This window comes from Streptomyces triticirhizae (assembly GCF_003696235.1).
In the GTDB taxonomy this organism is placed as follows: Bacteria; Actinomycetota; Actinomycetes; order Streptomycetales; family Streptomycetaceae; genus Streptomyces; species Streptomyces triticirhizae.
Genome location: NZ_RFFJ01000003.1, coordinates 1 through 104,986, shown reverse-complemented (window position 1 = coordinate 104,986; position 104,986 = coordinate 1). Strand labels below are relative to the sequence as shown.

Annotated in this window: 89 protein-coding genes and 3 pseudogenes; 32 read left to right on the top strand and 60 right to left on the bottom strand. The window is 73.0% G+C overall.

The annotated features are described in order from the left end of the window. Positions 1 to 872 (top strand): annotated as a pseudogene (locus EBN88_RS01525) (hypothetical protein); the annotation flags it as partial. A gap of 202 nt (positions 873 to 1,074) precedes the next feature. Then, entirely contained in the window at positions 1,075 to 2,550 is a 1,476-nt protein-coding gene (locus EBN88_RS01520) for a dihydrolipoyl dehydrogenase family protein (RefSeq protein ID WP_122181947.1), read from the top strand. 39 nt (positions 2,551 to 2,589) lie between these two features. On the opposite strand, the gene EBN88_RS01515 is transcribed toward EBN88_RS01520, so the two are convergent. The 7 genes from EBN88_RS01515 to speB all read right to left on the bottom strand — a co-directional run bounded on the left by EBN88_RS01515 (position 2,590) and on the right by speB (position 11,681). Further along, on the bottom strand, positions 2,590 to 3,006 hold the full coding sequence (locus EBN88_RS01515; RefSeq protein WP_122181938.1) for a hypothetical protein: 417 nt from the start codon (positions 3,004 to 3,006) through the stop codon (positions 2,590 to 2,592). A gap of 191 nt (positions 3,007 to 3,197) precedes the next feature. Then, positions 3,198 to 4,196 carry an ABC transporter permease gene (locus tag EBN88_RS01510; protein ID WP_122181937.1) on the bottom strand — a complete coding sequence of 333 codons (999 nt, stop codon included), beginning with the start codon at positions 4,194 to 4,196 and terminating at the stop codon, positions 3,198 to 3,200. 36 nt (positions 4,197 to 4,232) lie between these two features. Beyond that, positions 4,233 to 5,102, bottom strand: a complete 870-nt coding sequence (locus EBN88_RS01505; RefSeq protein WP_122181936.1) for an ABC transporter permease — start codon at positions 5,100 to 5,102, stop codon at positions 4,233 to 4,235. Next, complete coding sequence (locus EBN88_RS01500) at positions 5,102 to 7,195, bottom strand: dipeptide ABC transporter ATP-binding protein (protein ID WP_122181935.1); 2,094 nt, start codon at positions 7,193 to 7,195, stop codon at positions 5,102 to 5,104. Before EBN88_RS01500 ends, EBN88_RS01505 begins: the two co-directional genes overlap by 1 nt. Positions 7,196 to 7,263: 68 nt before the next feature. Next, entirely contained in the window at positions 7,264 to 8,649 is a 1,386-nt protein-coding gene (locus EBN88_RS01495) for an MDR family MFS transporter (RefSeq protein WP_122181934.1), read from the bottom strand. 85 nt (positions 8,650 to 8,734) lie between these two features. Continuing rightward, positions 8,735 to 10,363, bottom strand: coding sequence for an ABC transporter substrate-binding protein (locus tag EBN88_RS01490; RefSeq protein WP_122181933.1), 1,629 nt, complete (start codon positions 10,361 to 10,363; stop codon positions 8,735 to 8,737). A gap of 67 nt (positions 10,364 to 10,430) precedes the next feature. Beyond that, a complete protein-coding gene (gene speB, locus EBN88_RS01485) occupies positions 10,431 to 11,681 on the bottom strand; it encodes an agmatinase (protein WP_122181932.1) in 1,251 nt (416 codons plus the stop codon). A gap of 364 nt (positions 11,682 to 12,045) precedes the next feature. Between speB and EBN88_RS01480 the strand changes: the two genes are divergently transcribed. The 3 genes from EBN88_RS01480 (at position 12,046) to EBN88_RS01470 (ending at position 14,341) form a co-directional block, all read left to right on the top strand. Then, a complete protein-coding gene (locus tag EBN88_RS01480; RefSeq protein ID WP_122181931.1) occupies positions 12,046 to 13,071 on the top strand; it encodes a LacI family DNA-binding transcriptional regulator in 1,026 nt (341 codons plus the stop codon). Positions 13,072 to 13,170: 99 nt separating this feature from the next. Further along, on the top strand, positions 13,171 to 13,782 hold the full coding sequence (locus EBN88_RS01475; protein WP_122181946.1) for a class I SAM-dependent methyltransferase: 612 nt from the start codon (positions 13,171 to 13,173) through the stop codon (positions 13,780 to 13,782). A 181-nt stretch (positions 13,783 to 13,963) separates the two neighbouring features. Then, positions 13,964 to 14,341 carry an RNA-binding S4 domain-containing protein gene (locus EBN88_RS01470; RefSeq protein WP_122181930.1) on the top strand — a complete coding sequence of 126 codons (378 nt, stop codon included), beginning with the start codon at positions 13,964 to 13,966 and terminating at the stop codon, positions 14,339 to 14,341. Positions 14,342 to 14,365: 24 nt separating this feature from the next. On the opposite strand, the gene EBN88_RS01465 is transcribed toward EBN88_RS01470, so the two are convergent. Next, a complete protein-coding gene (locus tag EBN88_RS01465) occupies positions 14,366 to 14,653 on the bottom strand; it encodes a GNAT family N-acetyltransferase (protein ID WP_122181929.1) in 288 nt (95 codons plus the stop codon). Further along, positions 14,643 to 15,209, bottom strand: coding sequence for a MarR family winged helix-turn-helix transcriptional regulator (locus EBN88_RS01460; protein ID WP_122181928.1), 567 nt, complete (start codon positions 15,207 to 15,209; stop codon positions 14,643 to 14,645). Before EBN88_RS01460 ends, EBN88_RS01465 begins: the two co-directional genes overlap by 11 nt. An 85-nt stretch (positions 15,210 to 15,294) precedes the next feature. On the opposite strand from EBN88_RS01460, the gene pip reads away from it, so the two are divergent. From pip to EBN88_RS01445, 3 genes are all read left to right on the top strand, one after another. After that, on the top strand, positions 15,295 to 16,266 hold the full coding sequence (gene pip / locus EBN88_RS01455) for a prolyl aminopeptidase (protein WP_122181927.1): 972 nt from the start codon (positions 15,295 to 15,297) through the stop codon (positions 16,264 to 16,266). 162 nt (positions 16,267 to 16,428) lie between these two features. Continuing rightward, a complete protein-coding gene (locus EBN88_RS01450; protein WP_122181926.1) occupies positions 16,429 to 17,376 on the top strand; it encodes a sporulation protein in 948 nt (315 codons plus the stop codon). Between the two features lie 370 nt (positions 17,377 to 17,746). After that, positions 17,747 to 19,327: a S8 family peptidase gene (locus EBN88_RS01445; RefSeq protein ID WP_122181925.1), complete on the top strand. Its 1,581-nt coding sequence runs from the start codon at positions 17,747 to 17,749 to the stop codon at positions 19,325 to 19,327. Positions 19,328 to 19,469: 142 nt separating this feature from the next. Here EBN88_RS01445 and EBN88_RS01440 read toward each other — a convergent pair whose 3' ends face one another. Genes EBN88_RS01440 through EBN88_RS01430 form a run of 3 tightly spaced genes read right to left on the bottom strand, consistent with a single transcriptional unit; the run spans position 19,470 to position 23,619 of the window. Further along, complete coding sequence (locus EBN88_RS01440; RefSeq protein ID WP_122181924.1) at positions 19,470 to 20,021, bottom strand: GrpB family protein; 552 nt, start codon at positions 20,019 to 20,021, stop codon at positions 19,470 to 19,472. A gap of 30 nt (positions 20,022 to 20,051) precedes the next feature. Continuing rightward, positions 20,052 to 20,930, bottom strand: coding sequence for an ABC transporter permease (locus tag EBN88_RS01435; protein ID WP_122181923.1), 879 nt, complete (start codon positions 20,928 to 20,930; stop codon positions 20,052 to 20,054). 1 nt (position 20,931) lies between these two features. After that, positions 20,932 to 23,619: an alpha/beta fold hydrolase gene (locus EBN88_RS01430; protein ID WP_122181922.1), complete on the bottom strand. Its 2,688-nt coding sequence runs from the start codon at positions 23,617 to 23,619 to the stop codon at positions 20,932 to 20,934. Positions 23,620 to 24,211: 592 nt separating this feature from the next. Here EBN88_RS01430 and EBN88_RS01425 point away from each other — a divergent pair. Then, positions 24,212 to 25,711: an MDR family MFS transporter gene (locus EBN88_RS01425; RefSeq protein ID WP_122181921.1), complete on the top strand. Its 1,500-nt coding sequence runs from the start codon at positions 24,212 to 24,214 to the stop codon at positions 25,709 to 25,711. Between the two features lie 98 nt (positions 25,712 to 25,809). Here EBN88_RS01425 and wrbA read toward each other — a convergent pair whose 3' ends face one another. The 3 genes from wrbA to EBN88_RS01410 form a co-directional block, all read right to left on the bottom strand. Continuing rightward, positions 25,810 to 26,418, bottom strand: a complete 609-nt coding sequence (wrbA, locus tag EBN88_RS01420; protein ID WP_122181920.1) for an NAD(P)H:quinone oxidoreductase — start codon at positions 26,416 to 26,418, stop codon at positions 25,810 to 25,812. Positions 26,419 to 26,705: 287 nt separating this feature from the next. Then, positions 26,706 to 26,945, bottom strand: a complete 240-nt coding sequence (locus EBN88_RS01415; RefSeq protein WP_122181919.1) for a DUF397 domain-containing protein — start codon at positions 26,943 to 26,945, stop codon at positions 26,706 to 26,708. Continuing rightward, a complete protein-coding gene (locus EBN88_RS01410; protein WP_122181918.1) occupies positions 26,942 to 27,805 on the bottom strand; it encodes a helix-turn-helix domain-containing protein in 864 nt (287 codons plus the stop codon). The genes EBN88_RS01415 and EBN88_RS01410 overlap by 4 nt, the downstream gene beginning before the upstream one ends. A 266-nt stretch (positions 27,806 to 28,071) precedes the next feature. On the opposite strand from EBN88_RS01410, the gene EBN88_RS01405 reads away from it, so the two are divergent. Together EBN88_RS01405 and EBN88_RS01400 are read left to right on the top strand one after the other, a co-directional pair. Next, positions 28,072 to 28,530 (top strand): ATP-binding protein, encoded by a 459-nt coding sequence (locus EBN88_RS01405; protein WP_122181917.1) that lies wholly within the window; start codon positions 28,072 to 28,074, stop codon positions 28,528 to 28,530. Positions 28,531 to 28,670: 140 nt separating this feature from the next. Beyond that, positions 28,671 to 30,422: a VanW family protein gene (locus EBN88_RS01400; RefSeq protein WP_325052709.1), complete on the top strand. Its 1,752-nt coding sequence runs from the start codon at positions 28,671 to 28,673 to the stop codon at positions 30,420 to 30,422. 71 nt (positions 30,423 to 30,493) lie between these two features. Here the strand turns inward: EBN88_RS01400 and urtE are convergent, their stop codons facing one another. From urtE to EBN88_RS01370, 6 genes are all read right to left on the bottom strand, one after another. Continuing rightward, on the bottom strand, positions 30,494 to 31,189 hold the full coding sequence (gene urtE / locus EBN88_RS01395; protein WP_122181916.1) for an urea ABC transporter ATP-binding subunit UrtE: 696 nt from the start codon (positions 31,187 to 31,189) through the stop codon (positions 30,494 to 30,496). Beyond that, a complete protein-coding gene (urtD, locus tag EBN88_RS01390) occupies positions 31,189 to 31,971 on the bottom strand; it encodes an urea ABC transporter ATP-binding protein UrtD (protein ID WP_122181915.1) in 783 nt (260 codons plus the stop codon). Before urtD ends, urtE begins: the two co-directional genes overlap by 1 nt. Next, the gene (gene urtC / locus EBN88_RS01385; protein WP_122181914.1) at positions 31,968 to 33,098 is read right to left on the bottom strand and encodes an urea ABC transporter permease subunit UrtC; all 1,131 of its coding nucleotides are present in this window, start codon (positions 33,096 to 33,098) and stop codon (positions 31,968 to 31,970) included. The genes urtD and urtC overlap by 4 nt, the downstream gene beginning before the upstream one ends. Further along, positions 33,095 to 33,991, bottom strand: a complete 897-nt coding sequence (gene urtB / locus EBN88_RS01380; RefSeq protein WP_122181913.1) for an urea ABC transporter permease subunit UrtB — start codon at positions 33,989 to 33,991, stop codon at positions 33,095 to 33,097. Before urtB ends, urtC begins: the two co-directional genes overlap by 4 nt. 3 nt (positions 33,992 to 33,994) lie before the next feature. Next, a complete protein-coding gene (gene urtA, locus EBN88_RS01375; protein WP_122181912.1) occupies positions 33,995 to 35,242 on the bottom strand; it encodes an urea ABC transporter substrate-binding protein in 1,248 nt (415 codons plus the stop codon). 185 nt (positions 35,243 to 35,427) lie between these two features. Next, positions 35,428 to 36,516, bottom strand: a complete 1,089-nt coding sequence (locus EBN88_RS01370) for a substrate-binding domain-containing protein (RefSeq protein ID WP_122181911.1) — start codon at positions 36,514 to 36,516, stop codon at positions 35,428 to 35,430. Positions 36,517 to 36,716: 200 nt separating this feature from the next. Between EBN88_RS01370 and EBN88_RS01365 the strand changes: the two genes are divergently transcribed. Beyond that, positions 36,717 to 37,181: a MarR family winged helix-turn-helix transcriptional regulator gene (locus EBN88_RS01365; RefSeq protein WP_122181910.1), complete on the top strand. Its 465-nt coding sequence runs from the start codon at positions 36,717 to 36,719 to the stop codon at positions 37,179 to 37,181. A gap of 21 nt (positions 37,182 to 37,202) precedes the next feature. On the opposite strand, the gene EBN88_RS01360 is transcribed toward EBN88_RS01365, so the two are convergent. The 3 genes from EBN88_RS01360 to EBN88_RS01350 form a co-directional block, all read right to left on the bottom strand. Continuing rightward, positions 37,203 to 38,015: a helix-turn-helix domain-containing protein gene (locus tag EBN88_RS01360; protein WP_122181909.1), complete on the bottom strand. Its 813-nt coding sequence runs from the start codon at positions 38,013 to 38,015 to the stop codon at positions 37,203 to 37,205. 235 nt (positions 38,016 to 38,250) lie between these two features. Then, complete coding sequence (locus EBN88_RS01355) at positions 38,251 to 41,325, bottom strand: NACHT domain-containing protein (RefSeq protein WP_122181908.1); 3,075 nt, start codon at positions 41,323 to 41,325, stop codon at positions 38,251 to 38,253. A gap of 78 nt (positions 41,326 to 41,403) precedes the next feature. Continuing rightward, positions 41,404 to 42,582: a P-loop NTPase family protein gene (locus EBN88_RS01350; RefSeq protein WP_122181907.1), complete on the bottom strand. Its 1,179-nt coding sequence runs from the start codon at positions 42,580 to 42,582 to the stop codon at positions 41,404 to 41,406. Positions 42,583 to 42,960: 378 nt separating this feature from the next. Between EBN88_RS01350 and EBN88_RS01345 the strand changes: the two genes are divergently transcribed. Together EBN88_RS01345 and EBN88_RS01340 are read left to right on the top strand one after the other, a co-directional pair. Then, the gene (locus EBN88_RS01345; protein WP_233580375.1) at positions 42,961 to 43,728 is read left to right on the top strand and encodes a phosphotransferase; all 768 of its coding nucleotides are present in this window, start codon (positions 42,961 to 42,963) and stop codon (positions 43,726 to 43,728) included. A 58-nt stretch (positions 43,729 to 43,786) separates the two neighbouring features. Then, the gene (locus EBN88_RS01340) at positions 43,787 to 44,497 is read left to right on the top strand and encodes a class I SAM-dependent DNA methyltransferase (protein ID WP_122181905.1); all 711 of its coding nucleotides are present in this window, start codon (positions 43,787 to 43,789) and stop codon (positions 44,495 to 44,497) included. 159 nt (positions 44,498 to 44,656) lie between these two features. Here EBN88_RS01340 and EBN88_RS01335 read toward each other — a convergent pair whose 3' ends face one another. Beyond that, positions 44,657 to 45,451: an SGNH/GDSL hydrolase family protein gene (locus EBN88_RS01335; protein ID WP_122181904.1), complete on the bottom strand. Its 795-nt coding sequence runs from the start codon at positions 45,449 to 45,451 to the stop codon at positions 44,657 to 44,659. A 623-nt stretch (positions 45,452 to 46,074) separates the two neighbouring features. Here EBN88_RS01335 and EBN88_RS01330 point away from each other — a divergent pair. Continuing rightward, positions 46,075 to 47,886, top strand: a complete 1,812-nt coding sequence (locus tag EBN88_RS01330) for a BCCT family transporter (RefSeq protein WP_233580374.1) — start codon at positions 46,075 to 46,077, stop codon at positions 47,884 to 47,886. Positions 47,887 to 48,049: 163 nt separating this feature from the next. Here the strand turns inward: EBN88_RS01330 and EBN88_RS01325 are convergent, their stop codons facing one another. Then, positions 48,050 to 49,702, bottom strand: a complete 1,653-nt coding sequence (locus tag EBN88_RS01325; RefSeq protein ID WP_122181902.1) for an FAD-binding dehydrogenase — start codon at positions 49,700 to 49,702, stop codon at positions 48,050 to 48,052. A 401-nt stretch (positions 49,703 to 50,103) separates the two neighbouring features. Here EBN88_RS01325 and EBN88_RS01320 point away from each other — a divergent pair, with 401 nt between their 5' ends. The 6 genes from EBN88_RS01320 to EBN88_RS01295 all read left to right on the top strand — a co-directional run bounded on the left by EBN88_RS01320 (position 50,104) and on the right by EBN88_RS01295 (position 55,363). Then, a complete protein-coding gene (locus EBN88_RS01320) occupies positions 50,104 to 50,442 on the top strand; it encodes a YidH family protein (RefSeq protein ID WP_122181944.1) in 339 nt (112 codons plus the stop codon). After that, on the top strand, positions 50,430 to 50,792 hold the full coding sequence (locus EBN88_RS01315) for a DUF202 domain-containing protein (protein ID WP_122181901.1): 363 nt from the start codon (positions 50,430 to 50,432) through the stop codon (positions 50,790 to 50,792). Before EBN88_RS01320 ends, EBN88_RS01315 begins: the two co-directional genes overlap by 13 nt. Before the next feature lie 47 nt (positions 50,793 to 50,839). Further along, the gene (locus EBN88_RS01310; protein ID WP_122181900.1) at positions 50,840 to 51,301 is read left to right on the top strand and encodes a MaoC family dehydratase; all 462 of its coding nucleotides are present in this window, start codon (positions 50,840 to 50,842) and stop codon (positions 51,299 to 51,301) included. Between the two features lie 413 nt (positions 51,302 to 51,714). Next, positions 51,715 to 53,022, top strand: coding sequence for a tetratricopeptide repeat protein (locus EBN88_RS01305; protein ID WP_122181899.1), 1,308 nt, complete (start codon positions 51,715 to 51,717; stop codon positions 53,020 to 53,022). Positions 53,023 to 53,094: 72 nt separating this feature from the next. Then, entirely contained in the window at positions 53,095 to 54,459 is a 1,365-nt protein-coding gene (hmgA, locus tag EBN88_RS01300) for a homogentisate 1,2-dioxygenase (protein WP_122181898.1), read from the top strand. A 55-nt stretch (positions 54,460 to 54,514) separates the two neighbouring features. Further along, complete coding sequence (locus EBN88_RS01295; protein WP_122181897.1) at positions 54,515 to 55,363, top strand: GntR family transcriptional regulator; 849 nt, start codon at positions 54,515 to 54,517, stop codon at positions 55,361 to 55,363. Positions 55,364 to 55,610: 247 nt separating this feature from the next. Here EBN88_RS01295 and EBN88_RS01290 read toward each other — a convergent pair whose 3' ends face one another. From EBN88_RS01290 to EBN88_RS01225, 14 genes and pseudogenes are all read right to left on the bottom strand, one after another. Beyond that, entirely contained in the window at positions 55,611 to 55,880 is a 270-nt protein-coding gene (locus EBN88_RS01290) for a hypothetical protein (RefSeq protein ID WP_122181896.1), read from the bottom strand. A 344-nt stretch (positions 55,881 to 56,224) separates the two neighbouring features. Next, positions 56,225 to 56,665: an ATP-binding protein gene (locus EBN88_RS01285; RefSeq protein ID WP_122181895.1), complete on the bottom strand. Its 441-nt coding sequence runs from the start codon at positions 56,663 to 56,665 to the stop codon at positions 56,225 to 56,227. Positions 56,666 to 56,811: 146 nt separating this feature from the next. After that, a complete protein-coding gene (locus EBN88_RS01280) occupies positions 56,812 to 58,260 on the bottom strand; it encodes a glycoside hydrolase family 43 protein (RefSeq protein WP_122181894.1) in 1,449 nt (482 codons plus the stop codon). Positions 58,261 to 58,287: 27 nt separating this feature from the next. Beyond that, positions 58,288 to 59,010: an MBL fold metallo-hydrolase gene (locus EBN88_RS01275; RefSeq protein ID WP_147472617.1), complete on the bottom strand. Its 723-nt coding sequence runs from the start codon at positions 59,008 to 59,010 to the stop codon at positions 58,288 to 58,290. Positions 59,011 to 59,385: 375 nt separating this feature from the next. After that, the gene (locus tag EBN88_RS01270; protein WP_122181892.1) at positions 59,386 to 59,694 is read right to left on the bottom strand and encodes an alpha-amylase family protein; all 309 of its coding nucleotides are present in this window, start codon (positions 59,692 to 59,694) and stop codon (positions 59,386 to 59,388) included. A 745-nt stretch (positions 59,695 to 60,439) separates the two neighbouring features. Beyond that, positions 60,440 to 61,372 carry an ABC transporter ATP-binding protein gene (locus EBN88_RS01265; RefSeq protein ID WP_122181891.1) on the bottom strand — a complete coding sequence of 311 codons (933 nt, stop codon included), beginning with the start codon at positions 61,370 to 61,372 and terminating at the stop codon, positions 60,440 to 60,442. A gap of 2 nt (positions 61,373 to 61,374) precedes the next feature. After that, complete coding sequence (locus EBN88_RS30355; protein ID WP_158621299.1) at positions 61,375 to 62,235, bottom strand: ABC transporter ATP-binding protein; 861 nt, start codon at positions 62,233 to 62,235, stop codon at positions 61,375 to 61,377. Then, complete coding sequence (locus tag EBN88_RS30350) at positions 62,235 to 63,149, bottom strand: ABC transporter permease (RefSeq protein ID WP_158621298.1); 915 nt, start codon at positions 63,147 to 63,149, stop codon at positions 62,235 to 62,237. The genes EBN88_RS30355 and EBN88_RS30350 overlap by 1 nt, the downstream gene beginning before the upstream one ends. A gap of 12 nt (positions 63,150 to 63,161) precedes the next feature. Further along, complete coding sequence (locus EBN88_RS01255; RefSeq protein WP_122181890.1) at positions 63,162 to 64,148, bottom strand: ABC transporter permease; 987 nt, start codon at positions 64,146 to 64,148, stop codon at positions 63,162 to 63,164. A gap of 33 nt (positions 64,149 to 64,181) precedes the next feature. Next, the gene (locus EBN88_RS01250) at positions 64,182 to 65,720 is read right to left on the bottom strand and encodes an ABC transporter substrate-binding protein (protein WP_158621297.1); all 1,539 of its coding nucleotides are present in this window, start codon (positions 65,718 to 65,720) and stop codon (positions 64,182 to 64,184) included. A gap of 1,171 nt (positions 65,721 to 66,891) precedes the next feature. After that, positions 66,892 to 67,077: a hypothetical protein gene (locus EBN88_RS01245; protein WP_147472616.1), complete on the bottom strand. Its 186-nt coding sequence runs from the start codon at positions 67,075 to 67,077 to the stop codon at positions 66,892 to 66,894. Positions 67,078 to 67,296: 219 nt separating this feature from the next. Further along, a pseudogene (locus EBN88_RS01240) lies at positions 67,297 to 69,690 on the bottom strand (SpoIIE family protein phosphatase). Positions 69,691 to 70,165: 475 nt separating this feature from the next. Beyond that, a pseudogene (locus tag EBN88_RS32800) lies at positions 70,166 to 70,333 on the bottom strand (VOC family protein); the annotation flags it as partial. A 63-nt stretch (positions 70,334 to 70,396) separates the two neighbouring features. After that, positions 70,397 to 71,239: a fumarylacetoacetate hydrolase family protein gene (locus tag EBN88_RS01225; protein ID WP_122181887.1), complete on the bottom strand. Its 843-nt coding sequence runs from the start codon at positions 71,237 to 71,239 to the stop codon at positions 70,397 to 70,399. Between the two features lie 231 nt (positions 71,240 to 71,470). Here EBN88_RS01225 and EBN88_RS01220 point away from each other — a divergent pair, with 231 nt between their 5' ends. After that, on the top strand, positions 71,471 to 72,205 hold the full coding sequence (locus EBN88_RS01220) for a FadR/GntR family transcriptional regulator (RefSeq protein WP_122181886.1): 735 nt from the start codon (positions 71,471 to 71,473) through the stop codon (positions 72,203 to 72,205). A gap of 59 nt (positions 72,206 to 72,264) precedes the next feature. Here EBN88_RS01220 and EBN88_RS01215 read toward each other — a convergent pair whose 3' ends face one another. The 13 genes from EBN88_RS01215 to EBN88_RS01155 all read right to left on the bottom strand — a co-directional run bounded on the left by EBN88_RS01215 (position 72,265) and on the right by EBN88_RS01155 (position 87,081). Further along, complete coding sequence (locus EBN88_RS01215; protein WP_122181885.1) at positions 72,265 to 74,517, bottom strand: glycoside hydrolase family 97 protein; 2,253 nt, start codon at positions 74,515 to 74,517, stop codon at positions 72,265 to 72,267. A 140-nt stretch (positions 74,518 to 74,657) separates the two neighbouring features. After that, positions 74,658 to 75,134 (bottom strand): YbaK/EbsC family protein, encoded by a 477-nt coding sequence (locus EBN88_RS01210; RefSeq protein ID WP_122181884.1) that lies wholly within the window; start codon positions 75,132 to 75,134, stop codon positions 74,658 to 74,660. Positions 75,135 to 75,404: 270 nt separating this feature from the next. Further along, positions 75,405 to 76,517, bottom strand: coding sequence for a saccharopine dehydrogenase family protein (locus EBN88_RS01205; protein WP_122181943.1), 1,113 nt, complete (start codon positions 76,515 to 76,517; stop codon positions 75,405 to 75,407). 49 nt (positions 76,518 to 76,566) lie between these two features. Then, complete coding sequence (locus tag EBN88_RS01200) at positions 76,567 to 77,649, bottom strand: saccharopine dehydrogenase (protein ID WP_122181883.1); 1,083 nt, start codon at positions 77,647 to 77,649, stop codon at positions 76,567 to 76,569. Positions 77,650 to 77,757: 108 nt separating this feature from the next. Then, a complete protein-coding gene (locus EBN88_RS01195; protein ID WP_199742213.1) occupies positions 77,758 to 78,936 on the bottom strand; it encodes an NAD(P)/FAD-dependent oxidoreductase in 1,179 nt (392 codons plus the stop codon). Continuing rightward, a complete protein-coding gene (locus tag EBN88_RS01190; RefSeq protein WP_122181882.1) occupies positions 78,933 to 79,922 on the bottom strand; it encodes an ornithine cyclodeaminase family protein in 990 nt (329 codons plus the stop codon). Before EBN88_RS01190 ends, EBN88_RS01195 begins: the two co-directional genes overlap by 4 nt. A 42-nt stretch (positions 79,923 to 79,964) precedes the next feature. Further along, positions 79,965 to 80,921, bottom strand: coding sequence for a DMT family transporter (locus EBN88_RS01185; RefSeq protein ID WP_122181881.1), 957 nt, complete (start codon positions 80,919 to 80,921; stop codon positions 79,965 to 79,967). 196 nt (positions 80,922 to 81,117) lie between these two features. Beyond that, positions 81,118 to 82,518, bottom strand: a complete 1,401-nt coding sequence (locus EBN88_RS01180) for a class I adenylate-forming enzyme family protein (protein WP_122181880.1) — start codon at positions 82,516 to 82,518, stop codon at positions 81,118 to 81,120. 13 nt (positions 82,519 to 82,531) lie between these two features. Beyond that, complete coding sequence (locus EBN88_RS31445; protein ID WP_233580373.1) at positions 82,532 to 84,307, bottom strand: beta-ketoacyl synthase N-terminal-like domain-containing protein; 1,776 nt, start codon at positions 84,305 to 84,307, stop codon at positions 82,532 to 82,534. Then, complete coding sequence (locus EBN88_RS01170; protein ID WP_122181879.1) at positions 84,304 to 84,843, bottom strand: 3-hydroxyacyl-ACP dehydratase FabZ family protein; 540 nt, start codon at positions 84,841 to 84,843, stop codon at positions 84,304 to 84,306. Before EBN88_RS01170 ends, EBN88_RS31445 begins: the two co-directional genes overlap by 4 nt. Beyond that, positions 84,812 to 85,285, bottom strand: a complete 474-nt coding sequence (locus EBN88_RS01165; protein WP_122181878.1) for an acyl-CoA thioesterase — start codon at positions 85,283 to 85,285, stop codon at positions 84,812 to 84,814. Before EBN88_RS01165 ends, EBN88_RS01170 begins: the two co-directional genes overlap by 32 nt. Next, the gene (locus EBN88_RS01160) at positions 85,282 to 86,673 is read right to left on the bottom strand and encodes an aminotransferase class III-fold pyridoxal phosphate-dependent enzyme (RefSeq protein ID WP_122181877.1); all 1,392 of its coding nucleotides are present in this window, start codon (positions 86,671 to 86,673) and stop codon (positions 85,282 to 85,284) included. The genes EBN88_RS01165 and EBN88_RS01160 overlap by 4 nt, the downstream gene beginning before the upstream one ends. 123 nt (positions 86,674 to 86,796) lie before the next feature. Then, positions 86,797 to 87,081, bottom strand: coding sequence for an acyl carrier protein (locus tag EBN88_RS01155; protein WP_233580372.1), 285 nt, complete (start codon positions 87,079 to 87,081; stop codon positions 86,797 to 86,799). A 541-nt stretch (positions 87,082 to 87,622) separates the two neighbouring features. Here EBN88_RS01155 and EBN88_RS01150 point away from each other — a divergent pair. From EBN88_RS01150 to EBN88_RS01135, 4 genes are all read left to right on the top strand, one after another. Next, complete coding sequence (locus EBN88_RS01150) at positions 87,623 to 88,852, top strand: M20 family metallopeptidase (protein WP_158621296.1); 1,230 nt, start codon at positions 87,623 to 87,625, stop codon at positions 88,850 to 88,852. A 56-nt stretch (positions 88,853 to 88,908) separates the two neighbouring features. Next, a complete protein-coding gene (locus EBN88_RS01145) occupies positions 88,909 to 90,318 on the top strand; it encodes an MFS transporter (RefSeq protein WP_158621295.1) in 1,410 nt (469 codons plus the stop codon). A 130-nt stretch (positions 90,319 to 90,448) separates the two neighbouring features. Continuing rightward, positions 90,449 to 90,709 carry a hypothetical protein gene (locus EBN88_RS31440; protein ID WP_233580371.1) on the top strand — a complete coding sequence of 87 codons (261 nt, stop codon included), beginning with the start codon at positions 90,449 to 90,451 and terminating at the stop codon, positions 90,707 to 90,709. 13 nt (positions 90,710 to 90,722) lie between these two features. Continuing rightward, on the top strand, positions 90,723 to 91,007 hold the full coding sequence (locus tag EBN88_RS01135) for a hypothetical protein (RefSeq protein ID WP_122181874.1): 285 nt from the start codon (positions 90,723 to 90,725) through the stop codon (positions 91,005 to 91,007). A gap of 195 nt (positions 91,008 to 91,202) precedes the next feature. Here the strand turns inward: EBN88_RS01135 and EBN88_RS01130 are convergent, their stop codons facing one another. From EBN88_RS01130 to EBN88_RS01120, 3 genes are all read right to left on the bottom strand, one after another. Next, positions 91,203 to 91,511, bottom strand: coding sequence for a hypothetical protein (locus EBN88_RS01130; RefSeq protein ID WP_233580370.1), 309 nt, complete (start codon positions 91,509 to 91,511; stop codon positions 91,203 to 91,205). 312 nt (positions 91,512 to 91,823) lie between these two features. Beyond that, positions 91,824 to 92,792: a pirin family protein gene (locus EBN88_RS01125; RefSeq protein WP_122181873.1), complete on the bottom strand. Its 969-nt coding sequence runs from the start codon at positions 92,790 to 92,792 to the stop codon at positions 91,824 to 91,826. 37 nt (positions 92,793 to 92,829) lie between these two features. Continuing rightward, positions 92,830 to 94,002 carry a helix-turn-helix domain-containing protein gene (locus EBN88_RS01120; protein WP_122181872.1) on the bottom strand — a complete coding sequence of 391 codons (1,173 nt, stop codon included), beginning with the start codon at positions 94,000 to 94,002 and terminating at the stop codon, positions 92,830 to 92,832. A 295-nt stretch (positions 94,003 to 94,297) separates the two neighbouring features. Here EBN88_RS01120 and EBN88_RS01115 point away from each other — a divergent pair, with 295 nt between their 5' ends. The 5 genes from EBN88_RS01115 (at position 94,298) to EBN88_RS01095 (ending at position 99,395) form a co-directional block, all read left to right on the top strand. Next, positions 94,298 to 95,008, top strand: a complete 711-nt coding sequence (locus EBN88_RS01115) for a hypothetical protein (RefSeq protein WP_122181871.1) — start codon at positions 94,298 to 94,300, stop codon at positions 95,006 to 95,008. Between the two features lie 208 nt (positions 95,009 to 95,216). Further along, positions 95,217 to 96,293, top strand: a complete 1,077-nt coding sequence (locus EBN88_RS01110; protein WP_122181870.1) for a LacI family DNA-binding transcriptional regulator — start codon at positions 95,217 to 95,219, stop codon at positions 96,291 to 96,293. A 55-nt stretch (positions 96,294 to 96,348) separates the two neighbouring features. Beyond that, positions 96,349 to 98,031, top strand: coding sequence for a glycoside hydrolase family 13 protein (locus EBN88_RS01105; protein ID WP_122181869.1), 1,683 nt, complete (start codon positions 96,349 to 96,351; stop codon positions 98,029 to 98,031). A gap of 194 nt (positions 98,032 to 98,225) precedes the next feature. Beyond that, a complete protein-coding gene (locus tag EBN88_RS01100) occupies positions 98,226 to 98,558 on the top strand; it encodes an HAD family hydrolase (protein ID WP_122181868.1) in 333 nt (110 codons plus the stop codon). Positions 98,559 to 98,639: 81 nt separating this feature from the next. Continuing rightward, positions 98,640 to 99,395, top strand: coding sequence for an N-acetyltransferase (locus tag EBN88_RS01095; protein ID WP_122181867.1), 756 nt, complete (start codon positions 98,640 to 98,642; stop codon positions 99,393 to 99,395). Positions 99,396 to 99,459: 64 nt separating this feature from the next. Here the strand turns inward: EBN88_RS01095 and EBN88_RS01090 are convergent, their stop codons facing one another. The 3 genes from EBN88_RS01090 to EBN88_RS01080 form a co-directional block, all read right to left on the bottom strand. Then, positions 99,460 to 99,828 (bottom strand): GntR family transcriptional regulator, encoded by a 369-nt coding sequence (locus tag EBN88_RS01090; RefSeq protein WP_122181866.1) that lies wholly within the window; start codon positions 99,826 to 99,828, stop codon positions 99,460 to 99,462. Positions 99,829 to 99,904: 76 nt separating this feature from the next. Then, entirely contained in the window at positions 99,905 to 101,287 is a 1,383-nt protein-coding gene (locus tag EBN88_RS01085; RefSeq protein ID WP_122181865.1) for a lysine N(6)-hydroxylase/L-ornithine N(5)-oxygenase family protein, read from the bottom strand. Beyond that, entirely contained in the window at positions 101,284 to 102,858 is a 1,575-nt protein-coding gene (locus tag EBN88_RS01080) for a pyridoxal phosphate-dependent decarboxylase family protein (protein WP_233580369.1), read from the bottom strand. The genes EBN88_RS01085 and EBN88_RS01080 overlap by 4 nt, the downstream gene beginning before the upstream one ends. Before the next feature lie 315 nt (positions 102,859 to 103,173). Here EBN88_RS01080 and EBN88_RS01075 point away from each other — a divergent pair, with 315 nt between their 5' ends. After that, positions 103,174 to 103,836 (top strand): pyridoxamine 5'-phosphate oxidase family protein, encoded by a 663-nt coding sequence (locus EBN88_RS01075; RefSeq protein ID WP_122181864.1) that lies wholly within the window; start codon positions 103,174 to 103,176, stop codon positions 103,834 to 103,836. A gap of 17 nt (positions 103,837 to 103,853) precedes the next feature. Here the strand turns inward: EBN88_RS01075 and EBN88_RS01070 are convergent, their stop codons facing one another. After that, a complete protein-coding gene (locus EBN88_RS01070) occupies positions 103,854 to 104,765 on the bottom strand; it encodes an esterase/lipase family protein (protein WP_122181863.1) in 912 nt (303 codons plus the stop codon). Positions 104,766 to 104,986 lie beyond the last annotated feature (221 nt).

Genomic DNA, 104,986 nt, shown 5'->3' with positions numbered 1-104,986 from the left:
CGCCGTCGCCGCGCCGCCGCACGACTCCCGGCGCGGCCGTTCCCGATACGGCCGTTCCCGGCGCGGCCGCCGCCCGCGCCGCCCACCGCCGCGCCGGCACCGCGCGAAGTCCGGTCGAGGAGTGGCCCGTTGGGCGAGGCGGCGGCGCTTCGCACACCCTTGACGGGATGCGGTTCGAGCGCTTCGCCGAGAGCACTCCCATGAGCGTCGTGGCCCGCTCGGGCCGCCTCTCCCCCACCACCCGAGGACGGTTCTTCCAGAGCGGTCAGCGTCCCCCGCGCGGACATCCCGCACGCCGCCGCCTCCGCCCGCTGGTCTCCCTGGTCGCGGTGGGCGCGGTGGGGCTGGGTTCGGTGCTGGTCATCGACGCCGACACGGCCACCGCCCGGGCGGCGGACGGACCCGCCGTGACGGTGGACCCGGGGGCCTACCCGTTCCGGATGTTCCTCAACTACGACGGTGCGGGCGGGCGGTTCGGGGAGACGGGGGGCAGCGCGACGAGCGAGGACTCCGACCAGGTGTCGGTCTTCGCCGCCGAGCGGGCCGAGGACGGCGCGCTGACCGTGCCGCTGATCAACAAGTCGACATCGCCGCTGTCCGTTCCGCTGACGGTGACCGGGTTGGGCGACGCCTCCGCCGAGGCGTACCAGTACGGCGAGGCCGACCCGTCGGCGACAGCCCAACTGCCGGATGTGGAGTTCACGGACGGCGGGGCCGGGCCGGAGTTGCCCGGGTACTCGATCACCCGGGTGGTCATACCCGGCGGGGCCGCCGGGGGCGGGCCCGCCTCCTCGCCCGAGCCGACGGCGGACGCCCCGCCTCCGGCCGAGGCCGTGCGCCCCGAGCCGGACGGGAGCGGTCCGGGACGGTGAGCCTGGGCACGGCACGGCACGGTGGCCGGAATGCCGGGCGGTGCCGTCCTACGGTGAGTGGGTAGACGTCCCCTTCCCCAGGGCGGTCCCTTCCCCAGGGCGGTCCCTTCCCCAGGGCGGTCCGTTCCCCAGGGAGGCCCTCCCCGGAGGGGACCCCTTCGAGGGGATGCTCTGCCCCACCGATGACAAGGAGCTGACCGGTATGACGGATCGCCCAGGCGGCGCCGAGGAGTTCGGCGCCGGTGCCACGGACGCCGACACGTTTGACGTGGTGGTGATCGGTGGCGGCCCTCCAGGGGAGAACCTCGCGGAGCGTACGCAGGCCGCCGGGCTGCGCACGGTCCTGGTGGAGCGCGAGTTGGTGGGAGGCGAGTGCTCCTACTGGGCGTGTATGCCGAGCAAGGCGCTGCTGCGTCCGCCGGCAGCCCTGGCCGCCGCCAGGGCGGTGCCGGGCGCCAGGGCGGCGGTGCGGGGCGGGCTCGCCGCCGAGGAGGTGCTGGCCAGCCGGGACTCCTTCGCCAGCGGCTGGCGGGACGACTCACAGGTGGAGTGGCTGCGTTCGGTCCAGGTGGAACTGGTGCGTGGCCAGGGGCGGTTGGCCGGTCCGAGGACGGTCGTGGTGACCACGTCCGATGGCGGCGAGCGGCGGCTGGTGGCCCGACACGCGGTGGCGCTGTGCACCGGTTCCCGGGCGACGCTGCCTGACCTGCCCGGGATGGCCGAGGCCCGGCCCTGGAGCAGCAGGGAGGCGACGTCGGCGGCCCGGGTGCCGGACCGGCTGGCCGTGGTGGGCGGCGGCGTGGTCGGCGTGGAGATGGCGGCGGCCTGGCAGGCGTTGGGCGCGAGCGTCACCCTGTTGGCGCGCGGTCCGGGGCTGCTGCCCCACTGGGAGCCGTTCGTCGGGGAGTTGGTGGCCGACGGGTTGGCCAGGGCGGGCGTGGAGGTGCGGACGGGGGCCTCGGTCTCGGAGCTGCGGCGGCCGGACGAGTCCGGCCCGGTGGTGCTGGAGGTCTCCGGAGGGAACGCGGTGATCGCGGACGAGGTGCTCTTCGCCACCGGCCGCAGGGCCGGGACGGAGAACCTGGGCCTGGAGACGGTCGGCCTGACGCCGGGCGACTGGCTGGCGACGGACGACACGCTCCTGGTGCGGGGCGTCCCGGGCGGCTGGCTCTATGGCGCGGGCGACGTCACCCATCGGGCGATGCTCACCCACCAGGGGAAGTACCAGGCGCGGGTCGCCGCCGAGGCGATCGTCGCCAGGGCGCGCGGCGAGGCGGTGGACGACCGGTCCTGGGGTCGACATGTCGCCACGGCCGACCAACGGGCGGTGCCACAGGTGGTGTTCACCGACCCGGAGGCCGCCTCGGTCGGCCTGACCCTGGAGGCCGCCCGCGCGGCGGGGCTGCGGGTGCGCGAGGTCGACTACGACCTCGGCTCGGTCGCCGGCGCCGCGCTCTACGCGGAGGGGTATCGAGGGCGGGCCAGGGCCGTGGTGGACCTGGATCGGGAGGTGCTGGTCGGGGCGACCTTCGTCGGCTCGGGCGCCGGGGAGCTGCTGCACGCGGCGACCATCGCGGTGACGGGCGAGGTGCCGATCTCCCGCCTGTGGCACGCGGTTCCCGCGTTCCCCACGATGAGCGAGATCTGGCTGCGGCTGTTGGAGACCTATCGGGGGTGAGTGCGCCGACCGCGTCACCGGCCTCCCCGAAGAACCCACCTAGTTTCCCAGGGCCGAGCGGCAGACGGCGTTCATCGTCGGGTCGGGGAACGCGCAGAAGGAGCTGGGCAGTTCGACGGTCGAGGTCGGGGTGGGGACGGCGGTCGGCGTCGGGCGGTGGGGGGGGGGTGGCGGGGGGGCGCGGGTCGGCGGGGGGGCCGGGGTCGCGTCGGTCGGTTGGGGGGTGGCACGGTCCCGGTCGGCCGGGCCGTGGGGCCCGGCGGCGGGGCTGGGTTCGCTTCTGGGAACGGCGTGGGCGGTGGCGAGCGGCGAGGGCTGGGGCGCGGCGCCGCCGTCCTCGTCGTCGGCCGCACCGGCGCCGGCGCAGCCGGCGAGCAGCAGCGCCAGTGCCGCCGCGCATCCCGCGAGCCGCGCGGTGCTCCCCGAGCTGGCCGGAATGTTCCCTGGGGTGTTCATCGAGTGGGCGCTCCATCCGAGTTGGGGGTGCGCCGGGGTGGTCGGCGCACGCTGTTCAACGCGGGCGGAGCGCCGAGTTCTCGCAGGCTCACTCCTTTGCAGCAGCGTTCCGTCAAGCCGACTCCCCGACGACCGCGGCTCGCCCGACGGCCGCAACGCGCCCACGCGCCCCGCGCCGTCAGACGGCAGCCTCAGACGGCAACCCTGGGGTCGGCCACGCCCTGGAGGACGTCGGCGGCGGTGTTGGCCACGATGTAGACCGCGCCCAGGACGAAGGTCACCCCGGCGACGGCCGGGAAGTCGGAGACCGGGATGCTGGCGCCCAGATAGCTGCCGAGCCCCGGCCAGCTGAAGACGCTCTCGACCACCAGCACCCCGGCGAACATGAAGCCGATCTGGAGGCCGGTCATGGAGAGCGCGGCGTTGACCGAGTTGCGCGCCACATGCCGTACCACGATGGCGCGTTCACCCAGGCCCTTGGCCCGGGCGGTGCGGACGTACTCGGCGTCCAGGGTGGTGCGCAGGCTGGAGCGGAAGACGCGGCCGATGGCCAGCGCCGGGCCGACCGCGAGCGCCAGCGCGGGCAGCAGCAGATGTCGCAGCGCGTCCACGCTGGCGGCCGGGTCGCCGGCCAGCAGCCCGTCGACGACCAGCAACCCGGTGGGCCCGTCGGTCGCGGCCCCGCCGCTGGCCCGGCCGTTGGCCGGCAGCCAGTCCAACTGCTGGTAGAAGACGATCAGGAAGAAGATGCCCAGCAGGAACGTGGGCGCGGTCGAGGAGACGAAGAGCAGCCCGCGCAGCGCCCCGGCGCCCCGCCAGCGCAGGGTGCTGGAGAGCGCGAAGAGCAGCGCGAGCAGCAGGGCCAGCAGGAAGGCGAAGAGGACGAGTTCGAGGGTGGCCGGCAGATAGCTGCCGATGTCCTCGGTGACCGGCCGCTTGGTGCGGAACGACGTGCCGAGGTCGCCGGTGAACAGCCCGCCGAGGTAGTCGAGATAGCGGCCGACGGGCGGCCCGTCGAGGCCGAGCCTGGCGCGTTCGGCGGCGATCGCCTCCGGCGAGGCGGTCGGCCCGAGGGTCGCCGCGGCGGCGTCGGTCGCCGAGATCTCCTGGAGGACGAACAGCACCACGGAGAGCACCAGCAGCAGCGCCACCAGGGACGCCAGCCGGGTGCCGAAGAAACGGAACGTCATGGCCGTTGGCCTTTCGTGAGCGGAGAGCCCGGGGCGTCAGCGGCCGCGCCGGGCGATGAGGTCGCGCACCGCGTCGCCGCCGAGGTTGGCGACCAGGCTGAGCAGCATCACGGTGACGCCGGGGATGACCGGAATCCACCAGTGGGTGAGGAGTTCGGGCAGGGCCCGTGAGGTGTCGGCGCCCAGTTCGGGCGCGGGCGCTGACTGGCCGAGGCCGAGGAAGGAGAGGCTGGCCAGCACCAGGACCACGCTGCCGACGTCGAGGCTCGCGGTGACCACGGCCGAGGGCACCACGCCGGGCAGCAGGTGGCGGAGGATGATGCGGGGCGTGGAGACGCCGGCCATCCGGGCGGCCTCCACATGGGGTCGCACCGCCAGGGCGCGAACCTCGCCGCGCACGATCCTGGCGTAGTAGGGCCACCAGACGACGGAGATCGCCAGGAAGGTGTTGCCGAGCCCCGAGCCGAGCGCGGCGGCGACCGCCACGGCGACCAGGGTGCCGGGCAGCGCGAGGAACAGGTCGGTGACCCGCATCAGCACCGCGTCGAGCCAGCCTCCGAAGGCTCCGGCCAGCAGCCCGACGATCCCGCCGACCAGCAGCCCGAGGGCGACCACGGCCAGCGCCATCAGCCAACTGGTGCGCAGTCCCAGCAGAGTTCGGGAGAGCAGGTCGCGCCCGATGCCGTCGGTGCCCAGCGGGTGGCCCGGGCTGCCGATGCCGGCGTAGAGCTGTCCGCTGGTGCCCACCGCGTCGTGCGGGGCCAGCAGCGGCGCGAGCACCGCGACCAGGGTGACCAGGCCGACGAGGCCCAGCAGGCAGTGGTTCAACAGCCGTCCGCCGACCAGGTGGCGGCGTGGGAGGCGGCTTCGGGTCGGCGTCTCGACGCCGGCGACCAGGGCGGCCATCAGATCTCCCCTCGGTGGACACAGGCGACGGCCCGGCGGGCGGAGGGCGGCGCGGTGCGGGCGGGTCCCGGCGGTCGGGGCCCGATGGGCACGAGTTGGATGCCGGTGAGGGTGTCGGCGCACTCCTCGGTGGCGACGGGGCAGCGCGGGTGGTAGGCGCAGCCGCTGGGCGGCGCGAGCGGGCTGGCCGGTTCGCCCTCGATGGTGGGCAGTTCGACGTCCAGTCCCGGCACCGCCGAGAGCAACGCGCGGGTGTAGGGGTGCCTGGGGTCGGCGACGAGTTCGTCGGCGGAGCCGATCTCGACCAGCCGTCCCAGGTACATCACGGCGATCCGGTCGCCGATGATCCGGGCGACCGACAGGTCGTGGGTGACGAAGACGACGGTCATCCCCAGCTCGGCGCGGAGGCGTTGGATCAGGTTGAGCACGTGGGCGGCCAGCGAGACGTCCAGCGCGCTGGTCGGTTCGTCGCACAGCAGCACCCTGGGCGGGACGATGGTGGCCCTGGCCAGGGCGACGCGTTGCCGCTGGCCGCCGGAGAGTTCGGCCGGCCGGGCGTCGAGGGTCGCCTCGGGGAGGCCGACGGAGTCGAGCGCGGCGACGACGCGTCGGTGGCGCTCGGCGCGGTCCAGGCGTGGGCGGCGCAGGCGTTCGGTGAGCAGTTCGCGCACGGTGAGCCAGGGGGTGAGGGAGGCGCCCGCGTCCTGGAAGACCATCTGCACCGCGCCGCCGGTGGGCCCGGTGATCCCGCCGCCGGTGGCCTTCTGGAGTCCGGCGAGGACGCGCAGCAGGGTGGACTTGCCGGAGCCGCTCTCGCCGACGAGGGCGAGGGACTCACCGGCCTCGATGTCGAGGGTCACCCCGCGCAGCGCGGCCAGCGGGGCCTTGCGGCCCCGGCGGTCGCGCACGGTGAAGCGGCACTCCAGCTCGGTGGTGGCCAGGACGACGCCGGGTCGCGCCGGCCGGTCCTCCCGTTCGACGGCCGTGGCGTCCCCCACGACGGGTTCGGCGGGCTCGGCCGGCCCGGTGGGCTTCGCCGCATCGGCGGCCGCCGCCTCGCGGTGGGCGATCTCCAGCAGCCGGTCGCGGGACTCCTCGGCGCGGAAGCAGGCGGCGGAGTGTTCGGGCCGGACCGGGAGTTCGGGCAGGCCGGGGAGTTCGGCGTGGCAGCGGTCGACGGCCAGCGGGCAGCGCGGGTGGTAGGCGCAGCCGGCCACCGCCGCGCCGCCGGCCGGCTCGGGCACCAGGGTGCGCAACGGGCTGTCCCGGTCGGTGTCGAAGTCCAGGCGGGAGGCCAACAGGCCCAGGGTGTAGGGGTGTCGCGGCTCGTTCAACACCCGCCGGGTGGGGCCGACCTCGGCGAGCCTGCCCCGGTACATCACCGCGATCCGGTCGGCGATCTGGCCGGCCACGCCCAGGTCGTGGGTGATCATCAGCACCCCGCACCCGAGGTCGTCGCTGAGCCGCCGCAGCACGCCCAGCACCTGGGACTGCACGGTGACGTCGAGCGCCGTCGTCGGCTCGTCGGCGACGATCAGCCGGGGGCCGCCGGCGATGGCCATGGCGATCATGACCCGCTGGCGCAGCCCGCCGGAGAGTTCGTGGGGGAAGGCCCGCATCCTCCGCTCGGGTTCGGGCACGCCCACCGCGCGCAGCAGTCGGATCGCCTCGTCGGCGCTGCCGGCCGCCTCCACGACCTGCTGCCCGACGCGCATGGTCGGGTTGAGGGAGGTCATCGGGTCCTGGAAGACGACGCCGAGGCTCTCGCGTCGCGCCAGGCGGCGTTCCTCCTCGGCGCCGTTGACCATGTCCACGCCGGCGACGCGGAGTTGGCCGGCGACCCGGGGCGCGGAGCCGGCCGGGAGCAGGCCGAGCAGGGCGAGTGCCAGGACGCTCTTGCCTGAGCCGGACTCGCCGACCAGGCCGAGCACCTCGCCGGGCCGGATGTCCAGGTCGACGCCCCGGAGCACCTCGGAGCTTGTGCCGTCGCGGGAGAGGCTGACCCGCAGGTCGCGCAGGGTCGCCACGGGTGTGTCGGGCGCCTCGGCGGTCGGCGCGGCGGATTCGGGGGTGGCGGGTTGGGTGTCCAACATCGGTGGTCCTCCCGGGTGTTCGGTGGCCGAGGGCCGACGGCCGAGGCCGTCGGCGGGTGGCCGGCGTCCTAGCGGCCTGGCCGGTCCACGCGGTCCCGCCGCGCTGCGGGATCGCTCAGGGGTGCGTCGGTGGTGGCGGGGGTGGCCCCGTCGACGGCGCCGGGGTCGGGAAGGGGCGGCGGGGACGGGGACGGGTCGTCGGAGGGGTCGTCGGCGACCGGCGTGGCGAGCCGCCGTTCGCGCGCCGGTGAGGTGAGGGTCAGGAAGCCGGCCAGCAGCACGCAGACCACGGCGCAGCCGACCCACAGCGGCCCGCTGCCCAGGTGTTGCAGCACGGTGCCGCCGGCGAGTGGGCCGATCATGGTGGCGGTGCTGAACGCCAGGGCGTAGGTGCCGAGATAGCGCCCTCGCGCCCGCCGGGTCGACATGTCGGCGGCGATGGACTGGGCCGCCGGGTGGGCGCCCATCTCGCCCAGCGTCCAGACCGAGACGGCCATCGCGTAGAAGAGCCAGGAGTTGGCGAGCGCCTGGAGGCCGACCCCGAGGGCGGTGAAGAGCAGGGCACCGGCCAGCACCGCCTCCCGGCGCCAGCGCGCGACCAGCCGCGCGGAGGGGATCTGGAGGGCGCACAGCAGGACCCCGTTGAGGGTGAGCAGGAAGCCGTACTCGCCCGAGGAGAAGCCGTCCTCGACCATGGTCACCGGCAGCGAGGAGGTGGACTGCACATAGACGACCGAGTAGACGAGCATCGCGAGCGTGAAGGTGACGAACACCCGGTCGCGCAGCACCTGCCCCAGCCCGACGGCCGGTTCGGCGGGCGCGCCGGCCGTCCTGGCGGCGCGCGAGGCGCGGAACGCGCGGGGCGCGTGCGCGTCGGTGACGCGGGCCAGCACGATGGTCGCGGCCACCACCAGCACGCCGGCCTGGGCGTAGAAGAGGTACTCGAAGGCGTGGTCGGCGATGAACCCGGCCAGCAGCGGGCCCACCGCGTAACCGAGGTTGACCGCCCAGAAGTTGTAGGCGAACGCGGCCCGGCGGTGGGCCGCCGGCACCAGGTCGGTGATCAGCGCGGCGACCGAGGGCTGGGCCGCGCCGTTGACCAGGCCGAAGACGAACAACAGCACGGCGATGGCGGCCGGTTGGGGGAAGGACGGGAACACCGTCATGGTGGCGGCGGAGAGCAGCAGGCTGCCCAGCAGGGTGCGGCGGCGGCCGATGACGTCGGAGAGGACCCCGCCGGCGAGGGCGGAGAGCACCACGCCGCCGCCGTAGCCGGAGACGATCAGCCCGGCCTCGGAGGTGCTGAGCCCGGCGTCGCGGGTGAGGAAGAGCGTCATGAACGGGACGACGAAGCGCCCGGTCCAGGTGACGAGGACGGCGAACCAGAGCCACCAGAAGCTCGCTGGCAGGTCGGCGGCGCGGGTGGGGCGCTGGCCCGACCGGCGGTGTGACATGGGGTTCCTTCGGCGGAGTCGCTGCTTCGGGACGGAGACGGGGGCGCCGGGCGGGGGACGCCGGGCGGCGGCGTCCCCCGGGTGGCTACTCGTCCCCGGCCGAGTCGGACGCGTCGGCCGACTCGACGGTCAGCGCGTGGAAGTCGAGCGTGTAGGGCTCGGCGATGCTGTGCGCCTCCTCCACCCCGCCCAACCAGGGCTGGGCGACGACGAAGTCGTTGACATAGGCCCAGGCCGGGGTGCAGGCCGCCGCCTCGTTGGCCTCGGCCGCCGCGCCGTAGGTCGCGGGGTCGCCGGAGACCAGGGCCTCGGCGAGGAGTTCGGTGGTCTCATCGGAGAAGCACTGGAGGTGGTTGAGGCCACCGTCCTGGTCCCAGAACACGTGCCCGTACATGTACGGGTTGCTGGAGTCGGGCCAGGTGCCGGAGGAGAGGAAGAGGTCGGGCGCCTCGGCCGGGTTGGTCGCGAACTCGCCGAAGACCTGCGAGGTCTGGTAGCTGGTGATGGTCGCGTCCAGGCCGAGGCCCTGGAGCTGGGCGGCGATGATGTTGGCGATCTGCGCGTCGTCGGCGGAGGAGGCGCTGTGCCCGATGAGGACGGTCTTCTCCGCGCCGCTCAGCCCGGCCACATAGTCGGCCAGCGGCGCGGGGTCGTGGGTGATCTCGCGGCTCTCCACGCCCTCGGGCAGCGCGCCGCGCGAGTAACTGCCGGTCGCCAGCTCCGCCTTGTGGGCGACGACCTGGTCGATGACGCTCCCCCAGTCCACGGCGGAGAACATCGCCCGCCGCGCCTCTGGCGTGGCCATGAAGGGGCGGTTGGGGTTCATGTAGAGGACCCCGACCTGGAACGAGGGCAGGCTGTACGCCTGGACGGCGTCGTCCTCGATGTAGTCGGCCTGGGAGGCGGAGGGCACCGCGCCGATGATGGTCGACAGGTCGCCGTTGTTGAGGGCGAGCTGCATGGCGGAGGTGTCGGTGTAGACGGGCAACTCGATGGTGGTGAACGTGGGTTCGCCGCCCCAGTAGCCGTCGTGGGCCGTCATCTCGTAGCGCTCGCCGACCCGCGCGACGCTCAGCTGGTAGGGGCCGGTGCCCGCCGAGTGGGTGCTGAGGTAGGTCTGGGCGTGGTCGTCGCCGGCGTTCTCGGCCAGCGCGGTCGGACTGATCATGCGGGGGCCGTAGGGCGAGGCGAGGTAGTCGAGGAACGCCGAGTTGGGCTCGGCGAGGTGGATCACCACGGTGGTCTCGTCGGGCGTGTCGACGGAGTCGACGCCGGCCACCATGTAGGCGGGGCCGGCGCCGACGGCGGTGCGCCGGTCGAAGGACGCCTCGACGGCCTCGGCGGTGAACGGGGTCCCGTCGTGGAAGGTGACGTCCTCGCGCAGGGTGAAGGTGTAGGTGGTGTTGTCCTCGGAGACCTGCCAGTCGGTGGCGAGCGCGGGCCCGATGGTGGCGGTGTCCACGCCGGGCTCGTACCGCACCAGCCCCTCGTACATGTTGGTGGTCAGGGCCAGGCCGTTGCCGGAGTAGTAGACGTCCGGGTCGGGCGGCTGGCCGATGTCGTTGAGCAGGCCGACGCGCAGCACCCCGTCGGTGGGGGCGGCGGAGCCGGTGGTGCCCTGTTCGCCGCCGCAGGCGGTCAGGGTCGCGGCCAGGGTCAGGGCGAGCGTGGCGGCCAGGGCGGCGGCGCGCCGGGCGGCGGATTGCCGTCTCATGGGGAACTCCTCGTGCTGGGGCGCTCGTTGGGGGCTCTCGTCGGAGGCTGCGGACGCCGGTGGCCGTTCAGCTCTTGTCCCGCAGCGCCCGGGAGTGGCCGGGGCCGAGCGCGCCGGGGTGCAGGTAGTCGGGTTCGGTCAGGCCCTTGCGGCGCATGGCGATGCCGGTGAGCGCCTCGCGGACGGCGCGGTTGGCGAGCAGCGCGGTGATCTCGCCCCGGTCGTCGTAGGGCGGGCTGACCTCGACGACGTCCATGCCGACGATGCCCACCTCGGCGGCGAGGCGGCGGACGGCGGTGAGCACGTGGATGCTGGTGAGGCCGCCCGGCTCCGGGGTGCCGGTGCCGGGCGCGTAGGCCGGGTCGGCGACGTCGATGTCCAGCGAGATGTAGAGGTGGTCGGCCTGGTCCAGCGCCTCGTCCACGGCGCGCTCCAGGACCTTCTCGAAGCCGTCCCGGTTGATCTCGGCCATGAAGTGGGTGCGCATCTGGCGCTCTTCCATCCAGTCGATCGTTTCCTGATCGGGCCAGTAGCCCCGCAGACCGACCTGGACGAAGTTCTTTCCCGGCACCGCGCCCGACTCGATCAGCTTGCGCATCGGGGTGCCGTGGCTGGCCAGGCTGCCCGGGGTGTCGGTGCCGGTGTCGGCGTGAGCGTCGAAGTGGACGATGCCGACCTTGCCGTAGCCGTAGTGGTCCGCCAGGGCGGTGGCCGACGGCCACGTGGTGGCGTGGTCGCCGCCGAGGATGATCGGGATGGCGCCGGAGTCCACGATGGTGCCGACGAACCTGCGGATCTCCTCGAAGGTGGTCCAGGTGTTGCCGACCCGGATCGGGGCGTCGCCGTAGTCGCAGACCTTCAACGTCTCGAACGCGTCGACCCGCACGTCCAGGGAGTAGTGCGGCCGGCCGTAGCCGCCCTTGTAGTCGCAGGCCCTGATGGCCAGCGGGCCGTGGTTGGTGCCGCTGCGGCCCGAGGCGGTGGCGTCCCAGGGCACGCCGCAGATCGCGACGTCGATCTCGCCGGCCACCAGGTCCTCGGGGGTGAGGCAGACGGGCAGCTTCGCGAAGGTCTGGATGCCGGCGAAGCCGCCCTCGCCCTTGCGGTTGACGAAGATCGGCCCGGGCGGGCGGCCGACGTTGAGGTCGTCGACCGCGCCGTGTCCCTCAAGTCCCTTGCCCAGCCGGGGCGGTTGCTCCCAGAAGCCCTCGCCGAAGTCGTGGTGATGATGGCCCTCGGGCCCGTGGGTGTGCCCCTCGGGGCCGTGGTCGGACGGCCGGGGTGTGTCCTGCGGGGAGTCGCTGCGCTGTTCGGACATGAGTCCTCTCCGGGGAGTTGCCATGACTGGCCCGATAAGGCGGGTGCCGGAGCCCTCCTCGCCCCCGAGGGGGAGGGGCACCGCTGGGCGAACCTCGTTGTCCCGCCGCACGGCCGGAGCGCCGTCTCGTTCGGGCAGGACCCGAAACTAGGGACTGCCAAATCGATTCGTCAATGGCCAACGAGGGTGCGCGGCGGGGTGTTTACACAGCTGGCGCACCTCGGGCCCGGCCGCCGACGGCCCGACCCACGGCCGAATCCCGCCCGTAACATGGGCGACTGTTTTCGGCCGCCGACGAACGGCCGTTCGCCCGCCGGCCGTCGCTTCTCGCGAGCGGGCGAACGGGCGCTCGTATGATGTCGCCATGAGGCGCCAGACCGTCACGCTCAAGGACGTGGCCAGAGCGGCGAACGTCTCGCCCAGCACGGCCTCGCAGGCGCTCTCCGGCACCGGACGCATGACGGAGGCGACCCGGCGGGCCGTCGTCGAGGCGGCCCAGAAGCTGAACTACCGCCCCAACGCGGTCGCCCAGGGCCTACGCACCGGATCGGTCCGGTCCATCGGGCTACACCATCTGCACGCGGGCGACCGTTTCGCCTCCGACTACTTTCGCGAGTTTGTCACCGGGGTCCTGGACGGCACCCAACGCGCGGACTACGACCTGACGTTGCTCTCCAGCAACCCGCAGGTGCCACGGAACCGGGTGCCCCGGGTGGACGGCGTGATCATCGCCGACCCCATCGCCGACGACCTGCGGGCGCGCCAACTCCTCGACTCCGGGCTGCCGGTGGTCGCCGGCGAACACCCGCCCGACGGGATGCCCGACTGCCCGGTGATCGCGGCCGACCACGCCGGCGCGCTCCGCCAGATCCTGGACCGGGCGGCGGCGCACGGGGTGCGGCGGCCCGCGTTCGTCGGCCCGGACGCCAACAGCGGCTGGGGCGTGCTGCTGCGCGCCGAGTTCGAACGCTGGTGCGCCGACCAGGGGTTGCCCGGCGCCACGGGCGAGAGCCGCTTCGGCGACCTGTCGGTGGCCGAACACCGGCGGGTCATCGGGGAGTTGCTGGCGCGCGAGCCGGCCACCGACCTGCTGGTGCTCTCCTCCGAGCCGATCGTGCAGGGGGCACTGACCGCGCTGGAGGCGGCTGGCCGCCGGGTGGGCAGTGACGTGCTGCTCGCCTGCTGTGGCGACAGCCCGACGTTGGCGATGACCGCTCCGCCGACCACCGCCGTCGATCTGCATCCGCGTGCGCTGGGGATGGCCTGCGCCGAGCTGCTGATCAGGCTGGTCGAGCACGACGCTGAGCCGCCGGAGGCGCCGGTGCTGCTGCCGGCGGAGGTCCGCTGGCGCGCGTCCCTGCCGGGCGGGGCGCGGGTGCCCCTGGGCTGAGCCGAGCGCGGCTCGCGGCCGGGAGGCCCTGCGGGTGGGCGGCCGCGTCGGGCGGTGGCCGCCGAGTCGCTCGCGCCGGGGATCTCGTACCGTACCCCTGTGCCGTTCGACCACAACGACCACTATCACCGCGCCGTACTGCGCCAGTTGCCGCGCGGTGCCCGGCGGGCGCTGGACGTCGGCTGCGGCACCGGAACGTTCGCCCGGCGGCTGGCGGGCCTGGGCCCGCGGGTGGACGCCCTGGACTCCTCCGCCGAGGCGCTGGCGGCGGCCCGCGCGCGCTCGGCGCCCCCGCCCCGGGGCCCGAGCTATCTGCACGCCGACATCACCGAACACCAACTGCCGCACGCGCACTACGACTTCGTGACCTGCCTGGCCAGCCTGCACCATGTCCCGTTCGCGACGGTCTCTCGTCTCCGCGAGACGCTCGCGCCCGGCGGGGTGTTGGTGGTGCTGGGCTGCTATGCCGAGCGCACGCCCGCCGACCGGGCGGTGAGCCTGGCGGCCGCGCCGGTCAACGCCGTGGCCCGGCTGACCGTCGCGGCCGGGGAACGGCTGCGCGGCCGGCCCCGGGACCTGGTCAGGGCGCCGGTGCGGCGGCCGACCGTCCCGCTCGCGGAGATCCGCTCCGACGCGGCCCGGCTGCTGCCGGGCTCCCGGGTGCGCCGGCTGCTGTTCTGGCGTTATCTGCTCGTCTTCCGGCAGCCCTGACCCACGCCACCGCGCTGAGTGCCCGCGCCGCTCGCGCCGGCGAGGCCACGGCGGCGCCGCTCGTTCACCAGCATCGCCCCGACCGCTCCCGGCGGCGGCGGCCCCGCCCGGGCCGGGCCGCCGCCGAACAACCGCCAGCGGCCCCACCCGCACCGCCGCCGGCAGGGCTAGAGTCGATGCCATGGCTGGTGAGCAGGGAAGCGTGCGCGTGGACACCTGGATCTGGGCGGTGCGGCTGATCAAGACCAGGTCGATGGCCGCCTCGGCCTGCCGGGCCGGCCATGTGAAGGTCAACAACGAGCGGGTCAAGCCGGCGCAGCCGGTGCGGATCGGCGACGAGGTGCGGGTCTGGCACGCCGGCCGGGAGCGGATCGTCGAGGTGACCCGCCTGATCCGCAAGCGCGTGGGCGCGCCCACCGCCGCCGAGTGCCTGATCGACAACAGCCCGCCGCCCCCGCCCCGGGTGGAGATCCCGGCGGTGCCGGTGCGCGACCGGGGTGCCGGCCGACCCACCAAGCGCGAACGGCGCGAGCTGGACCGGCTGCGCGGCCAGGGCTGAACGGACCCCGGCCGCCACCCGCCGCTACGGGGTGGCCTCCTCCAGGTGCTGGTACTCCGGGTGCTTGGTCAGCCAGCCGGCGATGAACGGGCAGGTGGCGACGACCTTGAGCCCCCGGCGTTCGGCGTCCTCCATCGCGGCCGTGGCCAGCTCGCCGCCCACGCCCCGCCCCTCGAAGCCGATCCGCACCTCGGTGTGGGGATAGATCACGCGCCGCTCCTCGCGCGTGTACTCGGCGAAGCCGGCGAACTCGCCGTCCAGCCACGCCTCGAACCGGCCGAGCTGGCTGTTGTCCCGGACCTCAGTGCTCATGCCCCTCATCGTGCCCCGCCGCCGGCGCTGCCGCACCACCACCGGCGCCGAACGGCTGGCCCGCCGCGCGTTCCGCCGCCGTCACGGCCTCGGCCGCCTCGGCCACCCGCTCCCGGAAGGGCCGCCGTTCCAGGGCCCGCTCCAGCTCGCCGAGCAGCGTCGCCAGCGGCACGGACAGCTCGGCGTCGAGGTCGGCCGCCGCGGCCTCGGCCACGGCCCACTCGGTCTCCAGCACCGGCAGCAGCCGTTCCCCCTCCGGTGTCAGCCGGACCACGCGCTGCCGGGCGTCCCGTCCCACGCTCAGCTCGACCAGGCCCCGGCGGCCGAGCTGGGCGACGGTCTGGCTGGCCGCCGAGTGGGTCACCCGCATCGCCCGCGCCAACTCCCCGATGGTGCTGGGCCCGTGGGCGACGAGGGCGCGGATCACCGGGGTGTACCTGGGCCGGTAGTCCGCGAGGCCCAGCCGGGGATAGACGGTGGCGAGGTCCGCCTCCAACAGGTCGAGCAGATGCCGCAGCCGGGTGCCGATGCCGGTGAGGGGGCGCTGGGTGGACATGGCCAGCACGATAACCGAGCGACGGACTTCCGACAGCACTGATATAACAGCGCTGTCAGATTACGCGCTCCGAAGGGTGGCCGTCATGTCCGCGCTGTATCCGCCGATCGAGCCCCACGACCACGGCTGGCTGTCCGTCGGCGATGGCCACCGGGTCTACTGGGAGACCTGCGGCAACCCCGAGGGCAAGCCGGCGCTCGTGGTGCACGGCGGTCCGGGCTCGGGGTGCGGCCCCCGCAGCCGGCGGTTCTTCGACCCGGACGCCTACCGGATCGTCCTCTTCGACCAGCGCAACAGCGGCCGTTCCACCCCGCACGCCGCCGAGCCCGAGGTCGACCTCGCCGCCAACACCACCGAGCACCTGCTGGCCGACATGGAGGCGCTGCGCGAGGCGCTGGGCGTGGAGCGCTGGCTGCTCTTCGGCGGCTCCTGGGGCTCGGTCCTCTCGCTGGTCTACGCGCTGCGGCACCCGGAGCGGGTGAGCGAGCTGGTGCTGATGGGCCTGGCCACCGGCCGCCGGGCCGAGACCGACCTGCTGACCCGGGGCCTCGGCAGCTACTTCCCCGACGCCTGGCGGGCGTTCCGCGACGCGGTGCCGCCCGAGGACCGGGACGGCGACCTGCCCACCGTCTACGCGCGGCTGCTCCACGACCCGGACCCGGAGGTGCGGGCCCGCGCCGCGCGCGCCTGGTGCGACTGGGAGGAGGCCATCGACGTGGGCCACGCCGGCGGCCCGTCCCGTTACGACGACCCCGCCTTCCAGCTGGCCTTCGCCCGGATCGTCACCCACTACTGGAGCGCCGGCTCCTGGCTCCCCGAGGGCGAGGTGCTCCGCCGCGCGCCCGAACTCGCCGACATCCCGGGCGCGGTGGTACAGGGCAGCCTCGATCCGGGCAATCTGCTGGGCACGCCCTGGGAGTTGGCGCACCGCTGGGGCCCGAACTGCGCGCTCACGGTCGTGGACGAGGCCGGGCACGGCGCCGCCGACGCGGGCATGGTCGAACGCCTGGTGGCGGCCACCGACGGTTTCGCCACCGGGGCGGCGCGGACGCGATAGCGTGGTGCGAAAACCGCGTCGGAAACGGGAACGGCCGACGTCCGGCGGCAGTTGAACTGTCCGAACCAACTGAACGGTCGACAGTTTCGGCGACGCGGCACAGGGCACGCGGCCGACCGGCCGACCGGGGACGTCGCGACGACACAGGAGGAGAACGCCGGCATGGTGTTCAAGCGGTTGCTCGGGAAGCTGGGCGTGGGTGGCCCGTCCGTGGACACGGTGCTGCACCGGGAGACGGTGCTGCCAGGCGACACGGTCTCCGGCGATGTGCTGGTGCGTGGCGGCTCGATGGACGTGGAGATCACGGAGGTCACCCTCGACCTCGCCGCCCAGGTCGAGGCGGAACGGGGGGACGAGGAGCGGCACGGGACGGTGAAGTTCCACCGGGTCGTGGTGGGCGGCGGCTTCCGGCTGGCGGAGGAGCAGGAGCTGTCGATCCCGTTCTCCTTCCAGCTGCCCTGGGAGACGCCGATCACCGAGGTCTTCGGCCAGCCGCTGAGCGTGCCGCTCGGAGTGCGCACCGAGTTGGCGGTGGCGGGCGCGGTGGACCAGGGTGACCTGGACCCGCTGATGATCCGTCCGCTGCCGGTGCAGGAGGCGGTGCTCGACGCCTTCGGGCAGCTGGGCTTCGGCTTCCGCTCCGCCGACCTGGAGCTGGGGCAGATCCGGGGCTCGGGCCAGACCCTCCCCTTCTACCAGGAGATCGAGCTGACCCCGGGGCCGAACCACGCGCACGCGATGCGTGAGGTCGAGATCAGCTTCCTGGCCAACCCGTCCGGTCTGACGGTGGTGTTGGAGGCCGACCGGCGCGGCGGGCTCTTCGGGGGCGGCGGCGACGCGCTCAACCTCTTCACCGTCAGCCACGAGGAGGTCGGGCGCACCGACTTCCCGGCGCTGGTGGACTCCTGGCTGCGGCAGCTCGGCGAGCGCCGCTCCGGGGGTCTCTTCGGTGGCGGGGGCCACCACGGGCACAAGGACCACGACGACCACGGGGGCGGCGGCATGGGCATCGGCGGCGCGGTCGCCGGTCTTGCGGCCGGGGTGGTCGGCGGCATGGTCGCGGCGGAGATCATCGACGAGATCGGCGACGCGTTCGAGGGCGACGACTGAGCCGGTCCCGCTGCGGGGTCCCGTGCGGCGCGCGCCGCACGGGACCCGACGGGCGGCGCGGCGGCGGCCGTTCGACATCCCCCGGTCAGACGGGAGCTGAGCGGGCCCGGCAGGTGCCGCCGCTCAGGTCCGGCACGGCCCCCGCGCGACAGGCGCGGCGGATCGCTCAGCCGACCCCGCGCCGGGATGTCAACTCGCCTGCCGCTACGAGGAGATGTCGTTCGTGTGAAGCATCCCGTCGCGACCTTGCGCATCTGCACGCGTAGATCGACAGTTGTGACGTGCTCATGGAAATCACGATTTGACATGGGCACGCTGAAACCGTTCATCGCAGAGTCCCCCTATGCGCCTCACAAGGAGCAGTTGCCTGATGGACAAGACGCGTAAGTCGGCGCGACTTCGGCGCGGCGCCGGACTGGCCACCGCCATCGGCGTGGTCCTCGCCGGAATCGCCCTACCGGCCAGCGCCCAGGCCAGCGACGCCCCCCTCGGGGTCATCGCCAACGCCGGTGCCGAGAACATCGTGCCCGGCAGCTACCTCGTCACGCTCGACAGCGACGAGGTGACCAGCGGCGTCGCCGCGACCGCCGAGGCCCTCGCCGAGTCCCACGGGGCGGAGGTGACCAGCGTCTTCCGACACGCGCTGGACGGCTTCGCCGTCGAGGCCACCGAGGCGGAGGCGCGGGCCCTGGCCGCCGACCCGGCCGTGGCCGAAGTCACCCACAACCAGCGGGTGTTCACCACCGCAACCCAGACCGACCCGCCGTCCTGGGGCCTGGACCGGATCGACCAGCCCTCGCTGCCGCTCGACAACTCCTACACCTACCCGGACCACGGCGGCGAGGGCGTCACCATCTACGTCCTCGACACCGGCATCCGCCACACCCACCAGGACTTCGGCGGCCGGGCGACCTTCGGCTTCGACGCCTACGGCGGGAACGGCAACGACGGCAACGGGCACGGCACCCATGTCGCCGGCACCGCCGGCGGCACCGAGTACGGCGTCGCCAAGAACGCCGACCTCGTCTCCGTCCGGGTCCTCGACAACAACGGCTCGGGCACCATCGAGGCCGTCGTCGGCGGCGTGGACTGGATCACCGCCAACGCCTCCGGCCCCTCCGTGGTCAACGTGAGCCTCGGCGGCGGCGCCAACAGCACCCTGGACACGGCGGTGCGGAACTCGATCAACACGGGCATCACCTACGCGGTCGCCGCCGGCAACAACTACGGCGCCGACGCCTCCCTCAGCTCCCCGGCGCGGGTCGAGGAGGCCATCACGGTGGGGTCGAGCACCAACACCGACTCCATCTCGCCGTTCTCCAACGTGGGTTCGGTGGTCGACATCTTCGCGCCGGGCAGCGCGATCACCTCGGCGTGGAACACGAGCGACACCGCCGAGAACACCATCTCGGGCACCTCGATGGCCACCCCGCACGTGGCGGGCGCCGCCGCGCTCTACCTGGCCGAGAACCCGGACGCGACCCCGGCCGAGGTCGAGGACGCGCTGGTCGGCGCGGGGCTGGGCGACGTGCTCAGCGGCGTCCCCGGTGGCACCGCCAACGTCCTGCTCAACATCAGCGGCGACGGCTCGGGCCCCGGCAACCCGCCGACCGGCGAGCGGTTCGAGAACAGCACCCCCGTGGCCATCGTCGACAACACCTCGGTCACCTCGGAGATCGAGGTGAGCGGCGTCGGCGAGCTGGCCGGCGTCTTCGAGGTCGACCTCGACATCAGCCACACGTGGATCGGCGACCTCACCATCGAGCTGACCAACCCGGAGGGCGCCAGCCAGGTGCTCCGCGACCGCGCCGGCGGCAGCCAGGACGACCTGGTGGCCACCTACCGCATCCCGGGCGCGGGCGTGGCGGCCGACGGCACCTGGACCCTGACGGTGACCGACAACGCCAGCCTCGACCAGGGCACCCTCAACTCCTGGGCGTTGCAGTTCTGATCGCGGTTCCGATCGCGGTTCCGATCGCACGTCTGATCCACGTCTGATCGCACGCCCCCCGGCGTGACCAGCGCGCGGGCCCTCCCCGTTCCCCGGAGCGGGGAGGGCCCGCGCCCGTCACGGCCGGCGCGGCGGGACGCCCCTACGCCTCTTCCCAGACCGTGACGAGGGGCAGGCCGCGCCGGGTGCGCTCGGCGTCCACGCCGCGTTGGATGATCTCGGTCTTGGCCTTGGTGTACAGGAACCCGTCGTCGGTCTCGGCCGCGAGGCGGCGCTTGACGGCCTCGTACTCGGCGGCGACCTCGGGGTGGGCGCGCAGGTGGTCGCGGAACAGGCGCTCGTTGCGGGTGTCCCAGCTGTCGGCCGTGACGATGTGCAGGTGGTGGCTGCGCTCGCCGGCGCGCGCTCCGGCGGTGTGTTCGCGGAAGTAGAACAGCCGGTTGGGCATCCCGACGTCCTCGAACCGGTAGCCGAGCCGCGTCAGCGCGGCCACCCGCTCGGGGGTCACGTCGTCCAGGGTGGTGACCGAGACCATCAGGTCGATGATGGGCTTGGCGGCGAGCCCCGGTACCGAGGTGGAGCCCACGTGCTCGGCCGTCCGGCAGAGGCCGGGCACGGCCTCCGCCAACTCCGCTATGGCGTCGGCCGCTTGGGAGGGCCAGGAAGGATCGTAGTCCGCGATGTAGAGAGGCATCCGGGCATTCTAGGTTTGTCCGGACACGACCTAGGAGACGATGTCCCGGCGGGCGAAGTGGCGGTAGGCCAGGGCCACCAGGACCAGCGCGTAGGTGAGGGAGACCGCGCCGCCGCGCACCATGCCGTTCCACTCCACGTCCCGTTGCAGCGCGTCCAGCCAGGCGTAGAGCCAGTGTGCGGGGATGAGCTGCCGCCAGTCGCCCAGGGCGGTGATGGCGTCCAGGATGGAGCCGACGATGGTCAGCCCGATCGCGCCGCCCACCGCGCCCAGCGGGGCGTCGGTGACCGTGGAGAGCCAGAACGCCAGGGCGGCGGTGACCAGTTGGCCGACGAAGATCGCCGCCAGCGCGATGCCCAGCCGGAGCACGGACTCCCCCGCCGGCAGGGCGCCGCCGGTCGGCAGCCGCAGCTCGCCCCAGCCGTAGGCGGCGGTGCCCACGCCGAGCGCGGCCAGCGGCAGCAGCACCATGGCGAGGGCCGAGAAGCCCAGCGCCACCAGCAACTTGGCGGTCAGCAGCCGCCATCGGGGCACCGGGGCCGCCAGCAGATAGCGCAGCGAGGACCAGCCGGCCTCGGCGGCCACCGTGTCGCCGCAGAACAGCGCGACCGGCACCACCAGCAGGAAGCCGGAGGAGAGATAGAGGCAGACGGCGGCGAAGTTGGGCCCGGAGGCGGTGGCGGCTTCCAGCAGCGGTGACTCGGAGTCGTCGGGGGCGCCGCCCACCGCGAACGCGATCGCCACCAGCGCCGGAAGCGCCGCCAGCAGCAGCCCCACCACCAGGGTCCGGCGGCGGCGCAGCTGGCGGACGGCCTCGACGCGCAGCGGGAGGGTGCGGCGGGGAACGTAGCCGGGGGCGGCGGCGCGTTCGGCCCGCTCCGCTGCCTCGGTGCCGAGGTCGGGAGTCATGTCAGGCACCGCCGATCAGGGTCAGGAAGGCGTCCTCAAGGCGTCGGTGCGGCACCAGGCCGCTCACCGGGATGCCGGCCTCGACCGCGGCCGCGACCAGCCGTTCCGGCCCGATGGCGTCGAGCCGGACCAGCACGCCCGCCTCGGTGCGCGTGGCCGCGCCGACGCCCGGCACCTGGCGGATGGTCTTCAGCCAGGCGTCGGTGGCCGGTTCGGCCGTGGAGACCAGCACCGTGTCGCCGGAGCCGACGATCTCGGCGACCGGGCCCGAGGCGACCAGCCGGCCGCCGTCCATCACCACCAGATGGGTGCAGGTCTGTTCGACCTCGGCCAGCAGATGGCTGGAGACGATCACGGTGCGTCCCTCGGCGGCGTAGCGGATCATCACCTCGCGCATCGCGCGGATCTGGGGCGGGTCGAGCCCGTTGGTCGGCTCGTCCAGGATCAGCAGCTCGGGCAGGCCCAACATCGCCTGGGCGATGGCCAGTCGCTGGCGCATCCCCTGGGAGTAGGTGCGCACGCGGCGCTCCAGCGCGGTGCCCAGGTCGGCGATCTCCAGCGCCTCCTCCAGGTGCGCGTCGGCGGCGGGGCGCCCGGTCGCGCGCCAGTACAGCTCCAGGTTGGCGCGGCCGGTCAGGTGCGGCAGGAACCCGGCTCCCTCGACGAAGGCACCGACCCGGGAGAGCACCGGCGCGCCGGGCCCGACGCGGTGGCCGAAGATCCGGATCTCGCCGGTGTCGGGAGTGATCAGGCCCATCAACATCCGCAGCGTGGTGGTCTTGCCGGCGCCGTTGGGCCCCAACAGGCCGAGCACCTGGCCGCGTTCGACGCGCAGGGACAGGTCCCGCACGGCGTAGCGTTCGCTGTTCCTGGCGTAGCGCTTGGTCAGCCCGGTGATGGTCAGCGGCACCTCGGCCAGCGCCGGGTCGTGGGAGGTGGTGCGCCCCCCGCGCTTTCGGGTGAGGAGCAGCGCGGCCGCCACGGCGAGCGCCGTCAGGGGCAACGCCCACACCCACCAGTCGAGCGCGGCCGGCGCGGTGGCGATGTCGGGGGCGGTGGGCAGCGTGAGGGTCGGGTCGTCGAGGGCGACGGTGTAGCGGGCGATCCCGGCGGGCGAGGCGTAGCCGATGTCGGTGCTGGAGACGACCAGCCGCAGCCGGTGTCCGGCCTCGAACGGGTAGTCGACGGCGGGGAGTTGGAAGGTGATGACGCGCCCGTCGTCGAGGTCGTCGACGCGCAGCGGGGCGACCAGCTGCGCGGGCAACGACTGGCTCTCGCCGTCGGGCGCGACGTCGTAGAGCTTGCCGAAGAGGACGGCGGCCCCGGTGTCGGATGCGACGCGGAGGCGCACGGTCGGCGCGCCGGTGACCCGGAGCGGCTCGGTCAGCGGCAGGGAGTCGAACCGGGCGTACTGGCCGGGGAAGTCGATGGCCGGGGAGACGCCCAGGCCGCCGAGCCCGGTGAGGCCGCCCAGCCCCGGAACGGTGGAGACGGCGGCCGGCGCGCCGCCCGGCGGGTTGACGAACGTCTGGGGCTCGCCGGCCAGTTCGAGGGTCTCCGGCTCGCCGAGGAGGCCGGGGTAGGCGGCGCCCGACGCGCCGGCGAGCAGGGTGTCGCCGTTGGTGGTGTCGAAGCCGGTGATCCGGGTGACGCGGAACGGCGGCCCGGTGCCCACCGACGGGTCGTCCCCGAGGTGGCGGTCGAACCAGTCGACGATCCGCGCGTCGGTGCGTTCGGCCTCCGAGATGCCGCCGTCGTGTCCGGCCCAGAGCCACTCGACGCTGACCTGGGCGCCGTTGGCGCGCAGCGCCTCGGCCATCGCGTCGGCCTGGTCCAGCGGGAAGAGCGAGTCGTGTTGGCCCTGGAGGATCAGCGTGGGCACGTCGATCCGGTCGCCCACGGCCACCGGGCTGTGCTCCCGCAGCACGGCGAGCGCCTCCGGGTCCGGCTCGCCGGCCACGGCGACCCGCTGGTAGAGGGCGCACAACTCCTCGGTGAACCGGCCGCATCCGGGGTCCTCGGCGGTCGCTTCGGGTGGCGCGCCCACGCCGGGGTCGGCCGCTCCGGTGGTGAACAGGATGCCGGCCCACAGCTGTTTGAAGACGCCGTTGGGGAAGAGCGCATCCGACAGGTCCCAGTAGGTGATGGCGGGCGCGATGGCGTCGACGCGCTGGTCGTGGCCGGCGGCCAGCAGGGCGATGGCGCCTCCGTAGGAGGCGCCGGCCAGGCCGACGCGGGGGTCGCCCGGGCCGTCCCGGGTGACCTCGGGGCGTTCGGCGAGCCAGTCGATGAGGCGGGAGACGTCGGCGACCTCGCGGTCGGGGTCGTTGAGGCCGATCCGGCCGGTGGAGGCCCCGAAGCCGCGCGCGGACCAGGTCAGGACGGCATAGCCGTCAGCGGCCAGCCGTTCGGCCTGTTCGCGGGTGTCCTCCTTGCTGCCGCCGAAGCCGTGCCCGAGCAGCACGGCGGGGCGCGGCGCCTCGCCCTCGGCGACGAAGTAGGAGGTGTCGATCTCGACGGTGGTGTCGGAGTCGGGGGACTCCGGCATGGTCAGGACCCGGTCGGTGCGGTGCACGGGCGGCTGGTCGTCGGCGACGGCGAGCCCGACCGTGCCGGCGCCGACCACCAGCGCGAGCGCCGCCAGTCCGGCCCAGGCCCGCCGGGTGGTCTTGGGCCAGCGAATTCTCATGACCGAGCGGCGTCCCTTCGGGCGGTCGTTGATCGCCCCACGCTACCCAATGGTGCCGGCGGCCCTTTCGCGACCGTCCCCGGCGCCGCGTGGGTAACGTCGGTGCGCGGCCGGCGTCTTGTCAAACCCGCCGGGGAATTCCCGCCGGAATGAACGCGGTCGGCGCCGCGCCGACACCGCACCGGCGCCGGGGGCTGACGGCGCGAAACCGACTGGTCAACGCCGGGTGAGTGTGCGGGAGTTCACACCGTCCGCCAACGCGGGCCGGGAATAGACGAGCACCGCTCGGCGTTACCGGGCGCATTCGGAAGGGGCTCGCCCAACCGGGCGCGCGGACGGGCGCCGGGGAACGTACGGAATACCCCAGAACGTCTAAAGCTTTCCCCAATTCGTTTACGTGTAATAAGCACCTTGTCATAGGGTCACGAGCGGAACCACATCATGGGGAGATCGTTTGACCACGCACAGTAGGGAATCCATACCCGATCCGGCGACCCTGCCCGAGATCGTCCGGCCGCCGGCGACCCCGGCGGCCGAAACCGCGCCCGAGGGCGCCCCGCCCGAGGGAACGGCGCCCGCCACGGCTCCGGACATGACGCACCCGGAGATCATGCGGGCGCTCTCCGGGCTCCTGCTCGGAATGTTCGCCGCGATCCTCTCCTCCACCATCGTCACCAACGCGCTGCCGCGCATCATCGCCGACCTCGGCGGCGGGCAGTCCGCCTTCACCTGGGTCGTCACCGCCACCCTGCTGGCGATGACCGCCTCGATGCCGCTGTGGGGCAAGCTCGCCGACCTCTTCGACAAGAAGCTGTTGATCCAGGCCGCGTTGACCATCTATGTGATCGGCTCGATGATCGCCGGCCTCTCCCAGAACCCGGCCATGCTGATCACCGTGCGGGTGTTCCAGGGCCTGGGCGTCGGCGGCCTGATCGGGCTCTCGCAGATCATCCTGGCCGCCATGATCCCGCCCCGGCAGCGTGGCCGGTACAGCGGCTATCTGGGCGCGACCTTCGCCGCCGCCACCGTGAGCGGGCCGCTCATCGGCGGCGTGATCACCGACACCTCCTGGCTCGGCTGGCGCTGGTGCTTCTACATCGGCGTCCCGTTCGCCGTCGCCGCGCTGGTGGTGCTCCACCGCACGCTCAAGCTGCCCCGGGCGCGCCGCTACGGGGTGCGCATCGACTGGGCGGGCGCCGTGCTGGTCAGCGCCTCGGTCTCGCTGCTGCTGATCTGGGTGACCCTCGCCGGCGACTCCTACGACTGGATGTCCTGGCAGACCCTCGCGATGGTGGGCGGCTCGCTGCTGCTGGCCGTGCTCTTCGTCGTCGTGGAGACCAGGGCAGCGGAACCGATCATTCCGCTGCGGCTCTTCCGCGACCGCACCATCGCGCTCACCTCGGCCACCTCGCTGCTGGTCGGCGTGGCCATGCTCGCCGGCACGGTCTTCTTCGCGCAGTACTTCCAGCTGGCGCGCGGCGAGAGCGCCACGATGTCCGGGGTGATGACCATCCCGATGATCGTCGGCATGACGCTCTCCTCGACCGTCTCGGGCCGGTTGATCACCCGCACCGGCCGCTGGAAGTCCTGGCTGCTGGCCGGCGGGGTGCTGCTGACGGCCGGCTGCGCGCTGCTGGGCACCGTGCGCTACGACACCCCGTACTGGGAGGTCGCCGCCGCCATGCTGCTGCTCGGCCTGGGCGTCGGGATGACCATGCAGAACCTGGTGCTGGCGGCGCAGAACGTGGTCGGACCCCAGGATCTGGGAGCGGCCAGCTCGATGGTGGCGTTCTTCCGGACCTTCGGCGGCGCGATCGGCGTGGCGGTGCTGGGCGCGCTGCTGGCCAACCGGGTCGCCGAGTACTCCCGTTCGGGCCTGGCCGAGCTGGGCGTGGTGCCGGCGGGGGGCGGCGGCCAGATCCCGGACATGAGCACGCTGCCGGGGCCGGTGCGGACGGTGATCGCCAGCGCCTACGGGCACGGCATCGCCGACGTCTTCCTGGTGGCCGCGCCCATCGCCCTGGGCTCGCTGCTGCTGACCGTCTTCATCCGCGAGGTCGCGCTGCGGACGCACACCGGTACCGGTCGCTGACCGCGCGTCCCCTCGACGCGGCGAACCCCCGTCGCTCCGCCCCGGGTTCGGGGTGGGCGGCGGGGGTTCGCGCGTGTCGCCCGCTCGGGCGGCTGCGGTCAGGCCGCCTTGATCGCGGCGGCGAAGCGGACCACGCGCTCGGCCTGCACCCGGGCGGCGTTGACCGTCACGTCGTCGACGGGGTTGGCGCCCTGGGCGTCCACGTGGGAGGTGCCGTAGGGGTTGCCGTCGGCGAACTTGGCGGGGTCGGTGTAGCCGGGGGCGACCAGCACGCCGCCGAAGTGGTGCACCGAGTTGTAGAGCGCCAGCAGCGTGGACTCCTGACCGCCGTGCTGGGTGCTGGTGCCGACGAAGCCGCTGTAGACCTTGTCCGCCAGCCTGCCCGACGCCCACAGGCCGCCGAGCTGGTCGAGGAACTGCTTGAGCTGCGCGGCCACGTTGCCGAACCGGGTCGGGGTGCCGAGGATCACGGCGTCCGCCCACTCGATGTCCTCGGGGGTGGCCACCGGCACGTCGGCGCTGGCCGCCGCGTGCGCCGCCCAGGCCTCGTTGGACGCTATGGCCTCGGCCGGGGCCAGCTCGGCCACCTTCAGCACCCGCACCTCGGCGCCGGCCTTGGTCGCCGCCTCACCCAGCTCCGAGGCGATCCGCGCGACGGTGCCGGTGGAGGAGTAGTAGACGACGGCGAGCTTGACGGGAGAACTCATGAAGCGGACCTCCGGAGGGGGTTGGTCAACGGATAACGGTTAGTTGAACCGTAAACGACCGAGGGATCTTCCCCTCCCCGGTTGAGACCCACATCACATCCGGGCCGGCACGGCGGGACCGCGAGCACGGCGGGACCGCGAGCACGGCGGGACCGCACATGAGAACGACCCCCACGCCATGGCTTGGGGGTCGGTGGGTCAGGGGCGTGGGGGTGGGGGTGGGGGTGGGGGTCGAGTGGACTGGCGGTCAAGCACGGGGGACGGTTCGACGGCTCGGGGCGGAACGCTCAGGCGAAGAGGAAGTCGGCCTCACCGCGCTTGGCGCCACGGATGAAGGTCTCGATCTCGTGCATGGTGTAGATCAACGCCGGGCCGTCGGGATCGGTCGACTGACGGATCGCCACCCGGCCGTCGGCCAGCTTGAGCGCCTCGACGCAGTTGCCGCCGTTGGTGCCGCTCCACGGCTTGCGCCACCCCTCGCTGCCCAGTTCCCTGGCCGGCATCCCGTTGTAGATGTGCTTGATCATGCGGTCAGCTCCTTGCGAATCTCACCGAGGAGAGCCTCGGTGTCCTGCGCTGACGCCGCTTGCGTACCCATGCGGTCCAGAACCTCCAGATAGGCCACGGTGTCGGGCCGCTCGTCGAGGTAGGTCGCGCCGGTCAGACTTTCGGCGTAGATGATGTCGGGCAGCTCCGGGATCTCGAATCGGAAGAGCTGGAACGGCCCGAACATGCCGGGATGGGGTCCGGCGCTGAACGGCATGATCTGGAGGGTGACGTTGGGCAACTGCGTCGCCTCGATCAGCCGGTCGATCTGCTGGAGCATCTCCGCGGCCGTGCCGACCCGACGCCTCAGCACATGCTCCTCGACCACGGCCCACAGCAGCGGGGCGCGGGGCCGCGTGAGCAGCTCCTGACGTTCCATCCGCAGCGCTACCCGGCGCTCGATCTCCTCGTCGGAGGCGCCGGGAAACCCGGTGCGCAGCAGGGCGCGCGCATAGGCCGGGGTCTGCAACAGACCCGGCACGCAGTGTGGTTCGTAGGCCCGGATGAGGCTGGCCTCGCCCTCCAGGCTCACATAGAGGCTGAACCAGTCCGGCAGCACGTCGCGGAACCGGTGCCACCAGCCGGGGCGGTTGGCCTCGTCCACCAGCCGGAGAAAGGATTCAGCCTCCTCGGCGCCGACGCCGTACCGCTCCAACAGCGCCTTCACGTACAGGGGTTTGAGGCCGACCTCGGCCTTCTCCATCCGCCGCACGGTCGTGGTGTTGACGCTCAGCGCGGCGGCGGCGTCGGCGAAGGAACACCCGGCTGACTCGCGCAACTCCTTCAGCCGCAACCCCAGGACGATCTGTCCCACGGTGGGCCCCGACCGCGCCTCTGCCACCTTGGTTCCCCTTGCCGCTTCGTCTCGTTGGTCCCGCGCCTATGTCATCTCGCCTACGCTGCATAGAAGTTTGCCACACCGGGTAGCGACATCCACAGAGATCTCTTCGCTTTCTGCGAATTGCAGAACTCCTCTTGCGCAGAGCCCTCAGGAGAACGCATAGTTAACGCGTGACCCGGCTCACGACGGCTCCAGTTCCCCGGAAGGCGACCTCACCCGTGGCTCCTACTCACGGCGTGCCGCCGTCCCCCCTGCCAGCTCCGGCGATGCGGCCCGCCCAACCGCCGGGCGAGAGCTTCGCGTTGCCCGCCAGGGACACCTCCGTCGCCGCGGCTCGCCGACGGGTGCGGCACCAACTGTACGGCTGGGGCCTGCCGAGCACCACCTGTGACAACGCCCAGCTCATCGTCTCGGAGCTGGTCACCAACGCCATCCTGCACACGCAGAGTAGTCAGGTCAGATGTCTGCTGTGGTCCAGCGGCCAGGTGCTGCGGATCGAGGTCGCCGACGAGGGGGCCGGGCCCTCGCTCGGGCCGCCGCGCGCCGCCGACGCGGACGCGGAGAACGGCAGGGGGCTGCTGCTGCTCGACGCGCTCGCCGCCCGCTGGGGCGTGATCTCCCCGGACCACTGGTCGGGTTGCACCGTGTGGGCCGAACTGTCCGCCGCCTGCGACCGCGTGCCGCAGCCCCGGTGGAGGAACGGGAACGGCCCCGGGGCCGCCTGACCGGTCCGCTCCGTCCTCGACCCGTGCCGCGCCCCGGGCATCGCCGGCGGCGCGCTCTTTGCTAGCCTTCCGGGGCGCCGGCCTTCCCGGCCGCACTTCCCGCGTCGCACGCTCGTCGCCCGTCGCCTCAAGGGAGTTCCGTGGCCGTCATCCCGCCGATCCCGGCCGAGCCTCCCCGGATACCGGCTCCCGCCCCTCCCCCCTGGCAGCGCTGGGCCCTGTGGGGCGGCGCCGGCCTGCTGGCCACCGTGCTGCTCTATGTGCTGGCCGGGATGCTCTGGGGCGGGCGGATAGCCGCCGGCACCACCGTGTTGGGCGTCGACATCGGCGGCCTCTCCGACGAGGCGGCCAGGGAGCGGCTCAACGCCGAGCTGAGCGAGGACCGGCTGGCCCCGGTCCTGGTGATGATCGGCGAGGACGACGAGAACGTGTACGAGGTGGACCCGGAGGAGGCCGGGCTGCTGCTCGACGTCTCGGCGACCGTCGAACAGGCCGACCGGCCCGGGCTGTTGGGCCGCCTCTTCGGCGTCGGCGGCGGCGCGCTCGACCCCGTGGTGGTGCAGCACGAGCAGCGCAGCGAGGCGGCGCTCACCGGCGTCGCCGAGCACGCCGACGCGGCCGTGACCGAGGGCGCGGTGGACTTCGAGGACGGCCGGGTGCGGGTCACCGAGCCGTCGGCCGGCACCGCGCTGGACGTGGAGCGCTCCGTCGAGATGCTGCGCGCCGCCTATCTCAACGAGGAGGCGCAGCCCGTGCGGCTGCCCGTCTCGCTGGCCGAGCCGCTCACCGACGAGGACGAGGTGGCGCGCGCGGTCGAGGAGTTCGCCGAGCCGGCGATGTCGGGCCCGGTCACGCTGGTGAGCGAGGACGGCTCGGCGCGGGTGTCCCTGAGCCCCGAGGTGTTGGGCGACCATCTCGCGATGGAACCCGACGAGGAGGGACGGCTGGAGCCCCGGCTGGACGCCGAGGGGCTGGTCGAGGACGAGCGGGTGGTGCCGCTGTTCGAGGACGCCTCGGTGGAGCCGACCGACGCGACGCTGAGCCTCGACGGCGGCTCCGTGGTCGCCTCCGGCGGCGCCGAAGGCAGCCGGGTCGCCGTCGACGAGGTGGGGGACGCGGTGCTGCCGCTGCTCGACCGTGGCGGCGAGCGGGCGCGCACGGGCCTGCTGCCCATGGAGACCGTGGAGCCGGCCCTCAGCGAGGAGAACTACCGCGACCTGGGGCTGGTGGAGGAGATCTCCAGCTTCACCGTGGAGTTCGAGCCCGCTCCCTACCGCATCACCAACATCGGCCGCGCGGCCCAGCTGATCAACGGCTCGCTGGTGCTGCCCGACGAGGTGTGGAGCTTCAACGAGACGGTCGGGGAGCGCACCGAGGAGAACGGCTTCGTCGAGGGCGTGATCATCCTCGACGACCAGTACCAGACGGCGCAGGGCGGCGGCGTCTCGGCGGTGGCCACCACGGTCTTCAACGCGATGTTCTTCGCCGGCGTGGAGATCGTCGAGTACGGGGCGCACTCGTTCTACATCGAGCGCTACCCGGAGGGCCGGGAGGCCACGGTGGCCTGGGGCAGCCTCGACCTGCGGTTCCGCAACGACTCGGGGAACGCGATCTACGTCCTGGCCTCGGCCGACAACGACTCGGTGACCGTGACCTTCGTGGGCACCAAGCGGTTCGACGAGGTCCGTTCCGAGACGGGGCCCCGGGAGAACATCGAGGAGCCGGAGCGCCGCGAGGGCGAGGGCGAGGACTGCGTTCCGCAGCCGCCGCTGGAGGGCTTCGACGTCACGGTGGAGCGGATCTTCGTGCGGGACGGCGCCGAGGTGGACCGGGAGACCTACGAGACCAACTACGTGCCCAGGGACGAGATCGTCTGCCCGGACGAGGAGTGAGCCCGCCCGCCCCGCCGACCGTGCCCGGTCGGCGGGGCGGCTCGCGGGCTTTCTGCCAGGGCTCGCCGCGTTCAGACGGTGAGGGCCTCCCGCACGCGGTCCCTGGCGGCCTCGCCGCCCTCGCCGGTGGAGGTGATCCGGCCGGCCTCCAGCACGTGGTAGCGCTGGGCGGCGCGCAGCGCGAAGTCGATGTGCTGCTCGACCAGCAGCACCGACAGGCCGCCCCGGCCGGCCAACTCCAGGATGGTGCGCTGGATCTCGGCCACCACCGAGGGCTGGATGCCCTCGGTCGGCTCGTCGAGGAGCAGCAGGCGGGGTCGGGTGATCAGCGCCCGGGCGATGGCCAGCTGCTGCCGCTGGCCGCCGGAGAGCAACCCGGCGCGGCGGCCGGCCAGTTCGCGCAGCGCGGGGAAGAGGTCGAGCGCCTCGTCCAGCGCGTGGGCGCCGTCCCTGCCCCGCCCGTCGGCGACCAGCCGCAGGTTCTCCAGGGCGGTCAGCTGCGGGAAGCTCTGCTGCCCCTGCGGAACGTAGGCGAGCCCGGCCCGCACCTTACGGTGCGCGGGCAGGCGGGTGACGTCCCGCCCGTCCAGCCGCACGCGGCCGCCGCTCGGGCGGATCAGCCCGAGGACGGCGCGCAGCAACGTGGACTTGGCGGCGCCGTTGTGTCCCAGCACGCAGACGACGCCGTCCTCGGGCACGGTGAGGCTCACCCCGTGCAGCACGTCGCTGCGGCCGTAGCCGGCGACGAGTTCGGTGATCTCCAGCATCAGGGCTCCTCCCCCACGTGCGCGGCGGCCGTGGGTCGTTCGGGCGCGTGGCCGAGATAGACCTCCTGCACCCGGGGGTCGGCGCGCACCTCGGCGGGACTGCCCTCACTGAGCACCCGCCCGGCGTGCAGCACGGTGACGCTGCTGGCGAAGGCGCGCATGAACTCCATGTCGTGCTCGATCACCACGACCGTGCGCTCGGACGCCACGGTGCGCAACAACGCGCCGGTGGCATCCCGTTCCTCGTGGCTCATGCCGGCCACCGGCTCGTCCAGCAGCAGGAGTTCGACGTTCTGAACCAGCAGCATCCCGATCTCCAGCCACTGCTTCTGGCCGTGGGAGAGGGTGCCGGCCAGCCGGTGGGCGTGCGGCGCGAGGCCGACGGTGGTCAGCGCCTCGTCCACCTCGGGCGGCACCGAACGGCGCTGCCGCAGCAGGGTGAGGGGGCGGCGGCCGGCGCCGGCGGCGATGTCGAGGTTCTGGACGACGGTGAGGTTCTCGAAGACGGTCGCGGTCTGGAAGGTGCGGCCGATGCCCAGCCGCGCGATCCGGTGCACCGGCCGGCCCAGCAGCTCCCGGCCGCCGAACCGCACCGATCCGGTGGCCCTGGCCAGGCCGGTGACGGCGTCGACGAGGGTCGTCTTGCCCGCGCCGTTGGGGCCGATGAGGAACCTGAGGTCGCCGGGGCCGACCCGCAGGTCCACGCCGTCCACCGCGGTGAACCCGTCGAAGGAGACGCGCAGTTCGGAGATCGTCAGGCCGTGCAGGGCCTCCTCGGTCATGTGCTCGCTCCCAGGGGGGTCGGGCGGCGGCGGGTGAGCAGCTGCCGCAGGGAGATCAGGCCGCCGGGCAGGAAGGCCACGACCACGATGAACAGGCCGGCCTGGAAGTAGGTCCAGGCGGCGGGGAACTCCTCGGAGAGCGTGGTCTGGGCCCAGGCGACGGCGATGGCGCCCAGCGCCGCCCCGACCAGGCTGGCCCGGCCGCCGATGGCGGCGCCGATCAGGAACTGGATGGACGGCACGATGCCGATCAGCGCCGGCGAGATGATCCCGACCGCCGGCACGAACAGCGCCCCGGCCAGCCCGGCCATGCCGGCCGAGACCACATAGGCGACCAGCTTGACCAGCGCCGGGTCGTAGCCGAGGAAGCGGACCCGCTCCTCCGAGTCCCGGACGGCTACCAGCAGTTCGCCGTAGCGGCTGAGGAAGAGCTGGCGGGTGAGGAGCATCAGCGCCAGCAGGGTGCCGGCGATGACGAAGTAGACGGTCCTGCGGTTGATCGGGTCGTTGAGGGCGAAGCCGAAGAAGCCCTGGAAGTTGGTCAGCCCGTTGGTGCCTCCGGTGGTGGCCTGCTGGCCGATGAGCAGGATGGCGAAGGCGGCGGCCAGGGCCTGGCTGAGGATCGCGAAGTAGGCGCCGCGCACCCGCCGGCGGAAGACCAGGAAGCCGATCACGGCGGCCACCGCCATCGGCACCAGGAAGACGGCGGCGATCGCGACGACCGGCGAGCGGAACGGCTCCCACCACCAGGGGAGTTGGTCGGTCGATCCGTAGAGCAGCATGAAGTCGGGCAGCTGTCCCGGGCCGGCGTCGGCGAGCTTGAGGTGCATGGCCATGGCGTAGCCGCCGAGGCCGAAGAAGAGCCCCTGGCCCAGGGTCAGCATCCCGCCGCGGCCCCAGGCCAGCGAGATGCCGACGGCGACCATGGCGAAGCAGAGGTAGCGGGCGAGCTGTTCGAGCCGGAAGTCGGACAGCACGGCGGGCGCCACGGCGAACAGCAGCACGGCGGCCGCCGCGTAGCCGCCGGCCAGCCGCCAGCGCGCGCCCCGCGCCCCGCTCCCGTTCCCGGTCGTGGTCTCGTCGCCGGTCCCGTTGCCGGTCCCGGTCTCGGTCTGGTGGTCGGTCATGCCAGGCTCCGGGTGCGCAGGGTGTAGATGCCTTGGGGACGCCACTGGAGGAAGGCCACGATGGCGACCAGCACGGTGACCCGGGCGACGCTGACCGTCGTCGAGTACTCCATCACGGCCTGCAACACGCCCAGCGCGAACGCCGCGATCACCGCGCCCCGCAGCTGGCCGATGCCGCCGACCACGATCACCAGGAAGGCGTCGATGATGATGTTGGTGCCCATCGTGGGTCCGATCGGGCCCACCAGCGTCAGCGCGACGCCGGCGAGCCCCGCCAGGCCCGAGCCGATGAAGAAGGTGATCCGGTCGACCCGGCCGGTGGCGATCCCCGATGCCTCGGCGAGGTCGCGGTGCTGCACCACCGCCCTGATCCGCCGGCCCAGGGAGGTGCGGCGCAGGGTCAGGGTGAGCGCGACCACCGCCGCGATCGCCAGGCCCAGGATGAACAGCCGGCTGTGCGCCAGGGTCAACGAGTGCTCCCCGTCGACCAGGGTGATCCGGCCGCTCAGCCAACTCGGCGCCTGGGCGTTCACGTTGGGCGCGCCGAAGATGTCCCGGGCCAGCTGCTGGAGCATCAGCGAGACACCCCAGGTGACCAGCAGGGTGTCCAACGGGCGGGCGTAGAGGCGGCGGATCAGCAGCCACTCCAGGAGCACGCCCATGGCGCCGGCGACCAGGAAGGCCAGGGGAAGGGAGATCAGCAGCGAGGTGCCGGCGGAGTCGATCGACTTCTGGACGACGTAGACGGTGTAGGCGCCGGCCATGATGAACTCGCCGTGCGCCATGTTGATCACGCCCATCTGACCGAAGGTCAGGGACAGGCCCAGGGCGATCAGCAGCAGCACGGCGCCGATGCTGATGCCCGTGAACGACTGGCTGAGGATGACGGTCATGGGTCAGGACAGGCCCTCGGCCCAGTCGTAGTCCCTCAGGTAGGGGTCGGGCCTGATGGGCTCCTCGCTGCTCCACACCTCGGTGATCAGGCCGTCCGCGCCGATCCGGCCGATGCGCGCGGTCTTGTGGATGTGCTGGGTCTCGCCGTCCACGGTGACGGTGCCCTCGGGGGCCTCGAACGTGATCCCGTCGGCCGCCGCGCGGACGTCCTCCACCTCGAAGGAGCCGGCCTCCTCGACCATCGCGGCCCACAGGTAGACCGAGGTGTAGGCGGCCTCCATCGGGTCGGATGTGGGGCGGTCGGCGCCGTAGCGCTCCTGGAAGGCGGCGACGAACTCCTCGTTGGCCTCGCCCTCGGTGGTCTGGTAGTAGTTCCAGGAGGTCAGCTGGCCCTCCAGGTTCTCGGCGCCGATGCTCTTGACCTCCTCCTCGGCGATCGAGACCGACAGCACGGGCATCGTCTCGGCGGTGAGGCCGGTGGCCGCGTACTCGGAGAAGAACGAGACGTTGCTGTCCCCGTTGAGCGTGTTGAACACGGCGTCGGCGCCGGCCTGTTCGACCTTGTTGGCGATGGTAGAGAACTCGGTGGAGCCCAGCGGGGCGTAGTCCTCGCCGACGATCTCGATGCCGTGTTCCTCGGCGTAGGCGCGGATGATCCGGTTGGCGGTACGCGGGAAGACGTAGTCGCTGCCGACCAGGTACAGCGACTCGACGCCCTCCTCGACCAGGTAGTCGAGGGCGGGAACGATCTGCTGGTTGGTGGTGGCCCCGGTGTAGAAGATGTTGGGCGACTGCTCCAGGCCCTCGTACTGCACGGGGTAGAACAGCAGCGAGCCGTTCTGCTCGAAGACGGGCAGCACCGCCTTGCGGCTGGCGGAGGTCCAGCAGCCGAACACGGCCGCCACCTGGTCCTGTTGGATGAGCTTCTCGGACTTCTCGGCGAAGGTGGGCCAGTCCGAGGCGCCGTCCTCGCTGATCGGCTCGATCTGCTTGCCCAACACGCCGCCGTCGGCGTTGATCTCCTCGATGGCGAGCATCAGCGCGTCGCGGACCGTCACCTCGCTGATGGCCATGGTGCCGGAGAGCGAGTTCAGCAGGCCGACCTTGATGGTGTCGCCGGAGGTGTCGACGGTGGCGGCGGCGTTGGCGCTCTCCTCGCCGGTCTTGGCGCCACAGGCGGTCAGGGCGAGGGCGGTGGCCGAGGCGACCGCGATCGCGGCGAGTCGGCGTACCCGGGCTATGGGGAGCATCTCTCGTCCTCCTTGTCCCCGGACGGACCGGGGATACTGGTCCCCGGCGGCTGCGGGTGCGGCCGGGGGTGCGAGGGGAACGCCGGGCCACGCCGCCCGACGAGGGCACGCCACAGCTTCAAATCGCCTTATTACCCGGGAATTTCACGGTGGTTAATACTTCCGTTCGGAAGTATCACGGCGTCTCAGGCCCAGTCGTCCAGGTCAGCGGTGACGGCGAAGTCCATGCCGTCCGCCTCGGCGAGGTAGATGCGCTGCCGCACATGCCGGCCGCGCAGCCGCAGTTCGCCCCGGGCGCCCTGGTAACTCACCTCGGGCGCCGTGGACTCGATGGCCGGCACCGCCACCGAGCCGGCCCGACCGACCAACGCCGCCAGCAGCAGCACGCCCTCGTAGCAGGACTCGCCCAGGGCGCTGGGCGCCGGCGCGTCCACGCCGAACCGGGCGGTGTAACGCCCCTGGAAGTCAAGGGTGTCGGCGGTGGCCAGGGCGGCGAAGAAGCCGCCGGTCGCGCTGAGGCCCCGGGTGGCGTCGGGGCCGCTGGCGGCGAGCATGTTCTCGTCCATCAGGGTGCTCAGCCGCAGGGCGCGCCGGTCCAGACCCAACGCGGCGAAGGCCCGGTTGAACCGCACGGCGTCGCTGCCGACCAGCAGCATCAACACCGCGTCGGCCTCGCTGCGCTCGATCCGGCGCAGCGTGGGGGCGAAGTCCTCGGTGCCCAGCGGGAGATAGTCCTCGCCGACGATCCGGCCGGCCTCCTCGCGGGCGTAGCGGCGGGCGGCGAGGGCCGTGCGGCGGGGCCAGACGTAGTCGTTGCCGACGACGTACCAGCGGCGCACCCGCCGCTCGGCGGCCAGCAGGCGCATGGCGGGGCGGAGTTGTCCGTCGGGGGTCTCGCTGGTGAGGAAGACACCGGCCGAGTCCTCGCCGCCCTCGTAGAGGGCCGTATACACATAGGGCACCCGGTGGGCGACCCTGGGGGCGACCGCCTGACGGACCGAGGAGATGTGCCAGCCCGTCACGCCCTCCACGATGCCGGCGCTGACCAGCGCCTCGACCTCGGCGGCCACGCGGTGCGGCGGGGCGCCGCCGTCCACCGGCACCAGGCGGAGGGCGCGGCCGAGCACGCCGCCGTCGGCGTTGACCTCGTCGGCGGCGAGCTGGGCGCACAACTCGCAGGCGGGGCCGAAGATTCCGGCGGGGCCGCGCCGGGGCACCACCAGGGCGACGCCGAGTGAGTCGGCGTCGGGCGCGAGCCAGTCCCCGAGGGCCATCCGCCCATGATGGCCCCTGTGCGGCCGGGCCGGGCGGCGCGGCCGCACAGCGAGATGCGGGCCGGGGAGCGGGGCGCTGCGGGAGCGTGGGCGCTGGGGCGGGGCGCGGGAGGGGCGACCGGCGGGGGCGGGGCCTCCGCGTCGAACGACCATGCCCGCCGGCGTTTGTACCATGGAGACCCGTCGTCCGAAGGAGTGAGATGCCCCCAACTGCCGCGTCCCACCCGGACGATGTGGCCGCCCTGCTGTCGCGCGCCGAGCGGCTCGCGGCCCGCAGGCTGCGGACCGCCCTGGAGGAGACGGGGTGTTCGGTGGAGTCCTGGCGGGTGCTGTCGCTGCTCTCCGAGAGCCCGGGCCAGGGCATGACGGCCATCGCCGACCGGACCCAGCTTCCGCCTCCGACCCTGACCCGGCTGGTGGACCAACTCGTGGACGATGGCCTGGTACACCGCAGGGTCGATCCCCTCGACCGGCGGCGGGTGGTGGCGGGGCTCACCCCGCGCGGTCGTGAGGCCCATCTGCGGCTGGCGGAACGGGTGCGCGCGGTCTGGTCCGCCCTCCCGGCCGACGAGGACGACCCGCTGCTGGTGGCGCTGCTCGACCGGCTGATAGCCCGCCTTGAGGTCCCGGTCGCGCTGCCCGCCCCGGCGATCAACGGCCGCTGAACCACGGGGCCGCCGGCCCGGTCACCCGACCGCCTCGGCGGCCGCCCGCCGCAACGCGTCGGCGGTCCGCTCATCCAGCGGGTAGAACAACTCGATCGCCAACTCCGACAACGTCACATCGGCCGGCGCGCCGAACGTCGCCATCGTGCCGAAGAGCGCCAACTCCCCCAGCGGCGACCGCACCCGCAACGGAACCTGGATCGGCACGGCCGACGGCAGGAACGCCCCGTCCTCCCGGTGCCCCTCCGGCCGGGGATAGGAACGCACCTCCTCAAGGAGCGCGCGGAGCCGAGGGTCACCCGTGCCGTCGACCTGGCGCCCCAGGTACCCCAGGAAGTGGCCCCTGGCCTCGGCCAGGTTCACCAGTCGGGCGGCCAAACCCTCGGGGTGCAGCACCAGGCGGAAGACGTTCGGCGTGGGCTCGTGGAGCCGGGGCGGGACGTCGGCCAGGAGCGAGCGCATCGCCCGGTTGGCGACCCGAACGTTCCAGTAGCGGTCGAGGACAACGGCCGGATACGGCTCGTGCGCGGCCAACATCTGGTCCAACGCGGCGCGGATCTGGGTCAGCTCCTGGTCCTCCCACTCGCTCTCCCGGTAGGCGGGCGCGTAGTCGGCCGCCAGGAGCAGGGAGTTGCGCTCACGGAGGGGAACGTCGAGCGCGTCCGCCAGCCGCAGCACCATCTCCCGACTGGGCCGCGCCTTCCCCGTCTCGACACAGGACAGGTGCCGCGTCGAGGTCTCGGCGAGTAGCGACAACTCCAGCTGGCTCAGCCTTCTCCGCCGCCGCCACTCCCGCAACAGCGCCCCGACCCGCGATCCCCGCGCCCCATCCATGCCCGCAGCGTAACCCGAAGCACCGGCCCCCGATCGGACGTGACCGCGCCATGACGATCACGGCCACCACTCCCCCGACCTCAACTCCCCGGTGAGCGCCTGGCCTGGGTGTTCTGTCTCGGGAGGTTGGTGACGCCCGGTGCGTAGGTTGCTCGCCTGGGTGCGGGACGTGATCCGGTCGGCCGGTCGGGGCCGACCGTATGTCGCGGTAGCGCGTCCCCGCTCACGGACGTCCTCAGCGGGTCGACCGGTAGCGGGAGCAGCTGTGCCGCACGGTCACCCCGCTCAGCGCGTCGGCTCCGCTGACGGACTCCGTCTCAAGGAGCGTCACCTGGCCCAGGCCGGGCAGCCTCGCGAGGGGCGTCAGGTCCACGCCGGCTCCCCCGGCCAGGCCGAGGCGCTCCAGGCGGGGAGCGGCGTCGGCCAGCCGGGACAGATCCAGCCCCGGTGGCAGCGAGTGGAAGCCGAGTTGGCGGATGTTCGTCAGGACCACGCCGGACTCCAACAGGTTCTCCCCCAACTCACCCCAGCAGTAGAGGGTCTCCAGACGCTCCACGGCGCTCAGCGCTCGCCAGTCCTCCGGCCGCAGCCTGCGCAGGCCGCTCGCGAAGGCCACGGTCCGCAGCCGTGGCCACTCCCGCACGGGAGTCAGGCTCCCGAAGTTCTCCACACAGGTCAGCCAGGTGACGGGGACCCGCCGCGGCAACCTGGACAGCGGCGCGTAGGCCCAGACCACAAGCGTCTCCGGATCGTCGAGATCCTGAAGACCGCGCAACGGCTGCTCCTCCGACATCTCCAGCTCGATGGCCCGCAGGCCCAGGCCCTTCAGGAACGACACGTCCCGGACTCGCACGCCCCGCCCGAGTCTCAGCTCCCGGAGGGCACTCAACCGCCCGAGCACGGCGAGATCGACGGGGTCGGTGACACTCAACCGCACGCAACGATCCGCCACCCCAGCGGATACCAGCTGCTCGGGGGCGAAGCCATGGGTCGTGTAAGGAGTGCGGGTGCGGGCGAGGTGGGGAAGCTCCTCGGCACGGGTGACGAGCACCGGTTCGCCAGGGCGCAGTCGGGGCAGGACGGTCTCGGCGTAGGACCCGGGCTCGAAGTTGGTCCAGCAGAGCGCGAGGCGTCGCTCCACCTCCCCGTCACCGCACCCGCAGAACTCGACCAGGCGGTTCAGGGCGACGTCGCCACCGACGAGGCGCATGGTCTCGAAGACGGCCAGCCGCTCCTCGTCCGAGGTCAACTCCGCCGGCCCCGGCAGCAGTTCCAGCACCACCGAGCCGGTCTGGGCCAGCGCGACCGCCTCGTTCCAGGTGCGGGGCGGCAGCAGCTCGGTCAGCCGGGCGGTGACCAGCTCCCGCACCTCGGGGGCGAGTTGGGTGGCGTGTTCCAGGCAGGCGGCCGCCAGCAGGTGGAGCCGCAGGCGGTGACGCTTGACCTGGTCGCCGCGCCTGACCAGGAGTCTCAGCAGCCGGGCGCGCTCCTCGGGGCGTCCGTGGGCGACGGCCATGCGGACGACGTCCTCCCACTGGTCGCGGTGCGCGTTCTTCACCAGCAGCGGAAGGTCCCTGGCCTCGACCGCCTCGCGCGCCGCGAGGTAGTCCTGGAAGGTGCGGTGGACGAAGTCCACCAGTCCCTCGGCGGGTTCGCGCAACAGGCCGGAGCGTTCCAGCAGATGACGGTAGACGTCCTCGGCCGAGCCCTGCTGCCTCACCTGCGGCATCGAGGGCAGCGCGCCGTCGATGACGGCGACGGCGTCGGGTCGGTCCATCTCGGAGTCGCCGTTGCGGATCAGCCAGTAGGCGAGCTTCTGGAGCAGCTGGGTCGCCGAGGCGGCGTCCAGGGTGATGCTGTGGGTGACCTGGCGCTGGCGGTCCCTCCGCTCCAGGAGCATCCGCAGCGCCGCTTCATAGAGCGCCTCGCGCCCTCTCGGGAGGTAGCCGTGGCTGGCGTGGTGCAGCGCGCACATCACGGCGCACATCAGCGGGTTGGTGGCCAGCCTGGCCAGATCCTGGCGGCCTCGCACCGCGCGGAGCAGCGCGTGCGCCTCCGCCTCCTCGCCCCGCGCCGCGCGATGCCAGCGGTGGATCAGGGCGCCGACGTCAGCCGGGCTCAGGGGCGCCAGCGCGAGTTCGACGAACCGCTCGCGGGCCAGCCAGTCCTCGGCCACGGCGGCCGGTCGGCCGGTGACCAGCCACACGTTGCCTGGGAACTCCCGCAGCATCTCCCGCAGCCAGGCCCGCGTGGCCGGGCGCCGTTCCTCGGGGATCTCGTCGATGCCGTCCACCAGCAGCAGGGCCCGGCCCGCCGCCAGCACCCGCTCCGCCCATCCGGCCGGCGGAGTGTGGGGGCAGTTGACCGCCGAGAGGAAGTCGCCGGGGCCCGGCAGTTCGCGGTCGCCCCGCGCGAGGGTGCGCAACGGGAGGACGAAGGGAACGCGACCCAGCAGGTGGTTGAGCCCGGGGGGCACCGTGTCGGCGGCGGTGGTGACGGCCAGCCATTGCACCAGCGTGGTCTTGCCGGAGCCGGCGCCCCCGCGCAGCAGCACCCGGTCGAGCCCGGCGAGCGCGCGCTCCGCGCGTTCGACCACGGGCATCTCGTGCCCTGGTTCACGACGGGTGGCCTCCAGCGACAGATAGGCGTCATCCAACGGCCATTCGTCGTCCCTGTCGAGGCCGAAGATGGTCAGCGTGCCATGCCGTCCGGCCACATAGCGCCGGTAGCGATCCTCGAAGCCGCCGTCCTCCGTCGAACGTGGCGGCAGGCGCTCGATCAGCAGGTCCAGGGTGGCGATCAACCGCTCGTTCTGGCGGGTCTGTTCGACCAGGGTGCGGGCGACAAAGGTCGAGCGTTTGCTGAAGAAGTCCACGATGTGCAGGCAGGCCAGTCGGACCAGGGCGCGGTAGAACGCCTCGCCGGCGGCGGACAGTTCGCGCGAGCGGTCGGGCAGGGTCTCCGCGAGTCGATCCGCCCCGAGTCTGACCGCCTGCGCGTCGTCCATGTCGAGCCGGCCCAGGCCGTGCAGGGTCTCGGCGAGGGCCGTCTCCAGCGCCGGGCGCTCCTCGGCCAGGGCGGCGCCCTCGGTGCCCAGCGCCTTGAGGCCGCGATCGACCAACTCGCGGGCGAGCTTGGCCATTTCGCGTTCGCCGAGGGTGCGCTTCTCGCCTCGGAAGGACACCAGCTCGTCGATCCGCACCGGCTTGTCGACCAGGCCGGCCCCCGGTCCCGGGTTCTTGAACAGCCGCCGCACCAGCGGCGCGACCACCCCCGAGCCGAGGCGCACCCCCACGCTCGCCACGTCCATCGTCGTCCCTCCCACCGAGGAGAATACGGTCCGTCACCTGGGCGCGGAGGCGTTTCCCGACGAGTTCGCGACAGCCCGTCAGAGGGAGGGCACGGCTGTCCTTGGGGCGTGGCCCCAGAGCCGGAGGATGACGTCGGCGATCTCTCCGACGCTCCGGTCGTCGGTGTCCAGGGCCAGGTCACCGAGCGCGGCGTCGGCGAGCCGCCGGGCCTCGCGCGCGGACTCGGCGGCGATCGCGGCCAGTTCCTCCTCGGACCGACCGATGAGCAGGTCACCGGGCAGTTGCGGGCCCTCTCCGGCGCCACGGCGGCGCACACGGTCGGCGAGCGTTTCGGGGCCGGCGGTCAGCCGACCGACGGTGAGCGGGTTCCCGGCCAGGGCACGCCGGTACTCCGCCAGGTCATCCTCGGTGCGTGGGGACCCGACCGCGACCAGATGGCGGGTGCCCCGGGTCGCGTACCGGCCGAGCAGGGCCGCCAGATTCGCGGACCTGAGGCGATGCGCCCCGGGGCCGTCCACGGGCGCGGGTTGGAGGAATCCGACCTGTCCGAGGTCGACGAAGCCCGTGCGGAGCCCGGCCCTCTGGAGTCGTTGCGCCACCTCCCAGCCGACGGTCGAGGTGCCCACCCCGCGAGCGCCGCAGAGCAGCAGCGTCGCGACTGGGCCGTTGGGGGAAGCGGGCGTGGGCGCGGGCGGGTTCGGCGCCGGTTGCCCGTCGCTCGCGGGCGCGGGTGGGCGCCAGTCGGCGAGGACCCGTTCGACGACCTTCGCGGGCGGGAGGCCGCCGGTGTCGACGCGGCGATCCACCAGGCCAGCGCGTTCGAACTCCTCGTTCTCGGCGAGGACCCGGGCCAGCTCCTCCGGCAGGGTGCCTCGCCCGAGACAGCGTCGGCTCAGCTCATCGGGGGGCGCGGTCAGTCCGCACAGAGTCAGGTCGATCCCGGGCAGCTGGCCTCGATCGACGCCGAGGAGCGGGTCCACCACGCCGGAGACGACGAGGCAACGGGCGCCGGCGAGGCGGTGGTTGGCGGCCAGCGAGGCCAGGTTCGCGGTCTTCAGCCGGTAGCGCCCCGGGTCGCCCTCCGGCTCCGGGTAGATCATGCCCAGCTGGTCGATGTCCACATATCCAACCGGTGTGCCGGCGGCGGCGATCCGCTGGTAGAGCAGCCATCCGCTGGTCGACTTGCCGACCCCGGGCGGTCCACAGAGCCAGAGAACGGGAAAGGGGGTGCCGGAACCGGACAGCGGAGCGTTCACGAGCCCGGAGTATCGCGCCCCCGGTGGGCGGTGCGCCACGGGATTCCCGTGCGGTGGCCGCTGGTTCAACATGGTGCGGTGATGATCGTCCGCCAGCCGCCGCCTCGCACGCGTGGCCACGTCACGTGCCGGCGCCACGCGCCGCCACGCCCTGGGGCGGCGGCATGGTGCGAACGGCCGGCGTGCCGCCGGCGGTTGGGGCAGGCAGCGATCGTCCCGAAGCTTCGGCACGGCCGGGCGGCGGGCCCCACCCCGTCGCCCCCGCCGCCCCCACCTCCCACGGAAGGCAGGTCCTTCATGGCCGCCACGCCCGGCGATCGCGACCACGACCCGACATCCGATGACCCCGTCGAGGAGCCGGTGCGGCTCGCGGGCGGCATGGCCAACGCCGGCGCGGTCTTCCGCCGGGGCGATCGTGTGGACCGCCCGGCTCCGCCCCAGGCCAGGGCGCTCCACGCCCACCTCGCCGCCCTCCGGGCCCGAGGCTTGGACGGCGTGCCCGAGCCCCTGGCGATCGGACCGGACGGGCGCGAGCGGTTGAGCTTCGTGCCGGGTGATGTGCCGCTCCCGCCGTTCCCCGACTGGGCGATGAGCGAGGCCGCGCTGCGCTCGGTGGGCGAGTTGCTCCGGCGGCTGCACGACGCCTCCGTCGGGCTGCCGCCCGACGCGTCGACGCGCTGGAGCACGGAACTCGCCGATCCCCGGGGCGGCACCGTGCTCTGCCACAACGACGTGTGCCCGGAGAACACCGTCTTCCGCGACGGCCGAGCCGTGGCCCTGATCGACTTCGACCTGGCGGCGCCCGGCCGCCCGCTGTGGGACGTCGCGCAGGCCGCTCGCTACTGGGCGCCGATGGTCGACCCACGGTCCCGCGCCGGCTCCTACCCCGACGGTCTGGAACCGATCGACCGTGTGCGGGTGCTCGTGGACGGCTACGGGCTGACACCTCGGGAACGCGCGGACCTCCCGGAGGCCATCGAGCAGGCCACTGCCGTCGGACGCGCCTTTGTCGCCGGGCGGTTGGCCAACGGCGACCCCGTCTACCAACGGGCGATGGCCAAGAGCGGCGGCTGGGCGCGCTGGGACCGAGTCCAGCGGTGGCAGCGGGAACAGCGCGAGGCGCTGCGCGGCGCCCTCCTGGAGTGAGCGCACCCGCCACCGACGACGGACAGTCACTGTCAGACCCCATGCCTACACTCTCCGTATGTCTCGTCGCGCCTCCTCTCCCCCGCCGCCCGCCGGCTCACGGCCGCCCCACACCGCCCGCACCCGCACCGCCTACGACACGGTCGCCGAGGACTATGCCCGGCTGCTCGGGAGGGACCTGGACCGCAGACCGCTGGAACGCGCCCTGTTGGGGGCGTTCGCCGAGCTGGTCCAGAGCGGCGGAAGCGGGCTTCCGGTGGCCGATCTCGGCTGTGGCCCCGGGCGGATCACCGGTTATCTACACGGCCTCGGGGTGTCCGGCATGTTCGGGATCGACCTCTCCCCCGAGATGGTCGCGGTGGCGAGGAGGGCCCACCCGGGGCTGCGGTTCGAGGTGGGCGCGATGCACGACCTCGACCTGGCGGACGGTTCGCTGGGGGGCGTGGTCGCCTGGTACTCCACGGTTCACACCCCGCCGGAGGAACTGCCGGCGGTCTTCGCCGAGTTCCGTCGCGTCCTGGCGCCGGGCGGGCGGCTGATCCATGCCTTCAAGGTGGGCGATCGCCGGCATCGTCTGGAGCACGGCTACGGCCACGCGGTGGACCTCGACGTCTACTGGTTCCCCGTCGACCGCGTCATCGCCATGTTGACGGAGGCCGGCTTGGCGGTGGACGCCCACCTGGTCAGAGAGCCGGACGAGGACGAGCGTCCCGCGCGCGGCCGGGGCCAGCAGGGCTACATCCTCGCCCACCGCCCCGGGCCGGCCTGAGCCGAGCCGAGCCGAGCCGAGCCGAGCCGAGCCGAGGGCCAACTCCCGCCGTCGGCGGGGCGGTTCCGCCGTCGACGCGTCGGTGTGGCCGGCGGGGCGGGGACCCCGCCGGCCACATCGACGGAAGCGCAGGGCACGGCGTCGCGCGCCCTTGCCGGGTCAGTCGTTGGCGTTGAGGACCGGGTAGTAGCCGGCCGAGTGCCCCAGGGCGGTCGGGTGGTAGGCCTCCCAGGTCGGAAGCGCCAGGTCGTGGAGCCAGTCGTCGCCCGAGCACAGCTCGTGGCCGTCGAAGGCGGCTGCCACGTTGCCAAAGGTGAAGCCGTGGGCCGAGGCCCGGGCGGAGATCACGGAGTTGAGCAGGTCGGAGGCGTCGTTGATGGCCTGCCGCTTGGTCTGGCTGAGCCCCAGGCAGATGCCGGAGGGCTCGGTGTAGAAGCGGGGGTAGCCGAGGACCACCACATGCGCGTTGGGCGCCCGGGACTTGATGGCGTTGTACACGCTGTCAAGGCGGGCCGGCAGGGTGCTGTTGACGAAGTTGCGAGCCGTGTTGATCCGGTTCAGGCAGGTGCTGTCGGAACCGAGCACGCAGGTCGTCATCACATCGGCGAATCCGGCGTCGTTGCCGCCGATGGTGATGCTCACCAGGCCGGTGGAGGAGTTGAGCGCGCTCACCTGGGAGCCGGTCACGTCGCTGGTGACGGCCCCGGAGCAGGCCACGAAGGAGAAGCTGGAGGGGTTGTTCGCCCGCTCCCACAGGGCGGGATAGGCGTTGTTGCTCCGGTGGCAGTTGCCGCTGGAGTCGATGTAGTTGCCGGCACCGTTGCCCGAGGAGTACGAGTCCCCGAGGGCCACATAGGCGGGGGCTGCTGCCTGTGCCGGGCCGGCGCCCATCAGCGTCAGCACGACGCCGAAGATCAGTGCGGCGACGGCCGACAGGCGTCTGGTCAGTCTCACGGAACCTCCATGGGGGGTCGCTGTGGCACTGTTTGTACCAAGCAACGCGCGTTGATGGAAGTGGGCATGTCAATAACGAGCGGCATTGGACGTTCACTTCATCCCGTTGACCGACCCCCGCCGCCCCCAGGTCAACTGGCTTTCATCAATGGCCAGCTGATGTCCGGTCACCGGTCAAGGCCAAGGCCAGGCACCGGGCACCGGCCACCGGTCACCGAGCACCGAGCACCGAGCACCGGCCACCGAGCGGACGGTCGGAGTCTCCGGGCCCACACCGCCCCGCCTGACCAGACCCGCCGCACCCGCATCCAAGCCCACCGCCCCACCGACCCCGTCGGTCCCACCAGCCCCACCGTTCTCCGGTGTCATTCGCGTCACAGAGCCGCCAGCGGGGCGGCGCCGAGATCCCCCCGGGACCCCGCAATCGCGGGCATTGTCAGACCCACCCGCTACCTTTTGCAGCAGTGCGGTCACTTTCCGCGATCGGCTGAGGTCTCGGGTCGATAACCTTCGCGCATGGGCCTGTCGAGCACGGGTAGCCGCCCCCGCGTACCCAACCGCTTGCCCTGTGCAGGTACCTGTCCTGACCAGGGAAGATAACGATTACAGATAGGTGGAATCGCGTGCCAGGCGATAAGAACTCACCGACATGGGAAGAGCCCACGCGGGCCGCCTTCGCAAAGCCACGGACGGATCCCGTGGTGTTCGGCGTGTCCGCAGCGGTCACTCTTGCCTTTGTCATCTGGGGAGCCGTCGCCACCGACTCGCTGGCCGACGCATCGAGCGACGCGTTGAACAGCATCATCAAGAACGCCGGATGGGGCTTCGTCCTCGCCGCCTCCGGGTTCGTGGTGTTCGCGCTCTGGCTGGCGGCCAGCCGCTACGGCCGGATCACCCTGGGCAAGGAGGGCGAGGAGCCCGAGTTCAGGACCGTGTCCTGGGTGGCGATGATGTTCAGCGCGGGCATGGGCATCGGGCTCATGTTCTGGGGGGTCGCCGAGCCGATCAGCCACTATGTGACCCCGCCCCCGGGCACCTCCCCCGGTGACTCGGGCGAGGCGATGGCCACCTCCATGGCGACCACGCTGTTCCACTGGACGTTGCACCCCTGGGCGATCTACGCGGTCGTCGGCATGGCCATCGCCTACAGCGCCTACCGGCGTGGGCGGCGGCAGACGATCAGCGCGGTCTTCACCCCGCTGATAGGAGAGCGACGCGCCAACGGAGGCGTCGGCAAGGTCATCGACATCCTGGCCATCGTGGCCACCCTCTTCGGCTCGGCCGCCTCGCTCGGTCTGGGCGCGCTCCAGATCGGCAGCGGGATAGAGGAACTCGACTGGATGAGCGATGTGGGCGAGGGCCTGCTGGTGGCGATCATCGCCTTCCTGACGGCGGCCTTCGTGCTCTCGGCGGTCTCCGGTGTGGCCAAGGGCATCCAGTGGCTGTCCAACATCAACATGGTGCTGGCGGCCGTGCTGGCGATCTTCGTCTTCGTGGCCGGCCCGACCGTGATCATTCTGGATCTCATCCCCACCTCGGTCGGCTCGTTCATCGACCAGCTGCCGCAGATGGCGGCCCGCACCGAGGCCAGCGGCGGCGAGGACGTGGCCGGCTGGCTCTCCGGCTGGACCGTCTTCTACTGGGCGTGGTGGATCTCCTGGACGCCGTTCGTCGGCATGTTCATCGCCCGGATCAGCCGTGGCCGCACGATCCGCCAGTTCGTCGGCGGCGTGATCCTGGTGCCGAGCGCCGTCAGCCTCGTGTGGTTCGCGATCTTCGGCGGGACCGGGATGCGGGTGCAGGAGAGCGGCGTCGACGTGGCCGGGCAGGGCGGCGAGGAGGCACAGCTGTTCACGGTGCTCGCCGAGTATCCGATCGCCACGGTCACCTCGCTGCTGGTGATGATCCTGGTCGGCATCTTCTTCGTCTCCGGCGCCGACGCGGCCTCCATCGTGATGGGCACCCTCTCGCAGAAGGGCTCCCAGGAGCCGCACCGGCTGGTCGTCATCTTCTGGGGCGCGCTCACCGGTGCGGTCGCCGCGATCATGCTCCTGGTGGGCAGCGGCGAGGGCGGTGAGGAGGGCGACAACCCGGCCCTCGCCGGCCTACAGAACCTCACGATCCTGGCGGCGGTGCCCTTCACCCTGGTGATGGTGGGCCTCTGCTTCGCGCTGATGAAGGATCTGCGCAGGGATGCCCTGGTGCTGCGCGAGCGCAAGGGCGAGGAGGTCGTGGAGATGGCCGTCATCGCGGGCAGCGAGAAGTACGCGGGCGACTTCGAGATCCGGATCGGCCCGGGCACCGTCGAGAACGGCGCGGTGGCCGAGGCGGGGTCGACGGCCGTGATCGCCGAGTCCTCCGGCGGCGTGGACGGCGCGTCCTCGGACGAGAACGAGAGCGGTTCGGCGGGGGGCACCGGTCCGTCCAAGCCCTGACGGGCGCCGGCCCGAGGGGCCGGCGACAGCGCGACGGGGCCCGGGGCTGTCGGCTCGACGCCGGCCGCCCCGGGTCCCGCGCGCTCGGGGCAACGCAGGGCGCGCGGGCTCGGGTTGGCGGTCGGCGGGTGCCGCAGGGGCCCGGCCGGATCGGTCGGTTCGGTCAGATAGCCTTGGCCGCCGCCCGACCGGCCGTCCGGCCGGAGAAGAGACAGCCGCCGAGGAAGGTGCCCTCCAACGAGCGGTAGCCGTGCATCCCCCCGCCGCCGAAGCCCGCCGCCTCGCCGGCCGCGTAGACGCCGGGCAGCGGCTCGCCGCCGTCGGTGAGCACCCGACCCGAGAGGTCCGTCTCCAGACCACCGAGCGTCTTGCGGGTGAGGATGTGCAGCCGCACCGCGATCAGCGGCCCCGCCTTGGGGTCGAGCAGCCGGTGCGGGCTGGCGATCCGGATCAGTCGGTCGCCGAGGTAGCTCCGCGCGCCGCGCATCGCGGTGATCTGGAGGTCCTTGGTGAAGCGGTTTCCGATCTCCCGGTCGCGGGCCTCGATCTGGCGGCGCAGTTCGGACTCGTCGATCAGCTTCTCGCCGGTGACCGCGTTCATCCCCCGGACCAGCGCGCCGAGTTCGTGCTCCACGACGAAGTCGGGGCCGCGTTCGAGGAACGCCCGCACCGGGGCCGGGGCGCCGGAGCGGGCCCTGCCGAGGACCTGGCGGACGCTCTTCCCCGTCAGGTCGGGGTTCTGCTCGGAGCCGGAGAGCGCGAACTCCTTCTCGACGATCTTCCGGGTGAGGATGAACCAGCTGTGGTCGTGCCCGGTGCGCCTGAGGTGCTCCAGGGTGCCCAGGGTGTCGAAGCCGGGGAAGAGCGGGACCGGCAGCCGTTGGCCCCTGGCGTCCAGCCAGAGGGAGGACGGCCCGGGCAGAATGCGGATGCCGTGGTGGGCCCAGATCGGGTCCCAGTTGGTGATGCCCTCGGTGTAGTGCCACATCCGGTCGCGGTTGATCAGTCGCGCGCCGGCGCGTTCGGCGATGCCCAGCATCATCCCGTCCACATGGGCCGGAACCCCACTGAGCAGGTGGGCCGGCGGGCTGCCCAGGCGTTCGGGCCAGGCGGCGCGGACCAGGTCCGGGTTGCCGCCGATGCCGCCGGAGGTGATGATCACGGCCTGGGCGCGGAGTTCGAAGGCGCTGATCACCTCCCGGTTGCTGGCGACGCCGCGCCGCGCGGTGTCCTCGGCCAGCACCTCGCCCAGGACGGTGTCCACCTCTCCCCCGGTGCGCGCCAGCCCGCTGACCCGGTGGCGGAACCGCAGGTCCACCAGGCCCCGTTCGGCGGCCCGGCGGACCCGGCGTTCGAACGGGGCCACCACGCCGGGCCCGGTGCCCCAGGTGACATGGAAACGGGGCACGGAGTTGCCGTGCCCCGAGGCGTCGTAGCCGCCGCGTTCAGCCCAGCCCACGGCGGGGAAGAACCGCACGCCCATGCCGTGCAGCCAGGAGCGCTTCTCGCCGGCGGCGAAGTCCACGTAGGCCTCGGCCCAGCGGCGCGGCCAGTGGTCCTCGCGCCGGTCGAAGCCGGCGGTGCCCAGCCAGTCCTGCCAGGCCAGTTCGTGGCTGTCGCGCACCCGAAGCCTGCGCTGCTCCGGGGAGTTCACCAGGAAGAGGCCGCCGAAGGACCAGTGGGCCTGGCCGCCGACGGACGCCTCCGGCTCCTGGTCCAGCAGGATGACCTTGCGCCCGGCGTCGGCCAGTTCGGCCGTGGCCGCCAGGCCGGCGAGCCCGGCGCCGATCACGATCACGTCGGCGTCATATGCCATCCCACGATCCTCCCGTTCGATCGATAGTGATCCTGGGTGGCCCGGAAGCGGGTCGTCAACCGCGAGGACCGGAGAAGAGCAGATCGATCGAGGCAGCGATGCATGGATCGGTCATGGGCGGCTTGTGCAGGTGATCGGGCGTTCGGTGGCCGATTCTGAACGGCCAGGCCCTAGGCCGTGTTCGTAAAGTCTCGCCGGGTCCGCGACGCCATACGCGGCACCTCGCCGCGTTACCGCATCGCGCGAACACGGCCAGGTATGAGCTGCGATCCGGCGCCTTGCGACGCACCGCGTCCAACGCCGCGGTCTGATCCGACGAGACTCTACGGACACGACCTAGGGTCGGGGGCGTGATCGGACGAACGTGGGATGCCGTGCGGTGGTGGTTCTCCCCCCAGCGGATGCGGAACGAGGGGAAGACGCCGGACTACCGGTTCTCGCTCGCCAACGAGCGCACGTTTCTCGCCTGGTTGAGGACCGCCCTGGCGCTGCTCGCCGGCGGGATCGCGGTGCAGCAGTTCCTGACCGAGCTGCCGTGGGCGTTCCGGACGGCCGTGGCGCTGCTGCTGGTGCTGTGCGGCGCGCTGTGCGCGGTGCGCGCGGTCGACCACTGGGTGCGCACCGAGCGGGCCATACGGCGCGGCGACGACCTGCCGTTGAGCCGGTTCCCCGCCGTGCTCTCGGTGGGCACGGTGCTCACGGCGCTGCTGGTCATCGGGGCCCTGCTGTGGCCCCACTAGAGCCCGAGGATTCGGCGGGACGCGCGGGCGAGGGGCGGCGGGCCGGCGAGGGGCAGGAGGAACGCACCCGGCTGGCCTGGCGGCGGACCACCCTGGCCTTCGCGCTGACCCTGGTGCTCGCGGGGCGCGGGGTGGTGATGGCGGACTCGGGGGCGCTGGCCGGCGGGTTGGCGGTGGCCGGCGCGGCACTGGTCTGGGCCGGCTTCCTGGTGTTGACCCAGCGGCGGATCGTCTCGCTGGCCAGGTCGGGCGACCGGAGCGTGGGCCCTGGCACCGTGCTGCTCGCCGCCGGGAGCGTGATCGCGCTGGCGGTGCTGGCCGGGGTGTGGCTGGTGACCGCTTCGGGCTGATCCGCCGACCCCTCCCCCGCGTGGCTACCGCTGAGTATTCTGGCCGGATGGCTGAACCACGGATCATCTCCTCGCCCGACGCCCTGCCGGAGGCGATCGGCGAGCCGCTGGGCCCGAGCGACTGGCTGCTCGTCGACCAGCGCAGGATCGACCAGTTCGCGGAGGCCACCGGCGATCACCAGTGGATTCACACCGATCGGGAACGGGCGGCGAACGGCCCCTTCGGGTCAACGATCGCCCATGGCTATCTGACGTTGGCGCTGCTGCCCGTGCTGACCCCCCAGCTGCTGCGCGTGGAAGGCGTGCGGATGGCCATCAACTACGGCAGCAACCGCGTGCGCTTCCCCGCCCCGCTCCCGGTGGGCTCCCGGGTGCGGGCCCGGGGCTCGGTGGTCAACGCCGAGCCGGTGCGCGACGGTTGGCAGCTCACCCTGGCGGTCACCGTGGAGCGGGAGGGCGGCGAGAAGCCGGTCTGCGCGGCGGAGACCGTCACCCGCTTCCTCCCCTGACCGCCACCTGCGGGGCCCGGCCCCGGCGGTGGCGGGACGCCGGGCCGGGCGGGCGACGTTCCACCGACGGCGGTCAACCGACGGCGGTCAACGGACAGCCGTCACCCGCCCACGGTCCGACGGTCAACGGCGACGGCCGAGGGAACGGACCGCTCGTCCGCCTCGGGGGCCCAACGCGCGGGCGCGTTCCGGGGGTTCGCGGTCTCGGACGGCTTGGGCGGACGGACGACCGTGGCATACGCGTTCGGATCATTCATGCCCATACGGTCAACCACCGTGTCGCCGCACGCCACTTGAGCATGACCGAATGCCCCAAAAGCAACTCGATCGTGTGATCGGGGTGCAGAGCGACCGCGCCCCATGCCTCCATGCGCCCTGGCGACTCGCGCCCCCGGCGTGAGACCACTGGAGGCATGAAGAAGCGGCAGGGGCCGAACCACCGGCTGCGCGCCTTGCTCACCGAGGCCGGTTGGACACAGGAGGCGCTGGCGCGTTCCGTCAACATCCTGGGGGCCGAGATCGGCTCCACGCTCCGCTACGACCGCACCGCCGTCGCGCACTGGCTGTCGGGCACCCAGCCCCGCCACCCGGTGCCCCAACTCGCCGCCGAGGCGCTGTCCCGACGGATCGGCCGGGCGATCACCCCGGAGGCGGCCGGGTTCGCCGACGTCGCCAGCGAGGGCCCGCCGATCGACCCGGTCACCGGCTTCACCGCGCTCTGCCGCTCGGACGCCGACGCCGCCCGCCGGGTGCCGCTGCACCAGCGCCCCTACCGGGTCGCGGACGCCGTGGTGCCGCATCCGCCGCAGGGGCCAGCGCGGTTCAGGGGCCTGGGCCAGCGCGCCGAGGAGACCAAGGCGCTGCACGACGCGGTGGAGTTCTTCGCCACCTCGATCGACTCCCACGGCGGCCGGCACGCCCGCAGCGCGCTCTCCGCCTATCTGGCCGACGACGTGGTGCCGCTGCTCGGGTCCCGGCAGACGCCCAGGATGCGGGCCGAGTTGCTGGTGCTGGCCAGCCGGCTGGCCTTCCTGCTGGCCCGCATGTACGAGGACGGGCTGCTGCACGGCGTGGCCCAGCGCTACTACAACTACGCGCAGCGGCTGGCCGGGGAGTCCGGGGACCGCACCGCCTGGAGCGTGGTGCTGCGCGCGATGAGCGCGCAGGCGCAGCGCCTGGGGCATCTGCCCTCGGCGCTCCAGCTGGCGGAGGCGGCGCAGCAGGGGGCGCACGGCGCTCCGCCGGCGCACCAGGCGTATGTGGGCACGCAGTTGGCGGTGGTGCTGGCCCGCAGCGGGGACCGCAGGGAGGCCCTCGCCGTGCTCGGCCGGGCGGAGCGGGCGGCCGAGCAGGCGGGCGGTGCCGGCGCCCCGTTCGACAGCTATCCGACCGCCGCGCTGCACTTCCAGACGGCCGGGGTGCTGGAGGCCCTGGGCGACCTGCCGGGCGCGCTGGGCGCGCTGCGGCGCTCGGCCGTGGAACGCTCGCCCTCCGACCTGCGCGGCCGGGCGCTGACACAGGCGAGATTCGGCCAACTCCTGCTGCGGGCCGGCCGGCTGGACGAGGCGTGCGCGGCGTGGAGCGGATTCCTCGACGGGCGGGAGCGGCTGCGGTCCGGCGACGCCGAGCAGGCGTTGCGCGCGATGCGCCAGGCGTTGCACCCGTATCGCAACCGTCGGCAGACGGCTGAGTTGTTGAGCCGGACTCCGCAGGGTCGTTGACTTGCCCGACCGGCGTTCCTACCGTCAATTCCTGCGCACCATCAGAGGAATCAGCGGCGGCGGGAGTGTGTGATGGACACCGACGAGGCGACCACGGCGGCGTCGACCGCCGGCGAACGGCCGAGCCCCGACTGGGACCAGGGGGCGCCGCGCTATCTGACCGGGTTCGGCAACGAGCACAGCAGCGAGGCGGTGCCGGGGGCGCTCCCTGTGGGGCGCAACTCGCCCCAGCGCGCGCCCCTGGGGCTCTACGCCGAGCAGCTCAGCGGCACCGCGTTCACCGAGCCGAGGGCGCACAACCGGCGCTCGTGGCTCTATCGTCTGCGCCCCTCGGCCGCGCATCCGCCGTTCCACCGGATCGGCAACGGCTCGCTGCGCGGCGCGCCGTTCGAGGAGACCGAGCCCGATCCCAACCGGATGCGCTGGGACCCGCTGCCCGAGCCGCCGGCCGGCACCGACTTCGTCGCCGGGCTGTGGACCCTGGGCGGCAACGGTGACACCCGGCTGCGCTCCGGCATGGCGATCCACCTCTACCACGCCAACTCCCCCATGACCGACCGGGTGTTCGGCGACGCGGACGGCGAACTGCTGCTGGTGCCCGAGCGCGGAACGCTGCTGCTGCGCACCGAGTTGGGCGTGCTGCGGGCCTCGCCGGGACAGGTGGCGCTGATCCCGCGCGGGGTGCGGTTCCGGGTGGAGCTGCCCGAGGGGCCGGCGCGCGGGTATGTCTGCGAGAACCACGGACAGCCGTTCACGCTGCCCGAGCTGGGGCCGATCGGCGCCAACGGCCTGGCCAACGCGCGGGACTTCCTGGCGCCCACGGCCGCCTACGAGGAGGCGAGCGGCCCGGTCGAGGTGGTCACCAAGTTCTGCGGCCGGCTCTGGGCCGCCGAGTACGACCACTCGCCGCTGGACGTGGTGGCCTGGCACGGCAGCCATGTGCCCTACCTCTATGACCTGCGCCGGTTCAATGTGCTGGGTTCGATCAGCTATGACCACCCCGATCCCTCGATCTTCACCGTGCTGACCTCGCCGTCGGAGCTGCCGGGCCAGGCCAACGTGGACTTCGTGGTCTTCGCGCCCCGCTGGCTGGTGGGCGAGGACACCTTCCGGCCGCCCTACTTCCACCGCAACGTGATGACCGAGTACATGGGCCTGATCGAGGGCGCCTACGACGCCAAGGCGGAGGGCTTCCGGCCCGGTGGCGGCTCGCTGCACACCATGATGTCCGCGCACGGCCCGGACCGGATCACCTTCGAGCGGGCCAGCACGGCCGAGCTGCGCCCGGAACGGATCGATGACGGGCTTGCGTTCATGTTCGAGACGCGTTGGCCGGTGGCGCTCACCGCGCTGGCCGCCGACGCCTCCCACCGTCAGCGCCGCTACGACGAGGTGTGGCAAGGTCTTGAGCAGCGTTTCTCCCCGACGCGACCGTAGCGAGGGCCCGCCGGGCCGGCGCCGGTTCGCCTCCCGACCCGAAAGTCCGTCAGCCGTGAACGTCTTCGCCCCCGACTCGATCGACCTGAACCGCAAGCTCCCGCTGTGGTACCAGGTCTCCCAGTCGTTACGCGCCTCCATACTCGGGCGCCCGCCCCACGCGCCGCTGCGCCTGCCCACCGAGGAGCAGCTCGCCGAGCACTTCGGCGTGAGCGTGCTGACCATGCGGCAGGCCCTGAAGGAGCTGGAGACCGAGGGGCTGATCAGCCGGCACCGCAGGCGTGGCACCTTCATCGAGCCGGCGGCCCAACGCGGGGTGCCCGTGCGGCTGTTGGGCACGTTGGACACCATCGTCGCCCAGCAGTCCGGGGGCCACACCACCCTGCTGGACCCGGGCCCCGTGCCGGTGCCGGTGCCGACCGGGCTGGTGGAGCACTTCCCCGGGGTCGCCGAGGTGGTGCGCTTCCGGCGGCTGCGCCGCGCCGCGCCGGACGGGGAGCCGGTGAGCTGGGTGGAGAACCTGATCCACCCCGAGGTCGCCGACCGCATCGACCCCTCGGCGCTGGAGCGTTGGCCCATGACGCGGGTGCTGCGGGACGTGGCGGGGGTCAGGGTCGGCCGCGTCGACAACACGGCGCAGGCCAGGCTGGCCGATCCCACCACGGCCAGGCTGCTGGAGGTGCCGCTGCTCAGCCCGATCCTGCACATCACGGGCGTGGAGCACGACCTGACCGGGCGGGTGGTGGACGTGGCCCTGATGTCCTACCGGGGCGACCGCTTCTCCTTCTCGGTGACCGTGGAGGCGGAACGCGGCGCGCCGGAGCGCGAAGCGGAGCCGGAGGAGCCGGAGGAGCCAGACGGTGAACGGGACGGGCCGGCCGCGCGGCACGACGTGCTCAACTGAACGGGGGGCTCGGCTGGATGGGCGGTGCTCGACGGGCGCCCGCAGCCGAACGGGCGTCGTCAACGCGCCGCCGCAGGGCGGGAGTACGCCGCAGGGTGGGGACACGGCCTCGTCCCGGGAGGCGCCAGGGACCGGGAGCGCGACGCGTGGGAGGCGTCGCCCGGCGCCCGCCCGGGGTGGGTGCCGCCGCCGGAGACCGGACCGGGCTCGGCGGCGGCGGGAACGTCGAAAGGGGCGTCAGCCAGGCTCAGCCGCGCCCGCCGAAGAGCGTGCGACGCAGCCGGCGGAGCGGGGCGAAGAGCAGCACTCGGGCGGTGCGGTTGACCCGGGTCGGGCTCTTGTGGTCGCGGCGGGTCAACTCCCGCATCAGCGTGGTGGCCTCCTCGGTCTCACCCGCCGGCACGGCGGGACCGCCGAGCACGCTCAGGTGACGGTCGAGGCGCGCGCTGTTGGCCGTGCTCCCGCAGTTGATCGCAGGCACTCGCGGCGGCCTGCCGTGCGCTGTTATCTGCTTCATGACTCTCCCACCCGTACAGCGGCACCCGGTCCGGGCAGGGTAACCCTAACGCCCCACAAGGACACGTGGGTATCCCGGTCCCACGATTCAGCTTTCCCGCAACGGGGTTGACGAACACGCCGACGCCCCGCCGGACGTCGCGAACCGCCGTGTCCCCGGGGTCCCGGGCGCCTCCTGAGGCTCCCGGGACCCATCCGTACCACCATCATGGCATCCACTCGCAAGGGCTAATATCCCGATCGTCCACTCTGCCCCGAGAAGGGCCGTGTCCACCCCAAGGGCCGCCAAAGCACCGGTATGACAACCACTGTGACGGCGGGATGGCGCGCGCCCCGACTCCCGGGTCAGGCGGCCTGGTTGAGGTCGGCCGCGCGCCGGAACGTGGCCCGCACCGTCTTGCCTCCCGGCCTGGGGACGACGGCGACCCCCGACGCCAGCGAGAGCACCAGCGGCCAGCCGAAGCCGCCGCCGCGCAGCACGTCGGGGCTGCGGGCGTGCGGCGGGCGCGGCTCGCCGTCGTCGACCTCCACGGCCACCGCCTCCGGCGTGGCGGTCAGACGCAGCGCGAAGCCGCCGCCGCCGTGGCGGAGGGCGTTGGTGACCAGCTCGGAGACCGCCAACAGCAGGGCGTCCGCCAGGTCCTGGCTCGGGGCGGGGGTGAGATTGTCGCAGAAGGCGCGGGTGAGGTCGCGGGCCCGGGAGACGTCCGCCAGGGTCGTGCCGGCCACGCCGGCGGCGGCCCTGCCCTGGGCGCCGGCCCGTCCCACCGTTCGAATGCCGTTCATCCTGTCACTCCCCTTGATCCGTGGTGCCCGTCCGGGGCCCTGGCCACCTCCCTGTGGTCGAGCGTTCCCGATTCGTCGCCTTCTAGGCAGCGTTCGCGAGGTTTCGCCGGGCCCGCCCCACGGGGCGGGCCGGCGCGCGCCGGCGCTCAGTCGGCGTAGACCTCGGCCCGGTCCACGCTGACGAAGGCGGCGGAGGATGAGGAGTCGCGCTCACCGGTGACCCGGATCGTCAACGTGTGGGTGCCGTGCGGCAGTCGGGGGCTGAGGTACTGGAGGGCCTCGCCGACGCGGATCGGGCCGTGGAGGTCGACGCGTTCCTCGGGGCCGCCGTCCACGCTGATCGCGGCGATGCCGTTGCGGGTGTCGCGCACGGACAGCAACGCGATCCTGGTGCCGGTGAAGGTGAACGTCGCGGTGGCGCCCGGCTGGTCGCTCCAGTGGTCGTCGCCCCAGAAGCACTGGCTGGCGCAGCCGGTGCCGGAGTTCCAGTCGCCCTCGAAGGTGACGGTGCCGTCGCCGCTGGAGCGGCCGTCGTCGTTGATCCAGTAGGTGAGGCCCTCCACGCCGGCGCCCGGGTCGCCCGACGGCAGGTCCTGGGTCGCGCCGAGCGCGAGCGGGGTGCCGAGGTCGGGGCTGCCGTCGGGGTGCCAACCGATGCGCTGGGCGCGGGTGGTGCGGTCGGAGTAGGTGTACTCCGGGGTGGTCTTGGCGTGGTAGACGATCCAGTCCTCGGTCCCGTCCGGCGAGGTGAAGAAGTTGTGGTGGCCGGGGCCGAAGACGCCGGCCGCGTCGTCGCGGGACAGCAGCGGACCCTGGTGCTGGGTCCAGTTCTCCGCGACCAGCGGGTCGGCACCGTCGGGCAGGGACATCATCCAGACCTGGTAGTCCGGCTTGCCGGTGTCGCAGGTGGAGTAGGTCATCCAGGTGCGGCCGTCGCGGTAGAGGAACGCCGGTCCCTCGCGGACCTCGGGGCAGCCGCCGGCGGCGTCCAGGGCTGTCGCGTCGCCGGAGACCGTGTAGGGGTTGGACATCGGGGCGATGTTGAGGCCGTTGTGCTGGTACTCGTTGAGGCCGCTGTAGGCGAGGTAGAGGCGGCCGTCGTGCTGGAGGATGCCGGGGTCGATGGCGAAGTCGTCGACGTGGTTGGGCGGTTCGAGCTTGCCCTTGAAGTGGTAGGGCCCCCTGGGGTCGTCGCCCTCGGACTCCAGGACGTAGAGCCGGTGGTGTTCGTCCACGCCGTCGTCGGCCGTGTAGTACATGTACCAGCGCTCGTTGAAGCGGTAGAACTCGGGCGCCCAGATGTGCTGGTCGCGGGACGGGTCGGTGTCGGTCCACACCGTGACGGGGTCGGCGGCCAGCAGGGTGGCCAACGAGGGCGCGCTCCACATCCGGATGGCGTCGCCCTGGGTGGTGGCGAGGTGGTAGTTCCCGTTGGCGTGAGTCACGAACGGGTCGGGGCCGGTGTTGAGCGGGTTGCGGAAGGTTCCGGTGGCGTGCGGCATCGCTTCTCCTGCCGAGGACGGCGGCGCACCGGCCAGGCCGATGAGCAACGCGAGCAGGGCGGTGATCAGAGCGGTTCTGGAGCGGGCGCGCATCGGTGCTCCCTCGGTCGGTCGGGGTCCTCAGGGACGCCGTGTGCGGCGTCGGGTTTCGACTGGCCATGGCATCACGGGACTTACAGCGATGGAAATACCCAAGGGCGAACGTTTTCCATCCCTCCCGCGCAGGCCCACCGACGGCGGAACGGGGCGGCGCGCCTCCCGACCCGGTGTCCCGGTGTCGCGGAAGGGCGCGCCGCGCGGGTCGGGGTCGGGCGGCGGGGACCACTCGGGGTGCCGGACCTGGACCGGCGAGTGCAGCGCGACGCCGAACGCCACCAGCCGCTCGCCACGGGAGGTGATGGTGAAGCCGGTGTGCCCCGGCAGCGCCAGAACGTGGACGCCGGGGAAGACCTCCTCCCCCGGCACCACCCGGCGCTGCCGCCGCCGCAGCGCCGGCGGCGGCACGGGCACCGGGCCCTCCCAGGCCCCGGCCGGGACCACGAAGGTGGCCCGGGTGAACACCGGCGGACGCACGCTGGCCCAGCCGACGTGGTCGAGGTGGAGCCGGGTGAACGCCACCACCTCGATGCCCTCCGGGCCCGGGTTGCCGCACCGCACCAGCGACCCGCCGATGTTGGCGACCAGATGGCCCGTGTCGTTGAGACAGGCCCGGTACGCCGCCGGGTGCGGCGGCCCGGCGGGCTTGAGCGGCATCGCGCCGTCCGGCACATAACTCACCTTCAGGTCCCCGACGTGGAGCGTGCGCGGGGCGGACGGCCGGCGCAGCCGCGTGTCGTTCAGCACGGCCACCTCCTGACTGCGGGGGCCGGCCCGCCGCGTGGCGCGCGCCGCGCCCTGGAGCTGACGGGCTTCCGGGCCAGCGCGCTGCCCGTGGTCGCCAACGTCGACGCCCGCCCGCACGAGGGAGGCCACCGCTGGCGGGAGTTGGGCGCCCGCCAGCTGACCGGTCCCGTCCGGAGATCCTCGGCACGCTCCACGGGGAGTTGGGCCGCACGGCCTTCCGTGACATCGGCCCCGGCCGCACCCTGGCCGGGCTCGCCCGCCGGGCCCTGCCCGGCGTCCCCGCCCGCCACGCCACCGCGGTCTCCCCCGCCCCTGCGGCGGCGTGGCCACCGGCGCCGGCCCGGGGCCGGCGCACCGCTCACCCGTCGCGGATGGTTACACGTCGTGGATGAACGGCTCGGCGCCCAGCGGCCGGTACCAGAGCCCTGGTCTGGCGCCCTCGGCCCTGATGCGGGAGGCGACCTCCGCCACGTCGGCGAAGGAGCCCAGGCCCCGGTCCCACGGGCCGCCGCCCGTGCCGCCGCCCGGGGTCCAGCCGGCGTCGATCACGCTGAACGGCCGCACCGGGTGGTCCCCGGCCGGCCGGGAGACGATCCGCGCGTCCCCGACCACCGCGTCCGCGTCGAAGCCGTGCCCGTAGGCGTAGTACCAGTTGTTGGCGCCGACCAGCGGCCCGCTGGGCACGGGCGCCGGCGCGAGCCCGACGACGAGTTCGCGGTGCGCGCGTGCGGCCCCGACTCCGTGTCAAGCCGGACGAGTTGGGCGACCTCCAGCTCGCGGTCGCCCAGCCGCACCGGCCGCTGCCCGGCGCGCAGGTCGGCCCAGAGCGTGACACCCTCGGCGTCGACCGACCAGGAGCACCAGGCCGCCGGCGAGGTCCGCACCCCGGCGCCGAGGGTGTGGCCGGCCCGCTCGTCGTGGGCCAGCCAGTACCAGGGCAGCACGCGGTGCGGCACCACGCCCTCCCAGGCGAGGTCGCCGTACGACCGCTCCCAGGCGTCGCCCAGCACGCGCGTCCCTCGGGGACGCCGCCGCGCCAGCGGAGCGCGACCCGGGACAGCTCTCCGCCCCCGGCGGCGACCGAGAGGGTCGACCAGCCGGGAGCCTCGGCGACGCGCGCCTCCACCCCCTCCCGGGTCCAACGGTCGCCGGACCGGGTCGCCGGCTCGAACCGCCCGGTCGGCCGGCTCTGGACGAACACGGCGTCGGGTGCCGGCATCGGGGTCAGGCTCATCGGTGGTGCCCCTTCGCAGTCGTGGAGTGTGAACGCGGGCCGCCGGCAAGGCGGTTCGAAACGTCCCCGCCCCGGACGGTTCCGGCGCGTCCGGCGTGACCGGACCGCCCCGGCGTCCCGGACCGCTCCGGCGCGTCCGGCATCCCAGACGTGACCTACGTCCCGGACGGCTCCGCATCGGCGCCGGGGCGCCGTTCAGGGCGTCCCCGACGTCCCCGACGCGTCCGGGGCGCCCGGCGCCCCGGACGGCTCCGCGCCCCCGTCCCCGTCCCCGTCCCCGTCCCCGTCCCCGTCCCCGTCCCCGCCGGAGGCGTACCGCGCTGCCGCGCGGCGGAAGCGCTCGGTGCGCGCCGGCTCCGGGGCCGCGTTGGCGAGGCGGCGGGTGAACTCGGCGGTGGGCCGCAGGATCACGTCGTCCGCCGGGCCGCGTTCCACGACCTCCCCCTGGTACATGACGAGGATCTCGTCGGAGAAGTGGCGCGCGGTCGCGAGGTCGTGGGTGATGTAGAGGACCGCGAGGTTCTCCTCCCGTTGCAGCCTGGCCAGCAGGTGCAGGATGCCCAGGCGGATCGAGACGTCCAGCATCGAGACGGGCTCGTCCGCGATCAGCACCGTCGGCTCGGGCGCCAACGCCCGGGCGATGGCGACGCGTTGCCGCTGCCCGCCGGACAGCTCGTGCGGGCGGCGCTCGGCGAAGCTGTCGGCGGGCGTCAGGTTGACGCGCTCCAGCAGCTCCTCGACCCTGGCCCGCAGCGCCGCCTTCCCCCGGACCCGGCCGTTGCGCAGCAGCGGCCGCTCCAGGTGGTGCGCGATGGTGTGGAACGGGTTCAGCGAGGCGAACGGGTCCTGGAAGACCATCTGCACCTGGCTGCGGTACTCCCGCATCCCGCGCCTGCGGAACGTCGCCGGCTGCCCGTTGAGCAGGATCTCCCCGCCGGTCGGCCTCTCCAGCTGGGCGATCATGCGGGCGACCGTGGACTTGCCGCTGCCGCTCTGGCCCACCAGGGCCACGGTGCTGCCGGCGTTCAGCTCGAAGTCGACCCCCTTCACCGCCGGGAACAGGGTGCGGCGCACCCCTTCTCTGACCGGGAAGTCCTTCTTCAGTGCACGCACTTCGAGAGTGGCCATCGTCATTCCTCCCCGGACTCTTCGATGCCGGCGCCGTGTCGGATGAAGTCGCCGCGCGTTCCGGTGAGGCTCGGAAAGGACCGCAGCAGTTCCTTGGTGTACGGGTGGCGGGCCGCGAAGAAGATGTCCTCGGCCCCGGCCAGCTCCACGATCCTCCCGTTCTTCATGATGGCGATGCGGTCGCTGATCTCCAGCAGCATCGGCAGGTCGTGGGTGATGAACAGGACGGAGAAGTCGAGTTCGCGCTGGAGCCGCGTGATCTCCTCGATGATGTCCCGCTGCACCACCACGTCGAGGGCGGTCGTCGGCTCGTCCATGATGATCAGCTGGGGCGAGAGCGCCAGCGCCATCGCGATCATCACGCGCTGCCGCATCCCGCCGGACAGCTCGTGCGCGTAGGACCGCAGCCGGTTCGTCGGCACGCCGACGAACTCGAACAACTCCTCGGCCCTGGCCTGGCGTTGGGCCCGGCTCATCTCCGGTCGGTGGGTCTTGAAGACGTCGCCGAGCTGGGCGTGGACGGGGATGACCGGGTTCAGCGAGTTCATGGCGCCCTGGAAGACCATGGACACCTTGTCCCACCGGTAGGCGCGCAGCGCCCGCCCGGTCAGCTTCAGGACGTCGATGTCCTCGCCCGAGCTGTCGTGGAAGGTGACGCTGCCGCCGGAGATGGTGCCCGGCGGGCGGATCAGCTGGTTGATGCCGTAGGCGAACGTCGACTTGCCACAGCCGCTCTCCCCGGCCAGGCCGAGGATCTCGCCCCGGTGGATCTGGAGGCTCACCTCATCGACGGCCGGGACGGAGCGGTCCGTGACGTAGTCGACGGACAGTCCGTCCACGGTGAGAACGGGTGCCTTCGCCATCACGACGACCTCTTTCGGGCACGAGCCGGACGCAGCTTGGGGTTGATGATCTCGTCGATGCTGAAGTTGATCAGGGCGAGGCCGCAGCCGAGGATGGCGATCAGGAAGCCGGGGGCCACGAACCACCACCAGCCGCCGAGCAGCAGCGCCTGCCCGTTCTGCGCGTCGGCGAGCATCGTGCCCCAGGTCAGGGAGTCGCTGGCGCCGATGCCGATGAACGCGAGCCCGGCCTCGCCGAGGATCGCGAAGACGATCGAGAAGACGAACCCGGAGGACAGCACGGGCAGCAGGTTGGGCAGGATCTCCACGCAGATGATCCGCCAGGTCGACTCCCCCGCCACCCGGGTGGCGAGCACGTAGTCGCGGTCGCGCAGCGACAGCGTCTGGGCCCGCACCACCCGCGCGCCGGCGGCCCAGCCCGTCAGCGCGAGGACGCCCGCCACCAGGAAGATGCTCTTCTGCTCGACATAGCTGCCGATCACGATCATCAGCGGCAGCCCGGGGATCACCAGCACGATGTTGGTGAGCAGCGAGAACAGCTCGTCGAGGATGCCGCCGACGAACGCGCCGAGGATGCCGAAGAAGGCGGAGAGCCCGAGGGTCATGGCGCCCACCATGACGCCGATCAGCAGCGAACCCCGGGTGCCGTGGGCGAGTTGCGCCAGCACGTCCTCGCCGGTCTGGGTGGTGCCCAGCAGGTGGTCCCCACTGGGCGGGGTCATGCCGATGTTGTCGACCGCGTACGGGTCCTGCGTCAGCAGCGGGCCGAGCAGCCCGAACAGCACGATGACGATGACGATGCCGGCGCCGGTGAGCAGCTTGGGCTCACGCCAGCGCCGACGCCGGGGCCCCGCCGCCTCCTCGATGGAGCCCTCCTCGGCGGCGGCCATGGTGTCGTTCAGCACACTGGACATGGGGACGGCCTCTCAGTTCCGGGTCCGGGTACGGGGGTCGATGAGCCCGTAGAACAGGTCGACGAGCAGGTTCGACACCAGGACGGCGATGGTGATGACGAGGAACAGCCCCTGCATGAGCGCGTAGTCGTTGTTCGACACCGCCAGCAGCATCGCGTTGCCGATGCCCGGATACGAGAAGACCTGTTCGGTCACGATCGACCCGGCCACCACGAAACCCAGTGAGATGGCGAACCCGGCGACGGAGGGCAGCGCCGCGTTCCTGGCCGCGTAGGTGATCATCACCCTGACCGGGTGCAGGCCCTTGGCCTCCGCGGTGACCACGTAGTCGTCGGAGAGCGTGGAGACCATCATGTTGCGCATCCCCAGCAGCCAGCCGCCGATGGAGCTGACGACGATGGTGATCGCGGGGAGCGTGCCGTAGGAGATGGCGCTCTCGATGAACTCCCAGGACCAGCCGGGGCGCACCGAGTTGACGTCGTAGCCGCCGCTCAGCGGGAACCAGCCCAGGTTGACCGCGAAGAAGTACACCAGGACCAGCGCCAGCCAGAAGTACGGCACGGACTGGAGCAGCGCGGTGGCCGGGATGATCGAGTCGACCCAGGTGCCCCGCTTCCACCCGGCGAAGGCCCCGAGGCCGACGCCGAGCAGGAACGCCAGCAGTGTGGAGATGCCGACGAGCAGCAGGGTCCACGGGATGGCCTGCCCGATGACGTCCGTCACCGGGGCCGGGAAGTAGGTCACCGACGTCCCGAAGTCGCCCTTGGCCAGGCCGCTGAGATAGCTCACGTACTGGGACCAGAGGGACTCGGAGGTGTCGGAGCCCAGCAGCATCTCCAACGAGTCCCGGGTGCCCGGGGCGACCGGGCCCTGCTGGGCGAGCTTCCCGATGAGGATGTCCACCGGGTTGCCGGGGAGCAGCCTCGGTATCAGGAAGTTGAGGGTGACCGCCGCCCAGAAGGCGGCGAGGTAGAAGGCGAGTTTCCGCAGGAGATACATGGATGGTTGCCTCGGAACGGTGCGCCGGCGGCGTCAGTTGACGGGCCGCAGGCGCTGGATGACCAGGCCGTTGCTCGGCGCGCCGATCACGTCGGGGCTGGCCCAGAGGTCGTCCTCGGTCGGGAAGCCGGTCACGCGCTCCGTGCTGTAGGTCGCGAACGAGATGTTGTTGACGACCGGGATGTACGGCATGTCCTCGACGATGTGCTCCTGGATGATCGCGTACTGCTCGGCGCGCACCGCCATGTCCTCGGTGCTGGCGGCGGCCACGAGCGCCTCGTCGACCTCGGGGTTGGAGTAGCGGACGACGTTGCCGTAGGGGTTGATCGACTCGCCGACCGGGCCGGTGTTCTCGGAGGAGAAGTAGGTCTCGTAGATGTAGTACGGGTCGGGACCCCGGCCCTGGAAGATGCCGCTGATAGCCAGCTCGAAGTTGCCGAGCCCCTGCGAGCTGGTGTTCTCCGAGTTGGCGACCTGCCGGGTCACCAGCTCGATGCCCGCCGCCTTGGCCTGCTGCGCCATGGCGTCGAGGGCGGTGATGTAGTCGGTGTAGCCGGTGGTCACCTGGACGTTCATGGAGAGGCGCTCGCCGTCCCTGACGTAGATGCCGTCCGAGCCCATGGTCCAACCGGCCTCCTCCAGCAGGCTCTTGGCGGCCTCGACGTCGGGGCTGCCGGGCATCGGCTCGCGGAGGTCGGGCGCGATCAGGTCGGCGTCGCGCTCCAGCAGCGCGAAGGTCGCCGAGATCGGCTCGGCCCTGTCGTAGTAGGCCAGCCGGTTCACCTGGTCACGGTCGAGCGCGGCGGACAGCGCGTGCCGGACGGCCGGGTCGGTCTGCGGCCCCTCGCAGCCCAGTTCGGCGTTGGCGCAGGTGGCGAGGACCACCTGCTGGCTGCCGAAGGAGGTCAGGCCGATGTCGTCCCGGTTGCCGAGGACGTTGTCGACGTCGGGGATGAAGATCCCCGCCCAGTCCAGCTGCTTGGCCAGCAGCTTGTCGGTCGCGGCCTGGTTGCCCGAGAGCGAGTGGTACCGCAGCCCGCCCACCTGGACGTCGTCGGCGTTGCGGAACTCCGGGTTCTTCTCCACCAGGTAGGACTGCGGGGTGAAGTCCGAGGCCACCATGGGCCCGGTGCCGACCGGCTCGCGGTTGGGGTCGGTGGCGGGGTCCGGCTTCTCCGACCAGATGTGCTCGGGAACGATATAGGTGCCGCCCAGCAGCGTCGGGGCGTCCATGAAGGACGGCTCCTCGAAGGTCAGGGTGACATGGGTGTCGTCGACCGCCTCGGCCTCCGGGGTGGTGCCGGTGGTGTTCAACTCCGGCGTGTCCCTGATGAGGTTGAAGGTGAACGCCACGTCCTCGGCGGAGAACGGCTCCCCGTCGCTCCAGTTGACGCCATCCCGGGTCTCGACCGAGAGGACGGTGCCGTCCTCGTTCCAGGAGTAGCTCGTGCCCAGGAGGGGCGTCGGCTCCTCGGTGGCCGGCTTGAGGTTGTTGAAGTAGAACAGCGGCTCGTAGATCATGCCCTGCGCGCCGCTGAGGACCGTGGGCGAGAGCGGGTTCCAGTTCTCCACGAAGGTCCCGCTGGCACCGGCGTAGGCGTTGAGGATCAGGCCATCCCCGGAGGACGCGTTGGTGCCGCCCCCGAGCAGGCCGTGAGCCCCAGGACGGTGACGGTGACGCAGGAGGCGAGAACGCGCGAGCGCGATCCGTTGATCATGAGTAGCCCTTCGCAAAACTTCAGGCAGTAACTTAAGTAAGCGCAGCGTCGAGTCGTCCCATGTCTGGTGCGTCATGGGGGGTGTGGGCCGGCATCGGCCGGTGCGCCCGTGGCGGAAAGGTTCCGTCCGACGTTGGTATACCGTTCTACTCATGCCCCGGGCAAGGGGTTCGACAGGATGGACTTTTCCCGAGGGCACACCACGGGGGCGCGGGGCGACCCGGGGAGCGGATGAACCGGCCCCTGTCCACGGGTTCATGGTGTGACCTGGCGCTCAGAGCTGCCCGCCGGACGGCGGGCAGGCCCGGAAGCCGCAACGAGGTGCGCCGGCCTCGTCGTTCGGCCCACCGAAGGGGAACCGCTGGTGGAACGGTTGATCTCGCCGTGTCCAAAAACGGCCGTCGCCCTCTTCTGGATCTTCGTGGATCAGTGGCGGGGGGTGCGGGTGGTGGGTGCGGGCCGGTGGGTGTGCCCGGTCCCTCTGCGGGCCGGTGGCCGGTGCGGGTAAGCCCGGCTGGCTGGTTGGTTGTTGACGAGGCTGTGGAGGTGGGGGGTTGAGGTTGTGGCGCGGGCCCCGGTGGGCGGCTTACCTGGCGCACGTTCGGCCGGGTGCGGGCGTAACGAAGGACTGCGACGGGCTGGCCGGGAGAGGGAAGGGAGGGGCGTCTTCCGGGGGTGGGCTTGTTGTCGCCGGGGACGGTGGTGGATGGCGGTACGCGCCCTGGGACGCGCGGCGACTGCGGGGTTGTGGGAGGTCGGTTGGCCGGTGGGGGCGTGCGTGGCGCGCACCGGCTTCTCCGGCCTGCCCCGGCGGATGGCCCGTCGCGGGTGTGACGACGCGTCGAACTCATCGCGGGGACGGTGACGGTCCGGTGTTGGGCGGGCGGTGAGGGGTGGGTTCGGTCAACGACCACCCCGCCCGTTCACCGTCCCGGCCGGGGCCCCCTCTCTCGCATCTTCACGGGCTCGCGACAACAGCCAAAGAGGAGCCGCTCACTGATCCACGAAGACCCGAACGAGAGACCTCAGCCCTCGCCGTCCTGGTGCGTGGCGTGGCCCAGGTCCTCGGACATGGCCCGGGCCGAGCGCAGCAGTTCGGCCGGGTGCCGGGCGATCTCCTCGTCCGTGACGCCGCGCGCGGGCATGACCGGGGTGACGACCAGCGGCAGCGAGTCGCCGGCGGCGAGCACCAGCGGCGGGGCAAGGCCCATGTCGACCTGGTGGCGGCGTCCCACACCACGGCGGGGACCATGCGCCACACCACGGGGATCAGCGCCAGGGGGAGGACGCCGAAGAGGAACAGCGCGTGAAAGTCCCACTCCGGCAGCGGGGTTCGGCCGACGACGCCGGTGATGATGCCGCCGAGCGCCAGCCCGGTGGCGGCGGCGCCGGCGTCCTGACCGGCCGACCCGCCGGCCGGATGCTCCGGCTCAGGCCGGCAGCTCCTGCTCGACCCAGATGGTCTTGCCGCTCGGCCCGTACCTGCTCCCCCACCGACTGCTGAGCTGCGCCACCAGGAACAGCCCGCGCCCCCCTTCGTCGGTGGTGTGCGCCCGGCGCATCCGGGGCTGGGTGGCGCTGGGGTCGGTGACCTCGCAGAACAGCGCCCCGCCCCGGATCAGGCGCAGCCCCACGGGCCCACCGGCGAACCGGACGGCGTTGGTGACGAGTTCGCTGACGATCAGCTCGGTCGCGAAGATGCTGTCCGTGAGGCCCCAGTCGGCGAGCTTCCCGGTCGCCGCCTCGCGCGCCGAGGCGACGGACCCGGGCTCGGCCGGGAACTCCCAGCCGGCGACGGCGTCCGGCGCCAGCCGGGAGGTGCGGGCCAGCACCAGGGCGGCGTCGTCCCGCAGCGGGGCGCCCCCGGCCGGCGCCATCAGCTCCTCGGTCAACGCGGAGAGGTCGCCCTCGGCACGCGGCAGTCGCGCCAGCCGGTCCGCGAGACCCTAGGTGCCGCTGTCGAGGTCGTCGCCGTACCGCAGGAGCAACCCGTCGGTGTACAGGGCGAGAACGCTCCCGGGCGGCACGTCCACGGAGGTGGCCTCGAACGGCAGGCCGCCCACGCCCAGCGGCGGCCCCGGCTGGATGGGCACCGGCCGGGCGGGGCCGTCCGGCGCCACCATCAGCGGTGGCGGGTGGCCGGCGGCGGCCATCACACAGCGCCCGGCGACGGGGTCGTGCACCGCGACCAGGCACGTCGCGCTCACCACGTCGCGGTGCGCCGGGTCCGCCTCGCCGGCCAGCCGCTTCACCAGGTCGTCGAGGTGGGTGAGGAGTTCGTCGGGCGCCAGCTCCAGATCCGCCAGGGTCCCCACGGCCGTGCGCAGCCGCCCCATGGTGGCGGTGGCGTGCAGGCCGTGGCCGGTCACGTCCCCGACGACCAGGGCGGTCCGCAGACAGGGCAGTTCGATGGCGTCGAACCAGTCGCCGCCGAGGCCGGCGCCGCCCGCCGCCGGGCGGTAGGCGCCGGCGGTCTCCATGACCGAGGTGACGGTGGAGGCCCGGGGCAGCAGCCGCCGTTGGAGGGCCATGGTGGCGCGGTGTTCGCGGGTGTAGCGGCGGGCGTTGTCCACGCTGAGCGCGGCGTGCGCGGCGATCTCGGTCAGCAGCGCGCCGTCCTCCTCGTCGAACGGCTCGGGCCGCTTGGCCCGCCAGACCGCCACCACCCCCAGGACCAGGCCGCGCGCGAAGAGCGGGGCGATCGACAGCGAGTGGCCGCCCTCGGGCGCCGCCCGCCGAACGCGGGCCGGATCGGCCAGCCCCTCCTCCAGGGTGGCCCGGTCGACCACGATGGTGCGGCCCTCCTGGAGACGTCGCACCATCGGGTGGTCCGGGAGGTCCGGGACGACGTGTCCCGGCTGGAGGAGTTCGGACGGCCAGGGGCCGTGCGCGGAACGCACCGACACCCGCCGCAGGTTGAGGTCGCCGCCCTTGAGCGACCTCGGCGGCTCGTCCCCGGTGAGAACGGGTTCGGCCAGGTCGACCCAGGCGTAGTCGGCGAAGTCCGGCACCAGCGTGTCGACGATCTCCTGGGCCGTCCCCTCGGTGTCGAGGGTGCCGCCGATCCGCGCCGCCCGGTGGCGCAGCGCGCTGCGGCGGGCCATCTTCCAGTGGTCGGTGGCGTCGGTGAGCAGGACCGCGACGCCCGTGGGCCGGCCGCGCCGGTCCGTCATCCGCAGCGCGGAGACGGACCAGGACCAGTCCCCGTACGGCGGTTGCGTGGACCGCACCCGCTGGTCGTTCCCGGCCAGCGGCTCGCCGGTCTCCAGCACGCCGCGCAGGGCGGCGTCCGCGCCCGCCGCGTCGGCCGAGCCCATGACGTCGGAGAGCCGGGAGCCCGGGGGCAGCGCCGGGCCGGGGAACCCGTCGCGGTCGACGTTGGTCCGCACCACCGCCAGCTCGGTGTCCCGCAGGACGTATCCGATCCGGTCCTGGGAGAGCAGCGCGCGGCTCAGGGACTCGGCGTGTTCGATCTCCCTGGCCCGTTCGGCGGTGACGGCCAGGATCGCGATGCCCGCGCCGTCCCGCAGCGGCCGCGCCTGGTAGCGCACGGCGACCGCCCGCCCGGAGCCGCGTTCCACCGTGACCTCGCCGCTCTCCGGCGGCGGCCCGGCCCGTTCGGCCCGGGGCAGCAGCCGGAGCACGGAGCGGCCGAGCACCTCGGCGGCGGGGCGCTCCAGGAGTTCCTCGGCGGCGCGGGACCAGCCGACGACGACGCCGCGACGTTCGACGAGGGCGACGGCGGCCTCGGCCAGCGGGCCGTCGCCGTCGAGGCGCTCGTCGGCGTCTCCGGGCGCCTCGTTGTCCGCGTCGTTCGCCCTCATGGGGCCGTCACCGCCTCTCGCACCTGGCCGGTGCCCCCATCATGTCCCGAGGCCGGAACCCGCGCCCTCACCCGCCGCTCCGACGCGCCCGGTTGGCGGCGACCGTCCCGCCCGCGCAGGACTTCCGGCTGCGGGACCGGGGCGCGATCCGCCCCGGCTACGGCGCCGACCCGCTGCTGGTCGACGGCGACCCGCTCGCCGACATCACCGCGACCCGCGCCGTCCGCCGCGTCTGGGTCGGCGGCGCCGAGCACGCCCCGGCGTCCGGCTGACCCCGCGCGCCCATGGCCGCGACGGTGACCCGGGCGCCGTCCCGCCGGCGCAGCGGGTAGGCGCCGGCGGCACCCGCGCCGCACGGTGACCGTGGGCTGGCGCGCGACGGCGGCGGCGAGCACGTCCTCCACCTCGGGCTGGCTGAAGAATCGGAGGCCCTGAAGCCGAGGCCGTCGCGGAAGAACGCGGTGGTGCCGTCGAGGTCGGGGCTGTCGACGCCGACGCGCACCTCGACCAGGCGGCGGGTCGGCGCGTGCACGATGCGCAGCTGCCGGCCGCCGTCCTGGGTGGCGAACCAGCCGTCGTCCTCGGGGGTGAGGCCGAAGTCGGTGTAGTAGGCGGCGGTCTCGGCGACCTGGGGGACCCCCATGGTGATGGAGGTCAGTCGGTGCGGTGCCCCTGGGGACTCCTTTGTCCGTCGAGGCCGGTGGCTTCAGGCGACGAAGGTCTGTCGCAGTTCGCCGATGCCCTCGACGGAGCTGACGAGTTCGTCGCCGGCCGCGAGGAAGCGCTGCGGGTCCCGGCCCAGGCCGACGCCGGCCGGGGTGCCGGTGAAGACGACGTCGCCGGGGAGCAGCGGCAGCACGGCGGAGAGGCGGGCGAGGAGGGCGGGCACGGAGTGGATCAGGTCGCTCGTGCGGCCCTTCTGGACCTCCTCGCCGTTGATCGAGCAGGTCAGTTCGAGGTCGTCGGGGTTGTCGAACTCGTCGGGCGTGACCAGCCAGGGGCCGATCGGGGCGAAGCCGGGGAAGGACTTGCCGAGGCTGAACTGGGGGGCAGGGCCGGCGAGTTGGGTGATGCGCTCGGAGATGTCCTGGCCGACGGCGAGGCCGGCGACATGGTCCCAGGCGTCGGCCTCGGCGACGTTCTCGGCGTGGCGTCCGACGACGGCGACCAGCTCGACCTCCCAGTCGGTGTGGCCGTCCGCCGGCAGCCGCACCTCGGTGACGGGACCGGTGATGCTGGTGGCGAACTTGGTGAAGACGGGCGGCAGGCCATCGGGCACGGCGAAGCCGGACTCGGCGGCGTGGTCGCGGTAGTTGAGGCCGACGGCCAGCACCTGACGCGGCGCGGGGGCCGGCGAGCCCAGGTCGGCCGGGTCGAACGCGGCGCCCTCCGGCAGTTCGGCGGCGTCGGCCCAGGCGCGGAACTCCTCCCATCGTGCGAAGACGGCCTGCGGGTCCGCGGAGAAGCGGCCGTCGCTTGCCTGAGCGACGTCCACGGCGCGGCCGTCGACGACGAGGGCCAGGCGGCCGGAGAGGTTGGCGATGCGCATAGGGGTCTCCCGGACGGGGAACGGGAGCGGAACGCCCGGGCCGGGGAACGGCTCGGGCGGCCGCTCGACTGCCGAGGGAGTCGCGCGACGCGCCGCCAGCGACAACGGAGGTCTTGCTCCCCCATCGGCAATTCAGCATGATGATTACCCTGATGTTGCACGTGGTGCACCACAGCGTCAAGGGATGCGAGCACAATCGCCATGATGAATATGACGGCTTGAGGAGACGATGTGAGGGTCACCCCCGACCGTGCCGCACGGCCGACGCCGTCGGGGCGCGCCGAGCGCGCCGCCGAGAAGGTCGCCGAGCTGGTCGAGAGCGTGCCGCCCGGCTCCCGGCTGGGCACCAAGGAGGAGCTGAGGACGCTGTGCGGGGTCTCGGTCGGCACCTTCAACGAGGCGCTGCGCCTCCTCCAGTCGCGCGGCCTGGTCACCGTGAAGCCGGGCCCGGGCGGCGGGCTGTTCAGCGCCGAGCAGTCCCCGATGGTCCGGCTCGGCAACTCCGTGCTCGCGCTGGACACCCAGGCGAACGACGTCGCCGACGCGGTGCGCATCCGCGACGCCCTCGACCCGCTGCTGATCGAGGACGCCCTCTGGCACGCCTCCCCGGCCGACATCGCCGGGCTGCGCCGGCACATCGCGGCCATGGAGGAGGCCAAGGACGCGGCCGATCCCGTCGCGTTCGTCCACGCCAACTGGCGGCTGCACGCCGCCATCGCGGCGACCAGCCCCAACGCGCTGCTCAGCTCGCTCTACACGCATCTGCTCGACCTGATCGAGCGCCACACGCTGACCGTGCTGCCCGCCAGCGACCAGCCGTTGGGCGAGTACATCGCGCACCGGCACGAACTCCACCGCGACCTGGTGGACGCGCTCGACCGCAGGGACAGGGACGAGGCGCTGCGGCTGATCCACGAGCACAACACCACGCTCCAGGCCGCCGACGCGCGGGCCGCCCACGGCTGACGGAGACGGCCCTGGGCCTCCCGGGCCGTCTCCGTTCGCCGTCGTGCCGCTCCCCTGGCTCAGCCCAGGGTCCAGCTCTGGTTGCCGGCGCCGCCGCAGGGCCAGAGCACCAGCGGGGTGCCGTTCTCCGTGCCGGTGTCATAGGCGTCGAGGCAGGTGCCCGACGCCTCGTTGACCACCGGGCCGGTCCCGTCGAGCGACCACCGCTGGGTCGGCGCGCCGTCGCAGTCCTCGATCACCACGGCCGTCCCGTTCTCCGTGGCGCCGCCGGCGGTGTCCAGGCAGCTGTCGCCGTGGACCCTCAACTCGCCCGCTTCGGTGGGGGTCCAGACCTGGTTGGCGCCGCCGTTGCAGTCCCAGAGCGCGACCGGAGTCCCGCCCGCCCGCTCGCCGTCGGGAACGTCGACGCACCGCCCGGAGGCCGCGCCGCGCAGCAGGCCGCCGGCGCTCCCGCCGCCGCAGGTCGAGGCGCCCTCGGTGGCGGGGCAGACGACGGTGGCGAACCCTCCGTTCTCCGCCACCGGAACGGACAGCGTGTCCGCGCCCGTGACCACGCTGGTCTCCGCGACCAGCCCGCCGTCCCCGTCCCGCACGGTCTCGACCAGCCACTCGCCGTCGCCGAGAAAGCTCAGCGGCGTCTCGAAAGTGGTCGCCGAGCCCGAACGGATGCCGCCCACATACCAGGTGTCGCCGCCGCGCCGGGCGAGGTAGGCGTCCTGTCCCGGCTGGCCGCCCAGCAGCCGGGTCTCGTCCCAGGCGGTGGGCAGCTGGTTGAGGACGCGCAGCGCCTCGGGCCGCAGCTGGTAGGACTCGGGGTTGTCCGCGAGGTGCTGCCAGCCGGACTCGAAGACCAGCGCGGTGGCCAGCTCGTGGGCGTCGGTGGTGTCCCGGTTGGCGATGCTGAAGGTCACCGGGGTGAAGTCCATGCTGGAGACCACGTTGCGGGTGAAGGGGAGGATGGTGTTGAGCGCGGCCCGGTTCTGCTGCTGCTCGGCCCCGAAGACCGCCTCCGAGGTCATCACGTGCGGCCAGGTGCGCTGTGTCCCGCGCAGGGTGCCGCTGCCGTGGAAGTTGACCATCAGCTCGTGCTCGGCGGTCTCGGCGAGGATGGCGTCGTACCACTGGAGCGTCGGCTGGACGAACTCGAAGGCGAAGTCGACCTTCAGGCCCGCGACGCCCCAACTCCTCACCAGCGGCAGCCACTCGGCGCGCTCCTCGGCGGTGTCGAGGTCGTCGGAGTGGAACCAGAGGATCACCCCGACGCCCCGCTCCCGCGCGTGGTCCACGACCTCGGGGACCCAGGCCGGGTCCCAGCCCTCGTCGATCAGGACGTAGTCCCAGCCGTTGCGCTGGGCGAAGTCGATGTACTCGCGCTGCCGGTCGGGGTCGCCGGGGCTGGAGTGCTCGGTCAGCCAGGACCAGGCGACCGTGCCGGGCTCGATCCAGGAGGTGTCCTCGATCCGGGACGGTGGGGCGAGGTCGTCCACGACGCTGGACTCGGTGACGGTCGCCAGGTCGCCGATCGCGGCGGTGCGCCAGGGCGTTGCCAGCGGCAGTTCGGCGGTGACCGGGTCGCCCTCCAGGGTGGTCGTGTAGGTGGCCGAGCCCTCCTCGTGGGTGAGGCGGGCGCCGGCGTAGCGGCCGTCGAGGTCGGTCTCGGCCAGCAGCGCGTAGGTGCCGTCCACCTCGAAGAGCGCCGGCACCGCGTAGTCGCCGCTCGGCGCGGCGCCGGCCGTGGTCGGCAGCCATCTGCCCTGGTCCTCGGCGTGTTCGGGCACCAGCCAGGCGTCGGCGTCGGCCGGCACGCTCCAGGTGGACGCCTCGCCGTTGACCGTCACCGTGCCCGAGCCCGGCAGCACATAGCGGTAGGCGGCCCCGGTGTCGGAGGCCCGCACGACGATGTCGAGCGCGGCCCCGTTCTCGCCGGTGAACGACAGGGTGGTCTCGGTGTAGGTGGTCTCCGGCCGCGCGCTCTTGCCCGTCGTCATGGCGTAGGACTCGGTGACGGTCCGGTCCTCGCGCTGTGCGAACTCCAGGTCCCGGGTCAGGTCGGCGTCGTCGGTCTCGATCCCGATCGGGGCCGGGGACAGGACGGTGCTGTCCCCGCTGGCGACCGAGAAGCTCAACGCGCCCTCGTCGAGGGTGACTTCGGCGGAGACGCCGGACGGGCCCGCCGGCCCGCTGACGGTCCAGGTCTCCGGGGCGGCTCCGTGCGCTGGACTCGTCTGAAGGGCCCCCGCCGCCACGGCGATCACCAGTGCGGAACGCACCGGGAACGCTCGGGCGGCTCGGGGCTTCTGCCTCTTCCTCATGGGCAACTCCCGTGTTGCACAAGCTGTTTGGCAGTGTGGGTTCGTGGTCGCTTCCACAGAAGCAAGCAATCGAAGGGAACGGAAGAGGACATGACATAACCCGGAACGCGGTGCGCCGTGCGCGGTCAGCCCGGTCACCGTCAGGCGCCGGCCACCCTCGCCGTCCTGGCCCCGGTCAGGCGGGTCAGATCCGCACAGGTCGTCCGGAACACGGTGTGGGGGAGTCCCGCCCCCGCCCAGATGTGCGGGTACGTGTGAAGGTGCTCGTCGATCAGCGTCGGCAGGGGCTCGGGGTGACCGATCGGGGCGACGCCGCCGACGCGCTGGCCGGTGACCTCAAGGACGTAGTCGGGGTCGGCCCGCCGGACCCTGCGGTGGGCCACGCCACGGAGACCGGCCAGGAGACGGGTGTCGACGCGGTGCCCGCCGCTGGTGACGACCAGGAGTGGCTCACCGTCGACGCGGAAGACGATGCTGTTGGCCACGGCGCCCACGGCGCAGCCCAGTTGCGCCGCCGCCGCGGCGGCCGTCGGGGCGGGGTCGGGCAGTTCCACGATGCTGACCGGGGCGCCGTGCTCGGTCAGGACCTCGCGAACCCGCTGGACTGCCGTGTGCATGAAACATGCCTCCCTGGGGCGGTGCGCGCCCCTGTCGACGGTGCGACGTGGCCGGGTGGTCCGCCGCTCGTCGCACCATGAGGACCGTCGGTCGTACCGCTGGGATCTGACGTCCGCTCCCCGGGCCGGCGCCCGGGGGTCCCTGCCACGGTCGGCTGACCGTCTCGGTGGGTTCCCGCTTCTCCGCGCGGTGCCGGAGGGAACCGAAGGAAGCGTACGGGACCACCCCACCCGCGCGTCCCGCGTCCCCGCCGGGGGCCCCACCGGGGCTCAGTCGGGGAGGTGACGGGTGAAGTCGATGCCCTGTTCGGCGAGGCGGGCGAGAGCCCGTTCGGAGTCGTCGGCGCCACGGGCCGCGCAGGTCAGGCCCGCCGGCAGGAGGCCGTGCAGGATCTGTCCCACCCCGTCCGCCAGGGGCCGGGACACGCAGCGGGCCATGGCGCTCTCGGCGGCGTCGCCGACCGTGTCGAGGAGGTAGTGGCCCTCCCAGGTGTCCCCGGCGTCGTCGCGCACGTCAAGGGAGACCGTCAGGACCACGCGGTCGCGGTCGCTGTCGGTGGTGGGGTGACGTGCCGCCAACTCGTCTGCCAGGGAGGCGATCCGCGTGTCGTCACCACGGCGCAGTTCGGCGAAGACCGGTTCCCAGGCGTTGAGCCAGCCCTCCAGGCGCAGCGTGCCCCGGACGAACGTGTCCACGCTCCACTGCGGGGGAAGCCCGTACTGGGCGATGAAGGGCACGCTGTCGCGATTGGGGTACACCTCGAAGGTCTCGCCGCCGACCGTCCGCGTGACGGCGGCCTCCCACGGCCGCACGGCGGTGACCGGGACGCCGTTCGCCACATGACGGGCGGGGGTGCGCAGCGCTCCCAGAACGCCTCGGGGCGCCCAACTGAAGCGGTAGCGGAAGGCGTTGGGAACGGCCGGCACTCCCCCGCAGTAGGAGGTGAAGCGGACCCGTGCGGGCGCGTCGCCCCACCGTTCCCCGGCCCGGCCGATCAGGCTGTGGGCGAAGAGATGGTCGATGCCCGGATCGAGACCGGCCTCCGCGAGGACCACGGTGCCGTTCGCGGCGGCGACCGGGTCGAGTGCGCGCATGGTGTCGGAGGCGTAGCTGCTACAGGCGAAATGGACCCGGTGGTCGACGCACACGCGCAGCAGCGCGTCGTGTTCGCGGGCAGGCAGCATGGAGACCACGATGTCGCCTGGGGTCAGTTCCGCGCTCAGCGCTTCGGGGGTGAAGGCACGGGGGGCGACGCGCCCGGACAGCCCGAGCCGGTCCAGCGCCTTCTCGGCGCGGTCGACGCCACGGTGCCAGAGTCGCACCCGGGCTGCCGTGCGGAGGACGGCAGCGAGGCCGCTGCCCGTGGACAGGCCGGCCCCCATCCAGTGCACGGTGCCGGTGGGGGCGATCACGTCGGTCGCGCCGTTCACTTCAGTCACGTCCGGTCCTTCCCGAGGTGCGGTCGATGTCCGTCAGCAGTGCCGTGTGGAAACGGGCCGCGCAACGGCCCCACGGGGAGGCCGGGCCGTCGTGGCCGTGGGCGAGGGCGAGCAGTTGGGGCAGCAGCGCCGCCGAGAAGTCCACGCTGGCCTCATCGGGCAGCAGCGAGGGGAGGTTGTCCAGGGCGATCAGGTCGAGCGGCGGCGCGTCGAGCAGTCTGCGTACGGGCCGCTCCCAGCTGGTCACCGCGTCGTAGATCGGCAGCATGTCGCACTCCGATCCGACGTCACACGTCACGTCGCAGATGGTGGCGAGCCTGCGGTGTGGGGCGTCGAGGTCGCGCGGGGTGAGGAACGGGGTGGCGGGAGCCGTGCTGAGCACGGCGTTGACCAGCAGGCCGTGGGCGAGCAGGGCCGGGCGGTCGAGCCGGCGGGTTTCGGCCAGGTCCCAGCGGACCGGGTCGACGCCGGCGGCGGTCAGCGCGTCGCACGCGCCGCGTCCGCAGCGGCCGAGCGCGCCGAGGACCAGGGCCCTGAACTCCGGGTCGTCGGGTGCCCGTTCCAAGGAGGCGTCCAGCGCGGCCCGCGTGGTCGGGGCGACGGGCGAGGTGAGCCTGCCCCGGGCGTGCAGGACCGCGAGGGCCGCCCCGGCGTACCCGGCCCAGTAGCCGAAGGCGGCCAGGCGGCGGCCCAGGTCGTCGGTGAGTTCCTCCAGGTCGAGCAGCTCGCCGCCGCCCCTCGCGAACCGCTCCAGCAGGCGCGCGGCGCCCGGCTGACCCTTGTAGGCGTGGCCGAACATGACATGACGGTGCACCAACTCGGCCGGTTCGTCGGGGAGTTCCTTCAGGCCGACGACGACCGTGCCGCGCGGGGCGCCGGTCCAGGCGTCCGGTGCGGCGGACCGGCATCCGGCGGCCAGGTAGGCCGACAGCGGGAACACCCGTTGCGGGCAGTCCTCGACGGTCACGGGGACCCCGGCGGCGACGAGCCGACGGGCGTCCTTCGGAGTGATCGGGGCGCGCCGCTCGTGAGGGCGGGTCTCGCGGCGCATCCAGAGCTGCGGGGCATCGGTCATGGCGGTCGGCCGCTCCTGTCGGTTTCGGTGCCGGTCGCGACGGTGCTTCGGTGGCGCGGATGCCTGGGAGTCCGGGGTTACGGGGTTACGGGGTGTACGGGGTTCCGCTCACACGAGATTGGCCTCGGGGCGCGCCTCCTGAGCGGCGAACCGCTCGGCTCGCAACGGGGACACATCGACGAAGGGCTCCCGGCCGAGGTACAGGTCGCGGACCACCTCGCCCACCGCCGGCGCCTGGAGGAAGCCGTGCCCGGAGAACCCGGTGGCGTACAGGAAGCGGGTGGGGCCGCCCGCCTCGCCGATCAGCGCGTTGTGGTCGGGGGTGGTTTCGTACAGCCCGGCCCAGCCGCCGGTGACGGGTGCCTCCAGCAGGGCGGGGGCGCGCCGGCTCATCGCGGCGTGCAGCCGAGGCAGCCACGCGTCGGAGACCGTGGTGCGGAAGCCCGGAGTCTCCTCGGGGTCGGACATGCCGAGCAGGACGCCGGGGCCCTCCCCGTGGAAGTAGAAGCCGCTGTCGAAGTCGATCGTCATGGGCGCGTCGGGCGGCATCCCCGGCACCGCTCCGGTGACGGCGATCTGACGGCGCAGCGGCCGCACGGGCAGGTCCACGCCCACCATGGCGCCGACCTCGGCCGACCAGGCACCGGCGGCGCAGATGACGTCGGTCGTGGCGATCCTCCCCCGGGAGGTGAGGACCGCCGTGATGCCCGACCCCTTCGTCTCGATGGCGGTGACGGCGCACCGCCGGACGATCACCACGCCGTGCCGCCGCGCGGCGTCGGCGTAACCGAGCACCACCGCCTCGGGGGTGCAGTACCCGTCGTCCGGGGAGAAGGCGGCGGCCAGCAGCCCCTCGGCGCTGATCAGCGGGGACAGCCGTTGTGCCTCGGCGACGTCGATCATGCGGCTGGGCACGCCCAGGCCGTTCTGCGACCGCACACCGGCCTCGAAGGAGGCCACCTGCTCGGGTGTCGACAGGAGGAAGAGGTACCCCACCCGGTGCAGCCCGATGTCGTGCCCCGGTTCCTCGCCGAAGCGGCCGAAGGCCTCCAGGCTCCGGGCGCCGAGCTGGATGTTCAGGACGTCGGAGAACTGCGCCCGCACTCCCCCAGCGGCCTTGGACGTGGAACCGGAGGCCAGTTGGTCCCGCTCGACGAGCACCACGTCGCGCACGCCGGCGCGGGCGAGGTGGTAGGCGATGCTGGTGCCCATCACCCCGCCGCCGATGACGACGACCGACGCCCGGTCCGGCAGGGCGCCGCCCGGCCGGGCCCCGCGCCCGCTCATCGCGCGACCGCCGGTCGCTCGGCCGAGGCCCTGGCCGCGTCGACGACGGCCCAGGCCGCCGCCGCGTCCTGGAGGCCGAGGCCCACGCTGAAGTACAGGACGATGTCCCGCTCGGAGGAGCGGGCCGCCCGCTGCCCGGTCAGTACCTCGCCGAGGGGCACGAGGTCGCCGGGCCCGAGGTCGCCGCCGTCGAGCGCGGCGACCACGGGCCCCGCGTGTCCGGCGGCGGTTCGCGGATCATCCACGACGACCGTGGCGGCCCGTCGCAGGGCGTGCGCGTCCACCTCGTGCCGGTCGGGTTCGAACGAGCCGACGCCCACCACCGTGGCGCCCGGCGAAAGCCACGGCCCGCGCACGACCGGCTCGCGGCTGAGGGTGCAGGTGGCGACCATGGGCACGCCGTTCACCGCCTCCCGCGCGCTGCCCACCGCGTCGGCCCGCACCCCGAGTTCGACGGCGATGCGCTCGGCGGCCCGGACGCGGTGCCTCTCGGTGGGGCTCCAGACGCGCACCGCGCGCAGCGGCCGTATCCGCGCGATCGCCCGGGCGTGGGCCAGCGCCTGGGTGCCCGATCCGATCAGCCCCAGCTCGTCCGCTTCGGGAAGCGCGAGCGCGTCGACGGCCACCGCGCTCGCCGCCGCCGTGCGCAGGGTCGTCACCGTGGTGCCGTCCAGTACCGCGACGACGACCCCGGTGACCGGGTCGAGAACGACGACGACCGCGTTCACGCTGGGCAGGCCGTGCGCGCGGTTGGCGGGGTGGACGCCGCCGAACTTGGCGACGGCGCCGGTGTCCTCGGAGAGGCGGGACACGTAACAGAACATCACGCTGTCGTCGAAGCGGCTCGGATGCATGATCTTCGGTGGCAGATCGACCGTGCCGTGGGCGAGGGCGGTGAACGCGCGGCGCTGGGAGGCGATGGCCTCGTCCGTTCCGAGCAGCGTCTCGACCTCATCGGCCGAACAGAAGAGCGGATGTGGGGGCATGGGGTCTCCTGGTTCTCCTCGGGGAGGGGCGGGCGGCGGCCGTCAGCGGCGCGGGGGCGGCTGCCCGGAACGTGGTGGCGTGGCGTCGTGGTCCCGCGAGAGCTGCGGCGGCAGCGCGGGCGGCGCGCCCGGGGACGGGGGACGGCGGGAGAGGACGCCCACGGTGGCACCGGTCAGGACCAGGGCGGCACCGAGGAGTTGCAGCCACGTCAGCCCGCTGCTCAGCAGCACCGCGCTGGCGACGATGCTCACCACGGGCTCCAACATGCTGCCGATCGACGCGCGCGTCGGACCGATCAGGGTCATCCCGAGGAAGAAGCAGAGAATCGCCACGACCGTGGAGGCCAGGGCCAGGGCGAGCACCCAGAGCCAGCCCCGGTAGGCGAAGTCGAGTCTCAGGTCGCCCGTGGCCGCCCCGTACAGCAGGAAGGAGACCGCCGCGGCCGCCGAGACACAGGCCGTCATCACCACGGGGTGCACGCTGCCGCTCACCCGGTCGCCGTACAGGATGTAGGCGGTGTAGACCCCGGCGGCGCCGAGCACCTGGAGGACGCCCACGACGTTCAGGTCCGTCCCGATGCGGCCCAGCACGAGTGACACGCCGGCGAAGGACGCCAGCATCGAGCCGACGACGGCCAGCGAGGGCCTGTCCCGGCCGAGGACGGCGGACACCGTGGCCACCAGGGCCGGGTACACGTACAACAACAGGGCGGCCAGCGCGGGCGAGATGTGCTTGACGGACGAGAAGTACAGCGTCGACTGTGCCGTGTACAGGACTCCGCCCAGCACGACCAGCCGCAGCAGGTCCGCCCGCTTCGGGGGGCCGGTGCGGCGGGCGTGGCGGACCGCGTACGGGAGGAAGACCGCCGCCGCGAGGGCGAAGCGGAGGAAGAGCAGCGTGGCGAGGGTCAGCCCGTCACGGTAGGCGAACGTGGCGAAGACGGGCATGAGCCCGAAGCCGGTCGCGGAGAGCCCGATGAGCAGATAGCCCCTCACCATCCCTGTCCCTCCCTCCCGACGGTGGAGCGTCCCGACGGCCCCGGCTCGGCCTGCGGCGGTCGCGCGCTGACGCGCCCCGGCAGCCGGGGAACTCCCACGCACCGGGCGCCGTGGCCGCCGTCGCGGTGGGGCACGGCGCGGCCCTCGTCGGAGTGCGGCCCCCTCCGCGTCGGCACACGGGGGACGGATGGCGCGGTCACTTGTGGAAGCCCTCCCGGTCGGCCTCGGTCACCGTGACGGTGCGGGGGCGCTCCGACGGCAGGAGGAGGGAGTTGAGGGCCCGCCGCAAGGTCCGCGCCGCGTCGGGCGGTGGATCGGGTACCGCCAACTCCACCTCGAGAAAGGACTCTCCGTCGTCCCCCGTGCCCACCCTCGTCACACAGCGCTCCACGCCGGGCAGGGTCAGCGCGGTGTGGCGGACGGAGCTGAGGGAGACCTTCTCGCCCCGGATCATCACGAAGTCCGACAGACGGCCCCGGAAGAAGAGGTAGCCGTCCTCGATGCGGAAGACGTCGCCGGTCGCGACGACCCCCGGGGCGGCGAGCGTCCGTCCGGCTCCTGGTGCGTCGGAGATCTTGCGCACGAGCGCCGTGTCGCTGGCGACCATGAGTTCACCGGTGCCCTCGTCGCCGGGCCGCTCGCGCAGCCAGACCCGGACCCCGGGCAGCGGCAGCCCCACGGAGGCGTACCGGCGCGGGGGTTCCGCGTGCGCGGCGAGGGTGGACACCCGGGGGCCCGCCTCGGTCAGCCCATAGGTGAGGTACAGCTCCGCGCCGGGACGGGCCGCCAGCAGCCGGGCCACCTGGTCCGGCGGCAGGTGGTCGCCGCCGACGGTGAGCGCCCGGACGCCCGACGGCGTTCCCGTGGGTCCTTCGATGAGCCGCCGGACGATCGTCGGCGTGATGGAGGAGTGGGTCACCCCGTGGTCAGCGATCTGCTTGACGTAGGTGGCCGGGGAGAAGGGCGGCCCGGACACCACCACCCTGGCACCGCACCCGTACGCGGCCAGCACCTGAGCGACCATCGCGTACGAGTAGTACAGGGGCAGGTTGACGAGGACGGTGTCCCCCGCGCGCATCCCCACGGCCCCGGCGTGCCGCTCCGCGTTGCGCAGCAGGGACGAGGTCCGGTGCAGGCAGGCGCTGGCGGCCCCGGACGTCCCGGAGGTCGACATCAACACGTCTCCCGCCCGGTACGGGGGCGGGCCGCTCGCGTCGTTCAGCAGGACGGCCGCGCCGCCCGGGACCGGGTGGGCGCGCGGGGCGCCGTAGCGCTCCGGGTCGGGCCAGGCGGCGATCAGCGCCGCTACGTCAAGTCGCCTGGCCAGCCCACGGATGCGCGCCGAGGGGGTCGCCGGGGCGACGGCGAGCGGCACGAGCCCCAGGAGCAGGGCGGACAGGTAGAGGCGCAGCATGTGCAGGGAGTTGGAGAGCGCCAGCAGCACGGCGCTGCCGGGCGGCAGGCCCAGCGCGGCCAGCGCGGCGAGGGTGTCGTCCAGCGACGGCTCCGGGCCGTCCGCCGCGCCGGGCTCGGAGGAGCGGTCCAGGAACTCGGCGACCCGCCGGTGTTCCAACACGAGGTCATCCGTGGCAGACATCCGTGGTGTCCCTTCATGGCCGCTGTACCGCGTCGGCGGTCGGCGGGTCGGTGAGCAGTTGCCGGGCGAACCCGGCGCCGTCGGCACCGTCGTCGTCGGGCGTCCCGGGACGGAGCACCACGCAGGTCGCCGTGTGCGCGTCGCCGTCCGCTCGGTGGGCGGCCCACAGCACGTACCTCGCCCGGCCGGTGCGCAGCCAGTCCCCGACCAGCGCGGTCCCGGCGTTCCCGGCGTCCGCCGGGTCCGCCTCCAGGACCAGGGACGGGCCCCGCAGACCGAGGGTGAGGCAGGTGAGTCCGGCCAGGATGCCGGGGTTGGAGCCGGCGAACCGCAGGGGCGAGACGCGGCCGCGCGCCGCGTCCCGGGCGATCCTCCGGTGCGTGGGCAGGGCTTGGCCGTCGTGGGTCACCAGGACGGCGACCTCGTCGGGCTCCGCCAGGGCCTCCTCCCGGCAGGGGGCGAGCGCCTCCTCGACGGCGGAGACGATCAGCCAGGCGACCGGATCGGCGTAGAAGGACGGCTTGTCGCGGGTGTGGGAGGCGGGGTCGGTGACGCGCAGCGTCGCGTGCCCGGCGACGGCGAGCGGCGGGTCAGACGCGGGGCCGGCGGGCACCGCCGTGGCCGCGCCGTCTCCGGCATCCCCGGCGGGCGGCCCGGAGTCGAACAGCAGACAGGTGTTGAATCCGCCGAACCCCAGCGTGAGGCTGATGCCCCGCGTCCCGTACGCCTTCTCCGGCCCCCCACGGGGCAGCCGGAGCGACAGCCCCGGCAGCGGGGAGGAGAGCCCGTGGAGCGGAGGCACCTGTCTTTCGCGCAGGGCGAGCACGGTGGCCACCGCCTCGATCGCCCCGGTGGCACCGAGACTGTGGCCGAGCGCCCCCTTGGTGCCGAAGACCACGGGGACGGGTCCGCTCCGGACGCCGCCGAACAGCCGCTGCACGGTGGCGGCTTCGACCTCGTCGTTGGCCGGGGTGCCGGTGCCGTGCGCACAGATCACGGCCACGTCGCCGGGCACGCCGCCCGACCCCGCGAGGGCCCGCCGCACCGCGGCGGTCACGGTGCGCCCCGACGGGTCCGGTGCGGTCAGTCCGAAGGCGTCGTTGGCCGAACCCGCGCCGCTCAGCGTCGCGTACACCCGGGCGCCCCGGCGGCGGGCGGCGGCGGCGCCCTCCAGCACCAGGAAGCCCGCGCCCTCGCCGAGGGTCATGCCGTCGTGCGCCACGTCGAAGGCGCGCAGCCCGGTGGGGCTCATCGTGCCGAGCGCGGAGTGACCGAGCCGCTTGGCCTCGGTCAGCACGTCGACGCCGCCGGCCAGGAAGATTCCCTCGCCGCCCCCCTCGCGGAGCAGTGCCAGGGCGAGTAACAGGCTGTCGGCCCCGGCCGAGCAGGCGGTGGTGACCACCAACGGCCTTCTGGGGTGGCCGAGTTGGCGGGCTGCCGCCACGGCCCAGTCCTCCTCGGGGGCCTCGCGGTCGATCCGGGCGTCGAAGCTGGTGCCCGGAACGAGGGTCAGCCGCCCGTGGTCCGCCGCCACGCCCGCGTCCCGCAGGGCCGCGTCCATGGTGCGCGCCGCGAGGGCGACCTGCCGTTCCCATGCCTCCCGGCCTCCGGGGCGGTAGGGCGGGGAGGGCACGGCGGCGGCACGCTCCGTGCGCAGCCGGTGCGGCGACGGTTGGTCGGCGACACCCGTCGCGCCCGAGCAGAGCCGCCGCCACACCTCCTGGAGACCGTCGCCCAGCGGAGTCGCCCAGGCCATGCCGGTGACGACGGCCTCGGTGCCGGCCGTCACCACAGCTGACGGCCGAGGTCCGAGACCTTCCTGCGGGTCAGCGTTCCACGGAAGGCGGCGACCGTCAGGCCGTCCACGGTGGCCTGGCACGAGAAGAAGAACGTGGTGCCGACCAGCCGGTCGGCCCGGACGTCGAAGACCACCTGGTCGCCGGGGACGACGGGGCTGGTGAACCGCGACTTGACGGAACCGATCAGCGTCAGTTCGTCGTCGGCCAGCGGGCTGGTGCTCAGCTGGTAGAGGATGATCCCGGACTGCGCGAACGCCTGCATCAGGTGGCTTCCCGGGTAGATCGCCCGTTCCGGGAAGTGCCCCGCGATGGCGTCGAGGTTTCCGGAGACCGACAGCAGGCTCCTGAGGAAGACCCCGGGCTCGTGGTCGGTTATCCGGTCGATGTAGATCATCGGGTGGCGGTGGCGCAGCCACTTCTTCAGCTCCGAGAAGCCGATCTGCCGGTCGGCGCCCCGCTGCGGCTCCCGCGCCGGGGGCACCGCCGCCGTGCGTTCAGTGGGCTGCGGTGTCGTGTCGAGCTGCATCGGGGGTGATCCCTTTCAGAGTGTGACGGACAGTCGGAGGCAGCGGCACCGGGCCGCCGGTCGTCGGGTGAACGGCCGCGAACGTGAGGGTTCCGGAGGCGAGTTCGGTGCGTGAGCCGTTCGTCTCCTCACGCAGCAGGCTGGCGGCCACCCGGACGCGGGCGGCCCCGACGTGCTCCACGACGACCTCCCCCACGATCGGGTCCCGGTAGGCGCCCGGCCTGCGGTAGCGCACCGTCAGCTCGGTGACGGCGAGGTCGGCGCCGAGTTCGGCGATCCGGGCCAGACCCGCGCCGTGTTCCTCGAAGTGGTCGAGTACGAAGGTCTCCAGGAGGGACACATACCGGGAGAAGTGGACGACCCCCGAGGCGTCGGTGTCGACGTGCTCGATCCGGCGCCGCACCGTGCCGACGGCGGTAGCGGGGGCGTCCGCCGGGGTCACAGCGTCTCCCGGAAGCGCCGGGTGCCCTCGCTCAGCCGGTCGACGATCTCGTCCGCCTGCGCCTCGCTGGTGATCAGCGGCGGAGCGATCCGCATCGTCGGGTACACGTAGCGCAGGCCGTGTGACCGCTTCGCGGCACCGGCCATGAACTCGACGTACACCCCGGCCGAGATCAGGTGGGTGCGCAGGAGGTCCAGTTGGGTCGACGCGGTCTCGGACAGCTCCACGCCGTGCATCACGCCGAGGCCCCGCGCGTGCGTGTAGATCTCGGGGAAGCGCTCGACGAGCCCGGACCGCAGCCGGTCGGCCAGCCGCGCGCCCAGTGCGACGGAGTGTTTGAGCAGTTCCTCGCTCACCAGGTGATCGATGCCGTCGCGTATCACGGCGCAGGTCAGCGGCCGCAGGTCGGAGGTGGAGATGGTGCCGGTGGCACGGGCCCGCAGCTCGCGGCGGGCGATGACCAGGGAGGTCGACAGCACGCCCATGCCCAGGCTCTTGCCGATCACCGTGATGTCGGTGGGCACCGGTCCCCGCGCGTCGCGCATACCGAACCAGCCGCCGGTCTTCGCGAAGGTCAGCACCTCGTCGGCGACCAGCCAGGTGTCGTTGTCCCCGCACATCTCCGACAGGCGGCGCAGGTAGCCGGGCGGGGGCAGCAGGATTCCGGCGTCGCCCTGGACGGGCTCGACGAAGACGGCGAGCAGCCGCTCGGAGTGGGCGGCGAAGTACTCCTCCAGCGCGCCCTCGTCGCCGAACGGGATGTGCTCCACGCGCAGGCCGTAGTCGTGGTCGGCGACGGGTCCCGGCAGACCGACCCGGTAGTGGCGGCGGTTGAGGAGGGGCAGCAGGCCGTGCGTCCAGCCGTGCCAGGCGCCCTCGAACGCCAGGATGGTGTCCCGCTTCTCGCGCCCGGGGCGGTGGCGCAGACGCCTGGGGTCGAACCGCGATTCGAGGACCAGCCGGAGGGCCAGTTCCACTCCCTCGGAACCGGAGTTGCGGCCCGCGACGTGGTAGGCGTCACCGGGGAAGTGCTCCGTCCACAGCCCCTCGGCCCCGAACAGCTGGTCCAGCAGGGCCGCCCGTTCGCGGGACGCGATCTCGTCGGTCACGTACCCGGTGTCGGTGACGCCCCGCCCCAGGGAACGCCGCACGCTGTCGTGGCCGGCGCCCAGGCAGGCGCTGCCGTAGCCGCCGCTGGCGTCGAAGAGGGTGAACGTTTCACCACGTCGGGGCCCGGCCAGCTCGACCGCCTCCAGCTCGACGCCCCGGGCGCCCAGGCAGGCGAAGGGCAGCGGCGGGCGGCCGTAGTGGTTGAAGTGCAGGGACTGACTTCGCTGGAGCTGGTCGAGTTCGGATTCGGTGAGCCGGGTGCTGACTGGCGCGGACAACGGCGTCTCCGTCCCTGAAGATGCGATGAGTTGATCGTTTCCGTGCGCGTGTACGACGGCGGCGGGGATGCCCCGGGCGCCGTGGGGCCCGGCCCGTGCTGAACCGATGGGCCGGGACGGCCGTCAACCGGCGGGCTCGACGGTGTCCTTCTGCTCCTTCAGCAGCCGCTCCACGAGGCTGACGACCGCGCCGAGGGTGGCGAAGTGCTCGGGCGAGAAGTCGTCCTCCGAGATGGTGATGCCGAAGTTCTCCTCGCACAGCACACGCAGTTCCACGAAGCCGAGCGAGTCCAGCCCGTAGACGTCCCGCAGGCTGTCGTCCGCGTCCATCCGGCCGACCGGGACCTCCACCATCAGCTCGGAGGCGAGCAGTCCTCTGACGGTCTGTGCCACGTTCGTTGCGTTCACTCGGATCTCCTTTTCGACAGCCCTGACCAGGGCGACCGGGCGATGCGGTTGACGGTGGTGCGAAAGGGACCGGCCGCTGGGGAAGGGCCGGTCGGTATCCGGTGCCCGGGCCGTGGCATGTGGCCTCGGGCGACGCCGTGGGCGGCAGGGATGAGTGGGGGTGATGACGCACCAGATTCAACGACGCCCCGCGTGATCGTCACAAGCGGGCCCCGCGAAGTTGGCAGCTTTCGCCGTCTTGCGGCCCCCCACGCATCGTGTCGCGGGAACCACGTTGCGCAGCTGAGGGCGCGGAACCGTTCTTCCCCTGGACGTACGGTTTCCGCCAACCGGTCCACGGGGGCTCCCCGGCCGTCTTGCGGGGCTCCCGGACGCCCGGGCACCCTGGGCTCGGTCCGGCGCGTACCGGGCCGTGTACGGGTCGTCACCTTGCCGAGTCCGCGTCAACTCCCCTCTGTACAGGGGGAGTTCACATCCGAGAAAGCCGGAACGGCCCGTCGTGCCCTGCGAGGACACGCACCGAACAACCGGGAGGTTTCACGTGGGCACACCGGCCGCGGGCCGCGCGGACGACGCGGCACGTCACATCGCCGGGATCGACCGCGACCGGCTGGCGGCGACGCTGGTCGACCTGATCGGGCTGCCGAGCGTCAACCCCTTCGGCGCCCCGCCGGTCGGCGAGGCCGGAGAGCGGAAAGTGGCCGACTACCTCGGCCGCCGGCTCGAAGGGCTCGGGTGGGCGTGCGAAACCACGGAGTTCGCCCCCGGACGGTACAACCTCGTCGCCCGTTCACCCCGTGCCCGCGCCACGGGGCACGGGCGGTCACTGATGCTGGCCGGACACATGGACACGGTCGAGACGACCGGCTATCCCGAGGCCCTCTCCGGAACCGTGCGCGACGGCAGGGTGTACGGGCGCGGTGCGTGTGACATGAAGGCCGCGCTCGCCTGCTACGTCGAGGTGGCGGAGGTCCTGGCGGAGCGGGGGCTGCCCCCGAACGGTGAGCTGTTGATCGCCGGAGTCGGCGACGAGGAGTACCGCCAGGAGGGCGCGAAGGCCCTGGGCCGGTCCGGTCCGCGCGTGGACGGCGTCATCGTCGGTGAGCCGACCGAGCTGAGGATCTGCCACGCCACCAAGGGACTGGCCGCCTACGACCTGACCGTCACGGGCAGGGCCACGCACAGCAGCGTGCCCCACCACGGGACCAACGCCGTCCTCGCCGCGGCGGAACTCCTGGGCTTCTTCCCCCGCTACGCACGGCAACTTGAGCGCCACCACCACCCGTTGCTCGGGCACCCCACCGTCAACGTCGGAACCATCGAGGGCGGCGTGAAGCCCAACATCGTGCCCTCCCGGTGCCGCGTCGGCCTCAGCCGCCGGCTGCTGCCGGGCGAGACCCCGGCCGTCGTGCGGGCGGAGATCGCGGAGCTGCTCGGCGCACCGGACGACCGGCTGCCATGGAGCCTCGGTGACGCCTGGTGGACCGTCGAGCCGTACGAACTTCCCGACGATCACGCCCTGGCCGAGGTGGTCCGTGCCGCCGCCACGGAGGAAGGGATTCCGGACACGGCCCCCCACGGGTTCCCCGCCAGCTCGGACGCGGCGTACTTCGGCTCGCCCGTCCTGCTCTTCGGACCCGGGTCGCTCGCCCAGGCGCACAGCCTCGACGAGTGGGTGGCGGTCGACGACATGGTCACCGCGACCGCCGTGTACCTGCGCGCCGCTCTCGCCCTGCCGGGCCTCCCGTCCGAAGCGGGCGGGGCGCCGTGACACAGCGGGACGAGGCCCCTCCGGCAAACCTTCGCAAGGTCGTCCTGGCGGGCTCAGTGGGCGCTCTGGTCGAGTGGTACGACTTCGCGGTGTACGCCTACCTGGCCACCGTCATGGCCCGGCTGTTCTTCCCGGAGGGCGATCCCACCAGCGCGCTCCTGAACACCCTCGCCATCTTCGCCGTCGGCTTCGTTCTGCGTCCCGTCGGCGGCGCGGTGTTCGGCCACTACGGCGACAGGTTCGGGCGGCGCAACGCCCTTTCGGCCTCGATCATCCTGATGGCGGCGGCCACCCTGGCCATCGCGGTACTGCCCACCCACGCCCAGGCGGGAACGCTCGCCCCGGTGCTGCTGGTGGTCGCCCGCATGGTCCAGGGGCTGGCGGCGGGCGGCGAATGGGGAGGTGGCACGGCCTTCCTCGTCGAGTACGCGCCCGAGGGCCGGAAGGGCCTGTACGGCAGCCTCCACCAGTTCGCCACCATCCTCGGCTTCGTCTGCGGGATCGCGATGAGCACGCTGGTCACGACGGCCTTCACGCGGTCGGCGCTCGACTCCTACGGCTGGCGGGTGCCGTTCCTCGTCGGGGCGCTCGGCGCACTGGTCGGTCTGCGACTGCGCCTGCGGCTGGAGGACACCCCCGCCTTCCGGAGCCTGGCGCGCGACCGGTCGGTGGCGCGCGCTCCGCTCAGGGAGGCCCTGACCCAGCACACCCGCACCGTCCTCCTGGTCGTGGGCATCGTCGTCGCGTGGACGATCGCGTACTACGCCCTGATCGGTATGCCCAGCTTCACGGCGGGGACCCTGGGTGTGCCGCTGTCCACCGCGCTCACCTGCAACCTGGTCGCCATGGTCGCGCACATCCTGCTCCTGCCCGTCACCGGGGCGCTCTCCGACCGGGTTGGGTGGAGAACGCTCCTGCTGGGCTCCACCCTGGCGCTCGCCCTGGTGGCGTACCCCGTCTACTGGCTGATGGCGCGGGGCACCTACGCCAGCCTGCTGCTTGGGCAGGTGGTCTTCGCGGGCGTCCTCGCGGTCTTCTCCGGTCCGGCGCCCGCCGCGCTGGCGGAGCTGTTTCCCGCTCAGGTGCGACAGAGCGCCCTGTCCCTGGGGTACAACATCGCCACCGCCGCCTTCGGCGGCACCGCGCCGTTCGTCGTCTCCTTCCTCGCCTCCCAGACCGGCGACGACCTCGCCCCCGCCTACTACGTGATCGCCGGTGCCGTCGTCACCTCGACGGTGCTCGCGCTCGTCACCGGCCCTCGCACCCGAAGCACTCCGCCTCAGGGCGGCGCCCCGCGCCCGGAAGCGGCACGAGAACACGGAGACCGGGCGCCGGCCCGTGACCGACCCGGAGGCGGTGCGGGGTACGGCCTCCCGGTCCGAGCCCAGGCAGGCCGAATGCCTCACCACAAGCGCCTACCGGAACGGGCAGGTCCACAGGAGAAGCGCGACGGTGGCGAGCGGTGAAGGGCGTACGAGAGATGTTCTGGGCCAAGGGAGTTGGCATGGTTGGTGAGGGGTTACACAAAGCGGTGGGCCAGCGCCGAGCGCGGAACGAAGGCTGACGCGTGGGGAGTTCGGAGGGCGGCGCGTCCTGGTGACGGGCGGCTCACGGGGGTTGGGGGAGTGCGTTGTTCGTCTGTTGTTGTCGCGGGGAGCGCGGGTCGCCGCGTGCGCTCGACGAGAGGAGTCGCTGGGGGGCCCGCGCGGCTCGGTCGGCGTCGTCGCGTCGATATATCGGTCCCAGGGTGACTCCTCCTCCGGGCCCCGGCTGGCGTCCAGCGCCCGGTCCGCCGCGGCCAGGGAGCCGGCGGCCGACCGCGCGTCACGCAGGGCCGCGTGCGCGCGAGCGGCGTGATCAGGTCGCGGGGATGCTCAACGAGACGACGGGGCTTGACCGTTCGCTCTCCGAGGTGCTCGCCGTCACGCCGACCACGGACGACGACGGAGCGTTGACCGGCTTCTCCTGTGTCCTGGACGGCGGGGTGATCCCGGAGCTGCCGTCCAACGACCCGGCCGAGGGCGCGAGTTGGGTGCCGATGCGCGAGCTGCACGAGCCGCCGGCGCTCTACCAGTACGCCGTCATCGCCGCCGGCCAACGCCGCCGCCTCCCCCTCCTCGTCAACGCCGACCGCCCCGACGCCGCCTTCATCTGACCGGTCCCGGTGGCGCGAACACCGTGGCCCGTCTGTCTCTCAGACGCCAGCGGTTCCCCGATGCCGGCGATCACGCTGTCCTCAAGGTGCGGCACGACTGCTGACAAGCCCACACCGCGAGAGGAGATCACGGCCGTGAGCATCAGCTCGAACCGTCTCGCGGTGTGGGCACGGCTCTGTGGTCGTGTTCGAGAGCTACGCGGCTGTTCCGTCGGCTCGGATCGGGGCGGGAAGAGTGCTCAGGCGTTCCCGCAACTCCGTGGCCGAGCCGACCGTCGCGGTGTCGAGGAGGCGTCCGAGTCGGGCCAGACGGGTTCGGGCGGTGGCCCGGAGCCGCTGTGGAGGGACCAGGTCGAGCACGCCGAGGGCACGGCTGGCTGCTTCTTCAGGGGTGTCGCGGGCCTCGGCGAGCGCGAGGACGAGGGTGGCGGCCACCCATGCCGGTGTCTCGGCGGGTGCGGCGGCGATGGACTCGCGGGCGACGTCGGCGAAGATTCGCTTCAAGGTTTCCGAAGTGCGCAGGCCTGGGTCAGGCAGCGCAGGCTCGGGTAGCCACACGGACAGCCGGCCCCCCGGGCGATCCCATCCAGACCAACCGGACCTGGCGATCCATCACGAAAGTCAGCATTGGGTCAGCATCCGTCCTGCCAGCCCCCATCACAGACGCCCTCGGGTCGACTCGCCACGCGCGGTGTCCGGCGCCCCGTTAGCAGACCGCCGTGGGCACGAGACTGATCGAGAACTCGACCTCTCGGCCTTCTGTCGGGAGCCTGCATGGGACCGGCTCACCCGCAACGGATCGAACGAAACCGCCGGTCAGCGCGTTCTTCCGCGCGGCTTCAGGGGAGTTGGCGGCAGCGGCGGCGCCTCCAGGGGCGGGCCGTCGTAGCCGTCGACCGTGCCGAACCGGACACCCGTCGCCCAGTCCTGGCGGGCCTGGGTAACCTCCTCGTGCGTCCGCCCGATGAAGTTCCACCACATCACCAGTTGTTCCTCGAACGGGAGGCCGCCCAGCAGCAGGACCGAGGCGTGGTCGTCGGCGCGGAGCGGGAGTTCGGCGCGGCCCTCACCGAGGTAGAGCAGGGAGCCGGGGGCGAGGCGGACCCCGTCGACCTCGGACTCTCCGTCGATGGTGAGCACCGCGTACTCGAAGTCCTCCTCCAGCGGAAGCCGGGCGTCAGTGCCGGCGGCCAGGGTGAGGTCGGCGCCGACCAGCGGGGAGTAGACGGTGCCGGGCGAGGTCGCGCCGTCCAGGGTGCCGAGGATCACGGTGGCGTCGAGCCCGCCGCCGCCGGTGACCCGGGGCAGTTCGGCGTGGTACTCGAAGGCCGGGGCGACATGGCGGTGTTGGTCGGGCAGCGCCACCCACAGCTGGGCGCCGTGCAGGATCGGCGCGTCGCGGTGCGGGCGGGGCGACTCCTCGGAGTGGGCGATGGCCCGGCCCGAGGTCATCAGGCCCAGCTCGCGCGGGCGGATGGTGGCCAGCGAGCCGACGCTGTCCCGGTGCACCACCTCGCCCGCGTGCAGCCAACTGACCGTCTGGAGCCCGATGTGCGGGTGCGGCGGCACCCGCATCCCCGGCGTGTCGGTGATGTCGTCCGGTCCGTAGTGGTCAACGAAGCACCAGGCGCCGATCATTCGACGCCCCAAGGTGGGCAGAAGCCGTCGGACGACGGTGGACTCGCCGAGCGGCACCCGGCGGCCCTCCTGGAGTTCCCGCACCGGCCCGGTGTGGCGGGCCGCGCCGCAGAGGGTGGGGGCCGGCCGCTGGTCGAGGTTGCTCATGGGCCGATCCTGCCCCACTTCCACCGACCATTTTCGGTCAGCCGCGCGACCAGCCGCCCCACTCCTCCTGGTACTGCCACGCCCCCTCCGCTCCCCCACCGCTGGTGCGGAACGGCGCTCCCCCGTCGTCCAGCCGCAGCGTGCCGCGCTCGCCGCCGCCGCTCCACTCCAGTTCGACGAACCAGTCGCAGTCGCAGTCGGCCGCCCGCGCCTCGACGCGCAGCGCCAGCGGCTCCCGCGCCGTGACCGCGAACGGAAGGTGGGGCGCGGCGAGTTCGCGTTCGCTCATGGCGTCGTAGCCGCCCCTGGGCGCGGGTTGGGGCCGCTCGGCGTCCAGGTCCACCTCGAAGGCGGCCGGGGTGAGGGCGCCGCCGCAGCCCGGGGACATGTCGAACGCCGACCACGCCAGCGGCGGGCGGCGCTCCACCACCCGCACATGGATCGCCTCGACGACGACCGGCTCCTCGCCGGTGGCCGTGACGGTGGCCTCCAGGATGGTGGAGTCCCCGTGCACCGCGCCCAGTTGGGTCGCCCACTCCTCGGCGTCCTGGGCCACGGGCGGGGGCGGAACGGCGGCCGGGGCGCGGTCGACCAGGTAGCGGTGCCCGCAGCCCTCGGCCCAGACGTGCGAACGGACGGAGTACTCCAGCGGCGCTGGCCCGGCCGCCTCCGGCGGGGCGGGCTCGTCGCCGGGGCTCCCGACGTCCCGGGCCGCCTGGTTCGCCTGGGCGGCGGCCGAACCGCCGCCGGAGGGACGGGCGTTCCAGACCCCCCAGCCGCCCAGCGTGGCGACCAGCAGCAGCACGAGGACCAGCGACCAGGGGCGGCGCCGCCGGAAACGGGACGCGGGCGGGGCCGCCGCCCCGGGCTCGGGAGCGGGCTCAGGGGCGGGCTCGGGAGCGGGCGCGAGCGCCGGCTCGGGGTCCTGGGGCTCGGCGGGCGGCCGGCTCCTGGCGTCGTTGGCCGACAGCCACAGCCGGTGCAGTGCGAGCAGCTCGTCGGGCCGGGCGCCGCAGGCGCTGGCCAGCCGCTCGACCGGCGCGTACTCGGCCGGCACCACCGCGCCCGAGCAGTAGCGGTGCAGGGTCGATGTGCTGGTGTGCAGGCGCTTGGCCAGCGCGCCGAAGCTCAGCCCCGAGCGCTCCTTGAGCGCGCGCAGCCGGGCCGCCAACTCCTCGGCCGGCCGGTTGTCCCTGCTCGACTCCCCCACGGCTCCCCCGCGTGTGTTCCCCGTTGATCACCGTCGATCACCGTTGATCCCGTGCCCGTTGAGCGTCCCCGCTCCGCGTGGCGCGCGTTCGGTCCACGACCCGTTCCACGCCCCGTTCGGCGTCCCGCTCCGCGTTCCAGGGGCTCACGTTCTTCGACGTCAGCGGGGCTCCGGCCGTTCCACCGTCCCAGAAGGCGCCGCCGGGCTTGCCGCCGCCCCCCGGCCCCGCCGAGCCTGCCGGAGAAGCGACACCCACGGAACGACCAACGGAATGACAGACGAGGGGGATGGGCCGATGCGGCACACACGGAACTCGGTGCGCGGGCTGGCGATCGCCGCCGGCGCGGCGCTCGGGGCCGGCGCGCTGGCGGTGACCACGCTCACCGGAACGGCGACCGCCGACCAGCCGGCCACGGCGACGGCGGCCATCGCGAGCACGGACGGGACGAACGGGGCCGGGACGAACGGGGCGACGGAAGCGGCCGCGATACCGGCGGACGCGTTCCTCACCGGCGACGAGCTGCCGGAGCACCCGGACGGCTGGTACAGCGAGGGCCCGGTCGACGGCCTCCCCGAGGTGCCGGTCTTCTGCTACGACGCGCTGCTGCCCGAGGAGAACGTCGCCCATGTCACCCACTGGACGGAGCTGGACACCAACGCCGTCCAGGTGGTGATGGACCTCGGCAGCGAGGGCGCGGCCGCCGGGCTGGTCGAGGTGCTGAACGAGGCGAGCACCGACTGCGCCTCCGAGTGGCTGTGGCAGCACCCGGGCGGGACCGCGTCCTGGGACGACTTCGGGGGCGTGGAGGGCGCGGACTACGCGCGGGTCATCGGCGTGCACACCGCGCCACCCGAGTCCGCCCACGATGTCAATCTCTCCGCGGTGATCAGGGAAGGGAGCTTGGTCACGGTGGTTCGCTGGGGCCAGATGGGCACACTGTCTCAGGCGCCGGTGACCGAGTTCCTCGCCACCGCCGAGGCCGCGTTGGCCCGGCTGGAGGGGTAGGCACGATCCGCGGCGCCGCGCTGTTCTCGTGTGCTGTTCTCATGCACACGTTTACAGCGCGGTGTTGCGGTGTTTTGTCGGTTCATCAGGCGTCAACCTGACGCCCTCTGCCCCGAGTTGGCCGAAAGCACAAGATCTTTTCATGTAAGCGATTGCATTACCTCCGGGGTCGGCAGTACGTTCGGCTCACTGCCGTGATCGGAGGGTTATGGCCGCGAGCATCATGGATGTCGCCCGGCGCGCGGAGGTGTCGACCGCGACCGTCTCCCGCGCCCTGCGCGGGCTGCCGAACGTGTCGGCGGCGACCCGCGAGCGCGTGCTGCGCGCGGCGGAGGAGCTGTCGTACTCGGTCTCCCCGCACGCCTCCTCGCTGGCCTCCGGCCGGACGGGGACGGTCGGCGTGGTCGTGCCGTTCGTCAACCGCTGGTTCTACAGCCAGGTGTTGGCGGGCATCGACTCGGTGCTGCGCGCCCACGACCTCGATCTGCTGCTGTACAACCTCGGCGACGAGCGGGTGCACGAGCGGTTCTTCACCAGAATGCCGCTGCGCCGCAGGGTGGACGCCCTGATCGTGCTCAACCTCCCGCTCTCCACCGCCGAGAGCGAGGCGCTGGCGTCGATGGAGGTGCCGATCGCCGTGCTCGGCACCCGCGTTCCGGGCTGTTGGCACGTCTCCATCGACAACGCGGAGGGCGCGAGCACCGCCGTCCGTCACCTGATCAACCTGGGGCACCGCAGGATCGGTATGATCACCGCCGCCCCCGGAGATCCTCGGGGGTTCACCACCCCGATCGTTCGCCAGCACGCCTACCGCACGGTGCTCGCGCAGGCCGGGATTGCCTACGACCCGGATCTGGAAGTGCCGGGTCATCTGAGTATCGACGAGGGTGCGTCAGCGATGGCACAGCTGCTGAGCCTGCCGGAGCCGCCGACGGCGGTCTTCGCCGAGTCGGACCAGATGGCCTTCGGCGCCCTGCGGACGTTGGGCCGCATGGGGCTGACCGCCCCCGACGATGTCTCGGTCATCGGGTTTGACGACCACGAGACGGCCGAGCTGCTCGATCTCACCACGATCGCGCAACCCGTAGCCCACCAGGGAGAGTTGCTCGCCCGCCAGATACTGGACGCCCTGTCCGGCGGGGACGAGGAGCCCACCCGGGTGGTGGTGCCGACCCGGCTGGTCGTCCGGGGCACCACCGGCGCGGCTCGGGAACATCCGCCCCGATATCACTCCACACCTCGGCCGGGACCTGAACCGGACCAGCACAGCACCACCGCGCGGTGAGCCGCCGTCGACCGCGCATCTCCCAGGGTCAACTCGCAAGAGGAATGGAAGATACGTGCCCCGCACCCGCATTGACCAGAAGTCGGCCGCGCCCTGGTGGGCCGACGCCGTCATCTACCAGGTCTACATCAGAAGCTTCGCCGACGGGAACGGCGACGGGATCGGCGACATCGCCGGTCTGCGTGCCCGTCTGCCCTACCTCCAGGAACTGGGGGTTGACGCGCTGTGGATCAACCCCTGGTACCCGTCTCCGATGGCCGACGGCGGCTATGACGTCGCCGACTACCGCGCGATCGAGCCGGCGTTCGGCACCCTCGCCGAGGCGGAGGAGCTGATCGCCGAGGCGCACACCTTCGGGATGCGCGTCGTGCTGGACATCGTGCCCAACCACACCTCCGACCAACACCCCTGGTTCCGGGAGGCGTTGACGGCCGCGCCCGGCTCACCCGAGCGGGAGCGCTACGTCTTCAGGGACGGCCGGGGAACGGACGGCGACCAGCCGCCCAACGACTGGCGCAGCCGGTTCGGCGGCCCGGCCTGGACCAGGATCACCGAGCCGGACGGCAGCCCCGGCCAGTGGTACCTGCACCTGTTCGCCTCGCAACAGCCCGATCTGAACTGGGCGAACCGGGAGGTGCGGGACGAGTTCGAGTCGATCCTGCGCTTCTGGTTCGACCGGGGCGTGGACGGCTTCCGGATCGACGTGGCGCACGGCCTCGTCAAGGACCCGGCGCTGCCCGACCTGGGCATCCCGGCCGACGCGCTCTTCGAGCACGAGCGGCACCGGGAGCACCACCCACACTGGGACCAGGACGGGGTGCACGAGATCTACCAGGAGTGGCGCAAGATCGCCGACTCCTACGCGGGCGACCGGGTCTTCGTCGCCGAGGCCCATGTCCGCGACGACCGGCTGGCGAACTACCTGCGGCCGGACGAACTGCACACCGCGTTCAACTTCCCCTACCTGAAGTGCTCCTGGGAGCCCAAGGCCATGCGGGAGGTGATCGACCGGGGCGTGACCGCGCTCGCGGAGGTCGGCGCGCCGCCGACCTGGGTGCTCTCCAACCACGACGTGCCCCGGCACGTGACCCGCTACGGCCGGAGCGACACCAGCACCCACGAGCACGACACGGCCGGCGGCGGCACCGACCTGGAGCTGGGCACCCGCAGGGCGCGCGCGGCGGCGCTGCTGACCCTGGCCCTGCCGGGCGGCGCCTACGTCTACCAGGGCGAGGAGTTGGGCCTGTGGGAGGTCGAGGACCTGCCGGAGGAGGTGCTGGCCGACCCGACGTGGGAACGTTCGGGCCACACCGTGCGCGGCCGCGACGGCTGCCGGGTGCCGCTGCCCTGGTCCGGGCTCGACGGGCCGTTCGGCTTCGGGCCCAAGGGCACCAAGCCGTGGCTGCCGCAGCCGGCCGAGTGGAAGAGCCTGACGGCGCAGGCCCAGTCGGGCATCCCCTGGTCGATGCTCGAGCTGTACCGCTCGGCGCTGCGGCTGCGCCGCGAGCAGCCGGGCTTCGGCTCCGGGACGCTGCGCTGGCTGACCACGCCGGAGGGGGTGCTCGCGTTCGAACGTTCGCCGGTGCTGCGCTGCGCGGTCAACTTCTCGGGTGAGCCGTACCCGTTGCCGAAGAACTGGGGCGTGCTGCTGGCCAGCGAACGCCTCACGAACGGGCACCTGCCGCCGGACACGACCGTCTGGCTCTGGGGTGGCGGTGCCCTGGCAGGACGGGCCTAGCACAGACGTGGCCGGGGCCCCTTGGCCCCGGCCACTGCCCGGCCCTGGCCGGGGCCAAGGGGCCCCGGCCGGACGGGCCCGGCCGGAGGTTGGTCCGGCCCTCACCGGACGCACTCCGGGAGCGGCCACGTCCGCGCGAGGCCGTGCGAGGCTCGGTCGTTGAACGAACACCCCGTCCGCCGGGACAGGCCGGGGTGGCCTCCGGCTGGCCCTCGCCGCCGTTCCGCACCGCGCTCGATCCCGGGCGGATTCTCACGCCGGCGGACAAGGTCACGGCCGTGGACCGGGTCCGCACGGCGCTGGGTCTCGGCCGGGACTCCCGCACCGCCTACGGGGACTCCGGTTCGGACATCCCCCTGTTCCGGGAGCTGAGCCACACCGTGGCCGTGAACGCCGACGACGCCCTCCGCCAACTCGCCCGCTGCCACTACGACGGTGACGACCTGTGGGCGGCCTACCGCATCGCCCGTTCCCGGTCACCCGAGCGCGGCGAAGCGCCCTCCCTCGACGTCCAGGGACGTCGGTGACGGGCCGTTCCCGGGCGGCGTCTCCGCCGCGCGGCGAAATCAGGTGTCGGCGCGCGGGCGGATCGGCCTACGGTCCGGGGCATGGATCTACGCATCGTGACGGTCGCCGAACGGCCCGACCTGAAGTCGTCCTTCGGGAACGTGGAGAGCGAGCCATGGCCCGCGTTCATGGAAGAGGACCCCATGGCCCTGCTGTACTACAGCGACGTCAGGACCGCGCACCCGGAGTACGCGTTCGTCGCCTATGACGCCGAGGCTCCGGACCAGGCGGTCGCCCGCGCGTACTGCGTGCCGTTCGCCTGGGACGGCGACCCGGCGCGCGGCGAGCTTCCCGAGGACGGCTGGGACGGGGTGATCTGGCGCTCGGCGCGCGACCGGCAGCTCGGCCGGCGGCGGAACCTCGTCTCGGCGCTGGAGATCACCGTGGCCACGCACCTCCAGGGCACCGGCCTGTCCGGCCGGATGCTCGCGGCGATGCGGGAGAACGCGGCCCGCCTCGGGTTCGAGCATCTGGTCGCGCCGGTGCGGCCGAACCGCAAGCATCTGGTTCCTGACCTGCCGATCGACGCGTACGCGGCGCTGGTCCGCGAGGACGGCCTGCCGCAGGACCCGTGGCTGCGCGTCCACGTCCGGGCCGGCGGCCGGATCGTCGGCACCTGCAAACGCGCGATGGTCATCCCCGGCACGCTGGCGGAGTGGCGTTCCTGGACCGGCCTGCCGTTCGACACGACGGGTCCCGTCGTGGTGCCCGACGCGCTGGTGCCGGTCCAGTGCAGCGTCGAGCAGGACATCGCGGTCTATGTGGAACCGGGCGTGTGGGTGCACCACCCGCTGTAGGCCACCCGGCCCGGCGCGCGGCGCGCACGGCGCTCCCCGGGCGCCCCACCGCTCCGCAGGAGAGCTACTCCGCGTAGGCCGCGCGCACCGCGTCCCTCGCCGCCGCCACGGCGGCGTCCGCGTCGAGGCCGAGCCGCTTCGCCCGCCGGGCGAACGCCTCGGCCGCGGCCGCCGCCTCCCGGGCGGCGGCCGTCCGCGCCGACGCGACGAACGTGCCCTGCCGGCCCCTGGTCTCCACGACGCCGTCGGCCTCCAGCGTCCGGTACGCCTTGGCCACCGTGTTCACCGCGACCCCCAACTCGGCGGCCAGCGCCCGCACGGTGGGGAGTCGGTAGCCGACGGGCAGCCGGCCCCCTCTGGCCTGCTCGGCCACCTGGAGGCACAGCTGCTCGTAGGGCGGCACGGCGGAGTCGGGGTCGATGCGCACTGTCATCCCGTTCATTGGCCCGATTGTGCCGCACGGGCTCCCGCCCGGCGCTTCGCCGGACGGGTTCCGGTGTGCCGGCCGCTCAGCCGCCGGCGGCCGGTCCGGGCGGCGGTCCGGCCGGCGACCCGAGCGGCCCGAAGGTCTGGAACGCGGTGTCGCGCGGGACGCGGAAGACGTCCCTGCCGGTGACCGCGTTGAGGATCAACGCGCTGCGGTAGGCGCCGATGCCCAGGTCGGGGGCGGCGGCGCCGTGCGTGTGCAGTTCGGCGTTCTGGACGAAGAGCCCGCCGGTGACCTCGGGAACGGTCGCCACCCGGTGGCCCTCGGAGACGTCGTAACGGCCCTGCTCGTCCCAGGCGATGAGCTTCTCGACGGGCGCCAGACAGTCCGGGCGGCGGGCCGCGTAGCCGGTGGCGGCGATCACGGCGTCGGTGGCGAGGACGGACTCCCGTTCGGTGTCGGCGTGCCGGGTCGTCAGGCGGATCGCGCCGCCCTCGGCGGAGTCCGCGCCGCCCTCGGCGAGTTCCGCTCCGCGCACGGCGGTCGCCGGGAGCAGGGTCACCGGGGGCCGGTCACCGTCCAGCAGGTGGTCGTACAGCTCCTGGTGGATCAGGTCGATGGTCTCGGTGTCGATGCCCTTGTACAGCTGCCACTGGGAGGCGATCAGCCGGTCCCTGGTCGCCGGCGGCAGGGCGTTGAAGTACCGCATGTAGGCGGGGGTGGTGTACTCCAGGACCAGCTTGGAGTAGTCGAGTGGGGCGAAGCCCCAGGAGCGGGTGAGCCAGTTGACGGCCCAGCCCGCGTCGCGCTGGCGGCGCAGCAGGTCGAGGAAGACCTCGGCGCCGGACTGCCCGGAGCCGACCACGGTGACGGAACGGGCGCCGGCCTCGGCGACCGCGTCGATCCGGTGCAGGAACTCGCCGGAGTGGAAGACCCGTTGGCCGGACGGCTCGCCGGCGAGGCGGCGCAGCGGCTCGGGGAGGGCCGGTTCGGTGCCGACGCCCAGCACGAGGTGGCGGGCGCGCCGGACGCTGACCGTTCCGGTGGCGACCTCGCGCAGGGTCAGCACCCAGCGTTCGGCGGCCTGGTCCCAGGTCACCTCGGTGACGTCGACGCCGAAGTGGCAGCCGGGCAGCCGGGCGGCGGCCCAGGCGCAGTAGTCGGCGTACTCGCGGCGCGGGACATGGAAGCGTTCGGCTATGTAGAAGGGGTACATCCGGTCGTGTTCGACCAGGTAGTTGAGGAACGACCAGCGGCTGGTGGGGCGGATCAGCGAGACGAGGTCGGCGAGGAAGCCGACCTGGAGCGAGGCCCAGTCGAACATCAGGCCGGGGTGCCAGTCGTAGCGCTCGCGGCGGTCGAAGGCGGCGAAGCGCAGCTCGGGCACCTCGTCGGCGAGCGCGGTCAGGGCGAGGTTGAACGGGCCGACGCCCACGGCCGCCAGGTCGAGGTCCGGTTCGGTCACGGGAGTTCCTCCGTCTCCACGGCGCGGCCGGCCACCTCGACGGCGGTCAGCAGCTCCTGGATGTCGTCCCGCGTGGCCTGCGGGTTGAGCAGGGTGAGTTTCAGCCGGACGCGGCCGCCGGTCGCGTCCTCGGCGACGTCGTCGGTGCGGCCGATCAGGGCGCGGCCCTGGAGCAGCAGCCGGCGGCGCAGGGCGCCGTTGATCGCGTCGGCGCGGGCGGCGTCGGCCGGTCCTTCGCCGGTGCCGCCGGACGTGCCGTGCTCCGGAACGTAGCGGAAGACGACGGTGGTCAGCACGGGTGTCGCCGTCAGTCGCAGGCGCGGGCGGGCGGCGATCGCCTCGGCGGCGAAGGTGGCCAGGTCGTGGCAGGCCTCCAGCATGGCACCGACGCCGCGCTGGCCCAACGCCAGGAAGGTGGCGACGACTTTGAGCGCGTCGGCCCTGCGGGTGGTGGCCAGGGAGTGGCCGAGCAGCCCGTCGTAGCCGGCGGCGCCGTCGTCGTCGGGGTTGAGGTAGGCGACGCGCAGCCCGGTGCTGGCGGTGAGGTCGGCGGCGTCGCGGACGAGGAGCACGCTGGCGGCGGCCGGCTGCCAGGCCGTCTTGTGCAGGTCGATGGTGATCGAGTCGGCGGCCTCGATGCCGGCGAGGAGCGGGCGCAGCCGGTCGGAGAAGAGGGCGCCTCCGCCGTAGGCGGCGTCCACGTGCAGCCGGACCCCGTGGCGTTCGGCGACGGCGGCGAGTTCGGGCAGGGGGTCAATGGAGCCGTAGTCGGTGGTGCCGGCGGTGGCGACGACGGCGATGGGGAGTTCCTCTTCGGTCCTCTCGGCGAGGGCCAGCTCCAGGGCCTCGGCGGTCATCCGGCGGTGCGCGTCGGCCGGGACGGGGCGGACCGCGTCCTCGCCGAGGCCGAGCACGGCGCAGGCCCTGGCCACCGAGAAGTGTGCCAACTCCGAGCAGTAGACGACCGGTCTGGTGGCGAGTCCGGCCAGTCCCTCGCCCCTGATGTCGCGTTGGGCGCGCAGCGCGGTGTCCCTGGCGATGAGCAGCGCCTGGAGGTTGGACGCGGTGCCGCCGGGGGTGAGCACGCCGTCGGCGCGCGGGCCGTAGCCGGCGAGCGCGGTGAGCGCGCGCACCAGGCGGCTCTCCAGTTCGACGGCGATGGGGCCGCTGTCCCAGGTGTCGACGGAGGCGTTGAACGCGGAGGCCAGCACGTCGGTCGCGGTGGCGACGCCCAGCGCGGGGGGTTGGAGGTGGGCGGCGGCCCTGGGGTCGGCGAGGTCGACGGTGTAGCTGGCGTAGGCCCTGGCCAGCGCGAGCACCGCGTCCCGGCCGCCGCCCTCGCGGGGCAGCGGCCCCTCGGGGAGCTGGGCGTCCACCACATGGGCCAGTTCGACGGGGGTGAGCGGGGGCAGCGGGCCGCCTCTGCGGCGGAGGGCTTTGGCTGCCTCGCTGGTCAACTCGCTGACCAGGCGGCCGACCTCGACGATTCCCTCGGGGTCGGCTGCCAGCAGGTCGGGCTCCAGCAGCGGGGTGGGCGCGGGCACGGTTGGTACGTGGCCGGACATGCTCATGAGTCGGTGACGTCCCTTTGTCTCGGGTGTCGCGGCTGTTGTGTGGGGGTGTGCGCGTCTGAGCACCCGCCCGGCGTGCCGGGCGGCGGTTGGGTCGAACGACGGTGCCGAGGGCCGCCGTTGAGGATTCGACCCGGCACGGCAACCCCCGACAATTTAGGTTAGGCACACCTAACTTTGTCAACCGAGCCGTCCCACGACCCGAGACGGCGGCCGTCCGCGCGCGGCCGCCGGTGGCCGTCCCCGCGACCGGTTTGTCCGTGGGTGGGCGTAGGGTCACCGACAGGGGTGGAGCCGTCGGAGAGGAGCGGGGCGATGGACACCGGAGAGCTGTCGGAGCTGGCCCGAGAGGCCGGGGAGACACACGAGGTCACCAGCGAGGAGGAGTTGACCGCGCTGGTCGGCGAGCCCGCCTCGTACACCAGGGACAAGGTGCGCACGGCGCTGCATCCGCTGGACCGTCAGTGGTTGGCGCACTCCCCGCTCTGCCTGATCGCCACCTCGGACGCCGAGGGCCGGCTCGACGTCTCACCCAAGGGCGATCCGGCCGGGATAGCCCTGGTGTTGGACGACCACACCCTCGCCATCCCGGACCGCCCGGGGAACCGCCGGGTGGACGGCTTCCGCAACATCCTGCGCAACCCGCACGTCGGGCTGATCTTCCTGCTGCCGGGCCGGGGCGACACGCTGCGGGTCAACGGCCGGGCCAGGATCGTGAGTCGGGCGCCGTTCCTGGACCGGATGGTGGTCCGGGGGAACCGCCCGAGGCTGGCGCTGCTGGTGGAGATCGAGGAGGTCTTCCACCACTGCGCCAAGGCGTTCCTGCGGTCCCGCGCCTGGGAGCCGGAGACCTGGCGGCCGGACGCGCTGCCGGCCAGGGCCCGGCTCGCCAAGGCGCTGGACCGCCCCGACGAGTCGCTGGAGGCGCTGGAGGAGCACTACGGTCCCGCCTACGCGCAGCGGCTCTACGCCGACTAGCGGGGTCGGGTCGGGGCTCAGGAGAGGATGTGCCGGCAGTCGGTGGGTTCGGCCGTGTCCGGGTCCAGGGCGTTGGCCACCTCGTGGAAGGCCATCCGGTCGGTGAGCCCGATCGTGGCGTGCCCGGAGACGTTCAGCGGGCAGAGGTCCTGGAGCAGCACGTTCCGCACGCCCGGCTCGTCGATGAACTGGCTCCGGTAGGGGGTGACCACCTCGTCGTAGCGGGTGGCGATCACGGTGTAGTCCACGCCGGGAACGGTGTAGCCGTCGGCGTTCAGCTCGGTGAGGAAGTCCGAGCCGACGACCTGCTGGAGCAGCGCCGGGGAGAACCCGTCGATGGCGTCGGCGAGTCCGGGGAAGACGTCGAGCAGCGCGGTCAGGCCGAGCAGCGTGGTGCCGTTGGTGCTGGGCGCGATGGCGATCAGGGCGCCGACCTTGTCGGCGGCGCCCTGGTGGTTCTTCAGGTAGTGGCGGGGCATCATCCCGCCCTGCGAGTGGCCGACGAGGTCCACCTCGTCGGCGCCCGTGGTGGCCAGCACCTCGTCGACGAAGGCGGCCAGCTGCGCCGAGGACTCCTCGATGGGCCCGAGACCGTGGAAGACGGGCAGGCCGGGGAGCTGGCCGTAGTCCAACGAGTAGACACAGTAGCCGCGTTCGACCAGGTAGGGCGCGAGGCCCAGCCAGTTCACGGTGGCGTTGGCCCCGGTCCCGTGGACCAGCACCACGGGGCGCGGGTGCTCGGAGACGCAGTCGGCCCGGTTCCAACCGCCGCCGGAGGCGGCGGCGTTGGCGTCGGCGGGGGCGGCGGCGTTGGCGGCGCCGCCCGGCAGGGCGAGCAGCGGCAGGGCCAACAGGCCGGCGAGCAGGGCGAATCGGGGCTTCTTCGACGGTTTGGACGATTTCGGCGGTCCGGACTTCCCGAAGGGCATGGCGGCTCTCCTCACCCGAGGGTCGCGGGGATGTGGCCCGAGTCACAGCGACGGGCTCATGCCAAGTTACGGGCGGGTAACCCCGTGCGCCCACACCGCCGACGGTGAAGAAACGTTCACCGCTCGCCCACGGAACGCCCCTTGACGCCCGCCCACCCGCGCTCGCCCGGGCCGTGCCCGCGTCAGGCGGCCCGCCCCGGGCGGCCGGCGCGGCCCGCCGG

Excerpts from the sequence above, each read along its gene's own strand:
- EBN88_RS01185 (WP_122181881.1), bottom strand. The coding sequence starts at position 80,921 with ATGGTGAGGGGCTATCTGCTCATCGGGCTCTCCGCGACCGGCTTCGGG.
- EBN88_RS01290 (WP_122181896.1), bottom strand. The coding sequence starts at position 55,880 with ATGAAGCAGATAACAGCGCACGGCAGGCCGCCGCGAGTGCCTGCGATC.
- EBN88_RS01430 (WP_122181922.1), bottom strand. The coding sequence starts at position 23,619 with ATGAGAATTCGCTGGCCCAAGACCACCCGGCGGGCCTGGGCCGGACTG.
- EBN88_RS01205 (WP_122181943.1), bottom strand. The coding sequence starts at position 76,517 with ATGGGGGCCGGCCTGTCCACGGGCAGCGGCCTCGCTGCCGTCCTCCGC.
- EBN88_RS01460 (WP_122181928.1), bottom strand. The coding sequence starts at position 15,209 with ATGTCCACCCAGCGCCCCCTCACCGGCATCGGCACCCGGCTGCGGCAT.
- EBN88_RS01470 (WP_122181930.1), top strand. The coding sequence starts at position 13,964 with ATGGCTGGTGAGCAGGGAAGCGTGCGCGTGGACACCTGGATCTGGGCG.
- EBN88_RS01320 (WP_122181944.1), top strand. The coding sequence starts at position 50,104 with ATGCGGAACGAGGGGAAGACGCCGGACTACCGGTTCTCGCTCGCCAAC.
- EBN88_RS01325 (WP_122181902.1), bottom strand. The coding sequence starts at position 49,702 with ATGGCATATGACGCCGACGTGATCGTGATCGGCGCCGGGCTCGCCGGC.
- EBN88_RS01095 (WP_122181867.1), top strand. The coding sequence starts at position 98,640 with ATGGATCTACGCATCGTGACGGTCGCCGAACGGCCCGACCTGAAGTCG.
- EBN88_RS01135 (WP_122181874.1), top strand. The coding sequence starts at position 90,723 with ATGCTCAACGAGACGACGGGGCTTGACCGTTCGCTCTCCGAGGTGCTC.
- urtE (WP_122181916.1), bottom strand. The coding sequence starts at position 31,189 with ATGCTGGAGATCACCGAACTCGTCGCCGGCTACGGCCGCAGCGACGTG.
- EBN88_RS01310 (WP_122181900.1), top strand. The coding sequence starts at position 50,840 with ATGGCTGAACCACGGATCATCTCCTCGCCCGACGCCCTGCCGGAGGCG.
- EBN88_RS01125 (WP_122181873.1), bottom strand. The coding sequence starts at position 92,792 with ATGAGCAACCTCGACCAGCGGCCGGCCCCCACCCTCTGCGGCGCGGCC.
- wrbA (WP_122181920.1), bottom strand. The coding sequence starts at position 26,418 with ATGAGTTCTCCCGTCAAGCTCGCCGTCGTCTACTACTCCTCCACCGGC.
- EBN88_RS01365 (WP_122181910.1), top strand. The coding sequence starts at position 36,717 with ATGCCCCCAACTGCCGCGTCCCACCCGGACGATGTGGCCGCCCTGCTG.
- pip (WP_122181927.1), top strand. The coding sequence starts at position 15,295 with ATGTCCGCGCTGTATCCGCCGATCGAGCCCCACGACCACGGCTGGCTG.
- EBN88_RS01280 (WP_122181894.1), bottom strand. The coding sequence starts at position 58,260 with ATGCGCGCCCGCTCCAGAACCGCTCTGATCACCGCCCTGCTCGCGTTG.
- speB (WP_122181932.1), bottom strand. The coding sequence starts at position 11,681 with ATGTCCGAACAGCGCAGCGACTCCCCGCAGGACACACCCCGGCCGTCC.
- EBN88_RS01115 (WP_122181871.1), top strand. The coding sequence starts at position 94,298 with ATGCGGCACACACGGAACTCGGTGCGCGGGCTGGCGATCGCCGCCGGC.
- EBN88_RS01370 (WP_122181911.1), bottom strand. The coding sequence starts at position 36,516 with ATGGCCCTCGGGGACTGGCTCGCGCCCGACGCCGACTCACTCGGCGTC.
- EBN88_RS01495 (WP_122181934.1), bottom strand. The coding sequence starts at position 8,649 with ATGTCACACCGCCGGTCGGGCCAGCGCCCCACCCGCGCCGCCGACCTG.
- EBN88_RS01340 (WP_122181905.1), top strand. The coding sequence starts at position 43,787 with ATGTCTCGTCGCGCCTCCTCTCCCCCGCCGCCCGCCGGCTCACGGCCG.
- EBN88_RS01080 (WP_233580369.1), bottom strand. The coding sequence starts at position 102,858 with ATGAGCATGTCCGGCCACGTACCAACCGTGCCCGCGCCCACCCCGCTG.
- EBN88_RS01265 (WP_122181891.1), bottom strand. The coding sequence starts at position 61,372 with ATGGCCACTCTCGAAGTGCGTGCACTGAAGAAGGACTTCCCGGTCAGA.
- EBN88_RS01425 (WP_122181921.1), top strand. The coding sequence starts at position 24,212 with ATGACGCACCCGGAGATCATGCGGGCGCTCTCCGGGCTCCTGCTCGGA.
- EBN88_RS01360 (WP_122181909.1), bottom strand. The coding sequence starts at position 38,015 with ATGGATGGGGCGCGGGGATCGCGGGTCGGGGCGCTGTTGCGGGAGTGG.
- urtC (WP_122181914.1), bottom strand. The coding sequence starts at position 33,098 with ATGACCGACCACCAGACCGAGACCGGGACCGGCAACGGGACCGGCGAC.
- hmgA (WP_122181898.1), top strand. The coding sequence starts at position 53,095 with ATGGACACCGACGAGGCGACCACGGCGGCGTCGACCGCCGGCGAACGG.
- EBN88_RS01515 (WP_122181938.1), bottom strand. The coding sequence starts at position 3,006 with ATGAACACCCCAGGGAACATTCCGGCCAGCTCGGGGAGCACCGCGCGG.
- EBN88_RS01490 (WP_122181933.1), bottom strand. The coding sequence starts at position 10,363 with ATGAGACGGCAATCCGCCGCCCGGCGCGCCGCCGCCCTGGCCGCCACG.
- EBN88_RS01445 (WP_122181925.1), top strand. The coding sequence starts at position 17,747 with ATGGACAAGACGCGTAAGTCGGCGCGACTTCGGCGCGGCGCCGGACTG.
- EBN88_RS01405 (WP_122181917.1), top strand. The coding sequence starts at position 28,072 with ATGCGGCCCGCCCAACCGCCGGGCGAGAGCTTCGCGTTGCCCGCCAGG.
- EBN88_RS01505 (WP_122181936.1), bottom strand. The coding sequence starts at position 5,102 with ATGGCCGCCCTGGTCGCCGGCGTCGAGACGCCGACCCGAAGCCGCCTC.
- EBN88_RS01345 (WP_233580375.1), top strand. The coding sequence starts at position 42,961 with ATGGCCAACGCCGGCGCGGTCTTCCGCCGGGGCGATCGTGTGGACCGC.
- EBN88_RS01355 (WP_122181908.1), bottom strand. The coding sequence starts at position 41,325 with ATGGACGTGGCGAGCGTGGGGGTGCGCCTCGGCTCGGGGGTGGTCGCG.
- EBN88_RS01090 (WP_122181866.1), bottom strand. The coding sequence starts at position 99,828 with ATGACAGTGCGCATCGACCCCGACTCCGCCGTGCCGCCCTACGAGCAG.
- EBN88_RS01520 (WP_122181947.1), top strand. The coding sequence starts at position 1,075 with ATGACGGATCGCCCAGGCGGCGCCGAGGAGTTCGGCGCCGGTGCCACG.
- EBN88_RS01465 (WP_122181929.1), bottom strand. The coding sequence starts at position 14,653 with ATGAGCACTGAGGTCCGGGACAACAGCCAGCTCGGCCGGTTCGAGGCG.
- EBN88_RS01435 (WP_122181923.1), bottom strand. The coding sequence starts at position 20,930 with ATGACTCCCGACCTCGGCACCGAGGCAGCGGAGCGGGCCGAACGCGCC.
- EBN88_RS01510 (WP_122181937.1), bottom strand. The coding sequence starts at position 4,196 with ATGACGTTCCGTTTCTTCGGCACCCGGCTGGCGTCCCTGGTGGCGCTG.
- EBN88_RS01305 (WP_122181899.1), top strand. The coding sequence starts at position 51,715 with ATGAAGAAGCGGCAGGGGCCGAACCACCGGCTGCGCGCCTTGCTCACC.
- EBN88_RS01225 (WP_122181887.1), bottom strand. The coding sequence starts at position 71,239 with ATGCGCATCGCCAACCTCTCCGGCCGCCTGGCCCTCGTCGTCGACGGC.
- EBN88_RS01170 (WP_122181879.1), bottom strand. The coding sequence starts at position 84,843 with ATGCAGCTCGACACGACACCGCAGCCCACTGAACGCACGGCGGCGGTG.
- EBN88_RS01285 (WP_122181895.1), bottom strand. The coding sequence starts at position 56,665 with ATGAACGGCATTCGAACGGTGGGACGGGCCGGCGCCCAGGGCAGGGCC.
- EBN88_RS01480 (WP_122181931.1), top strand. The coding sequence starts at position 12,046 with ATGAGGCGCCAGACCGTCACGCTCAAGGACGTGGCCAGAGCGGCGAAC.
- EBN88_RS01210 (WP_122181884.1), bottom strand. The coding sequence starts at position 75,134 with ATGCACACGGCAGTCCAGCGGGTTCGCGAGGTCCTGACCGAGCACGGC.
- EBN88_RS01075 (WP_122181864.1), top strand. The coding sequence starts at position 103,174 with ATGGACACCGGAGAGCTGTCGGAGCTGGCCCGAGAGGCCGGGGAGACA.
- EBN88_RS01200 (WP_122181883.1), bottom strand. The coding sequence starts at position 77,649 with ATGACCGATGCCCCGCAGCTCTGGATGCGCCGCGAGACCCGCCCTCAC.
- EBN88_RS01195 (WP_199742213.1), bottom strand. The coding sequence starts at position 78,936 with ATGAGCGGGCGCGGGGCCCGGCCGGGCGGCGCCCTGCCGGACCGGGCG.
- urtD (WP_122181915.1), bottom strand. The coding sequence starts at position 31,971 with ATGACCGAGGAGGCCCTGCACGGCCTGACGATCTCCGAACTGCGCGTC.
- EBN88_RS01440 (WP_122181924.1), bottom strand. The coding sequence starts at position 20,021 with ATGCCTCTCTACATCGCGGACTACGATCCTTCCTGGCCCTCCCAAGCG.
- EBN88_RS01255 (WP_122181890.1), bottom strand. The coding sequence starts at position 64,148 with ATGTATCTCCTGCGGAAACTCGCCTTCTACCTCGCCGCCTTCTGGGCG.
- EBN88_RS01070 (WP_122181863.1), bottom strand. The coding sequence starts at position 104,765 with ATGCCCTTCGGGAAGTCCGGACCGCCGAAATCGTCCAAACCGTCGAAG.
- EBN88_RS01245 (WP_147472616.1), bottom strand. The coding sequence starts at position 67,077 with ATGGGCCTTGCCCCGCCGCTGGTGCTCGCCGCCGGCGACTCGCTGCCG.
- EBN88_RS01215 (WP_122181885.1), bottom strand. The coding sequence starts at position 74,517 with ATGAGGAAGAGGCAGAAGCCCCGAGCCGCCCGAGCGTTCCCGGTGCGT.
- urtB (WP_122181913.1), bottom strand. The coding sequence starts at position 33,991 with ATGACCGTCATCCTCAGCCAGTCGTTCACGGGCATCAGCATCGGCGCC.
- EBN88_RS01190 (WP_122181882.1), bottom strand. The coding sequence starts at position 79,922 with ATGCCCCCACATCCGCTCTTCTGTTCGGCCGATGAGGTCGAGACGCTG.
- EBN88_RS01500 (WP_122181935.1), bottom strand. The coding sequence starts at position 7,195 with ATGTTGGACACCCAACCCGCCACCCCCGAATCCGCCGCGCCGACCGCC.
- EBN88_RS30350 (WP_158621298.1), bottom strand. The coding sequence starts at position 63,149 with ATGTCCAGTGTGCTGAACGACACCATGGCCGCCGCCGAGGAGGGCTCC.
- urtA (WP_122181912.1), bottom strand. The coding sequence starts at position 35,242 with ATGCTCCCCATAGCCCGGGTACGCCGACTCGCCGCGATCGCGGTCGCC.
- EBN88_RS01180 (WP_122181880.1), bottom strand. The coding sequence starts at position 82,518 with ATGTCTGCCACGGATGACCTCGTGTTGGAACACCGGCGGGTCGCCGAG.
- EBN88_RS30355 (WP_158621299.1), bottom strand. The coding sequence starts at position 62,235 with ATGGCGAAGGCACCCGTTCTCACCGTGGACGGACTGTCCGTCGACTAC.
- EBN88_RS01450 (WP_122181926.1), top strand. The coding sequence starts at position 16,429 with ATGGTGTTCAAGCGGTTGCTCGGGAAGCTGGGCGTGGGTGGCCCGTCC.
- EBN88_RS01110 (WP_122181870.1), top strand. The coding sequence starts at position 95,217 with ATGGCCGCGAGCATCATGGATGTCGCCCGGCGCGCGGAGGTGTCGACC.
- EBN88_RS01415 (WP_122181919.1), bottom strand. The coding sequence starts at position 26,945 with ATGATCAAGCACATCTACAACGGGATGCCGGCCAGGGAACTGGGCAGC.